Raw genomic sequence first — 115343 nt, 5'->3', positions numbered from 1 at the left:
TTGAGCCTTTCAACGGGCTTATAATTCAGGCTAAAAAATGCGAGGCCACCCAAAGCCGACCATTCCGCATCATAAAGGGTATCCTTCATACCAAAAGGACCTGCTGAATTCACATCAATCTGAGTGGACTGATATCCGTAAATCACTCTGACACCTGCGGCCACAGACAGCTTCTCATTCAATGCACGGGCCGCACCAAAGGTAAAGGCTGGCATCATAGAAAGAATTTCCACGCTGGCACCTGCACCTACAGGTTTACCCTGAGAATTCATGCCAAAATAATTCTTCTCATTCTTCCAACCTACCGTACTATCAATTCCAAACAAAGCCGTATTCACCATAGGTGTACCATCGGCATAGAAGATACTGCCCCCACCGCCATAAAAATAGAATCCACCAAAGAAAGCCCAGTCATCCTTCTTGTAATTGGCATAAATTGACGGAACAAACTTAGTTGCCCTTTCCTGCTTATAGGATCTTTGACCCGGATAGTCGCCCCCCACTTCAATCTTATAGGGATTGTAAAGGGACTGGCTTGAAAAATGAAGGTGAATACCATCATCCATTCGGACTAGCCCCGCAGGATTCATCACCACGCCATCGGCACTGTCCGTGGCGGCATGCCTGCCCGCAGGATTGGAAATCCAGTTGGCACTTAAGTTTGTTGCATAATTTATGTAAGTTGCATAAGCTGAGGATGTCAGAAAAATCAAAATAACTGACAAAACAAAAACCAAACCATTCCTTTTCATTAAACTTCTCCCCTGACAACATTGAATAATAAATAAAGCATCTGTCCATGAGACAGCATACCAAAAACACCTTTTAAATCCGAAGACCAGTAACTGTCAGCAACCATGGTTTTTCAGGGCAGCAATCATATCCCGTCTGTGGACCAGGATTAGCTCCGCTTCAGAAGCCTCATTCTGCACCGTGCGTAAATACAGACAAGATCCGTATTCAGTACGTAATTCCAGCCAATCTCAGAACTAAGATTACTTTAGGTAAATCCTGTTCCTCCACAGTTTAAATGCAAATCCTGTTCCCGGCCACATGTCACCATCGCATCATTCACCCGATTAAAGATGCAAACACAGTTTCACATTTTCCAACAGCCTGAAAATCAGTGAGATAAAAATTTACAAAAAAATGCCTCGCTTTCATGCCATACCGAATACGGGAGGACTTAAAACAAGGCAGTAGTAAAATTTATTTTTATATATAGATATAAAAGCAGGCACTTAAATCTTAGTATCAATAAAAATGGTCCAGATTTCTACCCGAAAGAAAAACGTACGGCCATGCAGAACAAGCCAGAGGTAAAGGGGCATTTGTGCCCAACTTCTCAATAAGCAGACAAATACTCTGAAAGCACAATACCTTAACACAACCCCAACAAAACCACCTACGGTTACATAAATTACCCAAACCCAAAAACATCCATCTTCTGAACACAACTCTCACATAAAAACATTTTTCCAATATTTCCAGACAAAAACCCGGCCTTCCATGAAGACCGGGTCTCATTATATATTACTGCTATGCTGAATCAGCTGATTTAGATTTTTATCGCATCAGTGTGTATCGTTAAAACCATACACATGCCAGGCGAAAGGATCGGTAATTCCTCACTACCTTCCTCGGACTTAAAATCTCAAACCTGCCTCCACAAAAGGCCCTGAGAATGTTGTATCCACACGGATACCGGACTCATCCAGATCAATGATTTCATGGCGCCAGCCCCCTGCGACGAAGCTTGAAACCAAAAAAGGAAGATTCATGAAATTGTAACGGATACGACCGATCCCCGAGAGAACCTGACTGTCTCCAATGACTAGCCCCCGGAATTCGGCCTCAAGTCCAAGGCTATCGATGGGCTCAAAGCGGGCCGAAAGATAGGCCATTGGAAGGGCCACATTCGTACTTTCACTGAAAGAATTCAGCCCCTGAGTCATACTGGCATCCAGCTGATAAATACGCACATTAAGGCCAAAATCAATGGCTGTGGTACCCAGGGTAAAAATACCCAGAAAGGGTACTCCGTAAAAAAGAGTCACATCCAGCTGATCTGCCGTCAGGCTTGAATTATAGGGCATGTTGGCAAAAAAATTCTGACCAGCAAAATCAAAGTTATTCTGGAAAGAACCTGTCCCGCTGAAATCCATGGCCGTTCCCATTACATAGACATTGGGAAGAATAAGGGGCAGATTGATCCTGAAACGTCCCGTCATTCCCCACTCACTGTCATAACCAAGATCCCTGTCCATATCCAGCCTTGTTCCGTTGACACCACCACGGCTGACCCCCATGTCACCGGAAGGCATCTGCATCCAGCCACCGACAGCCACTTCTGCATTAATGAGGGGCAGAGCCGAAGAATAAGAAGGCAGTGCCAGAAAAAAAGCCAGTACAGCAATCAAGTGAATGCGTTTCATCAAAGATTTCCTCCAGATTTTTTTGGTTTATATGCGGAAAAAGCCTCAAGAAGCGCTGTAAAAACGACTTTGCCTTCCTGATCTCCCTTTTTCTTTCCGGTAAACAGTTTTTTCACCATGGACTCCGTTTCCTCCAAGCCTAAAACCAAAGGACCGGAAATGCGGAAAATCCGGAAATCATGCACGCAGAATGCCGTCAATCCGCAGACTGCCCTTTTCTCTCCTTCTTTTTCCTGCAATCCGTAGAGCAGCCAGCCCGGTTCCCTCCATGCAGCCGGCCCCTGAGACAGGCCCAGAAGTTCTGCAAAAAGCATCAGGGCAGTTTTCACACCTTCCCCATCACGAATCTCCAGTGCCAGTGCCCCTTCATCGGCAATGGCCTCAATATCTTTAAGCGTAAAAGAAAGATCCAGTCTTTCAAGGCAGTGGGAATGAATATAGTCCAGGGTCTCTGTTTTGCTGCTCACCAGAACGTCCGCATCCGAAAGTATCTTTCTGGCATTGGTGAAACTGATCATCTCTTTGATGGTAGGACTTTTCCTCATGGCAACATCCTCAAGGCTGCTCCGGTAACGCCCCAGCCCCCTGTCTGCCACCACAATATCGGGAAGCGACCCAGCCTCTTCCAGCACATAAATTTCCATATCCCGCAGTGTCCGGGGCAGGTAAGCGCTTTCTGCCATAAGAAGACGCAGGCAATCTTTGTCAAGTTTTTCCGCGTCCGGAGACAGGGATCTTTTTATTCTGAGGGCAAGTCTGTCCAAATCAATTTTTTTCAGAAGGGACTCACGAAAAGTCACGATAATCCTCCACATCAAAAACGAGGTTTCCTTCATCCGGATTCCTGCAGGATCAGATATACAACCTGCCTTTTTTTCCGCACCCGAAAATAAAGAGGTTAAAGATAATAATAGAATAAAAAAACCTCTGTGGGAAGATTACTCTCAAACAAAAAAGCCCCCCGGCATTCCTAGCGCAGCCCAAATGCCGATTTCGGCCCCTTTTTTTCAAAACAGGGATAAATTTGTGCCAGCAGTACAAAATAACCATACACACCAAAAAGAAAAAGCAATGCCGCCTCATGGAGCCTGAAAAAAAAAGTCCCCTTCCGCCACTTCCTTATCACCATAAACAGCACCAGAAAGAAAAGAATCCCCGCAAATGAAGTATGGTCAGAAAAATCAAGGCGCAGATCCGCGCCCCTCCCATATTCAGCTCTGGTCTGAACAACAAAGGGAAAAAGCATGGATCTGACCATTGATGCCCCTGACGAAAGCCCTTGAATTCTTTCTTCTTCGTAAGAATGAATAGGATGATAGTCCAGCCCCAGACGCAGGGCATGGATTTTTTCGGTATCCCCGTAGACCAGCGTGCGGCCAAGGAGGTCAGCCATGAAAATAAGCCCCATGGTTTCAGGGTCAAAATTCTTCAGATCAGGGCTTAGCACGCGGTAGTTATTCTGCATGAGAAGATGAAACTTCCCGTCATCGGTTATGATATAACCATAAAACTCCCGTCGGCGGTCTTCTGTCACGGTCACAAGCCTTATGTCTCCAATGCCTGTAATGCCCGTATCCATACAGACCGGCCCTCCCCTCACCTGCCTGAGGTGAAAAAGTCCTCCCTTTGCATCCTTGATAAAATAACCGTCATCATGGGGTTTTCGGGTGGTAGGATTGCCCCATACAGCCTTTACGGGAAAAGAAAAACCCGCTTCCGAAAGGGCCTGATTCACCTTGCCTGTCAGTTCCTGATCTTTTTTCCGGGTCAGACCATTTTCAAAAATCAGGGCACCATCATTCCAGAACATGGTGTCGGGCAGCCTGAGGTCAGAAAAAACCGAAGCAGACTCCAGCAAAGGCCACAGGGGAACAGGTGCCTGCTTAAGATCCCCCGGACGGTACCTGAATAGCTGGTATCCTTCTTCTACGGCTTCCCTTGTAAGCCTGATACCCTGTATCTTTTCCGGCATCCCGCCCCAGGCAGATACATTTCTATACCAGAACAGGGGCGTTGCCATCATATAACTTTTTCTGTCATAGACCCTGCCGGTTTCATCCCTGTAAACCCTCTGTCCTTCCGCCGTACTGCCGGACATGAAAAAAAGATCCTTCACAGAACTGTACACAATAAAGGGCGTCTGAGTTCCCTGCCTGAAGGCAAGATCAAACATACGGGGCAAAACCACTGCCATCACCAGCACGGCAGACAGGCAAAGAACCCATCCGGATATTGTTTTTAGAACATTTTCAAAAATCATAAGGCTCCCCTTTTAAAACGTTCCGCAGGAATAAAGGGTGCAAAAAGCATCAGTAATGCCATCAGACCATAAAGTCCCAGTACACCTTCAAATCCGGCATATCCGCATCCTGCAAGATAAAGGGAAGCCATCTGCCAGCCAATGAGACCGTAAACAACCTTACGGACTGGCGAAGTATCCAGCAGCAGGGCCCCTGTCATGGCATAGACGGGAAGCCCAGCCAGCATCCATGGAATAACCGTCAGCCCGACAGCGCGAACCACAGGCCATGGAAAATAATACTGAGTTATCACCAGCAGCAGAAAAAGTATCTGTACACACACAAAAATCATCGTCAGGGCTCCACAGAAAACAACAATGGCCATGCCCTGCATCTGGGGAAATGGCAGGTGTAGCTGCAGCCTCAGCCCCCTGTTCGGAATATCCGGCAACCACTGCACCAGTGCCGTTACCAGACCGGCCAGAACACCGAAGTATTTGATTCCTGCAAAAAACATCACCTGCCGTTCCACAAGATTCTGCCAAATGGGTACAGCAGGCCCTGCAGCAAACTCCCTGTAAAGACTATGGTTTATAAAAACAAGAAAGCCCAGCCCCAGAAGAGAAAGACCCAGAAAGGCCCAGCGCAGCTTCAGCCATTCTTTGAATATGAAAGCCCTGATCATGCAGATCTCCTTTCTGCCTGTCTCTGCCCCGGCAGATGGCCTGCCCATAAAAGCGCCAGAAGACCCGGAAAGCCGCAAGCAGCAAGAACCAGCAAGTCCAGAGGGCTTTCCTTCAAAGATCTTCCCCGCCAACGCCGCCAAAGCACAAAAAAGCCAAGAACCGTAAAAATGCCCATGGCCCTTAGCAGGGGAAAATCATTATTCCATGAAATACGCAGGGTCAGATAAGCCGAATCAGGCATGCTCTGAAAAATACTGAAAGGAAATAAAAAGGCCTCGGCTTTGCGGGCAGACTCACTCCTCAGGGGAGACAGATCCATGCGGATTTCCCGGATTACCTGATCCCTGTGATCCGTAATGGTCACAGAAAGGGCATCCCGTTCCTCTACAGTATAATGATGTACCAGAGGATCTCTCCTCCATGTAAGCCTCATGGTTGAGGGCTTATAATTTTTCACTGGAAGGAGCGTCAGACTGTAATCCGGGTAATTCATGCGATGGACTCCCCCTTTTCTGTCCACCAGAAAACCATAGGCATGCCGTCCCGGATGCTCTTCCACCTGCACATAGCGTACACCGGGGGCAAAATCCTTGAGAACAGAACGAATTCTGGGCTGTCCCTTCACCTGTATAAGGTGAAAAAGCTTATCTTCCGCATCCAGAAGAAACCAGCCCCAGTCAAAGGGCTTACGGGTTGAAGTCTTAGCCCATGCCTTTTGTGCCGGAAAATGAAAACCCGCCGCCAGAAAAGATTCTGTAAATAGAAGGGATTTTTCCTTGAGAACCGTATTGTCCGAAGTCCGGATGAATTCCACCTGACTGCCGGAAATTCTCATCACCTCTCCGGGCATTTCCAGATCCACAAACCCGGAAGCCGCCTCCATGACAAAATAAAGGGGGATTTCAGGGCCATCAAGACTCCTGGGCCGCAGGAAAATATGCTGGACGCTCAGGGGCAGTTTTTCCGGCTCCACCTTCACACCATGGATCTCATCCGGCATTTCTCCCCATTGAACAAGGTCCCTTGCATAACGGAAAGGCTGTAGCCTTGCAAAATCCTTCTGATCCAGCTCCCTTCCTTCTTCAGTGCGGTAAAAATCCTGCCCATAAGCATTCTGCTCATGAATCAGAAACTCTCCGCTGACCGGACTGTAAAAAATAGTAATCCGATTTCGCTGCCCCTCTGCAGCCTGCCAGAAAAAACGAGGCAAAAAGGTGGCAAGAACCATGACGGCAAAAAAAACAGCAGCATACCTTGAAAGCACCGTCACAGACCACCTCCCCGCTTTGCCCGCATCACAGGAAGAAAGAGCATGATCACAAGGCTCATGGTCACCAGTGCATAAATCCAGATGGACTGGCCATAGGAGGCAGGCTGACCGCCTGCGCTCAGCATTTTAAAAAAGAAGTAAACAAGGCATGCACCCATGATTCTTCGCCACCATGACGTTTCCATCAATACCATGGCAGCCCCGCAGTAAAGGGCCATGGCCGCCAGCATATGGGGAAACCAGGCCCACAAAATACCCGTGACAATCTCTTGAGGAAAACGCAAAGAATAGATGAAAATCAGCCCCAGGCCATGCAGTCCGGCAAGAAGACAGACAAACAGAAGTCCTGTTCCCACCACCACAGGAATCAGAATCTTTTCCGATAAGGGCAGATGGAGAAGAAGTCTGAGACTCCTCTTACGTGTTTCCGGAAACCACTGGGCAGCACCCAGCACCAGACCGCATACCACAGGAAAAACAAGATGCCCTGCATAAGGCATCTGCTGCTTAAGAATAAGACCTTCCCAGAGATCAGCACTTTCCTTCATGGCAGCAAGGTAACGGAGACCCAGCCCAGCCTGAATAAGGGAAGCAAACCCCAACAGTGCCAGAATACCAATGGGCCAGCGGAGCTTGATCCATTCCTTATAAAACAATGCGCGCAGCATTTTTTCTCCTTTGTAAAAACCCGAGGCTGTCAGTACTTCCCCGTCACCCCAATGAAGGCATCCTCAAGACTCATGGTCACTTCTTCGAGCTCCAGTTCTTCCAATCCCAGTGCAGCAAGACTTGCCATAACCGCATCCCTGTCTTTGAAAGTGAAGATATCCGCCCTTTCTCCCACAACATCAAAATGGACAATGGCACCTCCCCTGCGCAGCCTGGAAACAGCCTCAGCCCCCCTGAACCGGAAACATTTAACCCCGTTCATGAAATCCTTCAGGGTGGACTGGCATATCACACCGCAACGGTCCAGAATAATGATGTCATCTACAAAACGTTCCAGATCCTGCACTATGTGGGATGTCACAAGGATGGTTTTATCCCTGCCATCCACATAATCTTTAAGAAAATCAATGAAAAGCCTGCGGTAGTTGGCATCCAGTCCCAGGGAATAATCGTCGAGAATCATCAGGTCTGCATCCTGAGCCAGAATCAGCCCCAGAGTCACCTGGGATCGCTGGCCGCAGCTCATGCGAAAAATTCTGTGGGAATAGGAAAGTCCCAGCTTATCCATCAGATTATAGTAAAGCTCCCGTTTCCATTTCGGGTAAAAGGCTGAATAAAATTTTTCCACCTCTTCTATGCTCATGTAGCCATACTGAAGATGTCCCTCATGGAGAAGACCTATCCTCCTGCGGGTGACTGGCTGTATGGCGTGGGATGGCTCTCCGAAAATCCTGCATTCTCCTGAAGAAGGCTGAAGAAAGCCCATGAGGATATTGATGGTGGTACTCTTGCCGACCCCGTTTTTACCCAGAAGACCGAAAATCCGCCCCGGCTCCACCGTAAAATTCAGATTCCGGAGAACTTCCTTTCTGCCATAACTGTGGCAGAGGTTCCGGCATTCAATCACAAAAGACATGGAACATCCTTTCAAAAAAACATGGCAAGGCATGGTTTCAAAAGATTGTATTGACTCAGAACTCCAGAGAAATTCCAGCCCAGAACTGCCGGCCCATCAGAGGCGTATCATCGGAAGTACGTATTTCCCTATCAAATAAATTCATCACCTCAAGATCCCAGGTTGCGGAAAAACGGGTTCCAAAGGGAACTTTCCCCTTCAGGCGCATATCCAGCTGCCAGAATGCATTGCGGGTCACTTTCTCATAGACTGGAGCATTTTCCCGCAAAACTTCTCCTGTGACAGGGTCCCTTTCCTTTTCACTGTCAGGAAGTTCCATGACTTCCCTGCTGTCCCGGATTTCATCGAAATCCGACTTCCAGGAAAGAAAAGCCGTTGCAGAAAGGTTCCAGGGCAGTTTCTGAATAAGCGTAAGATTGCCCACCCATGGTCTGGCATAATTGCCTTTGGGAAGCTCATCCAGATAATATAGTCTGTCCTGATACCAGACACGCCTGCTCTTATTGTCATCCTCCAGCAATTCATTAAAATCTACCGCACGGGTATGGCGCTCCTGCCAGCTGAGATTGGCCAGCATTTCCGTATCCCCCCAGCGCCTTCCCCAGCTTGCCCGGACGGACCTGTAATCACTTTTTCCTCCGTTATTAAAGGTATCATAGCGCACACCATCCCGCTCTATGCTGCCCCTTTTTCGTGCAAACTCATTTTTATTTTCCCTTTCAACATAACGCAGGGTCAGGCGTCCACCCATAAGACGCTGATCCAGCCCCACCGTCCATTCATCACTGTAGGGGGTTTTTAGATCTGAAAAACGCCAGGCAGTTTCACTGCTTCCTGCATACTGCCATGGGGTCACCTGATTCTGATACGTCGTACGCCATTCATTATAGGAACCAGTTCCCCTGCCTTCCTTCAGCTTATGGCTGAGGAAGGCCTGACCATAGTAGCGGTTCAGGCCACCGGTAAAAACCGTATCCCCAGTACCAAGGATGTCGAGATCCGCAGAAAAACGTGGGGCGAGATCAGTATTCTCCAGGAAATCATCCCGGCTGATCCGCAACCCCGGCCGTAAGGTGAGACGCTTCCAGGTCATTGTATCAGAAAGATAAAAGGCCATAGACTGAATGTCCGCCTCTGTGCTGTAGGCAGAAAGCACCTGCCGTCTGGCAAAATACTGCTCACCCGGCACAAGGGACGGATCATCCGAATCTGCTATGAAGCCGGGATTGTTCGTTACGGGCGAGGTATAGATAAACACATCCTCCGGCCTTTTTTCTCTGCCCCGGATCTTTGAAAGAGAAACGCCCGTCTCAAGGCTGTGCGCCATACCCGCCATGGTAAAGGTGCTCAACGCAAGGGTCGTATCGGCCTCAAGGGTTTCCTGCTCCCTTTCCAGATCCCCATACCCCCCTTCCATGCTGGAAGATGCACCCCGGCTGGCCTTTCCCCAATCTCTGGAATCCGTGATGGCCCATCGGTACCAGGTGGCACTTTGGGAATGTCGCTTGTTTTCGCTGTAACGCCATGAAAGACGGGTATCAATACTTCCCCATCCCGCCTCCCTTAAATGCCCTGCCCGGAGGGCAGAACCACCACCTTCAATTCTGTAGGCATTATTAAGGGCATCACTGTGGAAATACTCCCCCTCATAGGGGGCATATGTAAAAGAAATATCCAGAGAATCCGAATCCGAGAGCAATGCACTGCCCTTAACAAAAAAATGCTGCCCCTTTCGGGTCTGATCCTCCGTGCCGCCAAGGTTTTTCAAAGGGATGGTGGATCTGTCTTCCCTGAAGGCAAGCATAAAACCTGCGGAATCCGTGACAGGAACATCCAGCCTTAAGCCATAATTTTCCTTACGGAACTTAGGCTGCCATCTTGAAGATGTGGAGTGCAGCATCTGATGTTTTTCTTCAGCATTGAGATGAAACCGAGTCCATGAGTCACGGGTGGTTCTGTAAAAAACGGCACCTGAAAACTCCGTATCTGGCCTTCGGGTTCTGGCATCCACCACCCCGCCCGTAAAGCCCCCGTAACAGGCAGGTACATTGCTGTCATACACCGTAAGGGATTCCAGCACATCGGTAGAAGGACTCAGCTCCATGGAGTGGCCCGGCACCTCATGCAGACTGCTGGAGGATTTCCGGGTGGGATCCAGAAAACTGTTATTACCTGTCCCATCCACGGAAAAATAATTATCATAAAAACGACCACCGGAAATGGAAACCTCAGGCGGAAGAATCTCACCGCCTGTGGCAGCCGATCCATAGGCTTCTTCAAACTGTACACCCGGAAGTACCTTCAGCATATCCGTAAGGGTTGCATTACCTGCGGGCAGATTTTCCAGCACCCTCCCTGAAATCACAGACCGGCCTGTGGCCCGGACATCCGCCGTGTCCTTTACCAGTATCTCCTGCATGAGATAAATTTCACCATGGGCAGATTCTCCTGCCAGAAGAGAGGCTGGCTGAAAAATCCATGGAAAGAATAGCAAAACGGCTATCAGGCGTATCAAAGGCATAGCATATCCTTTCGATAAATTCCCATGCATAAAAAAAGGGCGACACCCATTGCAGGGCATCGCCGGAGTTTTTTCAAAACAGCCTGAACACTGGATGGCTGGTTCCAGAAGGCTTATTTAACATAAAGAGGCCGCAGGTCCTCGGTGTCGGGAATACCATTTCCATTGGAGTCCTCATCCAGCACAAGACCGGATGCAACTATCATCTCAACCGTTGCCAGAGGATGGAAAAAATCCGGCCTGCCATCCCTGTCCGTATCCACCCATGCAATGGACACACCATTAAAATCATCATATTTTACTACTTTTTCAGCCACTTTACCAATAGTCTTGTAACGCTCAGGAATCACGGGAACAGCAAGGGCTACCTCCATACCAAAATCCACCAGGCCGGCTTCCCCTGCAGACTGGGCGATATCTCCCATCTCTTTGGTCCTGTTACTTAGGCTGGACAACATTTTTGCTGCCGTATAGGCTTTACGGAAAAGCTCTCGTGCAAGGGAAAGCTCACCAACCTCCCAGGCCTTTTCGCCCAGAGATCGAAGCTGCTGCGCCTGATCCTGAAAGGCCTTTTCCCTCTGATCTTCCTGAACTGCGTCCGTATGAATCCTGTCAGCAACAGCCTCTCCCTCAGAAATCAGAGAAAGAGCCATCTCGATATCATCACTATTCAGAGCAGACCGGATCAGTTTGTTATATTCTCTGGCAACAAAAACACTGCCTGCAGTCTGCGAAATGTCACTGAGACGGGAACGACCCCTTTCCAGAAATTCACGGCTGCGGGCATCATCACCCATCTCATTCCACATGCGGGCAATGTAGCCGATACCAAAGATAAGCTGCTCATCATCCTGCACCTTATCATAATCAAGCCATTCAGTATCAAAATTTCCCGCAGCATCCCGGATCAGACGACCCTTATCATCGATTTTTTCGGCGGAAAATCCCCCTCCGAAAAGTACGGTTTCAGCATAATCCATGGCCTTAAGGGCATCGGATACATAGCCCGCCCTGTGATAAATTCTGGCACAACGCAGATAACCCTGAAAAACCTTTGAATAGCTTATATCTTTATCAGCAGCACCGGGTTTGTAAATGGCGTTGACGTATTTCAAAGCCTGATCCGCCAGCAGGGCAGCCTCCTGATATCTGCCCTTTTCAACCATGACCATTGCCGCATGGGGCACCGCTTCATTAAAATAGGTCAGAGCCCTTATCTGCATTTCCGCAGTTTCCTCAGCATTCCGACCTGAAATCAGTTTTTCTAACTCATCCACGATCTCATGAGCCGAATAACCTTGCTCTACCATTCCAACGGCAAAATCACCATAAGATCTGCCCTTCTGGCTCGCACGGTTCGCCGGCAGGGTTTTAAGCAGTGCTTTTGCCTCATCCATATAAGCTGATATGACAAGGGCCTCCACCATCCTTGGCACATAAACCCAGGTAAGATCTTTTGTGTAGTTATTGTATTCCTGATTGGGAGGAGAAAAGGAAGCAAGGCCGTCATTGCTGCGCATCCCTTCCACTTCCTGCACAATTTCATATGCCCTGACCCCATCCCCCAACCATGCATAACGCAAGGCCGCATCCGCCAGATACATGACCTTCAGCATATAATCCCTTCTGCCATTGGCACGTTCTGTGGGCGGGCAGTCCTGAGCATAACGGTAGAGGGCATCCAGTGCATCCCTGGCGGCAGGGGCATCCCTCTGGTCCGGCTCATCCATGGAAATGAAATCATCGGCGAGATTCACCATGGCCTGAAGAATTCTGGAATAAGATGGCGCAGAAAGATGGGGGCCAAGCTCCCCATGCATATACTCTGCAATCTCCTTTGATTTTTCAGGATAATGGGCCTTTCTGTACCACTTGGCAATTGTCTGCAACAGGCTGGTATCCGCTGATTCAAGGTTGTGGTATCCCTTGGAGGAAAGAAGTGCCTTATGAATCCTTAAAGCTTCATCCAGACAGTCTTCTGCCTCTTTAAATTTTCCAAAGGGAATATAATTCTCTGCCACAGCCACCCAGGCCCTTGCCTTCTGAAAATCCAGATACATCTGCTCTTTAATGATGACCTTTGCCTCGTCAAACAAACCGACTCTGGCCTTGCCCCGCACAATCTCCGTCCGGATGGTGTCATTCACCGTATCATCCAGCACCGTATCCAGCATGGTTTCTGCCTTGTACAAACGGGAAGTATTAGAATTGTAGTAATAGTGAATCCGTTTTGCATTGTCATTACCGGGAAGCTCTCCCGGAAGAAGGGCTTCGGCCACATCATATATATATGCTGCCCTTGCAAGTTCCCGGATTCTGGCATCTTCGGAAAGGGGGATGCCATCTTTTGTCAGATCCTGAAGTGTGAGCTGACTTCTGACAAGCTTTCCCGTCATTTTATACGCTGTCTCATCATCATTGAGCTCCATGTCCACAAGACCATACGCATCAATGAGGTAACGGAAGATCCGTTCCACGGGCAGTCCTGACACGGGCATCTCTGCATGGGCCATCAGATTTTCAGAAAGAACGGCTGCATTATCCCTGTAAAAATCACGGTGGGCCTCAAAGTCATCATCCGAATGGGTAAAAAGCCGCTCCATGCTTTTCATCAGAGAATCCGCAAGCAAAGATTTTCTGGCCGCAGCAACAAGGGCTGCCGTATTCTGAACACCGGCAGAACGAAGGGCTTCATGCAGGCTGCGGACCTCCCTTATCCTCTCCTGCGGCAGCCCTGCATTTCCAAGGGTAATCTCATCCATATCCCCCTGACGGATCAGCGCCTGCCCCTCTGCCATCAGGCCAGAGAGCTTTCCAAAGGGATCACTGACTCCCAATGAGTTAAGATCCGTAACAATCTTTGTGATAACCATACTTCGCTGCAAGACAAATCCGCCACCGGGTCCCATAGGGCGGAGCATAAGATCGGCTTCCGCTTCAAGGCCCAGAAATTCACGCACATTTTTTTGCGCCTCTTCAGTAGTCTGCCCCGCCTTTACCGCCATTGCCACAAGGGTGGTCACGGGGGTAACAGCCACCTGATCTTTTGATGCTGCCCCATCCAGCAAGGCTTTCAGGCGCAAATTGCCCAGAGAAATACCCGTTTCCGTATCCATTCCGCCGCTGGCCACCACTTCCAGACCTGCAGGGGCATCCTTTAAAACCCTGAAACGAAAAAAACCATCATCGCCGGATACGGTTCTGCAAAGCTGATTTCCTGAAGTTCCACAGATTCCTGCGGCACTGCCATGGCTGTTCCACAACTCAACCACAGCACCACGTATGGCAGGATCTTCAACATACCCTGACACCTGAACAGTCTGAGCTGAAGGTGTCCCACCGGAGGATGAACCAGATGAAGAATCCCCGCATCCGCCAAGCAAAAGCATAAAGCCAAGACCCGCAACAATAAACTCAACAGCACTTTTTTTCTTCATAAGACCCCCAGAAAACCATTTTTTAAACAAACCCGAATTCTATCAGCATAAAACATCATTTTTTACTAAAAAAACCAGTGAGATCATGCCAGCACAGCAAAGAATTCAAAATACTTCCTACATTCAACGATCAAGGAATGTCAACGGCTTTCAATGCAGCACAAACTAAACAGAACAAACTAACAATATTAGCAGAGACTAAAAAAGATTGACTATCATATTTCTTCTGACTACAAGGCAGCGAAAGGCTTTGATCTTGCGCATAAGCCCTTCCATAGGGCAGAATTAATATTTTGAAACTTTATTATAAGCAGCCATGGGTAGCGAAAGGATTTTTCATGTCTTACCAAGGTATCATATCCAGAGTCCGGCAAAGCCGTATTCCTGCCATTGCAGTGACCTGCCTCTTTCTTTTTGCGGGCAACCTCTTCGCCCTTCCGGACACAAGGGGCTGGATTCATGAAAAAAGCGACCTGCCCCTGCATCCGGATCTTATCACTGGAACCCTTGACAACGGTCTTCGTTATGTGATTCTGCCTCACCAGACCCCAAGAAACCGGGCCAGTCTTCACCTCAATGTACAGGCGGGTTCCTTCCATGAAAGCGATGCCCAACAGGGTCTTGCCCATTTTGTGGAACACATGGCCTTCAACGGTTCCACCAACTTTCCTCCGGGAACCCTGATCCATTACTTTCAGAGCATAGGCATGAGTTTTGGCGGAGATACCAATGCCCATACGGGCCTTGGGGAAACGGTCTACCATATTCTCCTCCCAAAGGCCGATGAACAGGGCCTTAAAAAAGGGTTTCAGGTTCTTGCGGACTATGCCCATGGCCTGATCTTTGATGAAAATGAAATTGAAAGGGAAAAAGGAGTTATCCTTGCGGAAAAAAGGGCCAGAGATTCAGCCCGTTACCGCACAGGGCAAGCCCTGAGAAACTTTCTTCTGCCCGGCATCCGCAGCAATGAACGCCCGCCTATCGGAAAAAAAGCCGTTATAGAAAAAGGAGACCGGAAAGAACTTCTGGACTATTACAATACCTGGTACCGGCCCGAAGCTATGATGGTCATTCTCGTGGGAGACGTGGACCCGTATAAAGCAGAAGACCTTATAATGAAACACTTTTCGCCCATTATAGCAAGGGCACCTGAACGGGAAATTCCCGATCTGGGGCACTTTAGCCATGAAGGTGAACTTTTTTTCCACCATGCAGAACCCGAATCCGGGGATGTATCCATTGTCATAGCTGCATCCCGCATGGTCCCCCCCAGAAAAGATAACCTTGAAAGCCGCAAAGAAAGCCTCACACTGCAGCTGGGCAGCATGCTTCTCCGCCATCGGCTTTCCGACAGACTCAGTGATCCGGCAACACCCTACAACCGTGCCGTGGCCATGGCAGATATTCAGCACCAAAGTATCCTGTCCACCCGCCTTGTGGCCATAGCCCCTAAGGACAAGTGGGAAGCCTCCCTTTCACTTATGGAACAGGAACTGAGAAAGGCTCTGACCCATGGCTTCAGCGAAGAGGAAATGGACAGGGTTCGCAGGGAAACACTCTCCTACCTTGACCGCCGCATTGCAGGTTTTTCCACCATTCCCAGCCGAAAAATTGCCGATGAAATCATACAGGCCATGAATACCCCCCGGGTTTTCACCTCCCCGGAGGATGACAAGGCTCTCTTTGCCGGTTTCATAGAAGAAATTCAGGCGGAAGATGTGCTGGAGGCCATGAAAAATGCCTGGGGGGATGATCATCGCCTCATTGCCATCACGGGCAATACTAGCCTTGACGATCACACCGCCCTTTCCCGCATGCAGTCAGTATGGGAGAAAAGTACCACCATACCCGTTGCAGCTCCGGATATGGCAGTAGCTGCCATCTTCCCCTACCTCCCGGAACCGGCAAAGGCTGTCCAGCCCCTTACATCAGTATCCATCGAGGACCTGGAATTTTCCACCGTACAATTTGCCAACCACACCACCCTCCATGTAAAGCAGACGGATTTTGAGGCGGACACCGTCCGGGTTCTTATTTCCTTTGGTCCCGGCAGAGCCCATGAGCCGGAAGACTGGCCAGGCCTCTCCCTTGCAGCCCCAGCCCTTGTAAATCTTTCCGGAACCGCTACCCTGGACCGGCCAGACCTGGCACGGGCCCTTGCCGGTAAAGGAATGAGCGTGGAATTCTCCGTAGCTCAGGAAAATTTCCGCTTCTCCGCATCCTCAAAACCGGAAGATTTTTCCGAATTGATGAACCTTCTGCGTCACCGTTTGCTGGACCCTGCCTTCCGTACGGAAGCCTGGGAACTTGTCCGCAGACGTGCAGAGCAGGAGGAAAGACGCATGGAGTCCGATATTGCAGGCACCATGCAGCACATTGCCCCTTCTTTCTTTGCCTCCTTTGACCCGAGATTTTCAAGACCCAAAGCCTCTGAAATGAATGAAGACATGCGTCGGGCCGCCGAAAACTGGCTGAAACCAGCCTTCATGGATGCAGCCCTTGAAATTACCGTGGTGGGCAATGTAAATCCGGAACTTGTTATTGGGGAAGTGGGACGTTATTTCGGAGACCTTCCCCGCAGCCCCCGCAAGGAAAAAACCATAAGTCCTCTGGCCTTCAATGAAGGAGCCAAAGCCACTTACTGGGTGGACACACAGATTCCCTCTGCCCAGATCCGCATAGGCTTTCCCACAATGGGACTTGAACCGGTGGAAGAATCCAGGGGACTTACCCTCCTTTCACGGGTACTCTCGGATCGCATCCGCAAAGAAATCCGTGAAAAACAAGGCCTTGCCTATTCGCCCCGGAGCTTCCATCAGGCAAGTTCCGTATACAAGGATTACGGCGGTCTTTACATACAAACTGGCGCAAGGCCGGATCAGGTTGCCATGGTGCACAAAGCCATAATGGATGTTAGCGAGAAACTGAAAAGAGAAGGTGTCTCTGAAGAAGAACTCCGAAGGGCCAGAGACCCTCTGTTAACCGGCCTGAAGGACAGATTCCGGAACAACAGCTTCTGGCTTGCCGGTGTGATGGCGGGATCTGTGGAAGATCCCCGTCAGCTGGATCGGGTACGTACCCTTGAAAGCGGTTATCTGGAGATTACGGCAAAGGACCTGACCAGACTGGCTGAGAAATGGCTTAAGCCAGACAGGGCTTCTTCCATAACCGTACTGCCCGTTGGAGAAGAAGGACTCTAATGCGCCTGAATCTGATATGTATGCTGCTGATACAGGGGCTTTACTTCATCACACCGGTACTGGCGGCTCCTTCCCACGGCATCGCCCTGTGGGGAGAGCCGCAGTATGGCACTGATTTCACCCATTTTGCCTATGCCAGACCGGACGCACCCAAAGGCGGACATCTGCGCATGGCCGCCACAGGAAGCTTTGACAGCTTTCACCCCTTCACCATCCGGGGAACGGCAGCGGCAGGGGTGGGACTTCTTTATGAAACCCTGATGACAGCCTCCCTTGACGAACCCTCTTCCAGCTATGGACTCATTGCCGGGTCTGTTAGCGTGTCGGAAGACCGTACTTCCGTAACCTTTCGGCTGAGACCGGAAGCACGCTTCCATGACGGTCACCCCGTACTGGCGGAAGATGTGGTTTTTTCCTTTCAGATTCTTATCCGGGAAGGCTCTCCCCACTATCGTAAATATTACGAGGATATCACCGGAGTGCATGCCCCGGACGAACATACCGTGCGCTTTGATATCCGGCCCGGTTCTGCCATGGAAACACCTTATATATTAGGACAGCTCCCCGTTCTTCCCGCCCATGTATGGAAGGAGAGGGAATTTTCCCGCTCTTCTCTGGAAACGCCCGTGGGTTCCGGCCCCTACCGCATCCACTCCTTTGATGCAGGCAGACGAATCACCTATATAAGGGACAAAGACTACTGGGGCTGGCATCTTCCTGTGAATCAGGGCCATTACAATTTTGATTTTATCTCGTGGGAGTACTTCAGAGATGCCACAGTAAGCCTTGAAGCCTTCAAAGCCGGTGTTTTTGACTACAGACTGGAAAATACCGCCAAAACCTGGGCCACCCTCTATGACGGGCCTGCATTCCGGGACGGGCGCATCCGTAAGGAAACCATCCCCCATGAACGTCCTCAGGGCATGCAGGGTTTTGTTTTCAATATCCGCAAACCCGTTTTCAGGGACAGGGCGGTACGTAAAGCCCTGTCTCTGGTTTTTGATTTTGAATGGGCCAACACCCATCTCTTTTATGGCCAATATAGCCGCAGTCACAGTTTTTTCCAGAACTCCCCCATGGCAGCCGAAGGGTTTCCTTCGGAAGAAGAACTTGTCCTGCTGGAACCCTTTCGCCATCTCCTGCCGGAATCTGCCTTTGGTACTGCCATAGTACCGCCTGTCACTGACGGTTCGGGCAATATCAGGCCCCTGCTCAGGGAGGCGGACCGCATTCTCAATGAAGCCGGATGGATTCTCAAAGGTGGAAAACGCATTCACAAAGAAACGGGCCGCCCCCTTTCCTTTGAGATTCTTCTGGCATCACCTTCCTTTCAGCGCATTGCCATGCCCTTTCGCCAGAATCTTGCCCGGCTGGGCGTGGATGCCTCGGTCCGCGTAGTGGACCGCACCCGCTATGTGCGTCAGCTGCAGGATTTCAACTATGACATGATAGTGGGGAATTTCCGTCAGAGCCACTCCCCCGGTTCAGAACAGAGGGATTTCTGGAGTTCAGAAGCGGCATCCGTACCCGGAGGCCGCAATACCATCGGCATTGCAGATCCAGTGGTGGATGCCCTTGTGGAACACATTCTCAATGCAGAAAACAGAGAAGAGCTGATTACCGCATGCAGGGCGCTGGACAGGGTACTTCGGGCCAGCCACTATGTGATTCCCCAATGGTTCAATGCCAGCTACCGCATCGCCTACTGGGACAAACTCCGCCATCCGGAAAAATCGCCTGAGCATGGCCTTGGCATTTATACCTGGTGGATTGACACCGAAGCCGAAGCAAGGCTCACACCCGGAGCCGTCATGCACACAGAGCCGGGGGGAGATAAAAAATGAGTGCCTACCTGCTGCGCCGCCTTCTTTTGATTGTTCCCACCTTGCTGGGAATTCTCACGGTAAACTTTTTTGTCATTCAGGCCGCTCCGGGCGGCCCCGTTGAGCAGATGATAGCCCGAATTTCCGGAACCAGCGGAGATCTGACGGAACGGATTTCCGGCTCCGGTGCTGACGACTTTTTTGAAAACGACAACACCATGGAAAGCGAAGCCGGAATCCGCTACAGGGGTGCAGAGGGCCTTGATCCAGAGTTCATAGAAGAACTGGAAAAAATGTTCGGTTTTGACCGTCCCATGCACGAACGCTACTTCAAACTCCTCAAAGATTATTTTTTCTGGGATTTTGGTGAAAGCTTCTATAAAAATGAAACCGTTCTTTCCCTCATTGCCCAGAAAATGCCCGTATCCATTTCCTTGGGTCTCTGGTCCACCCTCATCATTTATATGGTCTGCATTCCCCTTGGCATCCGCAAGGCGGTACATCATGGAACCCGCTTTGACGGATGGACCACCACCGTCATCAGTGTGGCCCACGCCATACCTGTCTTCCTGTTTGCCATTGCCCTTGTCATTCTCTTTGCGGGAGGCTCCTATTTTCAGTGGTTCCCACTGCGGGGCCTTACTTCTCCGGGGTTTGAACAGCTTTCCACGGCTGGAAAAATTCTGGATTATTTTCACCATCTGGCTCTTCCCATCACAGCCATGGTCATCGGCGGCTTTGCCTCCCTCACCATGCTTACCCGCAACAGCTTTCTGGATGAAATTCACAAACAGTATGTGGAAACCGCCAGAGCCAAGGGAGCGGATGAAAAACGGGTTCTTTTAGGCCATGTGTTCCGCAATGCCATGCTCATTGTCATTGCAGGTTTTCCTTCCGCCTTTGTTTCCATGTTCTTCACAGGATCCCTGCTCATTGAGGTGATCTTCTCCCTTGATGGCCTGGGACTTCTCGGCTTTGAGGCCACCATGGGCCGGGACTATCCGGTGATGTTCGCAACCCTTTACATTTTTACCCTCATGGGACTTCTGCTCAGTATTATCAGTGATCTCACCTATACATTTGTGGATCCCCGCATTCATTTCGGTACAAGGGAGGGGTCATGAAAGCTGCCACCCGACGCAGATGGGAACGATTCCTTGCCAACCGCAAGGGCCTCATCTCCCTCATCCTCTTCATCATACTTTTTTTCGTAAGTCTTTTTGCGGAATTCATTGCCAATGACAGGCCCCTTATGATCCGGTATCAGGGAGAAACCTATTTTCCCGTACTCAAAGATTATAATGAAACTGTTTTCGGCGGAGACTTTGCAACGCTCTGTGATTACAGAGATCCTTATATCCGTGAAAATGTGGATGCCCATGGATTCATGATCTGGCCACCCATCCGTTTTTCCTACAACACCATTCGTATGGATCTTCCGGAACCTGCACCTTCCCGTCCGGACAGGACCAACCTGCTCGGCACGGACGATCAGGGCAGGGATGTTCTGGCACGGGTTATCTACGGCTACCGGGTCTCGGTTCTCTTCGGACTCTGCCTTGCCTTCGGAGGTGCTGTCATCGGTACCTTTGCCGGAGCCCTGCAGGGGTATTACGGGGGAAAGGTGGATCTTATCGGCCAGCGCTTCATGGAAATCTGGTCCGGATTGCCGGTGCTCTACCTCATCATGATCCTCTCCAGTGTGGTGACACCCAGTTTTTTCTGGCTTCTCGGGCTCATGCTCCTTTTCGGGTGGATGTCCCTGGTAGGCGTTGTCAGGGCAGAATTTCTGAGGGGACGCAACCTCGGCTATGTCAAGGCCGCAAGGGTCATGGGCATGACGGACAGACGCATCATGTTCCGGCATATTCTGCCCAATGCCATGGTGGCGGCCCTCACCTTCTTCCCCTTCATTCTCAATGGTGCCATTACAACACTTACGGCCCTTGATTTTCTGGGCTTCGGCCTGCCACCGGGATCTCCTTCCCTTGGCGAGCTGCTCTCCCAGGGAAAAACCAACCTCCACGCCCCCTGGCTGGGGATTACCGCTTTCTGCGTTCTTTCCATCATGCTCACCCTCCTCATCTTTGTGGGAGAGGCTGTGCGGGACGCCTTTGATCCCAGACTGGAAGGTCTGTAAAGGATTTTTGACATGCATACACCCCTTGTCACCGTTAACAAGCTGTCCATTGCCTTTTCCAAAACCGGCGGTGCCCTTTCTCCGGTGGTCCATGGCATTGATTTTCATATTCATGCCGGAGAGTGCCTTGCCCTTGTGGGAGAATCCGGCTCCGGTAAATCCGTAACCGCCAAGAGCCTCCTGCGGCTCCTTCCTTCGGGATGCCACATTGACGGCAGCATTGCCTTCAACGGCATGGAAATAACCAGCATGGAGGAAAGCAGACTGAGAAAACTGCGGGGCGGACGTATTGCCATGATTTTTCAGGAGCCCCTTTCCGCCCTGAACCCCCTGCACCCCGTGGGCAAACAGATAGCAGAAGCCCTGTATCTGCATCAGGGCCTTCCCCTGCACCGTTCGGAAAAGGAAGTGACAGCCCTTCTGGACCGGGTAGGCATTCCCGATGCCAGCCGCCGCAGAAAATCCTATCCCCATGAACTTTCCGGAGGTCAGCGCCAGCGTGTAATGATTGCCATGGCCATTGCCAACAATCCGGATCTTCTCATTGCAGACGAACCCACTACAGCACTGGATGTAACCGTGCAGGACAAAATACTGCGCCTGCTGGAAGATCTTCGCAGGGAGCGGAACATGGCCATGCTCTTTATCACCCACGACCTCGGCGTGGTGCGACGCATGGCAGACCGCATTGCCGTCATGAAGGATGGCCGCATCCTCGAAACCGCAGCCAAAGACACCCTGTTTACCCATCCAGTTTATCCATGGACCAGAGAACTCGTCCGGACAACCCAGCCCCCTCCTCCCCGCGCCCTCACGGAAAACCCGGCCCTCTTGCAGACAAGGGGGCTGGCTGTACGCTTTCCCATCAAAGAGGGCCTTCTCCAGAGGGTCAAAGGGCATGTTCATGCGGTGCGGGGGGCGGATCTTGTTATCCGTAAAGGAGAAACCCTGGGTGTGGTGGGGGAATCCGGCTCCGGCAAAACCAGCCTTGCCCATGCCCTTTTACGTCTCATTCACACAGAAGGACAAATTTTTCTGGAGGATCAGCGCATAGACGGGCTTTCTTCCGGGGAATTCCGCAAATTACGACCCAGAATGCAGATGGTGTTTCAGGATCCCTTTGACAGCTTAAGCCCCAGAATGACCGTAGGCGAAATTGTGGGAGAGGGCCTTGAGGTGCACTCCCATATGAAACCGGCAGAAAGGGAAATACAGATTGCCCAGAGCCTTGAAGCCGTGGGTATGGAGCCTTCCATGGCAGACCGCTATCCCCACGAGTTTTCCGGCGGACAACGCCAGCGCATTGCCATAGCAAGGGCACTGATCCTCAAGCCAGATCTCCTCGTGCTGGATGAACCCACCTCATCGCTGGACCGCTCCGTGCAGTTTCAGGTGCTGGAACTTCTGCGGCATCTTCAGGAAGAACGGGGACTGAGCTATCTTTTCATCAGCCATGATCTTGCCGTTGTACGACGCATCAGCCACAGAATCGCAGTGATGAAGGACGGATATATTGTGGAAACCGGACCTGCGGAACAGCTCTTTACCCGGCCAGAGCATCCCTACACCAGAGAACTTCTGGCAGCAGCCCTGGCTGCGTAAAAAAGGTCTCTTGCGCTTTTTTTCCCCATGGTCGCATCCTTGGGCATAGGTCGGTTTTATGCTCTGGACTGTTAGTATTGTGGAATATGAAAGCTTAAAACCCACTGCCCAATAAATTTCTCAGAAAATGTCCATGCTGACCAAGACTTCAAAAATGGCCATGTAAAGTTATCCATATCTGTGAACAAGAACCCTGCATCGAAACCCCTGCGGATCTTACGGGAAATATTTATGAAAAGACTGAAATCATCTCTCGTCCTCATCAGCATATCAGGTATATTGGCCATATATGTTTTAACCATCCATGGCCATGAGAAAAATAATCCGGCCATCGAATCCGAGCCATCCCTGATGCTAAACACCAATCCATCAAAAAAACTTCATGACAATCAAAGAAAAATGACACCTTCTCACCCGGATTTCATCCTGTCTTCTGATCTTTTTTCTACCAATGAAACAAAAAATGAGCCGGATAATAAAATCGAATCTGCCAGCTTCCCACCAGCTCAAGTCTTCCAGCTGATAAAGGAAAGCAGCGCAGAAGATATTCTGCTCTTTTATAAAAAACACAAAACAGATATCAATATCTCTTTAAGTGGAAGTATTCAGGCACCAATTTTTCACTTTCTGCTTCACAGCAATTTTGAAGTTGCAAAAAAACTTTTTTCCTTGGGTATCATCGACATCGACAAAACGCCTGGGGCTGTTAAAATGGCGGTCTTTTCCGATGATCCTGAAATTCTGAAATTCCTCCTTGCTGCCGGATGGAGTCCGGATGCTTCCACAGAGGGGGGAATGAGTCCTATCCTGTCATCAATTTTTCTTGGTAAGCTTGATACCGCCCGGTTTCTTGAAGCAGAAGGGGCGGATCTCCATGGAATTTTTAAGGATAAAAATGCACTGGATCTGGCAGTCTCTTCCTCACGCATGGACACACAGACTCTGGATTATCTACTCGAAAACGGGATGCGCTATAAACCCGAACATGCAGTGGATGCCGCTATGCGTGGGGCCTCTGTGTCCCTTTCCCATCTTCTTGCAAATCACCCCGAGCTTGCAGCAACGCAGAAAAATGATCAATCCCTGATGGATCTTGCCGTCGCAGGGACAGCCGGAGTGGAGACCATCCAGATCCTCCTCCATAACGGCCTGTCCCTCACTGAAGCCCATCTCAGGGCCACTGAGAAGCGGGTGAAGGGAGCCTATATCCATCCGGATACCGGCCGGGAGCTTATCTTGCCACAGGACCGAAAAGCGGAAGAACTTCAGGCATTCATTGCCCATTACCTTGCCATAAACTGATGCAAGAGTATTCTGGAAGAACGGGGCCTTGAAAAGTGACGGCAAAAGAACTTGCCATAAGAAGCTGGGTGTTCTATGAAAACTGAATAGTTTTCCGGGTGGTGGAAGAACCAGAATTATTAGAAGGAAATTTCCCACAGGAACTGGAAATCGAAGATATGAGGTTTTCTGATTATTATGATGAATTGCGGGTTATCAGGTTAGAAAAAATATTTTTTTGGGGGTCTGTATTATCGGATTTAAAAAAATGATGCAGATTATACAGATCAGCACAATAACTTGTTCACGGCGGCTGAGCCGCCGTGAATCGTGGTGCTGACTACGTCAGCACCACGATTGGGCATTATAGAGAAACCGTTAGGTTAGCTATGAACATTGAAAATATTTTTGCTGTAATAATTGGAATAGAGGATTATTCATATTCAAAAGCACCCCATGATATGAAAGGTGTAGATTTTGCTAGAAATGATGCTATTGCATTTCAAGATTGTATAAAAGAAGTGTTTGGTATCACAGATGATAATATTCAAATTTGGCTTGATTCTGATGCAAATAGAACGCGCATTGAAAATGATTTACCATACTTTATCCAAGGATTGAGAGCTGATGATACATTAATTTTTTATTATGCTGGCCATGGGTTCCACAAAGAAGGTGAAAATAGGATAACGGCTTGGGATACTCATCCTAATAATTTATCAAATACAACGATCTCTTTGAGTGAAATCTTATTTGAGCCCTTAAAAAAATCTAATTGTAAAAAAGCCCTCGTTTTTATTGATGCGTGCTCAACATTTCTTAATGATATTTTGCCATCAAGAGATGTCATTTCTAACATGACCACATCTGAATTCGAGCAATTCATTCAGTCAAAAGACCATACGGCTTTATATTTGGCCTCTTCTCCGGGGCAACCTTCATTTCCGAGTACAACACTACAGCATGGGATTTGGACATATCATTTAATTGAGGCGTTGAAGGGAAATGCAAAAATGGCTTTAACTCGTGACGAATGGATCACAGATGTCTCATTAAAAGATTATTTGAGTTTCGCAATACCAGAATATATTCGTGAAAAAACGACCATTTCAAAACAGCAACAACCATACGCTATTATCAGTGCCGGGCATACGTTTGAGATTGTGCGTATTAAACGGAATGAAGAATCATTTAATTGGGAGAAATTCAACTTAGATATAAAAGAAGCTTATCTAAGAAATGAAGACAGTGCCCCTATAAAATATCTACCTGGTTTTCAGAAAAAAAAGGGGCATTTCATACCTGACAACCACAGTTCAAAAGTCTCAGAATTCATTCAAAGATTATTAACTGAAGATATCAAATCAGAATCAAAGATTGTTTATGATAGGGCAAAATCCATTTTAGGACTAAAACGCAAGGAAATTTCTCGGGATACTTATGAGGGATCTGCTAATGTTGATTGTGATTTATTCAGAATGGAGTGGGATTCTGAGCAGAATCCACTGGATCCATCTGAATATCTTTTATCAAGAATAGTGAAATTAAGAGTTCCTCCTTCCCAGTTACCTAATGATTTTGATGACATTTTTCCTGTAAAACCAGATGAGTTTGTCATTCCGATCCGTGGTGAGATGGAGTTTGATTACATTGCAGATCAATTTGAAGATTTAAGCGAACAGATTGATGGTACTTTTGAAGAGGATGAAGATAGTGGACTTATCAGCTTAACATCAAACGAAGGAACACAATTTGTAGTAAATTTAGAATTGAATGAATTTATAATAATTCCTAATAATGGATCGGGCTGCCTTCAACTATTGAATACTGTTAGCAGTGAAATGGGGAAACTATTAGAATTTACGTCGAATTCTTTTCTTATAGAATGATAATTTATATAGCCCAACAAGCCGGGTGCAGGGGACGCTTTCCGCTGCGCTACAAGCGCCCCTGACCCGCAGCGTTAAGCGTGGATCAGCACGCTCGTATTTAATAATTAAGTTCTTGAACGCACCAAGTTTAAAGCAGAAACGTTAATTGCATACTTAATTATCTTTTAAAAAAACTAGGGACAGTTAAATGTGCTTGCTAAATTTAAAAAGGCATTCTGAGAATATAGGTTTTAAATGTCAAAAGTAAGATTAGGGCCCGATGGCGTACATATTTTTGATCGAGATTCAGGCACCAATGTCCTGCTGGATGAGATTGTTCCACCAAGAGATCGTTGGACATTTAGCCCAAGGCAAGTTTCGATTGCACTAACTAATGCTTGTGATCTTGAGTGTACCCACTGCTATGCATCCAAAACGCCTGCAAGATTGGACTTTGAATCTTTAAAGCAGTGGATGCTAGAGCTAGATAGCGCAGGCTGTTTTGGAGTTGGCTTTGGCGGGGGAGAACCAATGCTCTACCCAAAAATACATGAGCTTTGCGAGTTTGGACGTACCTATACTAATCTCGCGATAACTATGACATCTCATGGCCATAGATTGAATGTTCCATTAGTTGAGGCCCTCAGATCATCGGTGAATTTCCTCAGGATAAGCATGGATGGTGTGCACCATACCTATGAAAAAATAAGGGGGCGCTCTTTTCCTTCTCTGCTTGAGAAGTTGAGTTTAATCAAGGGAAAAATTCCGTTTGGAATTAACTATGTTGTCAATGAGGCAACAATTATTGATTTGACGAAAGCTGCGGAAATTGCGGAAGAATTTCATGCCAAGGAACTGCTTATTCTTCCAGAAGCAGCGCATGGCCGAGGGAAAGCCGTTACACAGCAAACGCTTACTCAGCTTTCAGACTGGATAGGTTCTTACAGAGGTAGTTTACAGCTATCGATTAGCTCTGCGCATTCTGAACTGGTAAGAAGCCAATCCCCTTTGCCCTGCGAGGCAGAAGAGATTGCGTTTGCTCACATAGATGCCAACGGTATATTGAAACGATGCTCTTTTGATAGTGGCGGTCAGGTTATTAACGATAAGGGTATAATGTACGCATTTAACAAGTTAATAGAAGAGCGGAAATCAGCATGAAAATTTGGAATAACTATGGATCTGAACACTCGCTAAATCTCGTGATAATTGGGAGTTTTAAAGAGGAGCACGAAGCCGAAGCGTTTGAACAATTAACCGATAAAATCACGCGTTTTCTAAGCGAAAACTCAGAGTTTGATGTTGATGCCGATCGGTTTGATAGAAAAACTCTCGATTTTTTGGGTAAAGAAAATCTCTTTTCCCTGACACCTCAGCAGCTAGGCCACTTATTGTATGATGTTCATGTTTCCCGTCATGGTAAAGAGATTCGCGTTAGCTCAGATGACGATGTCAATGCATTTGTTAGTCTTCTAATACATAAAGGTGCGAGGGTTGAGGTTTTTTCAGCCCATGATTACCCGGAAAGCAAGAAGAGTTAGGATTTAATTATGCTTGATTGGAGTCGTTTTCAAAACTTGCCTGGTGCTGATACTGAAAATTTTGAGAAGCTATGCCGAGGAGTGGTTAGGAGAAACTTTGGCAGTTTAGGTCCTTTGCATGAATTGAAGAACCAGCCTGGTGTAGAGTTCTATATTACATTGAACAACGACCACCCACGATTAGCAAAAAGAAATGAAACCGTTGGATGGCAAAATAAATGGTTTAGCTATAAAGTAAATGGAGAGCTAACCAATATAGCTAAGCAGCAAATTATACATTCACTAGATAAAACTAAAGAGCACGTATCACATATTAATCATTGGTTTCTGTGGACCCACCAAACCCTAGCTAAATGTGATCAAAAATGGTTCTATGATCTTCAAAGTAACTATGGCTTTACCTTGCACCTTTGGAGTCAACATGACTTAGATGAGCTTTTATCAGGCCCAGCTTTGGATTTGCGTAACTCTTATTTTGGTGAGCTTGCGCTGACAAATGAAATGCTGCTTGAGCAGCATGAAAAATCAATTGCTCCTATAAAAAGTCGCTGGCTTCATGAGGTTCATCAGCGAATGGATGCCGAGCTTCAGGTTAGAAAGGTGTTGGGCGAAAAAGAAGCGTGGGACACATTCAAAAATATCGCTGATAATTTAGCTGAAGTATCCGAGACAATTGAATCAAGCATTAATAAGCCTGAATATTCTCGTTGGAGGGATGGGTTAGAGGTTTTTCATGCATATTGCGCCAACCTCCTTGAATGTTGTGAGATCTTTAATAAAGATATTTGTGGCGATGATATTCAAGATGTAATGGCGACGCTTGAGGATGTTGACTCTCGGTCGAAATTGGAAATTCAAAGAACCTTAATGCAACTACGTTCAGGCAACCTACCGTTAGCTTTGACGATTACTAATGCTTTAGCGTATATAAAAGATATAAAAAATTTGTTCAGATCTGCTGTTGAACTACTTTCCCAACAATTTATTGCAATTTTGGCGGACGCTGGTGGTGGAAAAACACAGCTCGCCGTGGAGCTAACAGCGCAGATGTCCGATAGGCCCGCTGGAGTTTTTATACTCGGAAGATGCCTTAAGAAGGATATGACGCTAGACGATATTGCTCATAGTTTCACTTTCTACCAGAAACAGGTTAACAACTTCGAGGCATTGATTTCAGCGGTGAACTCCGCGGGTGAAAGGTCAAGCAGACGCCTGCCAATCGTTATTGATGGATTAAACGAAGCTCAAGACCCGAGAGAATGGAAACACTTATTCGAATCTACTCTTCCAGTTTTAAAAAAATATCCTAACGTCGTGTTGGTATGTACCTTAAGAACATCAGAAAAAGGTTATGAAAATTACTACCGGCCAAACAGACGTCAACGACACGATGGCAGAGAAAACAGTGCGCAGCAATCGCTACCGGAATCGGCTTTTGAGATTCTTTCTGAAGGGTATGGTGAGGCGTTAACTTACAAAGCGATTAAAGCTTATTTCCGGCTTTACAAAATTAAAGCAGATCCATTTACTGCGCCTTTGAATTTTTTCTCCCATCCTTTGAATCTTAAGATATTTTGTGAGGTTACTAACAGAAAAGCTGAAAACGAAATGCGTGTTTCGTATTTCCCTTCTTCAATCTACAGCCTTTTTAGAGAGCAAATAAACCATACTGCAAACTCTATCGCCAGTTTGACAAACCTTAGACAAAAATATGGAGTCGAAGATGCCAAGAAAGCTATCTATTTTCTAGGCGAATGTATATGGGAAAAAAATACCCGATCAATAGCAGAAGATGATTTTAGGGATAAGGTGAAACTCCCCCTTAATGATTGGGACTCAGATATGGTTAACCTTCTGGCACAAGAGGGAATTATATTTCGAGACGAAGGGGACAAAATATTTAGCTACGAACTGACACCAGTATATGATCGTTTGGGTGGCTTTATTGTTGCGGAGTATCTTCTAGGGAAGAACTCGGGTAAGCAGAGTTTAAGCGAATGGGTCACCAAGTCTGATGTTATCAAAAAACTATTTGGTGAAATGTCGGATCAACACCCGCTTTCCCAAGATATTCTCCATGCTTTAGTGGTATTGATACCGAAAACAATATATCGAGAACAACTTTGGAAAGCTCTACCAGAAGACTATAAACCTGTTGCGCTAGCACTGACTCCTCTAATTGATAAGAATGATATTTGCTCGGAAACACTCGATAATTATAAATCTCTAATAACTTATGATGGCCCCTCGACGAGGGATATTGAGCAGCTGTTGACTTTGAGGTATGCAGTTGAACATCCATTAAATGCAGAGTTCTTCAATGAAATATTATTCAATCTGTCTATGGCAGATAGAGACTTGTCATGGACTGAGTATACCAGAAACCAAAGCTCGGAAATTATTAGCGCACTGAAAGGTCATTTAACAAATATAAAGTCCGGAGCCAACTTTAGCCCTGAAACTATTCGGTTGAGGATGATTTTTTTCTCCTGGCATCTTACATCTACAGTAATTGAGCTGAGGGATTGTGCTACAGAATTACTATATAATGTGGGCCAGCAGGATCCTGGTTCGATGTTTGAGCTAACTTTAGAGCAACTGAGTGTAAATGATCCTTATGTTTCGGAGCGCTTGTTGGCCTCAAGTTATGCGCTTGCATCAATTCTAGTTAACTTGCCAGAATACAGGGATGCGGTTATTGATTACGGGAAAAAACTATATAACGAAATGTTTGTTAGAAAAGCTTCTAATGCCACAACACATTTGTTAACCAGAGAGTATGCAAGTTGCACATTAAAACTAATAGCATTTCATCACCCTAATAGTACACAAGATCTGAATCAGAGTTTATTCCTGCACCCATTTCCGGAGATGCCAAGGAGAGAGTGGGAATGTATTAAAAAAGATGAAGAAGAATATTCTCGTTATAACTCACCTTTCAGAATGGATTTTGAAAACTATACAATTGGGCGTCTTGTAAAGGATAGGAGTAATTATGACTATTCACATGAAGGATATAAGGTTGCTCGTTGTAACATTCTTTGGCGAGTAAATGAGCTGGGATGGTCTCATGATCAGTTTAAAAAAGTAGAAGAGCTTGTTGAATCAGATAGACACCACTTCTCGCGCTCAAGTCGATCCCGAATTGAAAGGTATGGAAAGAAATACTCGTGGATTGCTTATTATGAGCTTGCTGGCCAATTAAGTGATGAATCCAAATTGGAATATTATGGTGAAGCTCGCTTTGCTACGGATATAGATCCATTTTTCCCCGATCAGGTCGAAGATTCAGAGCTTGTTACCCATGAATTTCTTTCTGATGAATCTATGGCTACAAAAGATTGGATACTAGAAGACGAACTTCCTAATCTGTCAAGCATTCTAGAGATTAAAACGGATGGTCAAGATTGGGTTCTTTTATATGGATTTAATTCTGAGGAATCAAAAAAATTAGATAGAAATTTCTATTGTTCAATAGACACTGCATTTGTTTCTGAACACTGTATGAGTCAACTTAAGAAGTACATGGCAGAGAAAAGGAAGATAGACTGGCCGGAAAAATATAGCAGCTATAGCGTCTATTCAGGGGAGTTATATTGCGAAGCTCTTAATGATTTTTCTGGAGACTCCGAGGTCAGAATCGAAATTGGATATGAGACCCAGACATACGAACAACCTGAGGTTAGATTCAGTGATGAAATCTATATAAAAGGCGGAACTTTTGAGCGCGAAGTCCCTATTGTTGATAACTTGAAAATTCTTTCCACGACTTTTAACTACTATTGGGAAAACCCTGGTAGTTCGAAGGAAAGTACTAAGCGATTGGCATTGGCTCCCTGGGTCGTAAAAGAGCTTGGACTTCGTTTCAATCCCTCAGAATTCATCTATTTGGATAAAAGCGGCAATATGGCCGTGTTAAACATTAACCCCAAAGGCGATACCTTTAGTAACTACCGGGAACTTATATACCTTAGAAAGGACTTGTTCGATAAATTGGGTAAGAAGCTAGGGATAAAGCCAGTTAAGCATATTGCTGGAGAAAGAAGATATGCTAAGACTGAGAATCTAGGCGGAGAAGACTCATACCGACAGTTTGAAGCCATCAATTAGTTTGTGCTAGATGAATTAGACCATTCTTAAGTGTTTTCTTTATCGTATTTGGATAGGAATCGAGCATGAGAACGCTTAACAAGGCGCTGCTGACGGACAAATTTTCCGCTGCACTCCAAATTTGCCGCAGAGCGCGGCGTTCACGGCGGCTGCGCCGCCGTGAATCGTGGTGCTGACTACGTCGAATACCTTGCCCCGGCGCTACGCGCCTGAACAAGGTACTCGACCGGACACCTCACACCGATAAACCAGACTGCGTCTGCTTGATCGGCGCTCGGCGCCGGTCAGCACCACGATTTCGGTCATAAAGTTGAGAGGTACAAACAATATGATAAAGAAAGTTGTACAAGTTAGAAATATTAACGATAAAAATTTAATGGAAGATCTGAAATATTGGCTTAGCAAAACTCAAGATGAAAGAGTGTCGGCAGTTGAATTTTTGAGGAGACAAACACATGGAAGTTCAGAACGACTTCAAAGAGTTGCTCGAGTTATTCAACGCTCATAATGTACAATATCTTATAGTCGGAGGATACGCATTAGCATATCACGGGACGCCGAGGTATACTGGTGATATCGATTTATTCGTTAAATCAGATTCGGAAAACGCATCTTTGATTTTGAAGGCGCTTAATGACTTCGGTTTCGGTTCAGCTGGTCTGAAGACAGAAGATTTTACAAATAAGGATAATATTGTTCAGTTGGGTTACCCTCCGGTACGTATTGACATTATTACATCGATATCAGGGGTTGCATGGGAAGATGCCTATAAAAGCCGGGAAAAAGGAAAGTATGGTGATGTCCCAGTCTATTACATAGGTCGTGATCAATACATCATAAATAAAAGAGCATCAGGAAGAAAAAAGGATCTTGCCGATATAGAGGCTCTTGGCGAAGAATAAATAATACGAAGACCGAACCAACCGGTTCACCGGATGGCAAAAAGCGCCGGTGATTTTCAACGTTATAAGCATAGACCATCTAAAATGGCCTCAAATTTTTACCCGGTTTTTATCCGCTTATCAAACAGCTCTCACTGCATATTTTGTAGAATAGCTATCAATACCACCTCTGCCTTTGGCAGACAGTCAGGTTGTGGCTACAAAAACCGATGAAAAACAGCGTTTTTTGATGGGTTTTAGACGGTCTATTATAAACCTATTGATAGAATAAAAAGGTAAAAAATATGGCAGATCGAAATCGTAAAGTAATAGGCTATTTTGCTTTTGCTTCTCCTACTGAAGTTGTATGCACAGACAATGCATGTGTTATCTCTGGCTCTGTAGGAACCATGAAAGCATTCTTAAAAGAATTTGATCCAGAAGGGCTACAAAAACACACGATTAAAAAGACTTTATTCGGAGAAATACTGAATGGTCTCAAATTAGGAGCTGCATATGCTTTTGATGAAGAATCGTACAAAAAATTTTATCCACTTGCTCGGCAAGAAGGATTAAATGTTGCGGAAGCAAACTTCGAAGAAATGAAATCCAAAAACTTTCGTTTTTTTACTGTTCAATTGGCAGACTAATACTAAAAAGTTCACTCCCCACTCAACACAGAGAAAAATACCTGACAAGGAGTCATATGTGATTGTCATTGCCAGATTTTCGTTCCCCCATGAAGCGCACATTGCAAAAGCCAGCCTTGACAGCGCTGGAATTGAAAGCTGCATTGCAGACGAACATACGGTGAACGCTCAATGGTTATTTTCTAATGCCATTGGTGGCGTTCGTTTAATGGTTGCAGAAAAAGATGCCGATGAAGCTTCTCAAATACTGAATACTGACTTCTCAGAGTCATTAGATAATGAAATCAATGATGAGGAAGGCAGGGATGCTTGCCCCCATTGTGGCAGTACGGATCTGTCCCCATATACAAAAGGGAAGCGTCCGGCTTTTCTGGTTTTCATTTTGATAGGCTTTCCATTGTTTTTTTACAGGCATGGCTATAAATGCAACCAGTGCGGGGAGTTTAACGAGAAGCTCTGAGCAGCGGCATAGCAAAGCCAGTACACGGGGATGTTTCCTTTCGCTCGCTACAGTCAGGCCAGTCATCCGGCACCCTGCCCCAGGCCAGATACCAAAACAAAAGAACCAAAAAAGGAAAACCCATGACACACCCCATATATCACAGGCTTCAGGAAGTCCTCGACACCCTGCCCAACGGATTCCCCGCAACGGAAAGCGGCGTGGATTACAGCAGATTCGCCTGAAAAGGCCCATTACCAACGAGCGTACTACCCGCTCTGAATCCGCCGGCCGGATTCAGAAAAACGGATTCCACAAGACAGAAAGGAGATGAAATCCAATGAAATCAAAATGCTTTATATGTAATTCCGAGTATGCCAGATCAGGGATGTCCAGACACATTAAAAGCTGCCTCGGCAAGCATTTTAAATCCTCCGATACAGAAAAAGCCAAACGGGTTTTTTACCTGCACATCCATGCCACTTACAATCCGGATTATTTTCTTCATATTCTCATGAAAGAAAATGCCAGACTCGAAGACCTGGACTCTTTCCTTCGAAACACATGGCTGGAATGCTGCGGACATCTGAGCGCATTTACCTACGGCGGCTACGGGGAAGATATTAATATAAAAACGACCATATCCAAGATCTTTGAGCCGGGTCTGTCTCTATCTTATATGTATGATTTCGGTGACACGACAGAACTCACCATCAAAAATGTGGAAATCTATAAGGGAGTCACCGAGGGAAATAGAAAAATACAGCTTGTATCCCGCAATAATGAGCCTAAAGTCATGTGTGATGAATGCGGCAAAAAGCTTGCAACATCTATTTGTACGGAATGCCAATATGAGGGCAAAGGCTGGCTATGTTCAAAATGTGTTAAAAACCATGAATGTGATGAGGACATGTTTCTCCCGGTTGTCAATTCTCCAAGAGCAGGCGTTTGTGGATATACAGGAGATTAAAATGACCCTCCCTCAGCCCCTTGATTTTCGTCCGGCCAAAGAAACCCATGAGGATGCCCTGTTCTTTGCGCACGGCCTCAACATGGCCTGTGATGGCCTTCTGCGTTTTCTGTTTGGCTCCGGGTTCGGAGAAATCTTTGCACAGACCTGCCTGGTTCCAGGTCACAGCCTCTCCCTTGAGCATGTCCTGATTGCAGAGCTTGAAGGGGAGCCTGTGGCCATACTAAGCGGCATGCCTGTGGGAGCCATGGCCGATTTTTCCCCTGTGCTGCGCTGGGCCGCAGGCAAACAGATCTGGCGGGTAGGCCTTCTGGCCCTCACCGCCCTCCCCCTCTTCAAAGCGATGTCTCAACACAACCCGAACGACTGGTACCTTCAGGCCCTTAGCGTATCTGAAAAAATGCAGGGAACTGGAACAGGATCAAGACTCCTTGCCATAGCCGAAGAAAGGGCAAAAAGCTGCGGAGCACACCGCATCACTCTGGATGTGTCCTCGAACAATACTGCCGCACTGCGCCTGTATCTGCGTATGGGGTATGAACAGGAAAGAATCTCTCCAAGGGCCTTTTTATCAGGCGGCCTGCAGGTACACCGCCTTGGTAAAGCACTACCTTTGCAGTAAATAATCGAGGGATTGCTGCAGAGGATAACGGGGTAAAAGGGTTCGCGCAACGGATAGCTCAAATCCCTATATCAGGCGTTGGAAGCACTGCTTTTCCGCATCTGTTCCCATGGTTTTTGCTTGCCGGGTGTTGGCAAAACAATGGAAATACCCCAAAAATACTTGCCGGGTTTACGCTTTCCACATGTGCTGTCACCTGCTATATCTCTGGACGTAAGTATCACTCTGGGCAAAGATCGTTCACCCGCCGCAGTGAACAGGTGACCCATCAGGAATTAAGGCCAAATGATATGGCAAAAACACCGGAAAATTTTGCAGAAACGGTCAAAGAGGTCCGCCAGCAACTGGGGCTCAGTCAGGAAGAACTGGCCCACGAGCCGCGCTGGCCCAACACAGGTGAGAAGCTCATTGCCAAGGACCGCCGCATCTATGTCTCGACCTATCCCACCATGCTCAATATCATCCGGGATGCCTTTCAACATTTGTCTCCGCACTTTTTTGATTTCATTGTGGTCGATGAAAGCCACCGATCCATCTACAACACCTACAAAGAGGTGCTGGACTATTTCAAAACCATCATTCTGGGCCTCACCGCCACGCCAACCGACATCATCGACCACAACACCTTTCAGCTTTTTCACTGCGAAGACGGCCTCCCCACTTTTGCCTATACCTTTGAAGAGGCGGTCAGCAACGTGCCGCCCTACCTGTGCAGCTTTCAGGTAATGAAGATCCAGACCCGCTTCCATGCCCGCAATCCCGAGACCGATACCGACCGTAGGCAAAAATGGTTTATGGTGCCCCGTGCCGACATCGAGACCGAGGGTTATGAACTGTCCCTAAGCCGGTACAAGGAGGATGTGTTTGAAGAGGTTAAGTATGAAAAACCGGGGGTGATTCTGGAGCGCTTGCTGGTGGCGGAGCTGGGGGAAGATTTTGTAAACCACGAAACCCATAAAAAGCTTTTGGAACGTATTGAAGGTGGGATTGTGCGGGAACTGCTGGAGCTGAGGGAGATGATAGCATGAGCAGCAGCCCACAAAACAGCTTGCCCGATTCCTGCGCAGGAAATCTGCTTCAAGACCTGAAGTCTTTGATTGATCAGGGCCGGAAGCAGGCGGTTTCTGCGGTTAACAGTGCGGTCACCATCACCTACTGGCATGTGGGCAAACGCATCAATGAAGAGGTCTTGCACGGAGAGCGGGCGGAATACGGCAAGCAGGTGGTGGTGTCACTGGCCGGGGAGCTGGCCGCATTCTATGGCAAGAGTTTTGAGGCGAAAAATCTGCGGCGGATGATGCAGTTTGCTGAGGTTTTTCCGGATCTTGAGATTGTCGTTCCACTGGCGCGACAATTGAGTTGGTCACATTTTTTGGCCTTGATACCCCTTAAATCGGATGAGGCCCGAATCTTTTATGCCCGTTCAGCCAGTGAATCCGGCTGGAGCAAGCGGGAACTGCGGCATCAAATGGAACGCAAGGCCTTTGAACGCTCCGAAATTGCCGATACAAAACTATCCCTGGCCGAGGCGGATCACCTGAACGGCAGCTTCAAAGATCCTTACTTTCTCGATTTTCTGGGACTGAAAGAGGGGGATTCTGGATACGATCCGCACATCAACCCCGGAAGTCACGCAGGAAGTCACCCCGGAAGTCCGGCTCCTTTCGGTCTTAACCTCCGAAATGACCCGGCAACAGCTCAAAGAAGCCCTTGGGCTGAAAGACAATGAACATTTCCGCAAAGCCTACCTGCTCCCTGCTTTGAATGCCGGTCTCATTGAAATGACTCTCCCTGACAAGCCACGCAGCAGCAAACAGAAATACAGGCTGACGGACAAGGGCCGTCTGCTTCGGGATTCAGCAAACTGACCTTGCTGGAGGATATTGATGCCTTGCCCAAACTGATTGCAAGCGGAAGGTCAAGCCATAAAGCCATTCTTCGGAAAACCCGCTTAATTTTTACTTTACGGCTCTTTATTTAAGGATTTCAAAATAATCTTATTGTAGGTTCAAGGCGGGCAGCAATCAGACTCCGGCCCACCTTATCAATCCCTAGCCCAAAGGAAACGAAGATGGAAGCAAGACACTACCTTGTCATTCAAGACCACACCAGCGAATTTCCCGAACCCATTACCTTTGAAAAAGGCGTTCCTCTCACCGTTGGTGAAAAATATGAAGGCCCGGAGGGATGGGAAAACTGGATATTCTGTGAAACGCCTGGACAAAAAGGGGGCTGGGTTCCGGCACAGATTATCGAGAACATCACAGACAACACCGCCCGTGCCCGTGAAGACTACACGGCAAGGGAGCTGAATGTGCAAAAAGGAGAGCAGCTGATTGGCACAAGAACCCTCAACGGCTGGGTCTGGTGCCAAAAATCCGGTAGTTCCGAATCAGGCTGGGTACCGCTTGAAAACCTGCAGGTGAATCCTGCTGGAGAAAACGGAAGCTGCGACATCAAATAGAGCGCAACACCTCGGAAATGGGTTTTCTGTAGGGGCAACCCCCCGAGGTTGCCCAAAACCAGGGCAGGCACGGGGGCCTGACCCTACAATATCCTTTCAAGACTGCCCCATGTATCAAGAATGACCACGCAGAGTATAATCCCACCGTTATAATATTTCATCCTTACTTTTTTCCTTGACCTGTCTAAAGGTTCATAGGCTACCTTTGCTTTCAGAAACAACATGGGAGGCCTTTCATGTATCATGTATCGGACATAACCCGCCGCCTTGGCATTGCACGCTCCACCCTGCTCTATTACCAGAGAATCGGTCTGGTTTCACCGGCAAGGGATGATCAAAACGGCTACCGCATCTATTCGGAAAGTGATCTGGAGCGCCTTGTAACCATCCGCTGTCTCCAGAGAGCGGGCTTTTCCCTGACCCAGTGCCAGGACTGTCTTGAAGGAAAAATGGACGCCGCCATGCTCCGGGAACAGCTCCTTGTAATTGAAAGGGAAATTCTCCATCTGAAAACCGCTGAAAGTATGCTGCGCGCCCTCTGCCAGAGGACTGAAGGGAAAGCGCCGCCGCAGGCACCGGGAGCCGATCCCCTCAGGCACTGGCATGCGGCCTTTGAAAAGCAATCTCCCCAGGCCCACCTGAAATGGCTTCAGGCCCTGGGCTTTTCCGAAAAAACCGCAACGCAGATCCGCTGCGTTTCAAGAAACATGGAAAATCATGAGGTCTATATGGAAGACTTTTTTAAAGTATTTGAAACCATGAAACGACAGGGTCCCGGCAGCTGGCAAACCACAATGGACGCTTTCCGGAAAATCGAAAACAGATCCGCCATCCGCAATATTCTTGAGATTGGCTGCGGAAAAGGAGAAACGGCCCTCACCCTTGCGGAAGTGAGCGAAGCCCGGATTACAACCGTGGACAACCATGAGCCCTTTCTCGATGCCCTTAAAACAAAGCTTACGGAAAAAAACTTATCCCACCGCATCCAGCCCCTTGCGGCCTCCATGCTGAATCTGCCCTTTGAAGACAGAAGCTTTGATCTCATCTGGTGTGAGGGAGCCGCCTACATCATGGGCTTTGAAAAGGCGCTTGCCACATGGAAAAAATTCCTCATTCCGGATGGACACCTTTTTATCAGTGATCCTGTCTGGCTTACGAACACCCCTTCTGCCCCCTGCAAAGAACTATGGGATGTGGAATACCCCGACATGTGCAGCATTGAAGACAGGTGCCGCCAGGCGGAAAAGGCAGGATATCTTGTTGTGGATGCCTCCCTGCTACCCCGGCAGGACTGGCAGGATTTCTACGATGACATGGAAAGAACCCTCCTTGGTCTTAAAAATTCCATTGGAGAAAGACCCGCCTTTCAGGACATGAAAGAAGAAATCTCCATGAACCGGCAGTACGGCGATGAATACGGCTATGCCTGCCTGCTGCTTCAAAAAAGAGCCCTTGCCTGAGCTTCTTTTCAGGCGTAAGAAAACGGGCGAAACGACTTCCGTCCCTCAATCCCACAAAAAGGAAAACAGACCATGAAACCCGCATTCATAAAAGCCTTTACCTGCTGGCTTCTCTTTTTTATCTTCGCAGCCAGTCCGGCCGCAGCCCAGTGGCCCCGAATGACACCCTCCCAGGACGGCGTACCCATTTCCTATGAGGTATACGGAAAGGGAGAACCCACCCTGATTTTTGTCCACGGATGGAGCTGCGATGCCCGCTACTGGCGGGAGCAGATTAACCATTTTTCAAAAAATAACCGCATTGTGCTTCTGGATCTGGCGGGCCACGGCCACTCCGGCATGGGCCGGAGCCAGTACACGATGAAGGCCTTTGGAGAGGATGTGAAGGCTGTGGCGGAAGCGGTGGGAAGCCAAAAAGTAATTCTCATCGGTCACTCCATGGGCGGCCCCGTCATCGCCGAGGCAGCGCGTCTCATGCCCGGACGCGTGCTGGGCCTCATCGGTGTGGACACCTTTGGCAACGTGGCCCATCCCCTCACCCCTGAAATCCTGGACGGGATGGTCAGCCCGCTGGAAGAGGATTTTCAGGCTGGAAGCCGTCAGTTTGTTGAAACCATGATGATTCCCGCCACACCGGCCCCGCTCCGGGAATGGATTCTCAACGACATGGCTGCTGCCCCTCCCGCCGTGGCCCTGAGTGCCTTAAAGGAAATGATGGGGCTTTTCATCACCGGGGAGTCCGCCGCCATCTTCAAAGAAGTCCGCCTTCCCGTCATGGCCGTCAATGCCGACCTCTGGCCCATTGACTATGAAAGCAACCGCAGGCACATGGCTTCCTTTGAGGCCACCGTCATCAAGGGGGCAGATCATTTTCTCATGCTGGCAAGGCCAGAGGTCTTCAATCCCGCTCTGGAAGAAGCCGTTGAAAAAATCATGAAGAGGAAATAGTCAGCCAGACACCAGATCAGGCTGGCAGATATTGTGGATGGGGGTGATGGAGTTACAAGAGTGATCAAAACCAGACAAAGCGGAATACTGGAAGGTATTTAGCATTAATACATGGGAATACCTACCCTTCATGCCGCGGATCAAAGGCATCCCTCACCCCTTCCCCGATAAAAACCAGCAGGCTCAGCATGGAGGCCAGCACGGCAAAGGCGGCAATGCCGATCCAGGGAGCATCCAGATTTTCCTTTCCCTGTGCAAGCAGCTCTCCCAGAGACGGGGAGCCGGGAGGCAGGCCGAATCCGAGAAAATCCAAAGATGTAAGGGTGGTGATGGCACCGTTGAGCACAAAGGGCAGAAAGGTCAGGGTAGCCACCATGGCATTGGGCAGCACATGGCGAAAAAGCACCACCCTGTCCGGAAGTCCCATGCAGCGGGCGGCTTTCACATAGCCTAAGTTCCGGCAGCGCAGCACCTCGGCCCGCACCACATCCACCATGCCCATCCAGGAAAACAAGAGCATGATGAAGAGCAGCACAAAAAAGCCCGGCTGCATGAAGCTTGAAAGGATGATGAGCAGATAGATCATGGGAAGACCGGACCAGATTTCCATGAAGCGCTGGCCAAAGAGATCCACTTTGCCGCCGAAATACCCCTGCACCGCCCCGGCCACAATGCCCACAAGCGTACTGAAAACAGCCAGACAAAGACCAAAAAGCACGGAGACCCGGAACCCGTAGAGAAGCCTCGCCAGAATGTCGCGGCCATGGTCATCGGTTCCCAGCCAGTTCCCCTCACCGGGTGCAGCAGGATACACACCCTCCCTTGCAAGGTTCACCGTATGCCATGAAAAGCGGACCGGCGGCCAGAGCATCCAGCCATGGGCCTCTGCCATGGCAATGACCTCAGGGTCCGTGAAATCCGCATCCGTTTCAAAATATCCGCCCAGCAGGGTTTCCGGAATCTCAGAAAAAACGGGAAAATACATTCGATCCTGAAAATACAGTACAAGGGGTCTTTCATTGGCAATGAACTCGGAAAAAATACTTGCCGTGAAAAGCGTCATAAAAATCCATAAGGAGATCCATGCCCTGCGATTGCTGGCAAAGGTTTTCATCCGGCGGCGGGTGACAGCACGCATGGTTTATACTCCCCCTGCATCAAAATGGATTCTCGGGTCCACCAGCACATAGGTGATGTCCGAGAGAATTTTCACAAACAGGCCCATGAGGGTGGAAATATAAAGCCCGGCAAACATCACGGGATAATCCCTGTTCATGGTGGCCTCAAAGCCCATGAGACCCAGCCCGTCCAGAGAGAAAATCACCTCTATCATCATGGAACCCGTAAAGAAGATACCCAGAAAGGTTCCGGGCAGCCCTGCAATGACAATGAGCATGGCATTGCGGAACACATGGCCGAAAAGCACCCGCCCTTCGCTGGCTCCCTTGGCTCTGGCCGTAGTCACATACTGATGGCGGATTTCATCCAGAAAGCAGTTTTTGGTGAGCATGGCAAAACCGGCAATCCCCCCGATGGTCATGGCAAGGATGGGCAGGGCCAGATGATGAAAATAATCAAGCACTTTTCCCGTAAAGGACAGTTCATGGAAATGATCGGAAACAAGCCCCCGGAGGGGAAACCATTCCAGATAACTGCCCCCTGCAAAGATAACGATTAGGATCACGGCAAAAAGAAATACGGGAATGCTGTTGCAGATCACGATGACAAAGCTGGTCCACACATCAAAGGGTGAGCCGTGGCGCACGGCCTTGCGGATTCCCAGAGGGATGGAAACCAGATAGATCACAAGGGTACTCCAGAGCCCCAGAGACAGGGATACGGGCATTTTCTCCCCGATCATGCCGAGAATGCTCCGGTCTTTAAAAAAACTCTCCCCAAAATCCAGAAGAAGATAGCTTTTCAGCATGGAAAAAAACCGCTCATGCAACGGCCTGTCAAAACCAAAGCGCCTCTCAATTTCCGCCACCAGCTCCGGGGAAATCCCGTCCCTGCCCCGGTAGGCGGAAGTGCTGTCCAAAGAGGTTTCCACCATGACAATGGCATCCCCCTCTGCGCCGGTGATGCGCTCCAGCGCCCGGTCGCCCCTGCCCTCCATGCGGCTGATCACCTGCTCCACCGGCCCGCCCGGAGCCAGTTGCACAAGGAAAAAATTTAAGGCCAGAATACCCAGAAGGGTGGGAACAAGAAGAAAAACCCTTTTTGCGATATAGGCAATCATGACTCTCCCTCAGAAGCTGGGGCGGCTGCCCGGTCTTCTTCTCCGTACCACCATGTGCTCACACCCCTGCCCCATGGCGGAGGTGTTTCCGGAGACTGAATGTGAACAGCCCTTGCCAGATACCGCCGCTTTCCCGCACCAAAGGGAATGACATAATGGCCGTGCCGCAGTATGCGGTCCAGAGCACGGACATAGGGGATCATCTCCCGCCGGCTTTCTCTGGAAAGGATCTTCTCAATGAGGCCGTCTGCCACAGGATCGGCAATACCCATGAAATTCCGCTGATCCTTCCGGTCACGGCTTGCGGAATGGAAGGCCACGGCAAGCTCCCGGCCCGGCCTGTAAGCCGCCCCGAAACCTGCCACAATCATGTCAAAATCACAGTCCCGCAAACGGCGGGTGTACTGGGGGCCATCCACCATGTGAATCCGCATCTCAATGCCAAGGCGTCCGAGACTGCGGGCAAAGGGCAGGAGCATGCGCTCCTCCCTGCGGGAATCCGTGAGGAACTGAAACCGGAAGACCTGCTTTGTTTTCCCATGCACCCTTCTGCCCCCTTCCACCACCCAGCCTGCTTCCCTGAGCAGCCTGTCCGCCTCCATGAGACCTTCCCGGTTGTGGCCGCTTCCGTCCGTCAGGGGCAGGCTCAGGGGATTTTCCAGTACGCCTTCGGGCAGGTCATCCCCGAAGGATCGCAAAATGGCAGCCTCCCCTTCATCGGCAAGGGGCGGGGCTTTCATGTCTGAATTTTCAAAATAGCTTTCCGTTCTCTCATATTCACCATAATAAAAACGACGGTTGGCCCATTCAAAATCAAAGGCAGACAGCATGGCTTTTCTTATCCGCCTGTCCGCAAACACAGGCCTTCTGGTATTCATCACAAGGCCATACATGCCCGATGGATCCCGGTTCTCCAGCGTCTTTTTCAGGATACGGCCATCGCCAAAACGGGGGCCTTCATAACGGGTAGCCCAGTTTTTCACGGAAGACTCAAAGCGAAAATCATAAAGCCCGGCGCGGAAGGCCTCCATGGCCACCGTATCATCCCGAAAATACTCATAACGGATGCGGTCAAAATTCCAGCGCCCCCGGTTTACGGGGTGATCTGCGGCCCAGTAATCTACTCGGCGGGCATAGACCACACGCCTGCCCGCTTCCACCTCCGCCACGGCATAGGGGCCGGAACCCATGGGCGGGGTGAGATCCGCACGGCCAAAGTCCTTATCCTCCCAGTAATGGGCCGGAAGAATCTGCAGGCGACCCACCATGAGAACAAGGGAGGGGTTCTGCTGTTCCCGAAAATCAAAACGCACCCGGTTACCGGAAAGAACGGTTACGGATGCCACGGCCTCGCTGTAACGGCGCAGGGCGGAACCAAAATGGGCCTGCAGCATTTCCCATGAAAACACCACATCCTCCCCACGGACGGGGCTGCCATCGGCAAAACGGGCTTCGGGGTGCAGCTGAAAAATCACATGGGAAAGATCCGGAGGCACATGAATTTCGGAAGCCAGCAGACCATAGGCCACATCCCGCTCATCCTCGCTTTCCACAAGAAGGGTGTCGTAGATCAGATGAATGCCTTCCGCAGGACGGCCCTTGAGCAGCAGGGGGTTGAAGCTGTCAAAGGTGCCAATGGTGTGGCAGCGCAGCTCTCCGCCCTTGGGCGCATGGGGATTTACGTAGGAAAAATGGGTGAAGTCAGAGGCATAAAGAGGCTCGCCATCCGCACTAAAGGCGTGGAGGGCCAGAGCTTCTCCATGGGAATTCATGATCAAAAACAGGCAGAAGAAAAGAAAAATACGCTGAACACACATACCCGGACACCCGATTCTTACAAAACAAACCAGCAGAATGCAGGCACCCGCAGGGGGTGCCGCCACACAAGCAGGCAGGCGCAAAGCCTGCCCCTGCATCAATCCAGAGCCATCCTCCTCTCCCAACAGGAGAAGGGGATGGCCCGCTAATCGCAAAGATCAGAAGCGATACCCCAAAGACACCCTCAGGTTCCGTCCAATGCCCGCACCGGAATCCTTGAAATGATAGGCCCGGTAGCTTTCGTCCAGCAGGTTGTCCACAAAGATCCCTGCGGAAAGACCATCAAGGGAACCGCTCCGGCCTTCCCAACGGGCAAAGAGTCCGTGGATCTTGTGGGACTCCCAGGTTTTGCCTTCGGCCTTGAAGGACTCCACAAAACGGCCATGCCAGCCAAGGCGCAGACCCGTTTCCACAAAATGGTAATGGATTCGGCTCTGGAACACTCCGGGAGTTGCCCCGGCCCAGCTGTCTTTGTCCGAAGACTCCCGGTTATCGACCTTCGCATAGGTGAAGAGCATGCCAAAATCCCCGATGCCGTAAGTGGCTGCCATCTCATAGCCCTGACGTTTGGCGGATTCAACATTCACGGTCTGCACAATGCGCTCAAAGGAATGGGGAGGGTCCAGATCTTTCAGGGTTTTGATACTGATCAGATCCTCAATGTCCTCGGTGAACCAGACGGCCTTGAACCGAAGGGCATCCCTGTGGCTAAAAAGCCCGTTGCGGCTCACATGCATGCCAAGCTCCCGCGTTTTGGCCGTTTCCGGCTTCAGATCCGGGTTGGCCAGCACCTGAATGTGTACGGGAGGATTCATAAAATCCAGCTCCGTGTACATCTCGCTCACCAGAGGCGGACGGAAGGCCTCGGCATAGCTGGCATAAAACCCAAGGCTCTCCAGAGGATTCCAGCTTAGGGAAACCCGTGGGTTCAGGCGGGAGTCACTGCCGTCACCGGCATCGGATCGTTTGCCGCTGCGGTCAAACCAGGTATAGCGAAGACCGGAGATGATAAGAATCTTTCCGTCCGCCAGCGCCATCTCATCCTGAATGAAAAGCCCGCCGTCCCTGCCTTCTCCGGGAGGATCGGTCCAGCTGTCCGTTTCCGGCCTGTATTCATCCTTATAGAAATCCCCGCCCACTACCACACGGTGGCGTGTGGGGCCTGCCACAAAACGCATGGCATTTTGCACATCCACACCGGAAGAGGTGAATTTCAGGCCATTTCTGACATTATTAAACTGATCTTCTTTCCGTTCGGAATGCATGAGGGTCATGCGAGCATCCACCCACTGGCTGCCGGGATCCAGCTCCAGTGCGGCAAGAAAGCGGTTCTGCTCACTCTCGTACCAGCTGCCCTCATCCGGATATTTGTAGGCCTGCTCATAGCGGGATGCGCTGAAACTCACCCGCCTGCCTTCATCGGGAATCCAGGAAGCCTTCATCAGGTGCTGCCGCCTGTCTCCGGAAAGACGGGTCTTGGCCCTGTCCGGATCACTGGACGTATAGGAGCCGTAATCCCTGTATGAGGAAAAAGCCAGAAGATCCGCATCTCCGCTTCTGCCATAGGCCATGAGACTCCCGTCCCGGCTGCTGTCCGCCGTGGAGGCCCCCGCACGCAGAGAAGCACCAAAGGACTGACCCGGCCGCAGCAGATCTGCCGCATCTTTGGTGGTAAAGGCAATAACACCACCGATACCGCCTCCGCCGTGCAGGGTGGAAGCCGGTCCCCTCACCACTTCCACGGCCTTGAGAAGATCCGGGTCCAGCAGAATGGTGGTCTGGGCATCCCCTGCCTTCTGCACATAATTTTCCCTTGCCCCGTCTATTTTAATGATGGTCTGGCTTTCGGGAAGACCCCGCAGGGCAGGCTGACGGCTGTGTCCCGTTCCCCCTGAAATGTCCACACCGGGCAGGGTGGAAAGAATATCCGTGATATCCCCTGCTCCCCTGTCCTTGAGGGCATCCCCCTCCAGACGATCCGCCGAAGCAGGAAGCCGCAGAAGATCACTTTCCGTGCGGGTGGCCGTGACCACCACCCCGTCCATTTCCAGATCCTTCGGCCCGTCCGCCATGGCAAAGGGAGGCAGAAAAGCCAGTGTTATCATCCATACCGCCCATTTTTTACAAAACATCCCGTACTCCTTACCGATCTTTAAAGGGTGAAAAGGCCATGATCCACTGCTGCATCCGGGCAGGATAATCCATGGGTTCGCCGCCGCTCACATGGGGAAGGGCAAAGAGGGCAAGATCCCGCAGGGCAGGAACCTCCAGCAGCGCCCTGTCTCCGGCCACTTCCCCATGGAGAAGCCCCAGCCCCACCTGGGCATCACCCGTGAACACCAGCACATCCGGCCGCACGTCTTTCAGGGCAAGAAGGCTCTGCAGGACTTCCGGCCCCTCACCGGACACAAGGGATCCTCCCACCTCCTCACAGCCCATGGGCCGGAGAAGATGCTGACAGCAGAAGGTGTCCGGGCCTTCGGCAACCAGATAATGCTGGCCCGTTTCCGGATGGACCATGCCAAGGAAAACCGCCACCTTCAGCCCAAGGTTCCGGGGCATGGTTTCCGAAAGCCCAGCCATTTTCTCCCCGTATCCCTTAATCAGTCTGGCCGCTTCCTTTTCCCTTTCAAAAATTCTCCCCGCATCCATCACGGCCTTTTCAAGCCCCTCCGTAAAATCCACCACATCCACCCGATAGCCCTCCTGCCGGAGCTCTTCCTCCATGGAGGCGGGATTCATGCCAGACCAGCCCGCCACATCCGGGCCGTCCTTTTCCAGCACAATCCAGTTCACGCCCATGCGTTTGGCTGCGGTATGCAGCACCCTTCGCTTATCCCCCATGATGCACCGGGTACATTCCAGCTGGGGAATGCCGGGGAATATTCTTTCAATCTGGGGAATCTGGGATGTCACCATGCCCCGGCCCAGAATACCCAGATGCCGGGCCACATCCGAAAGCTTATCCCCTATCAGAATCACATCCGGCATCCTTGCTCCGCTCATCATACCCTTCTCCTTCGTTCATCCGTTAAATTCACACTTCCGAAGGGCTGTAGTGCAGGGTGCGTGCCAGAAACGAAACATATTGCAGGTGCCTAAAAAATAAGGCCGCACCATTTTTCTTTTTGAAAAATGGAATGGCCTGAAGGGGAAGAATACTACCCACCTTCTTTAAACAAAAACAAAAAATTGTTTTAATCCATATACTTATTCAAGATGAGATGAATACATCCCAGACTGGGAATCTTTCTTCCCAATTCCATGCCGCTGAATTTTGGTATAAAGGCTTCTCCGGTCTATGCCAAGAATCCGCGCGGTCTCACTTCTGTGAAAACCCGTTTCCTCAAGGGTTTTCCGAATCACCGCCGCCTCCATCAGGGCCATCTGCTCCTGCAGGGTTCCGCAGGCAGGCAGAGCCGGAGGCTTCTTCATCCCAAAGGCCTTTCCCCGCTCCGGGAGATCCAGAGTATGAAGCAGGGCATAACGCCGGATCACATTGCAAAGCTCCCGCACATTGCCGGGCCAGTCATGGGCCATGAGACGATGGAGTTCCGCCGCTCCCAGAGGCGGTGTACCGGGCAGACTCTCCAGAAAATGGCTGACCAGCAGGGGGATGTCCGCCTTTCTCTCCTTTAAACGAGGAATATGAACGGGCACCACATGGATGCGATAAAAAAAATCCTCCCGCATCTTGCCCTGCCGCACCCATTCTTCCAGATCCCGGTTGGTGGCCGCAAGGATGCGAAAATCCGGGTGACGGATTTCCCGGCTGCCCACGGGACTGAAGCCGCCCCCTTCAATGGCCCGGAGAAGACGGGTCTGCATGGAAAGGGGAATTTCTCCGATTTCATCCAGAAAAAGGGTGCCGCCGTGGGCCTTATCCAGAATGCCCGGCTGATCCCGGTCTGCTCCGGAAAAAGCACCTTTTCTGTAACCGAAAAACTCGCTTTCCATGAGGTTTTCCGGAATGGCTCCACAGTTCACCGGAACAAAAGCCCCCCTGCTGCGCAGGCTCTGATCATGGATGGCCCGGGCCAGAAGCTCCTTGCCCGTACCCGATGCTCCATAGAGAATAACGGCGGCATCGCTTGATGCGGTCTGCTGCACAAGCCGGAACACGGCCATCATTTCCGGTGTCTGCCCAATGATACCGGGAATGACGGGAGCTGGCGCAGGGCTGTCTTCCCGGCAACGCAGACGGCCAATCTCTTCCCTGAGTTCCCTTTCCATGGTTTTGAATGCCGTAAAATCCGTAACAAAACCTTCGGCACCAAGCAGATGCCCTTTTTCATCGTAAACGCCCTCCCCCTGATCCCACACCCATCTGTCTGAATGCAGAAGGGAGTTGACCCGGTACACCAGCTGGTAAGGCTCCTTCCGGGCCAGCGCCCTTTCCAGAGATTCCAGAACATGGGGATAGCTTTCCTCATGCACCATATTCCCAAGGCAGGTGACCCCGGAGCGGATTTTTTCCCAGGCCAGATCCCCGAAAAGACGGCGGGCTCCTTCACTGGCAAAGGTTAAGGTCCAGAATTCATCTTTTCTGCGATGATAGGCCATACCGGGTAAACTGCGCATCAGAACCGAAAATTTTTCTTCCGGATGATCCGACAGAACGCTTTGATTTTTTTGAAACGGCTTTTCTGCCATGGGCTACTTAATCTTTCAGAAAGGTGTTTTTAAGGCTGTACTTTTATTGCCATGCCTAAAACGATATATGCAAAAAAAATCTCACAGACGCTGAGCTCTTCCGGAGCCATCCATCTCAAATAATGGGTGCCCCCTGCCCTTCCTCGCTTTTTTACAGATCAGAAAAAACGGGAGACTTCACCCCAAAGGTGAAACCTCCCGCAATTCAGGCCAATCATTGCATGGCAGAAACCATCTAACTTCCTCAAACAGCAAATACCGTTTTCTTCCTGCTGTTTTTTAGTAAATGCCCCTGTTCAGGCCGTCCCGTATGGCAGAAATAATTTTGCTGCCCCGGATCGTAGCACCGGAAAATCCATCCACATCCGCCACCACATTCCCGGTACTATATAGATCCAGCACGGCACTCAAGGGCTTTCCTTCCAGATAGGCCAGCACCATCTCATGCTGACGCAGAACGGGCCAGTCCCCATCGCCCTCTTTCGCGCGCCTGTAGTCCTTGCCCTTGTACTGCAAATGCCTGAAGGAAAGCTTAGTCAGCAGCCCGTCTTTCAGATGAAACTCAATGCTGATCTGCTGCTCACCGCCATCGCCATACACGCCCCTGTACCGGCCATCGGGGTGGATCTGAAGGGCAGGGTCCACCGCTCTTTTAGATGTGCATCCCACGCCAAGCATGGCTGCCAGCATAAAAACCATTGCTACAACAAGGTATTTTTTCATGTTTTCCTCTTTTGCTCCATATCATTATTATTAGCGTTCTTATCCGCCTCAGCTCTTTTACCCGGGCAAAAACAAAGAAGGGTAAAAGATTTTGACTTGGCTAACATTTTTGACGGTGAGAATCAAGTTTTTTTGCAAGGACTTGGTTGTTTAGGGTGTTTGGGTGGGCTGGTGGGGCTGAAGAATGGGTCAGGAAAAAGCTTGCCTTAATGGGTGGGGTGGACTATGAAAATTGAATGTTTTTTCAGTTGATGTGGGAGCTGTTTTTTGATGGGGGTTTTTACAGGGGATGGGAATCTGAAATAGATAGTTTTCTGTCCAGCATGATACATGCGGAATTATACGGCTAGGAAAGTGTTTTTTTTTTGTGGCTTTTTTGTCGGGTCTTTGTTAAAAGATTGGTGAGTATACGGATTCACACAATAATATGTTAGGATACACAGATTATGCATATGGAGTCACGCTCTGCTCACGAAGCCAATATGACACCAGTTGAAGATGGAATGTCTCCATCGAACTTGCGGGGGCACCTAGCCCTAGCACACTGGAAAACCTACTATGGCAATATCAAGTTTAGAACCTTTGCGAGAGAAGAGCACTTTGCGAACTTGATTCAAGCGAATTGCTCTGGCGTACCCAGAGTTCTAGAACTCGCTTGCGGGCCTGGCCACTTGCTGCGCTCCCTTCTTGCGAAAAACATCAAGGTAGTTGGTGTCGATATTAATCGCGAGATGCTAAGTGTGAAGACCGACAAATCCCACCAATCACTCATCGGACTTGTTGAAGGAGATGCTCGTTACCTGCCATTTCGAGTACATTCATTTGATGTTGTCGTTTGCGTCGGCTTACTCGAACACTTCGACCGTAACGAACTTGAACATTGCTTAACACACGAAGTTCGCAGAGTATTGAAGCCCAATGGGATCTTGTTGGCTCATGTACCAGTACGAACATTTGCCACATCTGTGGTTCGCGTTTGGCGGAAGCTTATTGCTCGTGATTTATCACCATACAGTATTGACGACGACAACGATCCCACTCACAGAATTTGGTGGAGGCCGACACAGTACGCCGAGTTACTTGGTAGCTGCGGTTTTAACATTCTCTTAACTGACTACTATCCATACAGAAGCTCACGAGAACCCCGGTTCATTACTCGCATTACCGAAATGGCAAGTGAGGTTTGCGCGTCTATCGAAGAAACCACATCCCTCGTTACCCATCGAAATATGATTAAGCGGTTCCGTTCAAATTTTGCTTTCGGAGCCTACTATCTAGGTAAAAGCCAATGAAGTTTTCGACAATATTTGCAGATTCCACCTCGCATCTTCTGAAATGGGCGCTGTATCTATTCCTGTCTGGATGCGCAATTGTCGTTTTCGATAGCTATTTCGATTTCAACTCGCTTGGCAGCGCAGGTCGCGTAGTCAAGGAGGTGGCAGGAAACATCGGACTATCCCTACTAGTGGCAACGTTCGTGATTTTGGTTGTAGATGTTGCCCTAAGAAAACAGACAATTAGCGACATTGAAGAGCTACTCCTACAGCATAGACGCGCACTTGGTGTAAGGGACTTCTCACTTCAACGAAAATCCTTTGACCAGCAAATCACAGACGACGTTCGTGCTGCCCCAAAGTCTTCCAGAATAGATCTTATAGGAATAACACAGAAATCCTTTTTTACAGATGCACCTGGAAACCATGTGTTAGCGGAAAAGGTCATGGGGGGCTGCGATGTTCGAGTACTCGTATTGCATCCAAAATCGCCCATACTCCCGTGTTATCAAAATCTCTCAAAGGACTTTGGAAGCCCAGATCTGTCACTTTCTCTTCAGGCGGCGGCTCAGGGGTCGATCAAACAGACGTACAAGGGCATATCCGCCGTGGCAAAGCAGGCACGAGGCACCTTTGAAGTTCGTATGTTTAATGAGGCATACTCAACTCTTTTCTACTATGGAGGCTATCAATTATCAGTCATGGGAACATATCTCAGTCACAAGCGAGGAACGCTGTCTCCCGCATTTGTTGTTGAGGACAGCCGACTTCAACAGGCGTTAGAACAACATTTCAATTGTCTCTGGGAGCTGAGCACAAATAACGTGCTGTTCAAGGTGAACAAAGCGGAGATACTTGATAACTCATCCCAACATTTTGGCAATTCAAACCTAAGCAGTTGAAAAACACCGATAAACCGCCTATGCCGTTCAAAATCCATGTTTAAAATGAAACACCAAATTTAATAAGGTATATTGACAACCTTCGTAACCCTAACCCTGCGGCCCACCGGATGCTGTGCGATAAAGTCGCTCAGCGCCGGTGACCTCCACGTTCGGTCTCAATGTATACATCGCATTTTAGTTTGAAACGAACATGTTTAAAATTTTAATTATTAATCTTCCACCGGAGATTATTTATGAGTTTCCATATTCGGACAAAGATTTTAGATAATGCATACTTAAAATATGGCTTTACAGTTTTCAAAACAAAGTATTCAGATGTTAGAGTCTATACAATACAGCAAGGCCATTTTTACAATGCTGAAATTGTTCCACTTATTTCAAATGCAAACATCCAACGAATAGAGCATGAGCTACAATCTATAGGTTATTCAACAAGAGTTCAAAAATATTCACGCGATGCTGATGCACATCAAACTTTATTTGATGTTTTTTTTCAAATTTTACCATCAAGAAATAGGCTATTGAATTTATGTAGAAAATTCAAGACAAACCAAACAAAATATCTTGGTTTTGACTACTCTTATGTTCCTGCTCCATTTGAGGTGGAATCATCTTCAATATCTAAAATTGGTGAAAAAGAAATCATTGAAACTATTGCGTCTGTTTTTTCAGAAGATGGCCCTCATATTGTTTTTCTTGAGGCCGCTGCTGGTTTCGGTAAAACTTGCACAGCGGTGGAAATTCTTTCATGGATACTTACACACAAAAATGATGTGATACCAATTTTTACAGAACTTTCGCGTAACCGTGGCGCAAGAATATTTAGGTATGTACTCCTTGACGAAATTGATAGAAACTTCACATTACCCTCAATTGCAGTAACTGATGAAATCCGCCATGGAAGAATCCCTTTAATTGTTGATGGTTTTGATGAGCTTCTTACTAAAAAATCCAAAGATTCTGATATTGATGATGACTTTCTCGATTCCGAGCCAATGCTTGACACAATAGCGAGTCTACTTCAAAATCAAGCTAAAATCCTAGTAACTACAAGAAGAACGGCAGTATTTACAAGCCAAAATTTTGAAGAATGGGTTGAGAGATTAGAAGCAAAAGGTTGCTCCGTTCATCGTATAATTTTGCAAACTCCTCGAATAGACGATTGGCTAGGAAAAAGGAAAAAGAAAAAATTACAAAATTCTGGAGTGCCTATTGAACAATTATCAAATCCTGTACTTTTAAGTTTTCTCGAGAAACAATCGGAAGAATATTTTAATAATATTTGTTCTAATCCTGACGAAATAGTTAATTTTTATTTTAAAGCCATGCTATTAAGAGAAAAAAAACGTCAAGACCTTCGCATTGAACCTGAAGATCAAATTTTGATATTGAAAAGCATTGCATCATCCTTACTTAAGCAAGATATAACAATGGATACTCCTGATTCAATACGATCAACAATTTATAATGATATCAACAATGTTAAAATTATAAATAAAGCATGTGACTTATATATCGGTTCAGAAAAAGTAAACATAGATGAAGTAATCGATAAATTGCTGGTACATGCTCTTCTCGATAGAGTACCTATAAAAAATCTCATTGGGTTTATAAATGATTTCATACTTGGAACTTTACAAGGGGAACTCATAAGTGAAGGTAGCGACTATGCTGGCTCCGACGGACAAATTGATAGAATTGTAACCGCATTTTCGGCTCAGTCTAAAACTAAACGAAAAAAATTGTGGGATATGCTTGAACTTGTGCGGTTAGCAGGTGAACCACAATTACGTTTAATTGTAGATTTAAATTTATTAGGCCGTCCTAACGGTTTATTCGAAAACGCAACCTTTGAAGAAGTTAAATTTGAGAATATCTCTTTTGCTAAAGATAGTCATTTTTCCAACTGTACATTTAGTAAATGCATATTTTCATCTTGTATATTTGAATTAAATTTTTTTTCAAATGATATCGGTTTCTGTGAATGTATATTCCGCAACTGTTCCAATGTTGTTACCATTGATGCCAATGCGAAATTTTGGGAAAGAGGTTGTCTGTTTAATTCATCTACATCTCTTGAAGAACTATTTAAAGAATTGAACGCTCATGAAAATCGGGATTACATCCATGATTTAGACCTGTCGAAAGATATCTTAGAAAGATTTTGGCCTCCCGGAAGACCTAATGCGACACTTCGAAAACGCACTTCAACCCTTTACAAAGGAACCCCCCCCAATAAACATCGATTAATATCAAAAGCGATTGAAGAACTTGTTCAGCGTGAGTTGTTGCTGCCACAAAAAGACAATTCATACATACTCAATATTAAAGAAAACTATGATGAAATTAAAACAATTTTAACCAATGAGTGAATACTATGAATTTATATTCTACATCATCAATTGCAAAATCAATAGCTCAAGAGATTGAATCCATTCTATACGGAGTTGGTTTACTTTTTCGTGTATTTTATCGGTCCAAACAAAATAAATCTGTAGCGGATAAAATCAGTCGAAACCCAGGGAAATATTCAAAGGGTAAAAAATTAATTCAAGATGTTATCGGAATTAGAATAGCACTATATTTCCCTGATGACGTTGATTTAGTTGTTACACTTTTAAAATCACATTTCAATAATATCGAAATTGTGAAAGATGCACCAGATGTATTTAGTTTTGGGCCTTCCCGACTAAACATGGTTTTTTCTATCCCAACTGAGTACGATACTTCACTTTCTAATTATTATAATACTGACTGCATCGACAATACATTTGAAGTTCAAGTTAGAACTATATTATCAGAAGGATGGCATGAGGTTGAACATGATCTACGATATAAATGCAAAAACGACTGGGAATCGTTTGACAATTTAAGTCGAATGCTAAACGGGGTCCTTGCATCATTAGAAACCTCTGAATGGACAATGGTAAAAATATTCGAAAGTTTAGCTTGGCAGCACTACAAACTTAAACAATGGGAATCAATGCTAAGAAATAAATTTCGCCTTAATTTTCAAGGATCCCACCTTTCTGAAGAGCTAATCAATTTGCTCAATACGAAACAAGAACTCGCTAAACAACTGTTTCGGTCAAATCGACAATTTGTGCTATTAAAAATACATGCTCAAACGCATAACCTTCCAATTACAATGGACAATATATGCCATCTAACAAATTTTTTTGAAATTTTTTCTGAAGAACTTATGGAATTGATGCCTGACGCTCTTCATAGATTACTGTTGGGCAATGAAGCACCATAGGACACCAATGAAGCACCATCACCACACATAGGACCTGAAATCCCGGCTTTTCTTATACCTACTCAGGCTCTTTGACTTCAAACGCCTTGAAGATATCTTTTTGAAGCCTCGTCAACAACCACACAACCACAGGACACCCACTTTGTTCTTTACATTCCTGAAAGTCGGATAAAGCGTACACTATTTGGTACCCACTCCCAAGCACTTTAAAAAGAGCCTGTCTCTACGACCATAGGACACCCACTTTGTTGTTTCCTCACGTAGTTCTGCACAGAGGTGTCGTGTCTTTCCTTCCGAAAAAAAAAGACCACTTATGGCAAGCTATTTGGCAAAAGCAATTATGACCAAGGACCTGCCGGTTTCCAGACAATGTCGTCCGAAACACCTTTAATGACCGGATCTAAAAACGATTCCACTGCTGCCGTTATGCCCTGAAAAGATGCAGGCACGTGATCCTGTTTCAATCTTTTACAAAATGCGGTCCACATGGTTTGCCGTGATAAGCCAAAATGCGCAGAAAAAGCTTCTATAGGATGTCTTAATTCCGTCCTGCGCTGTCCGAACGTAAGCTTTACAGCCTCTGCAAGATTGCTGAGTTCAAATTGAAACTGACGGGACAAAAGCCAGATATCATAAAAATCTTTCATACGGCTGTTCAAGTGCCCAAGCTTGATCATTGCCTCAAACTTTTCAGCAATGGCACTCTCCCGGCTGTAACAAAGTAAGGATGGGGCAGGGAAATCCAGCATACATGGAAGCTCTGCCCTCTCAGGTTCCGGATAGACGATATCTCCAAAACCAATATCCATTTGTATCGTGATTCTGGCGGTTCCCAAAAAACCACGAAATCTTACCCGAACTCCTTCATAATCAGCATCTTCGGTTATTTTTTCAGCCAGAATTGATTCCGGATCAAAACTCAGACCGTCAGGATCAACCGTCACAGCAAGAATGTTACGGATCTGAGAGATGATATTTTTCTCTTGGTTCCAGGTTCTTCCAAGCATATCAATGTCCATGGTCGGCCTGAACTCCGGAGCATTCCATGCCCTGAGCATAAGAGCCCCTTTCAGGATGTAATCCTGTGAGTGGCATGATAGGGACAGACGATACAGGAAACGCTCCATAGCATAATACTGGAGCAGTTCATTAAATGAGCGATTGTCTGCTTTCGACCGGTTAAGGAGGCGCTGTCTTACTGAAGCAGAGATATTTTGATAAGATTTCATATGCTTGCCTCAAGATAGGGGAGCATGACCCTATCCACCCTGCAAATTTTGGCATACTCCATAATTTTTTTATGGTCAAACGTCATTCTGGTTTTATAAAGCTTCAGAGCCTCAAGCACGATATCCATTCCAATTTTATTGCGGAACTTAAAGCAGTCTGCCAGTGTTTTTTCCGGGCTGTAAACCTTCACAAAGATGCCGTCAATCTGGTGTTCCTCTATTCCGGCCTGAAAGGAATCGCTGGAGAATTTATGAAATTTTACGGGAGGATAATCAATTATCGGAGCTTTACTGTCCTTTCGTATTGCGACAGAAACTTCATGGGGGATCTGAGTCGTTATTTCGTGAAAAGACAGTGCCGAAACAAGGCTGATAACACAATTGGGAATTCTCATAGCAACAATGACAAAATCGGGATTCGATACGGCTTCCATCTCCGTTAGCCGATAAACTCCCCTTGAGATCTGCTCAAGGTCTCCGGCATCACGGAGCTGATAAAATACTCTGGGATGAATTCCGGCCAAAAGCGCATCGGATGTTTTTATAACCCCACCACTCTGGCGAATAAATTCTTTAGCTTTATCCTGGGCTCTGGCCCGATTTTTCTTTCTGGACATGGACAGTATCTACCCCACAAATTTATAAGTAAGGTAGATACTATCCAATCAAGTCAAAAAATCAAGACGAATTTTTTAAATATCAAAAATTACAACCGTAAAGCACCTAGCTTTAGCCATGGAGGCAACCATATGCAACCATATGCAACCATATAATTCTGCGTGTGGATAAAGACCGTGTCCTTGCCGGATCAGAACATAAGGTTTTCACCCGCTGGGTTCAGCTTTTTAAAGGCCCGGATGTGGTAAGACGTTACCTTGCGGAAGCCGGAGATCTGAGCCATTCGGATCAGCATCAGTTGGCAGAGCTTGCTGGCTTCTACCAAAACCGCCTCTATGATGTTACATGGTTCATGCGTATGATCAATGAGTCCGTTGCAAGAAAAGCCAATCAGGAAGAAGGGATTTCAGGCAGTTTACACAGGCCATTAAAAAACAGAGACTTATCCTCCCCTGAAATTTTTAAGCTGAGGTCAGATTCCTGCTCCACTCACAGGCTTCCAGATAAAGCCCCGGAATAATGGTTTCCGGAAGCTTTATGGCGGCAAGGGCCTTGGGAACCTGATCCCACTCACCCTTCTCATAGGCCTCGGCCAGACTGAGAAAGGGATAAAGGGGTCCTGTTTTTTCCAAAAGGGCCTTTTCAATATCCTTTGAAAGGGAGATCTCGCCAAGGATTTTTTCCATGGATTCATCAAGGAGGGCATCAAGCAGGGAAAACATGCCAAGGGTGAAAAGCTGGCTGGAAAGTCCGGGGGTTTCCGTTGCCGCTCCCATGCGCTCACAGAACCTTCCCCTGATGCAGGAGGCCTTCATCAAGGCCTCGGGCTTGTTGCTGCATATTTTAGTAAGGGTAAGGATGGCGATAAAACGGCGGACTTCATCGGTTCCCAGCATCATAAGGGCGTCTCGGATGGACGATATTTCGTTTCTGCACTTGAAATAGGCAGAATTGATATAGCGTAAAAGGTCATAGGCAATGCCCACATCCCTGTGAATCAGGTCTTCCATGCGGTCTAAATCCATATCCGGCATGGCACTTTCCGCAGTGATCTGAAGGAGGTTGAGGTATTGCCCCTGAATCTGACGGCCCCGGATAATTTCCGGTTTGCTGAAAAAATATCCCTGAAAAAGGATAAATCCCATGGAAACAGCCGTATCAAACTGCTCATGGGTTTCCACCTTCGTCGCAAGAAAAACGGGTTTGACCTTTGTTTCTATTGCCATACATTCTTTGATTTTTGTAAGGGGTGTATTTAGAAAATCAATTTTGATGATACGGGCAATGTCAGTCAGCTCTTTCCATTCCGGTGTATAGATGAAATCATCCAGAGCCATCACATAGCCCTTGGCCGCTATTTCCCTGCATGCCTGAATAACTTCCGGCGTAGGTCTTACGGTTTCTAAGATTTCCACCACAGTATCCTTTGGGGGCAGCATCAGGGGGACTTTTTCCAGCAGCAGATTTTCCGTGAAATTAATAAAAGCCCTTTTGCCTTCGGTCAGGGTCTGAATGCCGATATCCATGAAGCTGTTGGCAATGAGCTGATAGGAAGCCTGATCTCCGTCCATTTCGGGCATGGCATTGTCCATGCCGTTGCGGAAAAGCAGCTCAAAGGCCACAATCTGTTTTTGGGTATTGAATATGGGTTGTCTTGCAATAAAGGTTTCCATGGCTGCCTCATCATAGGAGGGATCTTTGGTCCCGCTGTCTGGAAAAAAACCTGAAAATCGGATATGGCTTCTAGCTGTGATGCGTAAACGCAGAGATCATGCACTGTAAAAATATACCAGTTTGACCATATAGCAGTACGGTTTCTTTTTGTCATCTGCTTCTTAGGGTTACCAGTGATGAGCCTTGCCATTTTGCTGTCCTGAAGTGACAGCAACATCACCACAGAAGACCCACTTCTTTTTTTACAAAAGCAGGAGAATGCAAGCAATGGATATTGGAAAGGATATTATTGAAAGGGCCATGGAAAACGGAGCCTCCCTTGCCGGTATAGCAAGGATGGAAGACATTAAAAAATCGGCGTCCCACACCATATATAATAAAATGGGGGACTACTCAGGAGCAGGTATTATCGATGAGAATGATAGTCCTGATAATAAATTATTCTCCTGGCCTGATTCTGTAAAATCCGTACTCGTGATTGGACTTTCACATCCTCAGGACAAGCCTGAACTTGACTGGTGGGATGGCAGAGGAACATCCGGTAACCGTATTTTGATTGACATCATAAAACGGACAAGCCAGGAAATTGAAAACACCTTGAAAATAAAGACCACAAAGCTCCATTATTTTATCGAAAAAGGAGGGATTTTCCTCAAAGATGCTGCGGTGCTGGCAGGGCTTGGGTGTATTGGAAAAAATAATATGCTGGTAACTCCGTCCCATGGTCCCAGAATTCGACTCAGGGCATTAGGTTTAGATGCTGAGCTTTCCCCAACCGGACCTGTTGCCTTTGATCCCTGTGCTGACTGTAAGGTTTATTGCAGAAAAATTTGCCCGGAAAATGCGATAAGCGAAAAATCTGCCATTTTCAGCACCTTTGAATTTTCTGACTCCCTGCCCGGAAGGGATGGCACTTACAACAGGGATCTCTGTAGCATAAGGATGGAAAAAGACCTGAACGAAAGCTCTGAGGGCAAGGACGACAAGGAACCTTTGGTAAAATATTGCAGGCTGTGTGAATATGTCTGTCCGGCAGGAAAACCGAGAGTTTCTGAATGATGATTGTAATCAATTGAAATTCAAGCTATATTACAGAGTCTAACTACTACCCTGTCTCAGCAACAGCTTGCAGACCAGATTGTTGTCAGGTCTGCTATAAGCGGATATTTTAATGTGGCAGACACTGTTTATAAAAGGAGAATAAAATATGGTTCAGCTTAATCGAATGAGCATTGGTGCTAAGCTTATGACAGGCGTTACAGCCCTGCTGCTTATGATTTGTACCGGCATGGGCTTTTTTTCCTACCGGGCTGCCTATCAGACTCTCCAGAATACCACTGAATCATCCCTGACCGTCATTGCAGAAGAAGGTGCCAAATATATCCGAGTCCAGCTGGACAGCTATATTCTGGGCATAGAAAGTGTTGCCCAGCGGCGGGTAATCCGGGAGATGAACTGGGAAGAACAGCAGGTGGTTATGGAAAACGAAGCCCGCCGCCTCGGATACATGACCATGGGAATTGTCACACCAGATGGTCTGGCACGTTATCCGGATGGTGCTACGGCAGAGCTGGGCGACCGCAGCTATGTAAAAGCTGCCTTTACTGGTAAAACAGTTATATCCGACCTTATCATCAGCCGGGTTATCAATGAGCCTGTTATGATGATGGCAAGCCCTGTACGGGATAACAACCGCAGGATTGTGGCCGTTCTCATTGCAAGACTGGACGGCAATGTACTATCCCGTATTTCAGGTGACATCAAGTATGGTGAAAAAGGATACTCCTATATTATCAATGACAAGGGAGCAATGATTGCCCACAACAACCGGGATTTTGTAATGGAGTCCCGCAACTTCCTTGAAGAGGGAAAAAGCAATCCCCAGTATCGGCGCGTATCAGAAATGATGCAGCGAATGGTCAGAGGGGAGCGTGGTTTTGATGAATATCATTTTATGGGAGAAAATCGACTTTTCGGTTTTGTTCCCATTGAAGGGACCAACTGGTTCATTACGGTTGGTGCGTTGAAGAATGAGGTCTTTGCGGATATCCATGCCATGCGGCTCCGCTTTCTGCTGTTTTCCTCAGGCTTTATCTTTCTGGGCTGTATTGCGGCCTTTTTTTTCAGCAGAACCATTGTATCCCCCATTCGTGAAGTGGTGAGTATGCTGAAGGATATTGCCGAAGGAGAAGGTGACCTGACCCGGCGACTCAGTGTGTCCACAAAAGATGAGATTGGTGAACTTGCTGCGTACTTCAATGCCTTTGTAGAAAAAATTCAGTCTCTTGTCACTATGATCGGTGATAATATTCAAACCCTTGCATCTTCAGCATCCGGCCTTTCCGCCATAAGTACCCAGACCACACAGGGCGTGCAGTCCATGTCGGCAAAAACCTCGACTGCAGCCAGAGCTGCGGAAGAATCCCGCCTGAACACAACGGCCGTTGCGGCCAGCATGGAAGAAACCAGCACCAATCTCACATCTGTGGCCAGTGCCACCGAAGAGATGAGTGCCACCATCGGAGAAATTGCTTCGGGTTCAGAAAAGGCAAGGGCCATAAGCCATCAGGCGGGTATTCAGGCAGCATCCGTTTCTGCCCTGATGCATGAATTTGGTCAGGCAGCCCGGGAAATCGATCAGGTTAGCGAGACCATAACCAACATCTCTTCCCAGACCAATCTGCTGGCCCTCAATGCCACCATAGAGGCGGCCAGAGCCGGTGAAGCTGGCAAAGGATTTGCCGTAGTTGCAGGCGAAATTAAGGAGTTGGCAAATCAGACGGCTGCTGCGACAGAAGATATAAAATCAAAAATAAGCGGGGTGCAGACATCTTCTGCCACAGCCATTGCAGATATAGAAAAAATTACCAGTGTGATTTCAGAGGTCAGTGAAGTTGTTGCCAGTATCGCAGCCGCCATTGAACAGCAAACGGCAGTTACCCGTGAAGTGGCTGAAAACATTGCACAGGCCTCGACCGGAATGCAGGATGCCAATGAACGGGTTTCTGAAATTGCCTCTTCATCGGAAACCATGGCAGAAGATATCCGGGATGTCGATGAGACAGCAGCGGAACTTAAGGCTGGAGGCCAGAAGGTAGAAGAAAGTGCGGTCGAGCTTTCCAGACTGGCAGGGCATTTAAGGGAACTTGTATCCCAGTTCAAAGTCTAAAAAAAAAGAGCAGGTCTGCTGATGACGTCCTCCTCCAGCCGAAGCATAAAATGGAAAATATATGACCAGGTTTTACGCATGTTAGCGGACACCCATAAAGGGTATTCCTACATAAAACAGGGGCATAAAAACCATGATCCTGTTTGGGCTGAATGGTCAGAGGCTGCGCCCGGCACGCACAAGGCGCACCATAGCACGTGCACCTCTGGAATCATAGGAAACGCTGCCATTGAAAAAAGGGAGGCACCACGCAGCGTATCTGTAGTTGGTATTGGTCGTAGAAGACCAAAAAATTTCTGCAGGGGCACCGGGAAAAGCATCTGTATGAATTGTGGGCTGCTGGTAATCTTCATCACAGGCCCCTCCACTTTTCCCCGGTTGCCAGACATTTCGCTTGCCTGAACTGCAATATACAAGGGTGTTCAGTTCTTCGATGGCAGGTACACGCCAGTCCGCTTTTCCTGCAAAATGATGGGAGCTGGCAGCTGCCAGAGCATGATTCCAATTAAACACCTTTGCTTCACCCGTGCAGGCACTGCCATCCCAGACCTGCCCTAAACTGCATCGCATCCACTGAAGATTCGTTTCCGCGTCTGTGACTGTTCCATCCCCGTTATCTTTATATTTTCCAGCTATCAGTCCTGCTCCAGCCGGACCATAAAAAAAGACCGTAAACAGGAAAACAACCATTATTTTTTTCATGTTTTTTCCTTTTCAACAGCCATGCATCTGCGACAGATGCACCACCGCAGATCCCTCTTCAGTGACATTTAAACGGCTGATGCTCCTGATAAATTCCTGCTGATAAACAGGAATGTTGCTGCGGGTCAGATAGACGGCATGCCAGGTAAGGGGCAGCCCCTTCCGGGTTATGGGCCGTGCTGTGACCGGCCAGACCGGATCAGATCATGAGGTTTTCACTCACTGGATTCAGCTTTTTAAAGGCCCGGATGTGATAAAGTGTTATCTTGCGGAAACCAGAGATCTAAGCCATTCGGGTCAGCATCAGCTGGCAGAGCTTGCCCAACCTTTGAAAGCGATAAATCTTTGATTTTACATGCCTATAGACTTGAAGTGAGATTTACATGCGTTCATCATGCAGGATACCCACTTTTTTTGTTTACATGCTTCCTCTTTTCTTCTATCTTTATCTTTAAAAATAGTATCCTTTCATAAAGCAAGGAGGCCCAGACCTATCCTCGCTCCATCCTCACCAGTCTTGAACACCCCCTGACATCACTGTGGTAAATGCCTTAGATTGCAGATCATACTGGCTATTCAGCTCCTGTTTAATACTATTAAGCAGGATAAACATAATACCAATTTAAGGAGTTAATCATGAATAAATTATTTTCTACCAGAAGATTGATACCGCTGCTGCTACTGCTGATTTTAGTCGGTGTTGCTTACGGCAATGAATTTAAGGCTAGCCTTGCGAATATGCCTGTCTATGCAGAATCTGCCGACAAAGGCGTAATTGTTGATCTTGTTAAAGCAATTGAAACAGTTTCTGGCAATAAAATTTCAATATCCGTTTATCCCTTCGCCAGATCCATGCATAATGTTATTACTGGTCAATACGATTTTCACATTCCTCTGATCAAAAATGAACTTATTTCAGAAAACGATTTGGAATATTATTTTTCAACCGAAACCATTTTTCATGTCAACTTTGTTCTATACACAATTAAAGACAGCCCTATTGCTTTAGAAAATCTATATAGATATACAATTGAAACAGACAGAGCTCATGTTAATTATTTTCCTTTCAAAATCTTACCCAGCAACAGTATTGAAGGCAGTTTGAAGAAGTTATCTGTTGGCAGAATAGATGGCTGGATCTTTGCAGATACTGCAACTGATCCAATTCTAAAAAAACTGGATTTAAAAAACATTGAAAGAACACTTTACAAAAGATTTGAAGTAAAAGTCATTCTGCCTAAATCTAAAATGGGTAAAGAAACAGATGCTATGCTCACGAAAGCTATTGCAGACTTGAAAAAAAGCAGCAAGTTTAAAGAAATCATGCAGATGATAGATCTTCCTTTCGATCCATGGCAGCCTTAGTAATCTTTGATCGTAATCCATTTGAAGGGTTGGGATGTAATCCACTTCGTTGTTTCTCGGATGTCAATTCCACTGCGCTTCATTTCCGACGGTGAGCTTGGTCGTTGGGGTCACCCATTTCACACTGTTTCTTAGCGATTATTGCATTCACCTGATCATATCTGTCAATAATTTGGATTGGCCAGGTAATCCAGAACTGAACGCAATTCTTCATCGTTGAGCATATTTCGCTTGCCGAGCATTCGGTCTACGGTGCTCTCCCAGAAGTGAGCAGGCTGGCCGAAACGGCGTTCAATCCGACCTATGTTATGACAGGAGGTGCAACGTTCGGCTACCAGTGCCTTGCCGTCCATGGGTTGACCACTGGGCTCAAAAGGTACGGCGATCAGTTGGTCCATTAATTGACCACGGGATTCAAAAGGTTGGGATATCAAAACAGTACAAATAACAGCCATGGATAATCCGATACATATTCCGAGTCTGTTCATTATGTTTCTCCTTGGCAATATGAATTGACCTTGTGGAAAACAGTGCAACAGGGTGCCCCCTTTTCAATACGCTCACAATAACTTACAAATACCAAAGCAAGCCCAAACAATCAAGACACCCAATAAGCCACTGATAAACCAAGGATAAAAAACCAAGCTACGGGACACCCACTTAGTTGTCTGATGCAGCCTGATGAACCATGGGGAGGTTCAGCACAGCCCTTACTTTTTGCCCCTCTTCTCCCCCACTTTTTTCAGCCATTCTGCCTGACGCTTAAGGTATTCCTCCTCCGTCTCCTCCCAGCCTCTGTTATCTGGCTGCTTGTCTTCCGATGAGATGACAATGCTGCGCACGGAAGGCATTTTTTTTACCGTATCCACAAAGACAGACTTCCACTCTCCATTCTTCTCAGGGGCCATGCCATCCTCCACACAAGCCTTTCAGTCCTTATCCATCTCCAAAGTCTCTTCCAGAAACCTTCTGATTTTCATTTCACTGAGCCACAGACCTGAAAGTATCCGGTCTTTTACCCGGATGGCCGGTGCCATGGATACACCATCTTCCTTTGCCCGCTGCCGGTTTTTCAGTATCTCCATGATATGAATTTCATGGCTGCTGTCCGCAAGAATACGCCTGACATATCTTTCGGCAGCAAGGCAACGGGGGCACATGGGCAACTTATAAAAAAAGACTTCCATAAACCCGCCTTTCATGGGAAAAAGTACTGTTTATTTTAAGGGATTCAAAAACAATGGAATCCTGATACACACTTTTCATACGGTACACGGTACCCGGCTTCATCATAAAGGAAAAGCAGGATTTATGAAAAAAGTTATTGTCACGGTTCTGGCCAACGACAGGCCCGGTATTCTTGCCTCCGTAACCGAGGCTGTTTTTCAGGAAGGCGGCAATCTGGATCAGGTCAGCCAGACCCTGCTGGAAACCCAGTTTGCAGGCCTTTTCATCGCCACCCTCACCAAAGATATTTCCGTAGAGGAACTGCAGACCAAACTCCGCAAAATCCTTTCGCCCCAGGGCATGGATGTACTGGTCAAACCCATAGACGAACCGGATACAATAAAAAATATCCCTTCGGAACCCTTTGTCATCACCTGCTTCGGCCCGGACCGAAAGGGACTTGTGGCTGAAATCACGGCCATTCTGGCCAGACATCAGGTGAATGTCACCAACCTTCGGGCCATGTTCGAGGGCGGCAATGACCCTTCCCGCAATCTGATGGTTTACGAAGTGGACATTCCGGCATCCGCCGATACCGCCGTCCTTTCCGAAGATCTCAGAACAAGGGCCGCGGAACTCAGCCTTGTGATAAATATCCAGCATCGTAACATCTTTGAATCCATCACCCGTATTTAACGGAGCCAATCCATGATCCACGACAGGGAAATCCTTACCATACTAGGCATGCTCAACAACGAGCATCTCGATGTCCGCACCGTCACCCTCGGTGTGAACCTTTTTGACTGTGTCAGCGATGACCTTGGCAGACTCTGTGCCAATATTGAAAGAAAAATAGGTAATCTTGCCGCCAATCTTGTACCCCTGTGCAACCGCATCGGAGAGAAATACGGCATACAGGTGGTCAACAAGCGCATCAGCGTCAGCCCCATTGCCAACATTGCAGCCCCCTTCGGTCCCAAAGGCATGGTGGCCGTGGCCCATACCCTGGACCGCATTGCACGGGAAGTAAATGTGGATTTTGTGGGCGGCTTTACGGCCCTTGTGGAAAAGGGCATTGCCAGAGGGGATGATGCCCTGATTGCAGCCCTGCCCCAGGCCCTTGCAGAAACCGAAAGGGTCTGCGCTTCTGTCAATGTGGCCAGCACACGGGAGGGCATCAACATGGATGCCATCCTGCGCATGAGCCATGCCATCAAAGAAGCCGCAGCCCTTACCGCAGATAAGGACGGTCTTGCCTGTGCCAAGCTCTGTGTTTTTGCCAATATACCCCAGGACATTCCCTTTATGGCGGGTGCCTATCTGGGTATAGGCGAGGCGGATGCCGTCATCAATGTTGGCGTATCCGGTCCCGGCGTGGTCAAAAAAGCCATAGACAGGGCTTTGGAAGCAGATCCCAACATGGACCTTGGCGACATTGCCGAATGCATCAAACGCACCGCAGCCAAGGTGACCCGCATCGGAGAACTCATCGGAAGGGAAGTGGCCAGCGAACTGGGCATTCCCTTTGGTGTGGTGGATCTTTCTCTGGCACCCACCCCCACGGCTGGAGACAGTGTGGGAGAAATATTCCAGAGCCTTGGTCTCATCAGTATCGGCTCACCCGGATCCACGGCAGCCCTTGCCATGCTCAATGATGCGGTCAAAAAGGGCGGTGCCTTTGCCAGCTCCCACGTAGGCGGGCTTTCAGGAGCCTTTATTCCTGTAAGCGAAGACCTCAACATTGCCGAAGCCGTCAGCAAAGGATTCCTTACCATAGAAAAACTGGAAGCCATGACCGCAGTATGCTCCGTGGGCCTTGACATGGTGGCCATACCCGGCGACACCAGCGTAGAAACCCTTGCAGGAATCATAGCAGACGAAATGGCCATCGGCATGATCAACGCCAAAACCACAGCCTGTAGGCTTATCCCCGTACCCGGTAAAAAAGCCGGAGATATGGCCCACTTCGGCGGTCTTCTCGGTTTTGCCAACATCATCAATGTACACAATGCCACGGCACAGGGCAGCTTTGTCACCAAGGGCGGACGCATTCCGGCACCCATCCATTCTCTGAAGAACTGAGAAACCGGAGCATCCACCACTGAAAAATCTCCCTGCCCGCTGTGACATACAGCAGGGGCAGGGATTCAGGAGAAATGAATATGAAACCCATTGTTGCCATCACCATGGGAGATCCTGTGGGAATCGGGCCTGAAATCACCGTCAAGGCCCTTTCAGATCCTTCTGTACACAGCATCTGTCGGCCCCTTGTTATCGGTGATGCCAGCATTCTGGAATCTGCCATGGCTGTCACGGGTCATCACCTGCATATACGGGAAATTCAAAATGCCGGAGACGGATATTTTCAGCCGGGCAGCCTGAACCTGCTGCCCCTGAGCAGGCTTTCCGCACCGCCCTCCTGGGGAAGGCCGGATACGGAGACCGGTAAAGCCATGGTCCATTACATTCTCAGGGGAATCGACATGGCCATGGCAGGCGAAGTTGCCGCTCTGGTGACGGGCCCTATCAACAAGTACGCCATGAATCTTTCGGGGTATCCCTACAACGGCCATACCGAGCTTCTGGCGGAACGCACCGGAACAAAGGATTATATAATGATGCTGGCAGGAGACCGCATCCGGGTCAGCCTTGTAACCATCCATACGGCCCTGCGCAATGTTGCGGACCTCATCACCCAGGAGAAAATCCGCACCACCCTTCGGGTCACCCACAAAGCTCTGGTGGAGCGTTTCGGGATTCCGGCACCCACCATTGCCGTGGCAGGACTCAACCCCCATGCGGGAGAGTCCGGTATGTTCGGAGACGAAGAAGAAAACATCCTGCAACCCGCCCTGGAGAAGGCCCGTAGCGAGGGTATTGATGCAAAGGGCCCTTTTCCGCCAGACACCCTTTTTTACCATGCGGATCAGGGGCGTTTTGATGCGGTGGTGGCCATGTACCATGATCAGGGCCTGATACCCTTTAAAATGCGCCACTTTGAAGACGGCGTGAACACCACACTGGGGCTGCCCATCATAAGAACATCCGTGGATCACGGAACCGCCTACGACCTTGCAGGCAGAGGCCTTGCCGATCACAGAAGCCTTCTGGCCGCCATCCGCATGGCTGCGATCCATGCAGAAAATACCATGAAGACCTCCCCTTGATGTTTCTTCTTTGCGTACATATTTTATAAAGATTTTATGAACTCAAGTGCTATGCCTGCAGCAAACCGATTTTCCCAGAAAGACCGTCCTCCCAATGAAAATGGATCACATCCGCATCCGGGGTGCCCGTCAGCACAACCTCAAAAACATAGATGTGGATCTCCCCAGAAATAAGTTTGTCGTAATCACAGGACTTTCCGGATCAGGAAAATCCACTCTGGCCTTTGACACCCTTTATGCCGAAGGCCAGCGCCGCTATGTGGAATCCCTTTCCACCTATGCCAGACAGTTTCTCGGCCGCATGGACAAACCCGATGTGGACACCATAGAAGGACTGTCTCCAGCCATTGCCATCGAACAGAAAACCGCCAGCCATAACCCCAGATCCACAGTGGGTACGGTTACGGAAATCTATGATTACCTGAGACTGCTCTATGCACGGGTGGGAACCCCCCACTGCCCGGAATGTGATGAACCCATTTCCGCCCAGAGCCTTGATCAGATCATGGCAAAAATGGCAGAACTGCCCGATGCCAGCCGTATCCTAATACTGGCCCCACTCGTCACCCAGCAGAAGGGCACCCATGAAAAACTTTTTTCCAGATTGAAAAAAGACGGCTTTGCAAGGGTACGCATCAATGGAGAGATCCATGAACTCGAAGAGCTGCCAGCACTGGCCAAAACCAAAAAACACACCATTGCCGTGGTCATCGACCGGCTCATTATTAAAGAAGGCATTGAAACAAGGCTTGCGGATGCCATTGAACTGGGAATGAAGGAAGGAAACGGTGTGGTATCCGTTTTTCTCATGGATACCCAAGAGGAAATGCTCTTCAGTGAAAAAGCAGCCTGCCTTCACTGTGGCATCAGCTTTTCCGAGCTGACACCGGCAAGCTTTTCCTTCAACTCTCCCCAGGGCGCATGCAGCACCTGCGACGGCCTTGGGAACACCACAGCCTTTGACCCGGAACTGATTGTTCCCGAACCTTCCCTTTCCCTCAGGGAAGGTGCCGTGCTGCCATGGGCCGGAAGAAATTCAGTCTTCTTTGCAGAGTTCCTCGAGTCCCTGACAGGTCACTTTGGAACTGATATCTATACACCCTTTGAAAAACTGCCCGAAGCCTGCCAGAAAGCCATACTCCACGGCACAGGCAAGGTACAGCTTCCCTTTCATTATGATAAAAACGGCAGAAAAACCGCCTACAAGAAAAACGTTGAAGGAATTATCCCCAATCTTCAGCGCCGCTACATGGAAACCGATTCTCCCCAGATGCGGGAGGAAATACAGCAGTACATGACTTTCCAGCCCTGTCCCGCCTGCCATGGCACAAGGCTCAATCCCTTCAGCAGATCCGTAAGGGTATCTGGAAAAAACATTGCCGAATTTACCAGTCTTTCCGTGGATGATGCCCTGATATTTAACCGCAGCATCCATCTTGGTGGCAGCAGAAACCAGATTGCAACACCCATCCTGAAGGAGATTGCCGACAGGCTGGGTTTCCTCACCAATGTGGGCCTTGGATATCTTACCCTGAGCCGGACAGCCACAACCCTTTCCGGCGGAGAAAGTCAGCGTATCCGCCTTGCCACCCAGGTGGGTTCCAAGCTGACAGGGGTTCTTTATGTACTGGATGAACCCAGCATCGGCCTGCACCAGAGAGACAATCAAAGGCTGCTTTCCACCCTCCTCCAAATGCGGGATCTGGGAAACAGTGTCCTTGTGGTGGAACACGATGAAGAAACCATCCGTGCAGCAGACTTTGTGGTGGATATGGGCCCCGGTGCCGGTGTCCATGGAGGGGAAGTGGTCTTTGCCGGAACACCTAAGGCCATGATGAGCTGCGGTCCCTCCCTGACGGGACAGTTTCTCTCAGGTAAACGAAGCATCGCCGTCCCCACCGTACGCAGACAGGCCCGTGGCTTTCTCAAAGTTGTAGGAGCCACAGCAAATAATCTACAGAATATCACCGCAGACTTTCCCTTAGGCTGCTTTACCTGTGTTACCGGTGTATCCGGCTCCGGAAAATCCACCCTTGTACTGGAAACCCTGTACAAGGCCCTGGCCCGGCGCTTTTACCGCTCCAGGGTAGTGGTGGGCAAACATGAGCACATGGAAGGCCTTGATCAGGTGGATAAGGTTATCAATATTGATCAGTCGCCCATAGGACGCACGCCCCGCTCCAACCCCGGAACCTACACCGGCCTTTTCACCCATATACGGGAACTCTTTGCCCAGACCCAGGAAGCCAGAACAAGGGGATATAAGCCCGGACGATTCAGCTTTAATGTCAAGGGCGGACGCTGTGAGGCTTGCACAGGCGACGGCATTATCAAAATTGAAATGCATTTTCTTCCGGATGTGTATGTGGCCTGTGATGTCTGCCAGAGCCAGCGCTACAACAGAGAAACCCTGGAAGTACGCTACAAGGGAAAAACCATTGCAGAAGTGCTGGACATGACAGTGAATCAGGCCCTGCAGTTCTTCGAGAACATCCCCTCCATCCGCAACAAACTGGAAACCCTTGCCGATGTGGGCCTTGGTTATGTCCGCATAGGCCAGTCCGCCACCACCCTTTCCGGTGGTGAAGCCCAGCGCATCAAACTCTCAAGGGAGCTGAGCAAACGGGGAACTGGAAAAACCGTATATATTCTGGATGAGCCCACAACGGGCCTTCACCTGGAAGATGTGGCAAGGCTGCTCTCGGTTCTGGACAGGCTCTTAGAAAGCGGTAATACCATCATAGTAATTGAACACAACCTCGATGTAATCAAATATGCGGATCATATTATTGATATCGGTCCCGAAGGCGGAAGCGGGGGGGGACAGATTCTGGCAGCAGGAACACCCGAAGAGGTTGCCGATGTGGCTGGCTCCCATACGGGGCACTTCCTGAAGCCCCTGCTGGGGATGGTGGACTGACATTCCTCCATGCTTAAATAAATGTGGCTATTCAACACATTTTATTCTGTAATTCAGGCACTGTAATTTCAGCATAATCGTATCACTGAAAGGCACCTTGGCTGTTTGCAAGTGACGTTGCAATCGTTTCGGATCAGAGCTTCGCAGACCTGTGCGAAAGAAGCGGCAAACTGTCTGAGCCGCCGCAAGGCAGCGTGCTTAAGCCTGCCATGGTAATCAAAAAGCCTATCCTGCCTGTGGCGGGGAGTTTTTGCCGCTTCCGCACAGGACAAGAAGTTCCCGAATCCGGCACTCAAGATCCATAGGCATTTTTGCTCCGGTAAAGGGGCTTGTGTTTTTCAGCTTGAGTGCCGGATTGCGTCACGGGCAAACAGCCCGGGTGCCTGTACATCTGCCAGACAGCTACAATCCTTAGCCAGCAAAGATGGCATTAAACATTACATCAGCCGCACCAACAAAAAAGGACCGTCTTCCCTATCCGGAAAAACGGTCCTTTTATGATTTTTCAAACTGCCCTTACGGGCTTAAAGCCTTATGTCTACTTCGCACCCAGCAGAGAAGCAATAACTTCTGCCTGGGGGTGAGCGTAGATCAGAATCAGAGATACAACCAGTGCATAAATACACAGGGATTCGATCATGGCAAGACCGATCAGCATGGTAACGGTTACCTTACCGGAAGATTCGGGATTCCGGGCAACACCTTCAACGGCGGCTTTAAGGCCAATGCCCTGAGCCAGACCACAAAAAGATGCGGCAATGGCAAGACCAAAACCGGCGGCGGTAACACAGGCGATAAAAAACTGAAGTGCACTTGCTTCCATTGTAAATCCTCCTTGACTTCTTTCAATAACCCCAGAAAATAAACGGTAATTAGATAGTATCGAAAAAACAGGCCCCCAAGTATTGCCTGTTAATCGCGTAAATCAGCCATGACCGGAAAAAAAGCCACACTCCGGTCATGGAAAAAAGCCTTTTAATGGGCATGCTCCATGGAACCTGTGAAATACATCACAGACAGCAGGAAGAATACAAAGGCCTGCACCAGTGCCACAAAAATCCCCATGGCCATAATGGGCAGAGGAGCAAAGAAGGCACCCGCAAGAACAAAGAGAATAATCAGTACCAGCTCATGACCCATCATATTACCGAAAAGACGGAAAGAGAGGGAAAGCACACGGGCCAGATGACCGATGATCTCAATGGGAAGAATAATGGGAATCATCCACCATACGGGTCCCGTAAAATGATGGATATAATGAATACCGTGATACTTTATCCCGATAAAATGGGTCATGAAAAAGACCACAAGGGCACAGGATGCCGTAGTATTGAGGCTGGCCGTGGGCGGAAAGAAACCCGGTACCAGTCCCACAAGATTGCTCACGAAAATATAAATAAAAATCGTGCACACTATGGGAAAGAACCAGCGACCTTCTTCACCGGTATTTTCCACCATGAAATCTTCGATACTGGAAATCAGCAGTTCAAAAAAATTCTGCAGTTTTCCGGGAATCATGGTGATGGTGCGGGTAGCCAGAAAGCCGATGCCTATAAGCATGGCCATCACAACCCATGAGTAAACTACATGGGGATAGGCATGGGCAAAATGTCCCAGACCAATCTTTTCAAGAATCCAGCCGAAAATAAGAAAGGGATGCTCCACTTTACGCCGCCTCCTTACTGGAGAGAATTTTCATCAATGCCACGATCGCCGCACAGAACATGGTGACCACAACGACCGAAAGACCCAGAACCAAACCTAAAGGCGAAACAAAACGCCCGAGAATCAAAATGAAAATGATAATACCACTGATAATAAAACGCAGATAATACTTGGCAATAATACTGTGCACCGATGCAAGATGTGGTGGCTTGAAGGACTTTTTCAGGGTTCTGCCCAGCATATAAAAATTGATGGTAACGATAAGCCCCCCGAAAAGGACACCTCTGAAAAAGGCAGGGTTCTCAATCCACAAGGAAGCACTGCAAAACAGAGCCAGAACAACCCAGTTGCCCCTTGAAATAAAATGAACAAGGCGTTCCTGAATTTCCATCAGGTTCTCCCAACTCTGCGGATCATCCAGAAAATATGCCTGAACGCCGCTGCAATACCTAAAGAGAGTCCAGCCAGAACACCAAAGGGCTGAATATCCAGCCACCTGTCCACCAGAACACCGACAAAAACCCCGATGAAAACGGAAAAGGCCACACTCATACCCAGACTGCCGTAGGTTGCCAGCTCCCGCATCATTTTAACCGAGTCTTTCTGCATACTGCTCCCTGCCAGTGTTAATTCCACGGAAAACCCAAAGGGCCCCTGCTACGGAATCAGTCTCAAATAACACAAGGGTCGGGAAAAGGTCAAACTTAAATTCCCCTTTACCCAATTTTTCACCGGAATGACACCTCTCCGCATACCCCATCCTGTCCCACGGTACCGATAATGGCAACATCCAGACCCGCCTCCTTTAGGGCGTGGAGGCAGGATTCTGCCAGTCCAGCATCCACAGCAGCCAAAAGCCCTCCTGAAGTCTGAGGATCCACAGCAAGATCCCGCAGGAAACGGGGAACACTTTCTGCAAAGACAAGCTGACTGCCGCAGAATTCAAGGTTGCGGTAAGCCCCGCCGGGGATCAGACCCATGGCTGCATGCTCTGCCACTCCGGGAAGAAGGGGGATTTTTTCTGCTATGATTTCAAAAACACAGCTGCTGGCCCTTGCCATTTCCAGTGCATGGCCAGCCAGCCCGAAACCTGTGACATCTGTCATGGCGTGGACGGAAAAGCGGCAGAATATTTCCGCAGCCCTGCCATTCAGACAGGCCATGGACCTTATCATAAGAGAAGCGGCCTCCTGGGAAGCCAGTTTTCCCTTGATGGCCGTTGTCAGAACACCGGTACCTATGGGCTTGGTGAGAATCAATACATCGCCGGGTCTTGCACCGCCATTGGTCACCATATGATCAGGATGCACCATACCTGTCACGGAAAGTCCGTACTTGAACTCCGGATCCTCAACACTGTGCCCGCCAAGGAGTACGGCACCAGCCTCCTCAATTTTTTCAAGCCCCCCTGCCAGAACATCTTCCAGCACCTTTTCCGGCAGATCCTGTGCCGGAAAACAGACAATATTCATGGCCGTAAGGGGTTTCCCTCCCATGGCATAGACATCGCTTAAGGCATTGGCCGCAGCAATGCGGCCAAAATCTTTTGGATCATCCACCATGGGTGTCAGAAAATCCAGAGTCTGCACCAGGGCCATTTCATCCGAAACCCTGTAAACACCGGCATCCTCACTATGTTGCATCCCGGCCAGAACCTCCGGCGGACAATGGGGACTCAGGCTTTTCATCACACGCTCCAGAACCCCTGGAGCCAGCTTGGCAGCTCAGCCAGCAGCCTTTACCTTTTCCGTAAGTTTCGGTCTGCAGATTTCATTATTCATTATTTTTTTCCTTTTTCAGCATAGCCGTGCCGCTTTGCATATCCGGGAAAAATCCGCACGGCATCCTTCAGTGGAATAAAACCCATGAAAGCCCTTGCCCGCATCATCCGGATACGTCCGGGAAGGCCGGTGATTTTTTTAAGACCCTTGACCCGGAAGAGGGAATGATCCGCTGAAAAGTTCTGGTTATTCACCCCGAAATGGGCAGTCCCGAATGCCAGATGCAGAATCTGACGCCAGTTTTTTCCAAGATAATGAAGGCTGAAGAAAAGATCTTCCAACCTTTTCCTGTAACTTTTTATGGTCTTCATAGCTTTTCCATGGAAATGAAATAATTATTGTAATTGTTCAGCACAGTTTATTCAAAATATCCACCGATGTAATTTCAGCAGCTTCGTACTTTTGCAAGGTACCCTGGCTATTTGCAAGTGACATTGCAATCGTTTCGGATCAGAGCTTTGCAGGCCTGTGCGAAAGAAGCGGCAAACTGTCTGAGCCGCCACAAAGGCAGCGTGCTTAAGCCTGCTATGGTAATCAAAAAGCGTATCCTGCCTGTGGCGGGGAGTTTTTGCCGCTTCCGCACAGGGCAAGAAGCTCTAAGAATAAGATTGCGTCACGGGCAAATAGCCTGGGGGCCTGTGCATCTGCCTGACAGCTATGGTACTTAGAAATCTGTGCTAAACAAAAAAACCTTATATTTATAGCAGCCTGATTCCGGAATAAGATAGCCGGGCTGTTTGTAACGGATAGCTATCTTTATTTCACTACAAAAGCCCGATCACAGCCCCAAGGCGTCCCGTATTTTTTTCCCTGCGATAGGAAAACCAGCGCATGTCGCAGCGGGTACAGGCATTCAGGCTGGAAATATGATCCGGCTTCAATCCCGCATCATTCAACTGTTTTTCAGTGATGGCCCAAAAATCAAAAAGATCCCCCCCACTGCGAAAGGATGCAAAGGCTGAAGGCAGTTCCTTCTTCCAGTTTACAAACTCCGCACAGCAGGGCCCGAGGGATGGACCGATACCCGCACGGATATCTTCCGGCCTGCAAGCATAACGGTTCACCATGGTTTCCACTGTGGCCGCAGCGATGTTCTGCACACTTCCCCGCCATCCGGCATGGGCTGCAGCTACCACCTTTTTAACAGGATCTGCAAAAAGAATGGCCTGACAGTCTGCGGTGAGGATCATGAGGAGCTTACCCGGAATATCTGTACACAGGGCATCGGCTTCCGGTGCGTGGGAGTCGGCAAGACCGTCCCTTCGCCCATCCCCTGCCCCAACACATATCACCCGGTTCCCATGCACCTGCCGCAGGGTGACAAGATCCATATCGCCACCAAAGAAAGCCAGCACCCTCCGGCGGTTCTCTGATACAACTTCTTCTCCGTCCTCACCATGGGCAAGGTTGAGGCTGTCTGCGGGCGGCAGACTGACACCACCGCTGCGGTCAAAAAAACCATGCACCACTCCGGGTATATGAAGACAATCAATGGTGTATGGCCTGATCATGGGGTATATACCTCCGGCCTGCGTTCCTTCAGGCAGGGTATGGCCTTCCTGTAATCATCCATGAGGGAAAAATCCAGCTCTGCCGTGGCAAGGCCCGGCCCTTCTCCCATATCCACAAGAACCTGATCCGTGGGAGACACAATGAGGGAGCAACCCGGATAGCTTAGCTCCCCATCCTCTCCGCAGCGATTGGCGGCCACCACAAAAAGCTGATTTTCTATGGCTCTGGCCCGGGCCAGGGTTTGCCAGTGGGTTCTGCGGGCAGCGGGCCACTGGGCAGGAACGGCCAGAATACGGGCCCCTTTATCCATGAGAGTTCTGGCAAGCTCCGGAAAACGCAGATCATAGCAGATCATAACTCCCACAGGGCCTGCCATGGTTTCAAAAACATCGGCAGAACTTCCGGCTGCAAAGCCTTTTCCCTCGCCTCCAGCCGTAAAAAGATGGGTTTTTCTGTAAATACCCGCCAGCCGACCATCGGCGTCCATGACATGGGCAACATTATAAATGTTTCCCCTCTCAAACACGGGCAGACTGCCCACAATGACAAGGCTGCGGCGACGGGCCATGTCCGAAAGGTCCTTAAGAATTTCTTCACTTACAAGGGCGTGGGCTTTGAGGTTCTTATAATCAAAACCACAGGACCACATCTCCGGCAGCACCACAAGCCCGGAAGGACATTGCTCCAGAGCCTCCATGACAATGGACCTGTTTTCACTTATATTTCCCCTTATCACATCAAACTGAAAAACACTGGCAGTTATATTTCCCATTGGATAGCCCCTTTAATATTCAACCAGACCGGATCTGTGGATGCAGCAAGCCTGTCAAACGTGGGAAACGGTCTTAGAAAACACATTGAGCACCACCACACCTGCCACAATAAGGCTTAAACCAAAAATGGCAGCCCAGTCCAGCTTCTGGCCCATAAAAATCCATGCAAGAATAGCAATCAGAGCCACCCCGGCTCCGGCCCATACAGCATAGGCAATTCCCACAGGAATACTTCGCAGGGTCAGGGACAGACAGTAAAAAGCAATGGTATAACTAAGCAGCACAACAATGGAGGGATAAAGATTGGTAAAACCATCGCTTGCCTTCAGCGCCAGAGTGCCACAAACTTCAGCAAAAATAGCTACGGACAGAAAAACCCACGGCATAAACAATTCCTTATTTTATCAAAAAGAGACCATCAGACAATATCGATCCTGGTCAATGATCTTTAAAAAATTCCGCCTGCACTGACTTCTCACGGTCGGTGACCTGCGGTGAGCACAGCCACAGAACTGGCTCCGGCCTTCAGCAGTTCACGGGTGCAGGCATTGACCGTGGCACCGGTAGTGAACACATCGTCCACAAGTACTACATTCTCACCCTGCATGGAAGCCCTTACACCAAAAGCTCCTCTGACATTCGCCCGCCTTCCGGCCCTGCCAAGCCCGGTCTGTGAAACATCATGGCGCAAACGCACAAGACTTTTCGTATCCAGCACAGGCCCTGCTCCGGGCTTCCAGTCCATGGCATCCATAAAGGCCTTTGCCAGAAGTATGGCCTGATTGAAACCCCGCTTACGAAGACCTTTATCCGTCATGGGGACTGACAGGACACGATGGGGGATCACTCTAAAGTACTGGTCAAAGGTCATGGCCATCATGCGGCCCAGGGGAGCTGCCAGTTCGGTCCGGCCGTGGTACTTGAAGCGATGGATGATGTCCATGAGATTGCCCTCAAAATGACAGGCTGCCCTGGCCATTTTAAAGGCTGGTGGATGGGCAAGGCAATGACCGCAGACATGTTCTCCTTCACCTGTTTCAAAGGGAAGTCCGCAGATCCTGCAGAATGGCGGAACAAGGGGAGGAAGATCCTGTGCACAGAGAGAACAGAAAAATGGGGCAAGACAGGACTTCTCTGCCCCGGCATCAGGCCAGTCCAGAGGTGCCCTGCAAAGCCTGCAGGCATGGGGCAAAAGGCCCCGGCCCAGAAGCCGGAGCCATGGGAATACAGCATCTTTCATGGGATACTACTCCGGCTTCACCACAACCAGCAACATTTTAAAAGGTTCTCCCGCATCCAGCGCATGGGGAATGCCTGCGGGCATAACAACACTTTCCCCGGCCTTGAGGGTGAGCACCTTTTCATCAATGGTAATCACGGCATGATCCCCGTCCAGAATATAGACGAAGGCATCACCTGTGGAGGCATGGGCACTGATGCCTTCTCCTTTGGCAAAAGCGAACAGCGTCATGCCGACACCCTTTTTCTGGGCAAGGGTCCGGCTGACCACACGCCCTTCCTCATAGTCCACCAGAGAAGCAAGGGGAATAGCTTCAGAAAAAGCGATATTTTTGATCAGGGTTTCTTTTTCCATGGTAAACCTCCTTATACTGTTGAAAGTTACAACTTACAAAATAACTGCAGAGAAATTTCCTTCTGCCTGATGACACCATATAATCTGTCCGCATGCCATGTCTTTGATACAGATCAATATATAAGACTCTCAGATGAAAGAGAGCAGAAGACCTCCCAGAGCTGTCAGCAGAACCACCATCCAGGAAGGAAGCTTCCATACGGAAAGAAGTACAAAGGCTGCAAGGGCCAGAGCAAACTCATGGGGCCCCAGTATGGCGCTGGTCCATACAGGATGGTACAGGGCAGCCCCAAGAATACCAACCACTGCAGCATTGGCACCCTGCATCAGAGAAAGGGCTCCAGCCATCTGACGGAAATGGTTCCAGAATGGCAGGACTGCCAGCAGAAGAAGAAAGCCCGGCACAAAAATACAGACAAGGGCCAGACCTGCAGCCAGCAGAGCAGGCAGATCCCCACTACCCACCATACCCAGATAGGCGGCAAAGGTAAACAGAGGACCGGGAACCGCCTGAGCAGCTCCGTACCCGGCCAGAAAAGCATCCGGACTCACCCAGCCGGACTGAACCACTTCAGCCTCCAGAAGCGGCAAAACAACATGTCCCCCGCCAAAAACAAGGGCTCCTGCACGATAAAAGGCATCCACAAAAAGAAGCCCCTGTACAGGCCAGATCTGTGCCGCCACAGGTAATCCTGCCAGCAGCAGCAAAAAGAGCACCAGACAGAACAGTCCCCCGCCGCGGGATACCGGTACCTGAAGATGGCCCGGAGAAGCCTCACCTTCTCCCCGGCACAGCCATAAACCTGCCAGAGCACCGCCCGCTATGGCCAGGACCTGACCCGTGGCACCTCCCATGGCAATGACCAGCACCACAGCTCCAAGGGCAATGGATGCCCGAACCCTGTCCGGGCACAGGGTCCGGGCCATACCCCAGACCGCATGGGCCACAATGGCCACAGCCACAATCTTAAGTCCCGTAATAAGCCCCATACCCACAGGGCCTTCCAGAAAAACTCCTCCCAGAGCAAAGAGGATGAGAAGAAGGGCCGAAGGCAGGGTAAAGGCCAGCCATGCGGCAAAGCCGCCCATGAATCCTGCACGCATCAGCCCAAGCCCAAAACCCACCTGACTGCTGGCAGGGCCGGGCAAAAACTGGCAGACGGCCACAAGATCCGCATAGTCCTTATCACTGAGCCACTTTCTCCGGTCCACGAACTCATTGCGGAAGTAGCTCAAGTGGGCAATGGGGCCTCCAAAAGAGGTGATACCCAGCACACCAAAGGCCTTCAGCACTTCTCCCACACCTGCAGCCCAACCCTTATTTTCTTTCATTTCCTCCTCCATTTTTAGGAATCTTCTCCTGCAGCCTCTCCGGCAAACTCTCGCATCTGAACAATGGCAGTCCCAAGCCCTTCCCTGCCCTGTTCTGTAATCCGGTACAGCCTGCGCCGGGTTTTACCCTCCTGATCCTGATGCGACACAAGGTATCCTTTTTTTTCCATGGCATGGAGCATGGGATACATGGTACCGGGACTAAGCCTGTAACCATGGTGAGCCAGTTCATCCATCATCCACTGGCCGCATATTTCATGCCGGGCCGCATGGTGCAGCACATGCAAACGTATAAAACCTGAAAGCAGATCCTGAAATTTCATCCTTCCTCCTTTTACGAATCCCGATATCGAAATTCGATATAGATTTATATATTTAATCCGTCAAGTATTGTCTGATCACAAAACAAAAAACCAATGGGCCGAATCCGTAATCAGAAAACCAAAGACCCGGATACAAAACTTGACAAAATTTTAAAAGACACCATTGTTATAAGAAACAAACCTGATATACTATATTCAAATTTTTTAAAGGTTTGTCGCAAAAAAGTATGGGAACGGAAGGGCCGCCGCCTGATATGCGCTCTAAAATGAAACGGCTGAAAAAAGCCGACCTTCCTGATCTTAGTAACCTGCCACCCTCAAGAGAAGGGTTTCTGCACATGAGAATACCCGCCTGTGGGTGACCATTTCCGTTCCCAACATCTTATGGGCAGCCAGAAGGCCTGCCCCAACTGCCTGGATGCTGAATCTGAGCTCAGGCAGTTTTTTTTGAACACACCCTGGTTCAGCGATGTACACAAAAAAATATTTGCTAGTCGTCCAGACGCGGCCAATCAGTAAAAAATAAAAATCCAAAAACAAAACAGCGTACCGCAAAAAAACAAACAAACCAGCTAAAATTTTAGTTGTTTTTTTCCTGAATTAAAGTATATTCCCATGGAAACTTCGGAGAAAAAAGATAAATCCTCTAAAGAATTTTCTTCTTCAGCAGATTCTGGCGTATAATTTTTTCTCCATGTCTGCAAACGAAAGTGTCCTGCACCAGGGCACACCATCCCGCACCGGAATACGAAAATACAGTGCCTGACCATAAAACCTTCTTTGCAGGGTACTTGCCTGCCAAAGAAATCTGTTCCTTAGCCGCAGACTTTTTATTTCAGACCCGGCACAAACACAGGAATGAATTCTGTTCAATTACTGTACGTTTTCCTTCATCTTAAAATAACGGATACAAACAAAACACCATGGACAAAGCAAAAAAAGCACGCATTGAAGCGCAGTTATCAAGAATGATAAAAGAAAATGGCAAAAAAATTCAAACTATACAAAAAACTGTTGATTCATCCCCTTCCCAGTCAGGTTCCAGTGCAATTCACGTGATCCGAAGACGCAAGGGAAATCCGGAAGAACGCATTCCAGTTTCCGCATGATTCAAAAGTCTGAACGGACTTTTTCCATGTTCAGAATACAGGTATTTTTTTTCACAAGATACCCCACAGCCTGATCCTGTTCATATGGTAAAATATATCTCCATGCTGAACAGTTTCAGCCCGCTGAAAATCCGATACTATTTCGTTCGGCCATTACAAAAAGGAACTCCCAATGGCATTGAACATAGGCATGATGCGCATTCCCCTTACCACACGTTTTGGGGAACTGCTCATTGAAAATGGCCTGGCCAGCCCGGCACAGGTCAGTCTGGCCCTTGCCAGACAGGAAGATCTGCGTCTTCAGAACCAGCATATACGTATCGGAGAACTCCTGCACAAAGAATGCGGAATCGACAAAAAGGCCATGGAAAATCTTTTCCGTACGGATATCTTCCGACAGATCCTTATGCGTCTGCGTGTGCTTATATCCGAAGAACCGGACCTGCCCAAAGCCCTTTCCTGCATTCCCATCCATGCACGCATTACCGCTGAGGAACCTGAAGGCTTACAGGGTGAAGCTGACTTTCAGATTATTCTGCCCGAAAGACAGGATCAGGCCTTTTCCCTTTGTCTTGCCTTTGACTTCAGATTTTCCGATCACTCCACAACCATTGATCTGCCCGAAGCCATCGATCAGATCAAAAAAGGTATCCATGAAACCATGGAAATCCCCCTTGCGGAACAGGAGCAGATTGGTCTTTCCATTGAAAACCTCAGATCCGTTCTTTCAGAAACAAAGAACACCTGAAAAAACACCCTTCGCCTTTTTCAAAATGACTGCGAAATAATTATTGACAGCCCAAATACATTTCTTTAGACTTTTAACATTAAACAGGTGCAATGCTGTTGGCGGAAAAATAACGGGCAGCAGACAATCCAAGGGTTGTATGCAAATCCATTAAAATGCCAATTCCAGGCACCATATTTAGATACACACAGACGTTAAGGAGAAAAAATTGGCAGAAGGCACTGTAAAATGGTTTAATGAGACAAAAGGTTTTGGATTCATTGCTACGGATTCCGGTCAGGACGTATTCGTACATTTTTCTGCAATCCAAAGCAGTGGTTTCAAAACGCTTCAGGAAGGTCAGAGAGTTCAGTTTGACATTGTTAACGGTCAAAAAGGCCCGGCTGCTGACAAGGTTGTACCTCTGGGTTAATTTAACATCCTAAAAAATTCCAGCGATCGTCCCTGTTATATTTTCAGGGACGATCGCTTTTTTAATGGAAAAAGACCCTCATCATGCCGAACGTTTATTGGCAAGGGATGCTGCAATAAAATCCCGGAATAAGGGATGGGCGTCCATGGGTCTGGACTTGAATTCCGGATGGAACTGACATCCCACAAACCATGGATGCCCTTCCAGTTCAACAATTTCCACAAGATCCCCATCCGGAGACACCCCTGAAAAGACAAGCCCTGCATCCTCCAGAGCCTTGCGGTAAGCATTATTAAATTCAAAGCGGTGACGGTGCCGCTCAGAAATATCCCTGTTTCCATAGGCTGCAAAGGCCATGGTTTCTTCCTTAAGAATACAGGGGTATGCCCCAAGACGCATAGTCCCGCCCTTTTCCGAACGGATATCCCTGTATTCCTTTTCCCCTGTACGGGGATTCATCCACTCTGTAATCAGGTGAATAACAGGATCAGGTGTATTGGGAACAAATTCAGTACTGTGGGCCTTTTCCAGACCCGCAATATTTCTGGCATACTCAATCACTGCCACCTGCATTCCAAGGCATATTCCAAAATAAGGAATTTTTTCTTCCCTTGCATAGCGGGCAGCCAGAATCTTTCCTTCCACACCCCGCTTGCCAAAGCCACCGGGAACAAGAATACCATCTCCATTGCTAAGTTTTTCAGGCAGATTTTCCGGAGTAAGGGTTTCAGAATCCACAAAATCAAAATGAATCTTTGCATTGTTGGCTATACCCGCATGCATCAGGGACTCATTAAGACTTTTATACGAATCCGCCAGATCCACATACTTGCCAACAATCTTTATACGAACATCGCTTTCCGGATTCCGGAAACCATGAACAATGCGCTCCCATGACTCCAGGCGGGGCGCCCTTGCCCAGATACCCAAAAGATCACATATTTTATCATCCAGCCGCTGATGATGATAAACTATGGGGACCTCATAAATACAGTCCACATCCTTGGCCGTAATCACGCAATCCGCACTCACGTTACAGTACAGCCCGATCTTGCGCTTCAGGTCTTCGCTTAAAAGACGGTCTGTCCGGCACAAAAGGATATCCGGCTGTATGCCTATGGCCCGAAGATCCTTGACACTGTGCTGGGTAGGCTTGGTTTTCAGCTCTCCTGCAGTGGCAATGTAGGGCACCAGAGTCAGGTGGATGTAAACTACATTATTTTTTCCCTCATCGGCCCGCATCTGGCGAATGGCCTCAAGGAAAGGAAGACTTTCTATATCCCCTATGGTACCACCAATTTCAATAATGGCCACATCTACATCCCGGCCGATGCGACGGATACTTTCCTTAATCTCATCGGTGATATGGGGAATCACCTGTACCGTCCCCCCGAGATACTCCCCCCGCCGTTCTTTCTGTATTACGGCATTGTAAATCTTACCTGTGGTAAAATTACTGAACCTGTTCATACGCACGGAAATGAAACGCTCATAATGCCCTAGATCCAGATCCGTTTCCGCCCCGTCATCGGTAACAAAAACCTCTCCATGCTGGAAAGGACTCATGGTTCCGGGATCTACGTTAATATAGGGGTCCAGCTTCTGTATGGTGACACGCAGGCCCCGGCTTTCCAGAAGAGCACCTATGGATGCCGATGCCAGCCCCTTCCCAAGTGAAGAAACAACACCGCCCGTAACAAAAATATACTTTGTGGTATGATTGCCCATAATATTCCCAGAATTCATAAGGTTTAAAAAAAGACCCCGGAAAGGCCGGGGGGAAACTGCTTACTGATAACGTCTTCGCAGGCGTTCCAGATTCAGCTCAATTTCCATAAGAGGATCTTCCCCGCCTTCAAGCATGGGCAGGGTTTCAGAATGGCTATATTGCTGCCTGATACGGTCTATGACAAAAAGGGAGGCGCTAAAATTATCTTTACGCACATCCTGCACCTGTATCCTTTGCAAAAGATCCCTTTCACCCTCGAATATTTCTATCCTAAGCGGCCATGCAGCCCCGTCAAAACGCTGCCAGTCCAGATAGCGAAAGGTCACTTCCCGCTTTCTGCCCCCTTCTGTACCCTGAACCAGTTTCAGCGCCACAGGATATAGATTATCCTTATCAATAAGAATTCTCGTACCATCCGGAGACCCTAAACGATAACAGATACGCCCGCCGTAACGGATAAGCCCGGTCCTTTCCATATCCAGCCCCGATTCCATGAGCAGGGAAATCAGCATGTGCCTGTCCCTGAGCAGCAGGGGAAGATAAAAAAAATCTTCCATGCCCGGTGTTTCCCTGACAATGACACCATCCAGCACCAGAAGAAAACGACCCTCTCCCGTTGCAATGCGTACACGCCTGCCATCCTTTGTTTCACTACGGAATGCATGGGGAAGGTTGAAAAGAAAGACATCCTCCACCCTGGAAACCTCTCCCTCTTTTTCAGAGGCAGGCAAGGCAATCAGGGTATCCAGACGCACCTTGCCCGTATTACCCATGGATCTGACCATTAAATCCAGCATATGGGGGCCTTCAGGAATGAAAGCCTGTAGGGAAAAGGGCATCAGAAAAAGAATCATCCCCATAACAATTCCCCTGCCAGCTCCTTTCATACAGGCCTCCTCCCTGAAAAAATATGGCATTGAACATCTGATCCAACGAAATCCCCTGTTTATCAAGGCACAAAACTATTCACCCGCAGGAAAAAGATTTCCTGCATACACAGCAGCCTCTCCCAGCTCTTCTTCAATACGGATCAGCTGATTGTATTTTGCAACACGATCGCTGCGGGAAAGGGAACCTGTCTTAATCTGGCCTGCATTAACACCCACAGCCAGATCCGCAATGAAGGTATCTTCCGTCTCTCCTGAGCGGTGGGAAATCACCGTAGCGTAGCCTGCATTTTTTGCCATTGCAATGGCTTCCAGAGTCTCACTCACCGTACCGATCTGATTGAGCTTGATCAGAATGGCATTGGCAATCCCATCTTCAATACCTTTTTTCAGAATAGCCGGGTTGGTGACAAAAACATCATCCCCCACCAGCTGCACCCGACCGCCAAGGCGACGGGTCATTACAGCCCAGTTTTCCCAGTCCCCTTCCGCAAGGCCGTCTTCAATGGAAACGATGGGATAGCGGTTCAGAAGATCTTCATAATAATCTATCATTTCTGCAGCAGACAGAACACGACCTTCTCCTTCCAGATGATAGGCACCGTCCTTATAAAACTCACTGGCTGCAACATCCAGAGCCAGAGCCACATCCTTGCCAGGGGTATAACCCGCCGCTTCAATAGCTTCCATAATTAAAGCAATGGCCTGCTCGTTGCTCTCCAGATCCGGAGCAAAGCCGCCTTCATCGCCCACAGCGGTATTCAAACCCTGTTTTTTCAAAAGACTTTTCAGATGGTGGAAAATCTCTGCCCCCATGCGAACGGCATCGGTAACATTGGAAGCCCCCACGGGAATGACCATGAATTCCTGAATATCAAGACTGTTGCTGGCATGGGCACCACCATTGATGATATTCATCATGGGTGTGGGCAGAGTATTGGCTGCAATACCGCCCAGATAACGGTAAAGAGGCTGACCATGGGAATCGGCACCGGCACGGGCCGCAGCCATGGAAAGGGCTAAAATGGCATTGGCTCCCATGCGTGATTTATTTTCCGTTCCATCACACTCCAGCATGGCACGGTCCAGTCCAACCTGATCCGTTGCATCATAGCCTAGAATTTCAGGGGCCAGCAGTTCCATAACATTGTTCACCGCCGTACGAACCCCCTTACCCAGATAGCGGGAAGCATCAGCATCCCGAAGCTCCAGAGCCTCACGCACCCCTGTAGAAGCTCCTGAAGGTACGGCAGCCCGGCCTGCTGCTCCATCGGACAGGAGGATATCCGCCTCCACCGTAGGATTCCCACGGGAATCCAATACTTCCCTGGCCCGAACATCAATAATTTCCGTCATGATATATTCTCCTTGCTCTTGCTGACCTTAAAAATCAACTATATGAAATTAAAAGATTAAAACACATTTTAACAATATACTCAGATTGACAAAAGTCCATGAACTGATACTCTTCATGGAATTTTATGTCAAGGAAGCCTGTATCAGGCCAGCAGGACAATACCCCAGATACGCCAGAACCATAAACAAAGGCCATTGCCGGAAAGGAAAACCATGCACGGAAAAAGCCCCTATGAAACAGCCCATCTTCTGGTGGCTGCCATCCGCGTCTGTACCCACCAGAAAAATGGTATCCCCCCGGCAATAACCGACATATCCTCCATTCTGAAAATGTCAGCGGAAGAAATACTGATTCTCATCCGTCAGATGGAAAAGGCCGGAATTATTGAATGTATTGATCAGGCAGGCACATCCCGTTATTTCATTGAGGATATGCAGGCTCTGGAGACACTGCCGAAGCACCGGGAAGAAAAAGCCATACAGGCAGAAATTGAGTCTTTTAAGAATAGCAGACAGAAAAAAAATATGGAAATTGAAAATTTCCAGAAAAAACAGAAAGAAAAACAAAAAGAACTTTTCAGCCAGCTCAACCGTAAACTTGGATCCGATGAAGTCAGGTAAAATAAAGAACCATAGCTGTCAGACTATACAAAGGTCAGGCTGTTTGCCGCTTCTTATTAGCACTCCGGCACTCAAGCTTTTAAAAGCCCATTATTTTCATAGCAGGCCTTGGTGTTATGGCTTGAGTGCCGGAATCCGAAACGATTGCAATGTCACTCACAAACAGCCCTATTGTCTTTTGCTGGAACCACGGCTTTGAAATTAATACACAATCTCTCAGGGTAAAATGTGCTGAATAATTACTATGGATCTTGAATGCCGGATTCCTAGAGCTTCTTTACCTGTGGGAAAGTGGCCTAAAGCACCCGCACCTTCACCATATTGGTTGTTCCCTTCTGCCAGATGGGATGCCCTGCCGTAAGAATAACAGACTGACCTGCCTTAGCCAGTCCTGCTTCCAGAGCCGCATTGCCAGCCTTTTCAATCATGGTGTCAGTATCCTGCTCCTCTTCAAAGAGCCTTGGTATGCAACCCCAGTGGAGACAGAGCCGCTGCACAACCTTTGCCTCAGGGCTTAAGGCCAGAATGGGACATCGGGGCCTGAACCGGGCAATCTGGGCAGCAGTAAACCCGCTGCGGGTGGGTGCCACCACAGCAGCGGCATCCAGCTCGTCGGCCAGCATGGCCGAAGCTCTGGCTACGGACTCCGGTACACCTGAGTCCTCGGGCTTTTCCCGGTAACGTTCATGGGGAAAAATCCTTTCCGCACGGGCCGCTATCTTTGCCATATACTGCACAGCTTCCACGGGAAATGTGCCCATGGCCGTTTCTTCCGAAAGCATGAGGGCATCGGTACCGTCCAGTACGGCATTGGCCACGTCATTGGCCTCGGCCCTTGTGGGTCTTGGGCTTTCCACCATGGATTTCATCATCTGCGTGGCTATGATCACAGGTTTTCCGACCGCATTGGCCATGCGTACCAGATCTTTCTGGATGTCTGGCACGTTTTCCAGGGGAATTTCCACCCCCAGATCGCCCCTGGCCACCATAATGGCATCAGCTTCCGCCAGAATTTCCACCATATTATCCAGGGCTTCATGTTTTTCTATCTTGGCAATCACAGGAGTATCCTGCCCGAAAGCAGCCACAATGGTCTTCACTTCCCGGATATCTTCAGCGCTGCGCACAAAGGAAAGGGCCACATAATCCACACCGCAGCCAAGACCAAACTCCAGATCCAGCCTGTCCTTTTCCGTCAGAGCCGGAATTTTCAGGGTGCCTGAGGGAAGATTAATGCCCTTACCCGATGTCAGCACACCGCCTGTCACCACGCGGCAGCCAATTTCCACAGCCCCTTTTTCCAGCACAAGCAGTTCCATCATGCCATCGGCCAGAAGCAGGGTATCTCCCACGGTCACATCCCGGGCAAGCCCCTCATAGGTCACGGGAATAACCTCTCCGGCATCCTCCAGGGTTGAAAGCCTGATTTCAGAACCCGCCACAAGGCGGACTCCCTCATGGGGCAGTTTGCCCACCCGGATTTTAGGACCGCAGAGATCCTGAAGAATGGCTACGGGTATATCTAATTTTTTAGATATGGCACGGATACGCCGTATCATGAGACCATGGTCTTCATGGCTGCCGTGGGAAAAATTTAACCGGGCCACCCGCATACCCGCCCGTATCATGTCTTCAAGAATATTCTCACTGGAACAGGCAGGGCCTATGGTACAGATAATTTTTGTTTTTTGCATGAAAATACCTTTCAGACAATACAGCCTCTTTGTTTTATGCAACCCCTGAACCCAGACCAATGCGCAGAATGGCAGACTCAAGAACCTTCGTTGCATCCATGCCGGACTTGATACGCAGGTCCGCTTCCGCAAGAATTGCCATGGCCTGCTCCAGCTCCCGCCTTTCAAAACGCTCTGCCCGCAAAAGGGTCTGATAAATGGGATAAGGATTTTTCCCGTTCCCGGCAATTCCCAGATCCGTTGCTTTGGCTGCCACCTCACCGCTATCGTCCCATTCCTGACGCATGGCTTTAAGGGCCGCCTCATGATCCAGAAGGGCGGGCAGAACAAAACGGGTGAAACCATCATAGGCCATGCGCCGGGTCCAGCCTTTGCCCGCAGGAGAAATGAGAAAATCCATGGCCGTCACAAGTTTTCTGAACTGATTCACCAGTGCTGAAAGGGCCTGTAAAGGATGCATACCGTCTTTAATGAGACCGGCAAGGGAAAAAAGAGCTTCGGAGGCATTCCGGTCCGCCACGGCCCCCGTAAAAACGAAGATGGGATCCTGCCGGGTACGAACAAGAACTTCCTCCACATCCTTAAGGGTAATTCCCTTTCGATCCCCTGCAAAATCCGCCAGCTTTTCAAGGTTGGCCACAAGCATGCGCAGATCAAAACCCGTCAGCTCCAGAAGACGGCTGGCAGCTCTGGGATCAATGGTTTTACCCGCCCTGCCAAGAACCCCAACAAGGCATTCCCGCATCATTTCGTCCCTGGCTTCCCGGTCCTGACGCCGGTTTCCCGAAGGCACACTGCAATCCACCACACAGGCCGATGCGGCAAGTTTTTTATAAAGCACCCTGCGCCTGTCCACCTGATCCACGGTAATCAGCAAATGATGCCCTGCAGAAAAACCCTTTTCAATGGCCTTTAAAAGGAGTTCTCCTTCATCCATGGAATCAGGAACTTTCAAACCCTTTTGCAGGCAGGTCTCTGCCAGAGGCTGCATCCATGCATCTTTTTCAGAAATCTTCTTTTTCTTTCCACCCGTGGATACAAGGGATTCCAGAGTCATGCCCTTCAAAGCCAGATATCTTAGAAAAAAAGGAATGGCCTGCTTCGTTTTGCCCTTTTGGGCTGCTTTTTCGGCTTTTTCCGCCAGTGCCTGGGCCTCACTCCCGGAATCAAAAATACGGGCCCCCAGCAATCCCACAACCTTGCCTGAGCCAAAAAGGGAAAAGGTGCTGATCTCTTCCAGGGCATCCCGCAGCCTCACCTGTGCCCCTTCCAGAGCCTCAAAGGCTTCTCTGGAACCAAGAGCAGCTGCAAGCTTTTCCACGGCATTATCACAGAGAAAGGACTCACCATGTATCAGAAATACAGGAGAAAAACCCTCTTTCTCCTGCTGCCGTAAAACCTCAGACAGCTCCGTATAACGAATTTCCACCATGTAAATACCCCTTGAAAGGGATTTTCACCCCGGATTCTGCCTTTAAATTGATTCCCTTTGATTGCCGGGCAATGCTAAAAACCCTCTGGCAGTTTTTTAAACAGCACATGGAAAACAAAGATACCCATACCCACGCATATAGCCGAATCCGCCACATTAAAGGCCGGCCAGTGCCAGGTTTTCCAGTACACATCAAAAAAATCTATCACGTAACCAAAACGTATGCGGTCGGTCATGTTTCCCACAGCCCCGCCGAATATCAAAGCCAGACCCGTCCGCAGCCACAGAAAATTCATGGGTGTTCTGTGATAGAAATAGAGAATCATCAGGGTGGCAAGGCCAGAGACAAAAATAAAGACTATCTTACGGATCAGCTCACTCTGCCCCGCAAGGAAACCGAAGGCTCCACCGGGATTGTGTACATGGGTCAGATCAAAAAGACCGGGAATCAAAGGAATGGAACTGCCATATACCATGCCAGTATGCACAAGGTGCTTGGTCACCTGATCTGTGAGCACCACAAAACTGGCTACCCAGAGAAGAAAAACGATTCTTTGATTAATCATGGAACTCCTGTTTCTGCCATAGGGTTGATGCAGATGCAAGGGCATTGCCCCGGCAATAAGGCAACAGCAATGGCAATTTTCATAAACCATAAAAACGCCTTTAACTGCCTGCCGGAGCAAGGGTAAAAACTATACCATTTCCATGGTTTCCATAGCCTTCATGCAACGATCACAGATCTCGGGATGATCCGGAGAATGCCCCACACTGGCATCCCGTACCCAGCAGCGCACGCACTTTTCACCGCCCGCCCGGACAACACCGATGAAAAGCTCCTCAGAATCTGCTGCAGGCGCAAGACCCTCGGAGCTGTCCTTTAAGGTCACGGCACTGACGATGAAAACATTTTTCAACAAGGCAGTGTCAAAACCCGCCAGCAGCTCAGCGGTTTCACCACTGGCCGCCAGAAGCACCTCGGCATCCAGGGGATGTCCGATGGTTTTTTCCCTGCGGGCCAGTTCCAGCATCTTGAGCACTTCGGAACGAACACGGGAAAGACCTTCCCAGCGGGAAACCAGTTTTTCATCGCTAAAGCCCTGAGCCTTGGGCATGGCTGCCAGGTGTACACTTTCTTCCTTATCCGTCCAAAGGGGCATATGGGGCCAGACTTCCTCTGCTGTAAAAGGAAGAATGGGTGCCATCATGCGAACAAGGGCATCCACAATGCGGAACATCGCCGTCTGGGCGCTGCGGCGCAGGTTTCCTGATGCAGCTTCCGTATAGAGCCGATCCTTGATAATATCCAGATAAAATGCCGAAAGATCCAGAGTGCAGAAATTATGCAGACCATGATAAATCGTATGGAAACCATAGTTCCCGTAGGCCTTTTCCACCCGGCCCACCAACTGATCCAACCTGTGCAGGGCATAGCGGTCCAGTTCTGTGAGATCGCTATCCGCCACACTGTGTACCGAAGGATTAAAATCATAAAGATTGCTGACGAGAAAACGGCAGGTGTTTCGGATACGGCGGTAAGCTTCGGAAAGCTGGCGCAGAATATTATCTGAAATGCGCACATCATCCTTGTAATCGGAAGAAGCCACCCAGAGACGCAGAATTTCCGCACCATGCTGTTTGATAACCTTTTCCGGAGCAATGACATTGCCCACGGATTTAGACATCTTCCGGCCTTCTCCATCCACCACAAAGCCATGGGTCAGCACAGCACGGTAAGGGGCCTTGTCCTTCAGACCCACGGAAGTGAGAAGGGAGCTGTGAAACCACCCCCTGTGCTGATCACTGCCCTCAAGGTAAAGATCGGCAGGCCAGGAAAGCACATCCTTTCTTTCCTCCAGAACAGCCATATGGCTCACACCGGAATCAAACCATACATCCAGAATATCACTTTCCTTTACAAAACGGGCAGAACCGCAGTCACAGCATTTTGCTTCACCCGCAAGGAAATGGGAAGCCTCCTGCTCAAACCAGACATCTGCTCCCTTTTCAAGGAAGGTTTCATAAATCCGGTCTAAAGTCTCATTATTCATGAACAGACTGCCGCAGTCCTCGCAATAGAACATGGGGATGGGAACACCCCAGGAACGCTGACGTGAAACACACCAGTCAGGCCTGTTGGCAATCATTCCGAAAATCCGCTCCCGGCCCCATTTGGGAATCCACTCTACACGGTCAATTTCCTCTAAGGCTTTTTTCCTGAGTTCATTGTTTTCCATGGAGATGAACCACTGGGGCGTGGCCCGGAAAATCACAGGTTTTTTACACCGCCAGCAATGGGGATAGCTGTGCGCCATATCCATGCGATGGACAAGATGCCCGGCTGAGGCAAGCTTTTCCATCACCATTTCATTGGCTTTAAAGACAAAAACCCCCGCCAGATCTTCGCCCACCTCTTCGGTGTAACAGCCATTGTCTTCCACAGGGGAATAGGGTGGGAGACCATAACGCCCGCCCACAATATAGTCATCGGCACCATGGCCGGGTGCCGTATGCACACATCCTGTTCCAGCTTCCAGGGTTACATGCTCTCCCATGATCACAGGGGATATACGATCATAAAACGGGTGAGTACACTCAAGATTCTCAAGCTCTTTTCCCGTCCACTCCCCTGCAAGGGAGAAACTTTCCACAGCAAAACTCTTCATGAGATCTTCGGCCATATCCTTGGCCACAATGCGGATGCGATCACCCATGTCCACACCGGTATAAACAAAATCAGGATGCAGACAGATACCTAAGTTGGCGGGGATGGTCCAGGGTGTTGTGGTCCAGATCAGCATATCCACAGGCTTGCCAAGGCCCAGATCCTTTTTCAGGGGGAAAGCCACAAAAATGGAGGGGGACCGCTCGTCCTTGTGCTCAATTTCCGCCTCAGCCAGTGCGGTCTGACAACTACAGCACCAGTGGATGGGTTTTTTCCCACGATACAGGCCTCCGTTCAGGGCAAAAAGACCGCAGGCCTTTGCAATGGCCGCTTCATAGGCAAAGGCCATGGTCTGATAGGGATTGTCCCATTCACCCATCACCCCCAGCCTTTTGAACTCCTCGCGCTGAACATTCAGAAAATTCTCAGCATAGCTCCGGCACTGCTGACGGATCTCTACCGTACTCATCTCTTCCTTTTTCTTCCCAAGCTTTTTATCCACATTGTGTTCAATGGGAAGACCGTGGCAGTCCCAGCCCGGTACATAGGGCGCATCAAAGCCAGCCATCTGCCGGGAACGAACAATTATATCTTTCAGAATCTTGTTCAGGGCCGTGCCGATGTGGATATTACCATTGGCATAGGGAGGCCCGTCGTGCAGGATGAACTTAGGGCGGCCCGCACTGGCGGAACGGATTTTTTCATAAAGTTTATTTTTTTCCCAATCCGCAAGCTGCACAGGTTCCCGCTGTGTCAGACCTGCCTTCATGGGGAAATCCGTTACCGGAAGATTCAGACTTTTTTTATAATCCATGGGAAAATACTCTCCAGTATTCAAAGGGTAAAGTGTCACAGACACGGTAATATTCTGATGCTACCTTATATATAAGGCTGGAATATCTAAGCCATCTTGACCGATGCTGTCAAGGAAGGCATAGCCTCCCGCCGCCGTATAAGCACCACGGAGCGTTCCCCACCGCCAAAGGGCAGGCCATAGGTCCGGCAGTCCATTACAAGCTCAGGAAACAAAGGGGCTGCCGCCGCTGTTTCATCCCTTCCATCGGGACCTTTCATGGCAATGATACTTCCCGATGGTCCCAGAAAGGGAAGGCCCAAGGAAACAAAACGTTCCAGAGAAGTAAAGGCCCTTGAAACCACGCATGAAAAATCTTTTTCTTCCAAAGATTCCACACGGGTATGCAGGGCTCTGGCATTGGTAATTTTCAGGGAGCGGATCACATCCTGAACAAACACCATTTTTTTCTGCACGCTATCCACCATCAGCACATCCAGATCCGACCGCATGAGTGCAATGACCATACCGGGAAATCCCCCACCGCTTCCCATATCCAGCACCCTGCCACCAGCAGGCAGATGGGAAATGACGGCAAGGGAATCCAGCACATGCTTTTCCGCCACCTCCAGAGGATCTGTAATGGCCGTCAGATTGATCTTTTTATTCCAAAGAATCAGGTTTCTGACATGCAGGGCAATACCTTCCAGCAGATCCGGGGCCAGATTCAGGCCCATGAGTGCGGCACCTTCTTTTACCTTTTCACACCATAAGCTGTCTCCTGCCTGCATGGCTTTCTTCCCTTCTTCGTTAATCATCACAGTTAATTCATTTACAGATCTTTAAAATTTCAATAAGATTCAACGATTTTTAAATCTGCAACCCTTAAAATCACAAACATTTTAGACATATTTTAAAAAAAACAGATCGGCAGTTCCGTACAGAAAAGGAAAAACCACCCCATGAAAAGTTTTTTTTCTTCCCCTTATCAGCTGTTTTACGCTTTTCTCATGCTTGTTTCCCTTGGGTTCAGCCTCTTTGGCGTCCATGTACTGCGCCTGGCCTATCTGCTGGAAGAACCCGGCTATTTCATTCTTTTTTTCTTTTCTGCAAATTTCATCATCCTGTTCAGCCTTTCCTTTGCCCTGATCTCCTTTTTCCGAATCAAGGCAGATCGGGACAGAAACCATAGGGATACAGATACCTGAACACAGAAGCAGCCAGAAGATCAAAATTATCCCTCCGGATACTACCCTGATGATTTTTTTACAGAACAGGAGAAAAAAGACTGGCAAAACGCACGGCAAAACGAAAAAACCACTCTGGCCTGGGAAGAACACTTCCGTCAACCTCTAAAGAAACCTCAAAATCCTTCTCCAGCATACGGCAGACCTGAGCCGCCATGTTTTTATCCGCAGCAATCAGTGTAATTTCAAAATTCAGATGAAAAGAACGATTATCCGCATTGGCAGTTCCCACGGCAGACAGATGATCATCCACCAGAATCACCTTCTGATGCAAAAAACCCGGCTGATAACGAAAAAACCGGATACCTTCCATGGCAAGCTTCTGGATACAGGCATAGCCCGCCAGATCCACAAGCCAGAAGTCCGAGCGTGAAGGCAGAAGAATACGCACATCAACCCCCCTCAGCGCAGCCATCTGCAAAGCCTGCATGACCGCATCATTGGGAACAAAATAAGGGCTTGCAATCCAGACCCTTTTCTTTGCAGCGAGGATGAGATTGACAAAAAGAAGGGAGCATGCCTCCAGATGATGGGCAGGGTCCGTGGGCAGAACCAGCATGGGGATACCCGGCGAGACTGCTCTTTCCAGCTTCCAGTTCAGGAAAAGCTGTTCCCTGGTGGCCCAGTACCAGTCCCCCTCAAACACCCTTTGCACGGCCATGACCGCAGGCCCTTCAAGTTCCATGTGGGTATCCCGCCAGCATCCGAAACGCAGACTTTTCCCCAAATAATTCTTTCCAATATTATGACCGCCCACAAAGGCTTTTTTACCATCAACCACCACAATTTTCCGGTGATTACGGAAATTGAGCTGAAAACGATTAAACAGCCCCCGGCGTGTAAAAAAAGGCCGGAACTGCACACCTGCTTCCCTCAGCTTTCGGCCATAGGCTGATTTCAGTTTGCGGCTGCCTATCTCATCATAAAGAAAATAAACCCTTACCCCCTGCCCTGCCTTTTTTATCAGAAGATCCTGCAGCTCTTTTCCCAGAGAGTCATGGCGAACAATAAAAAATTCCAGAAGAATATAATCTTCTGCCTCAGAAATCGCCGAAAAAATAGCCTCAAAGGTATTTTTGCCATTGATTAGAAGCCGGGCCTGATTCCCATCCGTAAAAGGTGTCTGTGCCAGATTCTCCATGACCCGGAAGGTTTCTTCCTGATTCTCACGGGGAAAGACCCTGAATTTTTCCAGAACTTCATTCTGTAAAGACACTTCCGGAGCTTTTTCAAACTGCCCCTGACGCAGGGCCTCCACATAACCCTGAAACTTGTTTCTTCCAAAAATCAGATACAGGGGCAGGGTCAGCCAGGGGAAGGTAATAAGGGCAATCATCCAGGCGACGGCACCCTGAGAGCTTCTTGCATACATCACAGCATGCACAGCCATCAGTATGGCCAGCATCTCCACAAGGAAAACAACAATGGCAATAATTGTAAGCATAGACTCTTTCTAAAAAAAAATAGCCCTTAGATCTGTTCCGCCCCATAGTCACAAGCACAGAAATCAAGGGAAGCTTTCTTCTTCACAGCACAGGGAGGGTTCCACAACAGCCGATTGCAATGGATTTGAAAAGGACTCTATACAAATTCCAATTCCAGACACTCCTGATAAACAGCTTCCAGAAATGCGCACCTCATTTCCCAATAAACCTCAAACACAGCACCACAGATAGCGTAGGTCTCTTCTTCAAAAAACAGTTTTTTGTCCGCGGAAGTTGTAAATATTTTTTAGTCCACCCTTCTTTTCTCAGCCGGGATCAGCTTCTGTTCAAATACCCTCATACAGCACCTCCAGAGTTCAGCCCCTCAAGTCGTTTAATCCAGGCATCAAATAGCGGGCACTCCCGACGAATAGTCTCCAGGCCGATATCCAGTGCAATCAAGGAACCGTGAGCGACTTTGTCGTAAGTGTCACAAACAGACAGGATGCGCTTGGAAGGTGCGGTGGTTCGACCATCATTAATGTGTTCCGGGGTAGCAAAATCATTACGGACACGGGTCAGGCTGTGGACAATGTGCTCATCATCAAACCACTCGGCAAAAACGCTTGGATCACTAAAAAGCAATCCCTCAAATTCATGCACAAGGATGTTTGAAATAAAATTGGGCTGTGCCATATCCGCCTGAAAAGCGCTCTCTACAATTTTGGCTCTGGTCAGCGAGTCTCCCTTTAAAGTCATTGCGGGAAAATCGGATGGAAGCCCATAAAAATCCAGCAAGGTTGTAACCCAGGCGTTCGCATCTTCCTTACATTTGTTCTCAACCTGCCATTTAACCTTACCGTAGGAAGTCAGGCCGCCTTTGCCTTGTGGCCCCGTGCGAATAATGATCGAGTTCAGCCATATATTCATACGCTGAAAATGCGGCCCCAGAACCTCACGGACAAAAACATCTTCGGTTTGTCCTTCGCAGAAAACATGTACACGGATCATCTCGTCGGCCTCCCACCCAGAACATTCTTCTTCCAAAGTTCAGCCAATGAATATTCATTGAGCCAGTTTTCCAGGGCTTTGGAGTCAAGTCGATGAAGGTTGGTGTACCCTTGCCTTCGATCCGCCACGATGACATTTTCAGATGAAAATTCATTCAGGAGATCGGCAGACTGAGTTGAAACGATAAGCTGTCGTTTTTTGGAAGTAGAACGAATCAGTGATGCGAGGAGATTAATGGCAAAAGGATGCAGACCAAGTTCCGGCTCATCAATCAGAATGGTTTCCGGTTGCAGTTTTTCGGGCTGCATCAATACCGTAGTCAGGCAGATGAAACGCAGGGTACCATCGGAGAGCAGATGCGCTTTGAATGGTACATCTTCACCTTTTTCAGTCCACTCCAGTTCAATCTGGTCTTTGCTGTCCGGCTGGGGGCGAAGCATAAAATCCCCAAAAAACGGGGCAACCAGCCGAATAGTCTTCACAATTCGATTGTAGCTTGAAGGATACTGCTCTTTAAGCAGATAAAGGAAGGCTGCCAGATTACGAGCATCCGGACGCAGATAAAGGTTGTCATTGATACCATGCCGCTGTTTTACCAGGGCAGTTTCGCTGGTGTCATGAAAATGGTAAAGACGCCAGCTTTTCATAGTTTGAATGGTGCATTGGTTCATCCCGGATCTGTGAGATTCGGCATTGGACTCAAAGTGGCCTGAGCCAAAACTTTTATCACCGTTCATCTTCCACCAAAGATTTTCTTCGACAAACATCATGCGGTTATCCTGGGTTGGCTCCAGGGTAATTTTATAGCCATTATTGCCGAAATAAAGTTCCGCACTCAGCATAGAAGTCTTCTTCCGGCCAAAATGCAGCAGTGCATCCGGGCCGCCCTGCCTGCTGACAAATAGCTGGAGCCTGCCTTCCAGCATTTGCTGGATCAAACGGAAAAAGCCAATAAAGTTGGATTTACCAGCTCCATTTGGGCCGATCACCACATTCAGCTCTTTGAGTTCCAGATCACACTCTCGGATGGATTTGAACCCACGCAGTACGATGCGTGACAATTGGTTCGGGTTCATGATTGCGTTCCTTTGTTGTCCACGAAAGTCACTGAATTATTAAAATTTGAATCCATCTTACTATATCACGGGCATCCTTGATGGTGCGTTCGTGTCGGTTTCTTAAGGTTTTTCCAGAGGCTGTATCATGAGGTTCCTCTTGTGACACGGCTCACATGGAAACGAGCGGGCATGGCCGCCACGTCCAAAATTAAAGCCCAACCGAGATAAAAAGTCATTTTTTTCCATTATACCTGCCTGCCGCTCTTTATGACATTGATTCTAAGGATAAAACAGGGATATTTTTGGTGTTTCAATTTCAACAAATAAAAAAAGGCTTACAGCTCTATGCTGTAAACCCTTGATTTTCTTGGCGCGCCCGGAGGGATTCGAACCCCCGGCCTGCGGATTCGAAGTCCTAAAACACTGCATTTTACCACACCTTCCAGAACATCATCAAACATCATATTTGTTGACATTATAAAACCTTATCCTTAAGCTGGCTTTTAGGATGCCTTATGGTTTTTTGTGCTTCCTGCTTACTATGTGCTTACTTTTAAAAACACGAAAAGCCAGAGGTGACGGTATGAAACTGACAAAAAAGGTTATCGACTGCTTACTTTTACCGGAAGAAAAACCCTTTTTCATATGGGATGATGAATTAAAAGGATTCGGTCTCCGGGTTAACCCTTCCTCAAAAGTCTACATTGTTCAGGGCCGGGTGGGTGGAAAAGTACGGCGTGTGACCATTGGAAAGCATGGCACGTTCACCCTTCAGCAAGCCCGTGAGAGGGCCGCTGACATACTCCGGGAAATGGTTCATGGGAAAGATCCTGTTACAGAAAAAAAACGCAAGGAGGCCCTATCTGTAACGCTGGAAGAAGTCAAGAATGCATATATAAAAGACCGATCATTAAAAGCACGAACCGAAACCGATATAAGGCGGCATGTAAGGGACAATTTTTCAGAATGGAAGGATAAGCCCATTTCAGGGATTACCCGGCAAAAATGCCTTTCCAGATTCAGAGAGATCAGCGACCGCAGCCCAGCACAAGCGAACCAAGCCTTCAGGGTGTTACGTGGTCTTCTCAATTATGCCATGGCAACATACAGGCCAGAAGACCGGCCCATACTAACAGAAAATCCCGTAAGTATAATTAGTGACGCAAAGTTATGGCATAACGTACAGGCCAAAAACAGGCGGATTCCAAACAATCAGGTGGGAATGATTTTTAATTTTTTGCAGAAGGAGCGGGAAAACCCCTTTAACACGGATGAAGGCCGCACCGTTGCGGATGCCGTTCTGTTCATGCTTTTAACCGGAGCCAGAAGGACAGAGGCCTTGTCCTTGAAGTGGGAGCATGTGGACATTCAGGGGCAGTCATGGAGGATCCTTGACCCGAAGAACCGCCACCCCGTTACCCTGCCCTTAAGTACCTTCATTTGCACCCTGCTTTCAGAAAGGCCGAGAGTGAACGACTATGTGTTTTTTTCAAAGAAGGCCACCACAGGGCATATCTCAGAGCCTAAGCACACGGTAAAGAAAATATCTGAAATGATAGGCACCACAATTTCATCCCATGACCTGAGAAGGACATTCAGGGCGATTGCAGGAGAATGCGGAATTGAATTATGGAGGACCAAGTTACTGTTGAATCACAGGATGAGCGGGGACGTTACCCTTGAGAGCTACACAGAAACCAGCGATTGCAGGTATCTGTTGCCTGAAATTCAAAAAATATCCGACTGGGTAGAGAGGCAGGGCGTACAGGATGCAGCGGGGAACGTGATTACCCTGAACCATGCAAGGAGCGCATAAAGATGAATCCTGAAGAACTGGAAAAGCTTAAAAGCCTTCTTGAAAAAGAACCGATTATTCATGAATTCAATAAGCAGACCGGAAAAGACATTGAATGGTTACTTCGAGAAGTGCGGGTTACTCCCAATAATGACCACCCCAAAGCATGGCCTTTTACATGGGCGGGAGTATTCAAAAACCTTGGCACAGCAATGCTTGCCATACAGAACGCAGCCCTTCTTGTCTGGTTATGCAGGGATAGTTACAACAACGGCACCGAGGAACAACGGGAAAGGGTATCTGATTTTATCGTAAGCCAAACCCGGCACCTTATGGATGAAGAAAAGAGGCTTAAGATTAAAGACATGAAAACCCTTTATGAACGAGGGAAAAAAAACCTTGAAGTGACTTCGGCGGCCGGGAAGGATTCAAGGTGTGTGACACCAGAGGAAAAAGAAAGAATTATAAAAGAGGTTGATGATTTTCTTGCTAAGAAAAAGCCAGGAGAGAGTACTAAGAGGTATTCAGGAGAGGCGGCTTATAAACATGTTTCCGAAAAAATCATTAAAGAGAAAGAAAAGAAGGGCGATAAAACAAGAGGTTACAGCATAAGCAACATTAAAGGAATATACACTAAGCGAGGAGAGAAAAGGGAGAATAAACCACAATAAGAAAAAACATGGACAAACGGTAGAGATTATCGAACGAGAAGAATTTATAGTGCCTTCCAGAGTTACTTTTACTTTTAACCTGGAGGGCTTTTTTTATGCAAAATTCAGAATTTCTTACAACGGCACAGGCGGCGGATTTTTTGGGACTTAAAAAGGGAACACTTGAAATCTGGAGGGTGTACGGCAAGGGGGCGGCATTCATTAAGATGGGGCGGGCTGTTCGATACCGCCGGGAAGACTTGGAGCGGTGGATAACCGATCAAAAAAGAACCCACACGGCATAACCCCCCCCAGCTTGGCTAAGATTTTAAAGAAAGGATTTTAAATGCCTGAAAGCACAACCGAAACACGGGACACAGAAGCACGGGACAAGACCGGGAAATGGAAGAAAGGACAGAGCGGGAACCCACAGGGGCGGCCATTGCAGAACGTAAGCCGTAAGCTTTTAATGGAAAACGCTGAGGATCTGACACAAAAGGCAATCAATCTTGCCATGGATGGAGACACCACAGCACTTAGCCTTTGCCTGAACCGGATCATGCCAGCACTGAAAAGCTGTTCACCTTTAATAGAGGTGGACACCGAGGGAGCCGGGAACATGGCAGACCGGGGACTGAAGATCATAGACGCAGCCACAAGCGGCCAGCTTGCCCCAGACCTTGCGGGACAGCTTTTACAGGCCTTGGGTACACTGGCACGGATTGACGAGCTGGAAGACCTTAGAGACCGTCTGACAGCAATCGAGGACGCAATGAAACAACGTAAAAAGGAGACAAGAACTTGAACATTAAGAACGCAGTTTATGAAGCCATGGACAACGGGGAAAGAGTTGTCGCAGCACTTAAGGCAACACAGCGGGACGATGCGGCAGAAGTGCAACGGCTGAAACGAACCGCACCGAGGCGGACTTACAGTCAAATTGATGAAGGTTTTGCGGGAACCATGGAGCGGGTGAGCCTTGCAAGTGCTGCTTTCCTCCTGGACGAAGCAAGGGAAACAATAAACCTTGCGCTTGCCATAACAACGGAAGACCGGAAAACGGGCAACCTTCAGAGGATTGCAAACATAAACGAGGCGAAAATTCAGTTTCTGGGGCGTTTAGGCGTACCCCGTGACCTTGCGGCAGAGTACGGGCCACCACCGCACCCATTAACAGAGGACGCACGGCAGGCAGCACCTGAGCCAGACATGGAAGCCGTGGAATACATGCTTTCCGTAATTGATGAAACCGCAGAAGCATGGAACGGACTTTAAACAACCAGACCTTAAAAAAGGAAAAAAAAGAATGCTACAGAATAAAAAAATTGATGCCCAAACTGAAAAACTGATGAAAATACTGGATCTGAAGATTGAAAGCTTGCAGCGATCAAAAATTACCTTGTGGGATCTTTCAAAAACTGCCTGCGCAATTGCAGGCCCTGAAAGTGAAGATCTGAAACCGCTTTATATAAACTTCAGAAGAAAGGAAAACGCTTTTGGGAATTTTTCAACCCGCATAATGAAAAGCCTTTTGAAAGATGCGGCAGAGCTGCGGGGCGGGAGCCTGAAGGAGGCGAACGAAAAAGGCCCTTGCCTGTTGCGTGGGGATCTTGCTTTATTGCTGAACGTTGCAGAGCTTACACAGGCTGAAAAGGATCTTTTCAGTGGATACATGAAGGAAGGGCCTTATAATGGATCTGGATGCCTGGACAATTACATGGGGCAGGGGCTGGAAGATGGAGCTCATGAAATGCGGAAAGCTGCGGCCCTTAAAAGGAAGCCTTTCCTTGATGAGCTTGTACGGGCAGGCGTAGGGATGGTTCGAGCTGCGCAATTTGTGGCCCTGTTTGATGCTGAAAAGGATAACGAAGAAGCTTGGATAAAAGCAGGTTTTCCGCTTGTTTGGCTTGGGGGTGAAGGTCTGGATCTTGTCGAAGGCCTGAATTTTTGCAGCCGTGAGGAAAAGCTTTATAACGAAACTTTGGTCTGGGAGGATAAACCCAACAAAAGGAAAAGGCACGACCCGGCCAGGTAGTGCCTTGGGGTGAACCCCTTGTTCCTTTAACTTTTTTCCTTGTGTCTTCTGCGTGTTACTCCTTCTTACCTAGCAGTTTGAAGGTTAGCACACAGGAGGCCAAAAGTTCAACAAAAAAAAACAAGATTTTGTTTTTCTTGTAAATGAAAGGCCTTTTTAATGAAAGCAAATAAAAAGCCCGAAGCGGGGAGCAACGGGCAGGGACAAGAAGCGACTGTTGAAAATAAAGATACTGAAAAAAACGAAGAAAGTCAAGGGGTTTCAGGCGTAAACCTGCCCCAATCCATGTTTTTAATGGCTTCGGGCTTCGGTCTGAGTCACACGAACAACCCCGGAGCCAAAAAACCCGCACCGCTCACAACAATCACAGCGGAAGAAATCTTTCAACAGGCAAAAAATCCCCCATCGGTTCCTAAGGAAAAGGCGCAATGGTGCATCCCTTCACAAAGGCTTAGCCGGGCTTCGGAGGAGCAAAAGGAAAAGGGCCTGTACTGCATGGCATGGGCCGACCTTGACGACATGACCGGAGACAAGCCGGTTCTGTTTTTGGAAGCCGTGGAGGATGTTTTTCCGTTCCGTTCCCTTCTCTACAATTCCCACAGCGCAACACGGGAGAACCCAAAAGCCCGCTTTCTGATACCTTTTGAAAAGCCGGTAAGTCCTGAGATATGGCTTATGGTTCAAAAGATCCTGAATAAAAAAATCCGGTCTACAGGCCTTATTCCGGACGGCGCAAACGAAAGACTTTCACAAATATTTTTCCTTCCGAACCGAGGGCCGGGCGTTTATGAGTCCATGCCCTTTGACGGGCCATTATTCGATCCTGAAACCCATTGGCAGGCTGAGCTTGCAGAAGAACGGGCCATTCTTGCGGAAGAGCTTGCAGAAGAACGGAAACGGAAAAAAGCCCGTGATCTGAAAATCCGGGAACGTATTTCAAACGGCAGCGGGAAGACCGCACAGGACGCTTTCAACGAAGAGTACCCCGATTCAGGGCAACTATGGGAGCGATACGGAGCGACCAGACAGCGGGGATCTGACAGGCTTTTAAGCCCACACTCTGAAAGCGGTGCGGCGGCCATTACAATAAACGGCAACAAATGGTTTTCCCATCATGGAAGCGATGCGGAAAGGGGCATCGGGCAACAGGGGAAGGACGGGGGGTGTTTCGGGGATTCCTGGGATCTTTACATATTCTTTGAGCATGGGAACGACCGCAGCAAGGCCCTGAGGCACTTCGGGGACAATACCATAAACGACGAGACCGGGAACAGCCTAAACAAGGATCAGCGGCTTGCATATCTTAAGGGGAACAACCGGAGCGGCACACCGGATCAGGAACAACCCAAAAGCACGGCTAAGCCCTTTGAAGTAGAGCCGGAAACATTTGATTATGATTCCCTAATTACCGAAGGCGCAGAAGAAGAATATGACCTTCCAGACCAGCCAAAAGAGTTGCTACACCTTCCGGGGGGCTTGCACCTGATAAAGGAATATGTTTACAGAACCATGCAATACCCATCTGAAGAAATGGCAGCAATGACAGCTTTTGCAATCTTGGGAAGCCTTGCCCAGAAAAATATGTATATTGATTCGCAACAGGGCCTTGCTTTTGGAGAGTTTCATTTATTTCTTGCACCATCGGGAGTGGGAAAAGAAGGTGTGGCAAAGGCCTTTCGTAGACTTCACGGGGACGGGTACGCAAAAGTGCGTGATTCTGGGGGGGATGTTAATATACTAAGGAGCAAACTTCTCGGAGGGACAGGCAAAACAGCGCAAGGCATACACAGGGCACTGGAGGAAAACAATTCATGCGTTCTCATAAGTGACGAGTTCGGAATGTGGCTTGAACAGGCCGGGCAGAGCAACAGCCATGAAGCAGGGGCTTTAAAATATCTTCAGGAAATCTATGGAAGACCGTTCGGGCCACATCATCCAGGATTAACAGCGGGAAAGGATAATCAGTATGAAGATGTCCATGACCCCCGCATAACCCTGGTATGCACTTCCACACCCGAAAGAACTGTCAAGGCCTTCAACATACAGGACGGGGCAAACGGTGCATACAATCGGCTTGTAATATTTATTCAAAATGAGCAACCCGAAAAGGTGTACCGGGGCAGGATTTACAAACCTTCAAATGACTTGGTGGAATTTATTTCTTTTGTCATGCAAATGAAGCCGCAAAACGGGAAAATAAGATTCGATGAAACAAAGGCTTTTGATAAATACGAAGAAATGGACAGGGCTTTCATGGAACCCGCAAAACGGCGTGACCCGGTACTTGGAGGCAGGCTGGCAGAACAAGCTATAAGGATGGCCGGGTTATTTGCCTTATCTGAAAAACGCTTTGAAATATCACCAGATGACATAGAAAAGGCTTTCAAAATCAGGCTGGGGCTTCACCATAGGGCGGCGGCATTACTGAAGGCAGAGGGCAATATGGAGGGACACCACAAAACGCATTTAGCGCATAAACATATCATTTCAATACTGAAGAAAAAACCCAATATATACCGCTCACAATTGGCAGCAAGCTCTAAGCCGCTGAGGGCCTTATGGCCGACCATGGCACCGAGGGAACATGACGAGGTTATAAAGCGTTTATGCTTGGAGGGTATATGCACTACAAAACAAGGTGGCAAGGGAGGGATGATCCTTTTTTCTTGCATTTACAGTAGTTAATTAAATATAAAGACTTAGCCAGGCGGGGGGGTATCCTTCCCGCTTTTTTTTATTCCTGCCCTATCTTATGACTTTTATGACCATTTTATGACCCTAAAGGTCATAACTTAAGAAGCCCGCCAATACTGGTTTTTTTATATAAAATATATATATATTATGACTTATGACCAGACACACACACATGCTTTTTTTTAGGCTGTTTTTGGTACCGGGTAGGGTGTGGGGGGGCATAGGTCATAAGATAGCAGAAAACAGATGTTTTATATATACATATCAGATACTTGCAATTATGACCCAAAAGGTCATAACATACCTGAAAGGTCATAAAATAACAGCACCCCAAAACAAGGAGAGAAGGTTTTTCTTCGGTCATAATGAGGGCCAGGAACGGGCAACCCGGTAAAGATTTTTCCATGGTCACAGGGAAACAAACCATCAAAGCACGGCTAAGGTTTTTGCATAGTCCCACACGGGAAAGCCGGAGTTTTCGGACACCATAAAGGGGAGTGGAAAGGGGCATTTTTGAGGGTTCGGCAGACACGTTATCCGCCTAACCATGGGCCTTTTTTTCAGTGTTTGCGGTGGTCTTGTAAAAGTTTTTTAATTTGTTACCAAGTCCCTTACCAAGCCAAGACCAAAAAAATAAAAAATCAGAAAAAAAATGATTCCTGAAACCTTCAGCCCCAAGGAATTTTTAGGCACGTTAGAAGAGGGTTCATATTCACAAACGAAAAAACCAGTTTCTTTCCGATGATGTGACCATGGAAGAAAAACCGGCTTATTTTTTTGCCCTGATTATTTTTTGATTATTTTTTTTTCTAGTGCTTACTATGTGCTTATTTTAAAATCAGGCTTCTTTTAAAAACCCTGTAACTACCTGATTTTATGGCGCGCCCGGAGGGATTCGAACCCCCGGCCTGCGGATTCGAAGTCCGACGCTCTATCCAGCTGAGCTACGGGCGCTGAATTTGTTATGGGGTGAGTAGAGGGGCTCGAACCCTCGACCCCAAGGACCACAACCTTGTGCTCTGCCGACTGAGCTATACCCACCATAAAAACGAGATTGCTTCTACCAGTGTACCGATCAAAAAGCAAGCTCTTTTTATCCGAGCAAAGAAAAAAAACTGCTTTTAAAAAGGAAATCTTGACCAGAAAGACCTTATGAACTAATTCTAACAGGATTTTATGGCAGCCCTTGTAAGGTAAGCATAAAAAGGTATATAAGGTGCTTTGCAATATACAGGAAACATTTTCCCAATGGAGCATAAGAAGGAACCTTGAAAGAAATCATCCTGGGGACAGCCGGCCATATTGATCATGGAAAAACCAGCCTTGTTCGGGCCCTAACAGGCACGGACACAGATCGCCTGAAGGAAGAAAAAAAACGGGGGATCACCATTGAGCTTGGTTTTGCAGCCCTCAGTCTCCCCGATGGCAGACGTTTGGGCGTGGTGGATGTACCCGGTCATGAAAAATTTGTCAAAAATATGGTGGCCGGTGCATCGGGTATTGATATCGTTGCCATGGTCATAGCAGCAGACGAGGGTGTTATGCCCCAGACGAGGGAGCACCTTGAAATCTGCTCCCTGCTGGGTATCCGCCACGGTCTTGTTGTGCTTACCAAATCCGATGCCGTGGATGAAGAATGGCTGGAGATGGTCACGGAAGATGTGCGGGATTTTCTTTCCGACAGTTTTCTTGCGGATGCTCCCCTGATCCCCGTATCTTCCCACACGGGCAAGGGAATGGATACCCTTATCCAGGCCATCTCGGACATGGCAGCCCTGATCCCTGATATCCGAAATACCACAGTATTCCGGCTTCCCGTTGACAGGGTATTCACCATGAAGGGCTTTGGTACCGTCATCACAGGCACCCTTGTCTCCGGTTCCGTCAGCGTGGGTGATACGGTTATGGTTTATCCCGAACTGACCCAGTCCAGGGTAAGGGGTCTTCAGGTACATAACGACAGTGTCCAGAGTGCCGTATGCGGACAAAGAACCGCCATGAATTTCCAGGGACTGGATCTTTCAGAAGTCCAGCGGGGGGATGTGATTGCACCGCCCGACGCCCTGAAAAACACTTTTATGGTGGATACGGACTTCCACTATCTGGCAAGCAATGAAAGACCCTTAAAAAACAGAACAAAGGTACGCTTCCATACGGGAACCAGCGAAATCACGGCACTGACAGTTCTTCTGGACAGAGATACCCTTGCACCTGGTGAAAAAGCGCCGGTCCAGTTCCGTTTTGACAGACCTATGGTCTGCGTCCGTGATGACCGTTATGTGGTACGCTCCTATTCCCCCATACGCACCATTGGTGGCGGGGCCATACTCAACCCCGTACCCCAGAAACACAAACGCTTTCAGGAAAACATCATAGAAGGACTAAGCCACCTGAGTGAGGCGGGCAGTGAAGAGGCTGCAACCTTCCATCTGATGCAGGCAGGCTTTGCAGGTGCTGCCTTATCAGACCTGAAACTTGTGACCAACCTTTCGGAAAAACAGCTCACAGCAGTTCTTCAAAAGCTGCTCTCCAGCCGCAGTATTCTGATAACGGACAAGGATGCCAAAACCTATATACATGCGGATGCCTTCCAGCGTCTCTGCAGCTTTGCCACCAGTTACCTTGAAAAATATCACGCCAGTTATCCTTTGAGGGAGGGCCTTTCCAAGGAAGAACTGAAAAGTAAATTCCCAGCCTATATTCAGTCCCGCCTTCTTAATCAGGTGCTCAACCAGCTTGTGAAAGATGAAAAGCTGGCCCAGGAAGGGGATCTTGTGCGGCTCAGTACCCACAAAGTGGCCCTGCAGGTGGATCAGGAAGCCCTGCGACTGAAAATACTTGAAAGCTATGAAAACACTGGCATCACGCCTCCCTACTTCCGTGAAATCATAAGGTCTCTGGACAAAGGTCAGGCAGAGGCAGCACCCGATGTAATGAAAATTCTGATCCGGGAAAATCTCATGGTCCGGGTGAAGGAAGATTTTTATTTTCACCGTCCGGCCCTGGACCGCCTACAGGAAAAGGTGGTGGCCTTTCTACGGGAAAACGAAGAAATGAACCCATCCCAGTTCAAGGACATCTGCGGAGGCATTGCAAGAAAATATGTCATACCCCTGATGGAATATTTTGACGGCATCCATCTCACCATCAGAATTGGCGACACCCGAAAACTCAGAAAACAGCAGTCAAGGGAAACATAGCTTACCGGGTCTGGCAGGCAGCACCCCCGTAATCTTTCAATCACCTGAAAGCCCAAAAGGATTCTCCATGCACCAGGACAGAGAAACAAAACAACCAGAAGGTGAAAATCAGTCTTTAGAAAAAACGATCTCCAGACAGCAGGCCCTGGCCATTTTTTTCACCCTCTTCGGACTATGGCTTATCATATCCCTTTTTTCACTCATGGGTTCGAACCAGACGGATTTTGAAAAGGAAATGAGCCTTGCGGAAACCCCTTCCCCAATGCTGGATACCGAGGGTGGCCGCATAATCCGTCCCGGCAACGAAGGTCATGTAACCGCATCTCCCATGAGGGAAAGCTTACCTTCTCCCGCGGCCTCCCCCGATGAAAGAGATGTGGGCAACAGGGCTGAACTTCAGCCATCCTCAACCGACATAAATGGAAAAGGGCTGGGCAGTGTTGTGGGATGGGCCTTTGTGGAAGCCGCCATGCAGCCCATGCACCATGAGCTGTATGAACGTTTCTGGGGATGGCGGCCCAATGACCTGATCCGTCCCACGGACAACGTAAATAACTTTCAGCTGGGAACCCTTGAAGTCACAAGAAGAACGGCGGTAAGGCTGGCAGAAGACATTTCCCGCACCGGGAGCGCAGCATCCCTTGATACGAACTTGGAACAGGCCATGAACGGATTTATGATCCGGCCCACCAAATTCTGGTTTCCTTCCGCAGAATCCCAATACAAGGCCTCCCTGAGAGCAATGGCAAGGTATCAGGAAAATCTGGTCAAAGGCGATGCCAGGTTCTATAACCGCTCCGACAACCTGATCCCCCTTCTCATGGCCTACAAAAATCTGCTTGGAAGCTGTAACGAAAACCTCATCAAAACCCATGAACGAGACGGACGGCCCGTCAGCTTTTTTAAGGCCGATGACTATTTATACTATTCCAAAGGCGTTGCCAGCGCCATGGCCACCATCCTTGAGGCGGTGGAACATGATTTTTATCCCATGCTCCAGAAACGCGACGGCCTTGACTCCCTGCGAAAGGCCATTTACTACTGCAGAAAAGCGGACGAGATCGACCCCATTATTGTACTTAACAGCAGTCTCAACAGTCTTCTGGCCAACCACAGGGTCAATCTGGCCGCCCACATCTCCCTTGCCAGATTCCATATTGGTGTGCTGATCACAACCATTTCCACCTGATCCTTGTTCATCGGAAGGGCCTTTTTTAAAGTCCCTTCCGATGTTCCACCAAAAAGGTCTGGTCATCAGCCCGTTTCATGGCAGCAGAATGCCAATGTGATGGTATCGAGAAAAACCATACCCTTCACCGTGAGGCGGCAGAACCCTCCACCACAGTCAATGAAACCCTTCCTTTCAAAGGAGTCCAGCACAGCACTGTAATCCCTAAAAAAATCTCCCCCAAAGGCATCATCAAAGGCTGCCACATCCAGACCCTTGCGGGTTCTGAAACCCAGATAAAAACTTTCAAGGCGCATAGCTTCGCTATCCAGCTCTTCTTCCATATCCAGAGGTGTTTTACCTTCACGGATAAGATCCGCATAAAGCCCGAGATCCGACACATTACTCCGCCGAACAGGGGGCAGCCAGGAGTGGGCCGCAGGCCCGAAACCAATGTAGGGCTTTTTCTCCCAATATCCAAGGTTATGCCGGGACTGATATCCTGGTGCTGCGGCAAAATTGGAAACCTCATACCAGGGATACCCCTGATCATCCATAAAGTTCAGGGTAAAACGCAGAAGGTCTGCCACCTGCCCTTCATCGGGAGCCTTAATACGGCCTAAAGCCAGATCCCTGCCCATGGGCGTATCCTCTTCAATGGAAAGCATATAGAGGGAAAGGTGTTCCGGCTCGAAACAAAGCCCTTTTCCAAGCTCCTTTTCCCATTCTCCAATGCCCTGACCCGGAAGCCCGTAAATGAGATCCAGTCCCATATTGGAAAAACCGGCTTTTCTGGCCATATCCCAAGCATTCTTTGCCTCAGCTACACTGTGACCCCGGCCTAAAAAAGCCAATGCTCTGTCATCCAGACTCTGCAAACCAAAATTCAGACGATTGACCCCCATTGCCCGCAGATGCTTAAGCTGTTCCAAAGAAACGGTACCGGGATTGGCTTCCAGGGTAATTTCTGCATCCGGCCCAATACCATAGTTAAGATCCACAGCCCCAAGAAGCCTTTCCACATCCCGACTGCCAAGGAGCGAGGGGGTTCCTCCACCAAAGTACACCGTATCCACAGAAAGGGAATCCGGTGCAGGGCTAAGGGCAATTTCCCTGATCACACCATCCATCCAGCGGGAAATCATGGTTTCATCCAGTGTGGAATAAAAATCACAATACCTGCATCTGGACCTGCAGAAGGGTACATGGATATAAACACCAAAGGTCTCAGGCATCAGATAAAGCGCCGCATGAGATCATCAAGCACCTCTTCCAGATTATCCGGCCGGATATTGTAACGCTGACAGGCCTCCGCCACCCGCTGCCTTCTGCCTTCATCTTTGAAGTCATTCATTCCCCGGTAAAGCCCCATGCGACGTCCAACCTGATACATCATGCGACCATGTTCGGGAAGATCCAGAAAAGACTGTATTTCTGCTATCATCTGCGGCTTATCTTCGGGCAGCTTTCCCGCAACGGTTTCAAAGAGGTTCAGCACATGGTCACTGGTCAGGGTACTCTGGATACCCTCCAGGGCCATGATGAAACCCAGAAGCTCCCTGGCCACTTCTTCTCCGCTGCATTTATCAAAATGGCCAGCCTGCCAGTCGCCGTAAAGCTCAGTATTCTGAGGAAGCGCAAGGGTTCTCAGCCGGATAAAGTCCGGGTTGATGCGGTTCAGGGCATCGGCCGTGTCCATGGCATGGGCTTCGGAAAGATCCCTGCCCCCTAGTCCGGGCATCACATATTCCGAAAGGGAGATCCCCGCAGCCTTCACCTTCTGGCCAGCAAGGATATGCACATCCCTTGTCACACCTTTTTGTATCCTCTCCAGCACTGCGTCACATCCCGATTCCATGCCCACATGAATACGGTTCAGCCCAGCATCCGCCATGGCTTGAAACTTATCATCGGGAATCCCTTTGATGGTATGGGATCTGGCATAGGAGGTGATGCGGCTGATCCACGGAAAACGCTCCTTTATATGGCGCAGTACCGTAATGAGGTTATCGGGCTTCATTATAAGGCTGTTGGCATCCTGCAGAAAAACCGAATCCATGCCATGGGACATCCAGTGCAAAGTTGCATGGAGGGCATCGAGATCCGGTCCGGCAAGATCCTTTCCCGCATGCATGACCATATCCCTTGTAATGGGTCCACCTGAGGCATGGGCCTGAAGTTTTAAAAGATGTGAATGCACCGTATCAATGTCCGCCAGAACATGCTCCATGGGTCTCAGGCTGAAACGTGTTCCCTTGTACACGGGGCAGAAACGGCAGCGGTTCCAGGGGCAGTTCCGGGTTACCCGTATCAGAAGACTTCCCGCCTCGCTGGGCGGACGGATCGGACCCTGCTCAAAACCGGCGTAAACCTCTGTTTCTTTTTTCTTTTCGGACATCTGACACCTCATTTTATTTTTATATAAAAACAATACTCAATCCGATTACCATTCGTATGCAGCCACAGTTTGCTGGTCCGTTTATTATCAGGCCATAGCGAGTGGATTTTCATGCTGGCAGCCGCAAGACCTTCCCTGATGCCCCCGCTGTGTTGAAGTAGATCATACCCCTTCAGGCCGGAAGTTCAAAATAGGGATCTTAAGGAAAATGGCAAGCCGCTTTGACAGCTCTGCACAATGAAGGTATACAAAAAGGTCTTTTAATGCAGGGAGATCCTTTTCATGAAACATTCTGTTTTTGTATGGTCATTTCTTATTCTGAGCCTTGTACTTGGCACAGGCCTTGTTCTGCGGGACAGCCTGCGACATTATGCATCCACCCCCACAGGAAGCAACACAGATGAAATCCTATTCACAGTACAGCAGGGAGAAGGTTTCAGAACTGTGGCTGAACGTATGGAAAAAGAGGGCCTCATCTCAGATTCTTTTTATTTGAGAATCCTGGCCCGACTACAAAAAAAAGATACCCGCATCCATACCGGTGAATATCCCATGTCCCCTGCCCTTTCCCCGCAGGCAATGCTGGACATGATGGTGTCTGGCAGGGTGAAACGCTACCGGGTAACCCTGCCAGAAGGGCTTAGAATAACAGAAATCGCCCGGAGGGTTGCGGAAACAGGCCTTGTGGATGAAAAGGATTTTCTCATGGCAGCCACGGATAAGGGCCTTACGCAAAAGCTCGGCATTCCAGCAGACAGCCTTGAGGGTTATCTCTATCCGAACACCTATTTTTTTACGGCCAATGACAATGCAGAGACAATGATACGCACCATGGTCCAGCACTTTAACAGGATAATAACTCCAGAGAAAAAAGAACGGGCCAAAGCCCTCAACATGTCCATGCACGAGGTGATAACCCTGGCTTCCATAATAGAAAAGGAAACGGGAACTCCCGCAGAAAGAACCCTGGTCTCGTCAGTGTTCCATAACCGGCTCAAAAAAGGCATGCGTCTCCAGACCGACCCCACGGTTATCTACGGAATACCTGATTTTAACGGCAGGATTACCCGGACCCATCTGCGCACACCAACACCCTACAACACCTATCATATTCACGGTCTGCCCCCCGGTCCAATTGCCTCACCGGGCCGGGCTTCCATCGAAGCCGCCCTCTGGCCTGTGGAAAGTGCCTACATATTTTTTGTATCCAGAAACGATGGCACCCATCATTTCTCTACCAATCTTACAGAGCATAACCGTGCTGTGCAGAAATACCAGCGCGGCAACAGAAGATCCGGACAATAATGTGATGGACCAGTCTTCCCGATATCAGATCATGTGCAAGATGGCCGTTGAAATTCAGGCCCGGTGGATTCCTGCAAAAGGAGATGTATATCTTACCCCCAAACAGGGTAGCAACCCCTGCTTCTGGAGTGGGGAAGATGGGGAAAATGCTTTCCGTAAAGGCTTTGCCATACGAAAAAAAGGCAACCTTATTTATCTGGAAGCCCGCATCTGGCTGCCCCGCCTGAATCAGCTCATGGATCTTGCCCAGATTCCAGGTATCCGCTTTCAGGATATGACCTTCCGTTTCCATACCTGGGCAGGAAAACCCGGTGAAAGGGAGAAAGACCCCGTGATGCAGCAGTACAAAAGCCTGGAACAGTTGTGGCTGGCCTTTATCATGACCAGCCATTTCAGCAGACAATGGGATGGAACCCGCTGGATTATCATTCCTCCCGTAACCGCCTGACAGCCCCCCTAAGGAATCCATGTCTCTTTATTCACCGGAACAATGGTCTCCCCGTAAACTTGCGGGACAGCGCCTCATGATTGGCTTTGAAGGGCCGGTATGCGATGAAAGAATCCGCAGTCTAATCGCCCGCATCTTTCCTGCGGGCGTTGTGCTTTTTTCCACCAACGTCAGAAATCCGGAGCAATTGATACGCCTGAACCGGGATCTTCAGTCCTCTGCAAAAGAAGCCGGGCTGCCGCCCCTTATCATTGCCATGGATCAGGAAGGCGGAAACGTTGCAAGGCTCAGAGAGCCGGATTTCAGAGAATTTGCCCCCATCAGTGAACTAAAAAGCACGGAAGAAGCCCGGGAACATGCCAGATGTATGGCTGTGGAATTAAAAGCTCTGGGAATCACTATGAACCTTGCACCAGTTCTGGATGTTGCAGATAAAGACACAAGCATCATGAAAAAACGTGCGTTCACAGGCGATGCCAGGGCCGTCACAGACATGGGCCTTGCAATGATTTCAGCCTACAGACAGGAAGGTATCCATTCTGTGGCCAAACATTTTCCGGGTATAGGACGGACAATTCTGGATTCCCATCATGTGCTTCCAAGGCTGGACGCAGAAAAAAGCCTTTTGGCCGTAAATGATTTTCTGCCCTTTGGGGCCGCCATCAAAGCCGATGTGGACGGGATCATGGTCTCCCACATCCTCTATGGGAAACTGGACCCTGAGTGGCCGGCCAGTCTTTCAAGCATTATATCCAGAGATCTTCTGAGAAATGAGATGGGCTATGAAGGAGTGGTCATGACCGATGATCTTGATATGAAGGCCATCCGACTACCCATGGAAAAGGTAATGGAACGCATGGTTCTTGCTGAGATTGACCTTGGCCTCATCTGCCATGAAGGCCCTGCCATTGATGAGGCCTTCAGCACCCTTTTATTCATGGCAGAAAAAGAAGAAAACAAAGCCTCTTTCATCCAATCCGCAAAACGGATTCTCCGGATTAAAAAAAACAGAAAATAAAAAACGCCCTGTCTTCGAGGTGAAATCACCTTGAAGGCAGGGCGTTAAAAGAATCCGGCGGCGTCCTACTCTCCCACACAGTTGCCCATGCAGTACCATCGGCGCAGTCAAGCTTAACTTCCGTGTTCGGGATGGGAACGGGTGTGACCTTGACGCCATCGCCACCGAAAATTGTATTTCGATGTRTTGTATTAAAAAAGAACTAAAGGCTTTTACACCTTATTCATTCATGCGTCGAGTTATTTTTTTTATCTATGACAAGCTCATTAAAACCAAAGCGCTTTTGCTGCAATCAAAGATCACCAATATTGTGGCTAAGCCTCACGACCGATTAGTACCGGTAAGCTCCATGCATTACTGCACTTACACACCCGGCCTATCAACCTTGTAGTCTCCAAGGGGTCTTTA

At 48.6% G+C, this 115343-nt stretch carries 101 protein-coding genes, 2 tRNA genes and 2 rRNA genes (1 of these 105 running past the window's edge); 49 read left to right on the top strand and 56 right to left on the bottom strand.

Going from position 1 to position 115343, the window contains the following annotated elements:
- The 10 genes from FIM25_RS10620 to FIM25_RS10575 form a co-directional block, all read right to left on the bottom strand.
- A protein-coding gene (locus FIM25_RS10620) for an OmpP1/FadL family transporter (protein WP_179953305.1) crosses the window boundary here: on the bottom strand, positions 1 to 752 show its 5' portion. The gene continues 619 nt to the left of window position 1, outside the view; only the first 752 of its 1371 coding nucleotides appear in the window; its start codon is at positions 750 to 752; its stop codon lies off the left edge, out of view.
- Between the two features lie 894 nt (positions 753 to 1646).
- Positions 1647 to 2435 (bottom strand): TIGR04219 family outer membrane beta-barrel protein, encoded by a 789-nt coding sequence (locus tag FIM25_RS10615; protein WP_139449074.1) that lies wholly within the window; start codon positions 2433 to 2435, stop codon positions 1647 to 1649.
- On the bottom strand, positions 2435 to 3235 hold the full coding sequence (locus FIM25_RS10610; protein ID WP_139449071.1) for a hypothetical protein: 801 nt from the start codon (positions 3233 to 3235) through the stop codon (positions 2435 to 2437). The genes FIM25_RS10615 and FIM25_RS10610 overlap by 1 nt, the downstream gene beginning before the upstream one ends.
- A gap of 170 nt (positions 3236 to 3405) precedes the next feature.
- Complete coding sequence (locus FIM25_RS10605) at positions 3406 to 4695, bottom strand: DUF4857 domain-containing protein (protein WP_139449069.1); 1290 nt, start codon at positions 4693 to 4695, stop codon at positions 3406 to 3408.
- Positions 4692 to 5360 carry a hypothetical protein gene (locus FIM25_RS10600; RefSeq protein WP_139449067.1) on the bottom strand — a complete coding sequence of 223 codons (669 nt, stop codon included), beginning with the start codon at positions 5358 to 5360 and terminating at the stop codon, positions 4692 to 4694. Before FIM25_RS10600 ends, FIM25_RS10605 begins: the two co-directional genes overlap by 4 nt.
- Complete coding sequence (locus FIM25_RS10595) at positions 5357 to 6631, bottom strand: DUF4857 domain-containing protein (protein WP_139449065.1); 1275 nt, start codon at positions 6629 to 6631, stop codon at positions 5357 to 5359. Before FIM25_RS10595 ends, FIM25_RS10600 begins: the two co-directional genes overlap by 4 nt.
- The gene (locus tag FIM25_RS10590; protein ID WP_139449063.1) at positions 6628 to 7299 is read right to left on the bottom strand and encodes a hypothetical protein; all 672 of its coding nucleotides are present in this window, start codon (positions 7297 to 7299) and stop codon (positions 6628 to 6630) included. Before FIM25_RS10590 ends, FIM25_RS10595 begins: the two co-directional genes overlap by 4 nt.
- A gap of 29 nt (positions 7300 to 7328) precedes the next feature.
- Positions 7329 to 8216, bottom strand: coding sequence for an ABC transporter ATP-binding protein (locus FIM25_RS10585; protein ID WP_139449061.1), 888 nt, complete (start codon positions 8214 to 8216; stop codon positions 7329 to 7331).
- A 55-nt stretch (positions 8217 to 8271) separates the two neighbouring features.
- Complete coding sequence (locus FIM25_RS10580) at positions 8272 to 10737, bottom strand: TonB-dependent receptor plug domain-containing protein (RefSeq protein ID WP_139449058.1); 2466 nt, start codon at positions 10735 to 10737, stop codon at positions 8272 to 8274.
- Positions 10738 to 10850: 113 nt separating this feature from the next.
- Positions 10851 to 14174, bottom strand: coding sequence for a hypothetical protein (locus FIM25_RS10575; protein ID WP_139449056.1), 3324 nt, complete (start codon positions 14172 to 14174; stop codon positions 10851 to 10853).
- Between the two features lie 338 nt (positions 14175 to 14512).
- Between FIM25_RS10575 and FIM25_RS10570 the strand changes: the two genes are divergently transcribed.
- The 21 genes from FIM25_RS10570 to FIM25_RS10475 all read left to right on the top strand — a co-directional run bounded on the left by FIM25_RS10570 (position 14513) and on the right by FIM25_RS10475 (position 40176).
- Positions 14513 to 17374 carry a M16 family metallopeptidase gene (locus FIM25_RS10570; RefSeq protein WP_139449054.1) on the top strand — a complete coding sequence of 954 codons (2862 nt, stop codon included), beginning with the start codon at positions 14513 to 14515 and terminating at the stop codon, positions 17372 to 17374.
- Positions 17374 to 19218 carry an extracellular solute-binding protein gene (locus tag FIM25_RS10565; RefSeq protein WP_139449052.1) on the top strand — a complete coding sequence of 615 codons (1845 nt, stop codon included), beginning with the start codon at positions 17374 to 17376 and terminating at the stop codon, positions 19216 to 19218. The genes FIM25_RS10570 and FIM25_RS10565 overlap by 1 nt, the downstream gene beginning before the upstream one ends.
- Entirely contained in the window at positions 19215 to 20321 is a 1107-nt protein-coding gene (locus FIM25_RS10560) for a microcin C ABC transporter permease YejB (protein WP_139449050.1), read from the top strand. The genes FIM25_RS10565 and FIM25_RS10560 overlap by 4 nt, the downstream gene beginning before the upstream one ends.
- Positions 20318 to 21337 carry an ABC transporter permease gene (locus FIM25_RS10555; protein ID WP_139449048.1) on the top strand — a complete coding sequence of 340 codons (1020 nt, stop codon included), beginning with the start codon at positions 20318 to 20320 and terminating at the stop codon, positions 21335 to 21337. The genes FIM25_RS10560 and FIM25_RS10555 overlap by 4 nt, the downstream gene beginning before the upstream one ends.
- Before the next feature lie 12 nt (positions 21338 to 21349).
- Positions 21350 to 22939, top strand: a complete 1590-nt coding sequence (locus FIM25_RS10550) for an ABC transporter ATP-binding protein (RefSeq protein WP_139449046.1) — start codon at positions 21350 to 21352, stop codon at positions 22937 to 22939.
- Between the two features lie 231 nt (positions 22940 to 23170).
- A complete protein-coding gene (locus FIM25_RS10545; RefSeq protein WP_139449044.1) occupies positions 23171 to 24241 on the top strand; it encodes an ankyrin repeat domain-containing protein in 1071 nt (356 codons plus the stop codon).
- A 302-nt stretch (positions 24242 to 24543) separates the two neighbouring features.
- A complete protein-coding gene (locus FIM25_RS10540; protein ID WP_139449042.1) occupies positions 24544 to 26109 on the top strand; it encodes a caspase family protein in 1566 nt (521 codons plus the stop codon).
- Between the two features lie 237 nt (positions 26110 to 26346).
- The gene (locus FIM25_RS10535; RefSeq protein WP_139449040.1) at positions 26347 to 27252 is read left to right on the top strand and encodes a radical SAM protein; all 906 of its coding nucleotides are present in this window, start codon (positions 26347 to 26349) and stop codon (positions 27250 to 27252) included.
- Entirely contained in the window at positions 27249 to 27632 is a 384-nt protein-coding gene (locus FIM25_RS10530; RefSeq protein ID WP_139449038.1) for a DUF6375 family protein, read from the top strand. Before FIM25_RS10535 ends, FIM25_RS10530 begins: the two co-directional genes overlap by 4 nt.
- Positions 27633 to 27641: 9 nt before the next feature.
- The gene (locus tag FIM25_RS10525; protein ID WP_139449036.1) at positions 27642 to 31742 is read left to right on the top strand and encodes an NACHT domain-containing protein; all 4101 of its coding nucleotides are present in this window, start codon (positions 27642 to 27644) and stop codon (positions 31740 to 31742) included.
- Positions 31743 to 32197: 455 nt separating this feature from the next.
- Positions 32198 to 32644, top strand: coding sequence for a nucleotidyl transferase AbiEii/AbiGii toxin family protein (locus FIM25_RS10520; protein ID WP_139449033.1), 447 nt, complete (start codon positions 32198 to 32200; stop codon positions 32642 to 32644).
- A 284-nt stretch (positions 32645 to 32928) separates the two neighbouring features.
- Entirely contained in the window at positions 32929 to 33273 is a 345-nt protein-coding gene (locus FIM25_RS10515) for a hypothetical protein (protein WP_139449031.1), read from the top strand.
- Positions 33274 to 33331: 58 nt separating this feature from the next.
- Positions 33332 to 33733 carry a putative signal transducing protein gene (locus FIM25_RS10510; RefSeq protein WP_139449029.1) on the top strand — a complete coding sequence of 134 codons (402 nt, stop codon included), beginning with the start codon at positions 33332 to 33334 and terminating at the stop codon, positions 33731 to 33733.
- Positions 33734 to 34052: 319 nt separating this feature from the next.
- Positions 34053 to 34682, top strand: a complete 630-nt coding sequence (locus tag FIM25_RS17090) for a hypothetical protein (protein WP_179953304.1) — start codon at positions 34053 to 34055, stop codon at positions 34680 to 34682.
- Position 34683: 1 nt separating this feature from the next.
- Positions 34684 to 35304, top strand: a complete 621-nt coding sequence (locus tag FIM25_RS10505; protein ID WP_179953303.1) for a GNAT family N-acetyltransferase — start codon at positions 34684 to 34686, stop codon at positions 35302 to 35304.
- A gap of 290 nt (positions 35305 to 35594) precedes the next feature.
- The gene (locus tag FIM25_RS17545) at positions 35595 to 36332 is read left to right on the top strand and encodes a helix-turn-helix domain-containing protein (protein ID WP_246052143.1); all 738 of its coding nucleotides are present in this window, start codon (positions 35595 to 35597) and stop codon (positions 36330 to 36332) included.
- Positions 36329 to 37033 carry a DUF1016 N-terminal domain-containing protein gene (locus FIM25_RS10495; protein WP_139449023.1) on the top strand — a complete coding sequence of 235 codons (705 nt, stop codon included), beginning with the start codon at positions 36329 to 36331 and terminating at the stop codon, positions 37031 to 37033. Before FIM25_RS17545 ends, FIM25_RS10495 begins: the two co-directional genes overlap by 4 nt.
- A complete protein-coding gene (locus tag FIM25_RS17765) occupies positions 36987 to 37172 on the top strand; it encodes a Fic family protein (protein WP_342774341.1) in 186 nt (61 codons plus the stop codon). The genes FIM25_RS10495 and FIM25_RS17765 overlap by 47 nt, the downstream gene beginning before the upstream one ends.
- A gap of 203 nt (positions 37173 to 37375) precedes the next feature.
- Positions 37376 to 37768: an SH3 domain-containing protein gene (locus FIM25_RS10485; RefSeq protein WP_139449020.1), complete on the top strand. Its 393-nt coding sequence runs from the start codon at positions 37376 to 37378 to the stop codon at positions 37766 to 37768.
- A gap of 236 nt (positions 37769 to 38004) precedes the next feature.
- The gene (locus tag FIM25_RS10480) at positions 38005 to 39228 is read left to right on the top strand and encodes a MerR family transcriptional regulator (protein ID WP_139449017.1); all 1224 of its coding nucleotides are present in this window, start codon (positions 38005 to 38007) and stop codon (positions 39226 to 39228) included.
- Between the two features lie 72 nt (positions 39229 to 39300).
- On the top strand, positions 39301 to 40176 hold the full coding sequence (locus FIM25_RS10475) for an alpha/beta fold hydrolase (protein ID WP_139449015.1): 876 nt from the start codon (positions 39301 to 39303) through the stop codon (positions 40174 to 40176).
- A gap of 121 nt (positions 40177 to 40297) precedes the next feature.
- On the opposite strand, the gene FIM25_RS10470 is transcribed toward FIM25_RS10475, so the two are convergent.
- The 7 genes from FIM25_RS10470 to FIM25_RS10440 form a co-directional block, all read right to left on the bottom strand.
- The gene (locus tag FIM25_RS10470; RefSeq protein ID WP_139449012.1) at positions 40298 to 41314 is read right to left on the bottom strand and encodes an ABC transporter permease; all 1017 of its coding nucleotides are present in this window, start codon (positions 41312 to 41314) and stop codon (positions 40298 to 40300) included.
- Positions 41315 to 41317: 3 nt separating this feature from the next.
- Positions 41318 to 42415, bottom strand: a complete 1098-nt coding sequence (locus FIM25_RS10465) for a microcin C ABC transporter permease YejB (protein WP_139449009.1) — start codon at positions 42413 to 42415, stop codon at positions 41318 to 41320.
- Positions 42412 to 44316: an extracellular solute-binding protein gene (locus FIM25_RS10460; protein WP_179953302.1), complete on the bottom strand. Its 1905-nt coding sequence runs from the start codon at positions 44314 to 44316 to the stop codon at positions 42412 to 42414. Before FIM25_RS10460 ends, FIM25_RS10465 begins: the two co-directional genes overlap by 4 nt.
- Before the next feature lie 75 nt (positions 44317 to 44391).
- Entirely contained in the window at positions 44392 to 46365 is a 1974-nt protein-coding gene (locus FIM25_RS10455) for a TonB-dependent receptor domain-containing protein (protein ID WP_139449005.1), read from the bottom strand.
- Between the two features lie 10 nt (positions 46366 to 46375).
- Positions 46376 to 47242 (bottom strand): substrate-binding domain-containing protein, encoded by an 867-nt coding sequence (locus FIM25_RS10450; protein WP_139449003.1) that lies wholly within the window; start codon positions 47240 to 47242, stop codon positions 46376 to 46378.
- A 201-nt stretch (positions 47243 to 47443) separates the two neighbouring features.
- Entirely contained in the window at positions 47444 to 48886 is a 1443-nt protein-coding gene (locus tag FIM25_RS10445; RefSeq protein WP_139449002.1) for a sigma-54 interaction domain-containing protein, read from the bottom strand.
- Between the two features lie 279 nt (positions 48887 to 49165).
- A complete protein-coding gene (locus FIM25_RS10440; RefSeq protein WP_139449001.1) occupies positions 49166 to 49609 on the bottom strand; it encodes a hypothetical protein in 444 nt (147 codons plus the stop codon).
- Between the two features lie 482 nt (positions 49610 to 50091).
- On the opposite strand from FIM25_RS10440, the gene FIM25_RS10435 reads away from it, so the two are divergent.
- The 4 genes from FIM25_RS10435 to FIM25_RS10420 all read left to right on the top strand — a co-directional run bounded on the left by FIM25_RS10435 (position 50092) and on the right by FIM25_RS10420 (position 55047).
- Positions 50092 to 50901 (top strand): class I SAM-dependent methyltransferase, encoded by an 810-nt coding sequence (locus tag FIM25_RS10435; protein WP_179953301.1) that lies wholly within the window; start codon positions 50092 to 50094, stop codon positions 50899 to 50901.
- Positions 50898 to 51785 (top strand): hypothetical protein, encoded by an 888-nt coding sequence (locus FIM25_RS10430; RefSeq protein ID WP_139448998.1) that lies wholly within the window; start codon positions 50898 to 50900, stop codon positions 51783 to 51785. The genes FIM25_RS10435 and FIM25_RS10430 overlap by 4 nt, the downstream gene beginning before the upstream one ends.
- 236 nt (positions 51786 to 52021) lie before the next feature.
- Entirely contained in the window at positions 52022 to 54160 is a 2139-nt protein-coding gene (locus FIM25_RS10425; RefSeq protein ID WP_139448996.1) for a pentapeptide repeat-containing protein, read from the top strand.
- A gap of 5 nt (positions 54161 to 54165) precedes the next feature.
- On the top strand, positions 54166 to 55047 hold the full coding sequence (locus FIM25_RS10420) for a nucleotidyltransferase family protein (protein WP_139448994.1): 882 nt from the start codon (positions 54166 to 54168) through the stop codon (positions 55045 to 55047).
- Positions 55048 to 55385: 338 nt separating this feature from the next.
- Here FIM25_RS10420 and FIM25_RS10415 read toward each other — a convergent pair whose 3' ends face one another.
- The 3 genes from FIM25_RS10415 to FIM25_RS10400 all read right to left on the bottom strand — a co-directional run bounded on the left by FIM25_RS10415 (position 55386) and on the right by FIM25_RS10400 (position 58567).
- The gene (locus tag FIM25_RS10415) at positions 55386 to 56276 is read right to left on the bottom strand and encodes a nucleotidyl transferase AbiEii/AbiGii toxin family protein (RefSeq protein WP_139448993.1); all 891 of its coding nucleotides are present in this window, start codon (positions 56274 to 56276) and stop codon (positions 55386 to 55388) included.
- Positions 56273 to 56893: a type IV toxin-antitoxin system AbiEi family antitoxin domain-containing protein gene (locus tag FIM25_RS10410; protein ID WP_139448991.1), complete on the bottom strand. Its 621-nt coding sequence runs from the start codon at positions 56891 to 56893 to the stop codon at positions 56273 to 56275. The genes FIM25_RS10415 and FIM25_RS10410 overlap by 4 nt, the downstream gene beginning before the upstream one ends.
- 462 nt (positions 56894 to 57355) lie before the next feature.
- Positions 57356 to 58567, bottom strand: coding sequence for an EAL and HDOD domain-containing protein (locus tag FIM25_RS10400; protein WP_139448987.1), 1212 nt, complete (start codon positions 58565 to 58567; stop codon positions 57356 to 57358).
- 268 nt (positions 58568 to 58835) lie between these two features.
- On the opposite strand from FIM25_RS10400, the gene FIM25_RS10395 reads away from it, so the two are divergent.
- Entirely contained in the window at positions 58836 to 59627 is a 792-nt protein-coding gene (locus FIM25_RS10395; protein WP_246052142.1) for a 4Fe-4S double cluster binding domain-containing protein, read from the top strand.
- Between the two features lie 148 nt (positions 59628 to 59775).
- Positions 59776 to 61737: a methyl-accepting chemotaxis protein gene (locus FIM25_RS10390; RefSeq protein ID WP_139448983.1), complete on the top strand. Its 1962-nt coding sequence runs from the start codon at positions 59776 to 59778 to the stop codon at positions 61735 to 61737.
- 156 nt (positions 61738 to 61893) lie between these two features.
- Here the strand turns inward: FIM25_RS10390 and FIM25_RS10385 are convergent, their stop codons facing one another.
- On the bottom strand, positions 61894 to 62439 hold the full coding sequence (locus tag FIM25_RS10385) for an Lcl C-terminal domain-containing protein (protein ID WP_139448981.1): 546 nt from the start codon (positions 62437 to 62439) through the stop codon (positions 61894 to 61896).
- Positions 62440 to 63075: 636 nt separating this feature from the next.
- Here FIM25_RS10385 and FIM25_RS10380 point away from each other — a divergent pair.
- Positions 63076 to 63804: a type 2 periplasmic-binding domain-containing protein gene (locus FIM25_RS10380; RefSeq protein WP_139448979.1), complete on the top strand. Its 729-nt coding sequence runs from the start codon at positions 63076 to 63078 to the stop codon at positions 63802 to 63804.
- 164 nt (positions 63805 to 63968) lie between these two features.
- Here FIM25_RS10380 and FIM25_RS10375 read toward each other — a convergent pair whose 3' ends face one another.
- From FIM25_RS10375 to FIM25_RS10365, 3 genes are all read right to left on the bottom strand, one after another.
- The gene (locus FIM25_RS10375; protein ID WP_139448977.1) at positions 63969 to 64292 is read right to left on the bottom strand and encodes a c-type cytochrome; all 324 of its coding nucleotides are present in this window, start codon (positions 64290 to 64292) and stop codon (positions 63969 to 63971) included.
- Positions 64293 to 64514: 222 nt separating this feature from the next.
- The gene (locus FIM25_RS10370; RefSeq protein WP_139448975.1) at positions 64515 to 64712 is read right to left on the bottom strand and encodes a hypothetical protein; all 198 of its coding nucleotides are present in this window, start codon (positions 64710 to 64712) and stop codon (positions 64515 to 64517) included.
- A gap of 21 nt (positions 64713 to 64733) precedes the next feature.
- Positions 64734 to 64991 (bottom strand): hypothetical protein, encoded by a 258-nt coding sequence (locus tag FIM25_RS10365; RefSeq protein ID WP_139448973.1) that lies wholly within the window; start codon positions 64989 to 64991, stop codon positions 64734 to 64736.
- A 124-nt stretch (positions 64992 to 65115) separates the two neighbouring features.
- Here FIM25_RS10365 and FIM25_RS10360 point away from each other — a divergent pair, with 124 nt between their 5' ends.
- The 4 genes from FIM25_RS10360 (at position 65116) to uvrA (ending at position 71058) form a co-directional block, all read left to right on the top strand.
- Positions 65116 to 65667: a glycine cleavage system transcriptional repressor gene (locus FIM25_RS10360; protein ID WP_179953300.1), complete on the top strand. Its 552-nt coding sequence runs from the start codon at positions 65116 to 65118 to the stop codon at positions 65665 to 65667.
- Positions 65668 to 65679: 12 nt separating this feature from the next.
- A complete protein-coding gene (locus tag FIM25_RS10355) occupies positions 65680 to 67053 on the top strand; it encodes a PFL family protein (RefSeq protein ID WP_139448969.1) in 1374 nt (457 codons plus the stop codon).
- Positions 67054 to 67133: 80 nt separating this feature from the next.
- Positions 67134 to 68138, top strand: a complete 1005-nt coding sequence (pdxA, locus tag FIM25_RS10350; protein WP_342774340.1) for a 4-hydroxythreonine-4-phosphate dehydrogenase PdxA — start codon at positions 67134 to 67136, stop codon at positions 68136 to 68138.
- A 94-nt stretch (positions 68139 to 68232) separates the two neighbouring features.
- On the top strand, positions 68233 to 71058 hold the full coding sequence (uvrA, locus tag FIM25_RS10345; protein WP_139448965.1) for an excinuclease ABC subunit UvrA: 2826 nt from the start codon (positions 68233 to 68235) through the stop codon (positions 71056 to 71058).
- A gap of 538 nt (positions 71059 to 71596) precedes the next feature.
- Here uvrA and atpE read toward each other — a convergent pair.
- The 13 genes from atpE to FIM25_RS10280 all read right to left on the bottom strand — a co-directional run bounded on the left by atpE (position 71597) and on the right by FIM25_RS10280 (position 80038).
- Complete coding sequence (gene atpE / locus FIM25_RS10340; RefSeq protein ID WP_139448964.1) at positions 71597 to 71881, bottom strand: ATP synthase F0 subunit C; 285 nt, start codon at positions 71879 to 71881, stop codon at positions 71597 to 71599.
- Between the two features lie 152 nt (positions 71882 to 72033).
- Positions 72034 to 72723, bottom strand: a complete 690-nt coding sequence (atpB, locus tag FIM25_RS10335; protein WP_139448961.1) for a F0F1 ATP synthase subunit A — start codon at positions 72721 to 72723, stop codon at positions 72034 to 72036.
- Position 72724: 1 nt separating this feature from the next.
- On the bottom strand, positions 72725 to 73114 hold the full coding sequence (locus FIM25_RS10330; RefSeq protein ID WP_139448959.1) for an ATP synthase subunit I: 390 nt from the start codon (positions 73112 to 73114) through the stop codon (positions 72725 to 72727).
- Positions 73114 to 73332 carry an AtpZ/AtpI family protein gene (locus FIM25_RS10325; RefSeq protein ID WP_139448957.1) on the bottom strand — a complete coding sequence of 73 codons (219 nt, stop codon included), beginning with the start codon at positions 73330 to 73332 and terminating at the stop codon, positions 73114 to 73116. The genes FIM25_RS10330 and FIM25_RS10325 overlap by 1 nt, the downstream gene beginning before the upstream one ends.
- Positions 73333 to 73451: 119 nt before the next feature.
- Positions 73452 to 74504 (bottom strand): selenide, water dikinase SelD, encoded by a 1053-nt coding sequence (gene selD / locus FIM25_RS10320; protein WP_139448955.1) that lies wholly within the window; start codon positions 74502 to 74504, stop codon positions 73452 to 73454.
- Complete coding sequence (locus FIM25_RS10315; RefSeq protein WP_139448953.1) at positions 74504 to 74815, bottom strand: hypothetical protein; 312 nt, start codon at positions 74813 to 74815, stop codon at positions 74504 to 74506. Before FIM25_RS10315 ends, selD begins: the two co-directional genes overlap by 1 nt.
- A gap of 453 nt (positions 74816 to 75268) precedes the next feature.
- Positions 75269 to 76015: a peptidoglycan editing factor PgeF gene (pgeF, locus tag FIM25_RS10310; RefSeq protein WP_139448951.1), complete on the bottom strand. Its 747-nt coding sequence runs from the start codon at positions 76013 to 76015 to the stop codon at positions 75269 to 75271.
- On the bottom strand, positions 76012 to 76788 hold the full coding sequence (locus FIM25_RS10305; protein WP_139448949.1) for a carbon-nitrogen family hydrolase: 777 nt from the start codon (positions 76786 to 76788) through the stop codon (positions 76012 to 76014). The genes pgeF and FIM25_RS10305 overlap by 4 nt, the downstream gene beginning before the upstream one ends.
- Positions 76789 to 76842: 54 nt before the next feature.
- Entirely contained in the window at positions 76843 to 77175 is a 333-nt protein-coding gene (locus tag FIM25_RS10300) for a DMT family transporter (protein ID WP_139448947.1), read from the bottom strand.
- A gap of 89 nt (positions 77176 to 77264) precedes the next feature.
- Positions 77265 to 78029 (bottom strand): ComFC family protein, encoded by a 765-nt coding sequence (locus FIM25_RS10295; RefSeq protein ID WP_139448945.1) that lies wholly within the window; start codon positions 78027 to 78029, stop codon positions 77265 to 77267.
- Positions 78030 to 78035: 6 nt separating this feature from the next.
- Positions 78036 to 78383, bottom strand: coding sequence for a cupin domain-containing protein (locus FIM25_RS10290; protein ID WP_139448943.1), 348 nt, complete (start codon positions 78381 to 78383; stop codon positions 78036 to 78038).
- 129 nt (positions 78384 to 78512) lie between these two features.
- The gene (chrA, locus tag FIM25_RS10285; RefSeq protein ID WP_139448941.1) at positions 78513 to 79715 is read right to left on the bottom strand and encodes a chromate efflux transporter; all 1203 of its coding nucleotides are present in this window, start codon (positions 79713 to 79715) and stop codon (positions 78513 to 78515) included.
- Positions 79716 to 79729: 14 nt separating this feature from the next.
- The gene (locus FIM25_RS10280) at positions 79730 to 80038 is read right to left on the bottom strand and encodes a PadR family transcriptional regulator (RefSeq protein ID WP_139448939.1); all 309 of its coding nucleotides are present in this window, start codon (positions 80036 to 80038) and stop codon (positions 79730 to 79732) included.
- Between the two features lie 923 nt (positions 80039 to 80961).
- On the opposite strand from FIM25_RS10280, the gene FIM25_RS10275 reads away from it, so the two are divergent.
- The 3 genes from FIM25_RS10275 (at position 80962) to FIM25_RS10265 (ending at position 82307) form a co-directional block, all read left to right on the top strand.
- Positions 80962 to 81147, top strand: coding sequence for a hypothetical protein (locus FIM25_RS10275; protein ID WP_139448937.1), 186 nt, complete (start codon positions 80962 to 80964; stop codon positions 81145 to 81147).
- Positions 81148 to 81319: 172 nt separating this feature from the next.
- Positions 81320 to 81895 (top strand): hypothetical protein, encoded by a 576-nt coding sequence (locus tag FIM25_RS10270; protein ID WP_139448935.1) that lies wholly within the window; start codon positions 81320 to 81322, stop codon positions 81893 to 81895.
- A 208-nt stretch (positions 81896 to 82103) separates the two neighbouring features.
- Positions 82104 to 82307, top strand: coding sequence for a cold-shock protein (locus FIM25_RS10265; protein WP_139448933.1), 204 nt, complete (start codon positions 82104 to 82106; stop codon positions 82305 to 82307).
- An 81-nt stretch (positions 82308 to 82388) separates the two neighbouring features.
- On the opposite strand, the gene FIM25_RS10260 is transcribed toward FIM25_RS10265, so the two are convergent.
- The 3 genes from FIM25_RS10260 to eno form a co-directional block, all read right to left on the bottom strand.
- Positions 82389 to 84035, bottom strand: a complete 1647-nt coding sequence (locus FIM25_RS10260; protein WP_139448931.1) for a CTP synthase — start codon at positions 84033 to 84035, stop codon at positions 82389 to 82391.
- A 60-nt stretch (positions 84036 to 84095) separates the two neighbouring features.
- Complete coding sequence (locus FIM25_RS10255; protein ID WP_139448929.1) at positions 84096 to 84923, bottom strand: hypothetical protein; 828 nt, start codon at positions 84921 to 84923, stop codon at positions 84096 to 84098.
- Between the two features lie 75 nt (positions 84924 to 84998).
- A complete protein-coding gene (gene eno, locus FIM25_RS10250) occupies positions 84999 to 86279 on the bottom strand; it encodes a phosphopyruvate hydratase (protein ID WP_139448927.1) in 1281 nt (426 codons plus the stop codon).
- 213 nt (positions 86280 to 86492) lie between these two features.
- Here eno and FIM25_RS10245 point away from each other — a divergent pair, with 213 nt between their 5' ends.
- Positions 86493 to 86900 (top strand): hypothetical protein, encoded by a 408-nt coding sequence (locus FIM25_RS10245; protein WP_139448925.1) that lies wholly within the window; start codon positions 86493 to 86495, stop codon positions 86898 to 86900.
- A gap of 296 nt (positions 86901 to 87196) precedes the next feature.
- Here FIM25_RS10245 and pyk read toward each other — a convergent pair whose 3' ends face one another.
- The 5 genes from pyk to rsmG all read right to left on the bottom strand — a co-directional run bounded on the left by pyk (position 87197) and on the right by rsmG (position 94302).
- Positions 87197 to 88594 (bottom strand): pyruvate kinase, encoded by a 1398-nt coding sequence (gene pyk, locus FIM25_RS10240; RefSeq protein WP_139448923.1) that lies wholly within the window; start codon positions 88592 to 88594, stop codon positions 87197 to 87199.
- A gap of 34 nt (positions 88595 to 88628) precedes the next feature.
- Complete coding sequence (gene holA / locus FIM25_RS10235; protein ID WP_139448921.1) at positions 88629 to 90026, bottom strand: DNA polymerase III subunit delta; 1398 nt, start codon at positions 90024 to 90026, stop codon at positions 88629 to 88631.
- A gap of 74 nt (positions 90027 to 90100) precedes the next feature.
- Complete coding sequence (lspA, locus tag FIM25_RS10230; protein WP_139448919.1) at positions 90101 to 90592, bottom strand: signal peptidase II; 492 nt, start codon at positions 90590 to 90592, stop codon at positions 90101 to 90103.
- Positions 90593 to 90721: 129 nt separating this feature from the next.
- On the bottom strand, positions 90722 to 93505 hold the full coding sequence (gene ileS / locus FIM25_RS10225; protein WP_139448917.1) for an isoleucine--tRNA ligase: 2784 nt from the start codon (positions 93503 to 93505) through the stop codon (positions 90722 to 90724).
- Between the two features lie 86 nt (positions 93506 to 93591).
- On the bottom strand, positions 93592 to 94302 hold the full coding sequence (gene rsmG, locus FIM25_RS10220; RefSeq protein ID WP_139448916.1) for a 16S rRNA (guanine(527)-N(7))-methyltransferase RsmG: 711 nt from the start codon (positions 94300 to 94302) through the stop codon (positions 93592 to 93594).
- 144 nt (positions 94303 to 94446) lie between these two features.
- Between rsmG and FIM25_RS10215 the strand changes: the two genes are divergently transcribed.
- Complete coding sequence (locus tag FIM25_RS10215; RefSeq protein ID WP_139448914.1) at positions 94447 to 94692, top strand: hypothetical protein; 246 nt, start codon at positions 94447 to 94449, stop codon at positions 94690 to 94692.
- A gap of 58 nt (positions 94693 to 94750) precedes the next feature.
- Here the strand turns inward: FIM25_RS10215 and cls are convergent, their stop codons facing one another.
- From cls to FIM25_RS17085, 5 genes are all read right to left on the bottom strand, one after another.
- Positions 94751 to 96175 (bottom strand): cardiolipin synthase, encoded by a 1425-nt coding sequence (cls, locus tag FIM25_RS10210; RefSeq protein WP_139448912.1) that lies wholly within the window; start codon positions 96173 to 96175, stop codon positions 94751 to 94753.
- A 137-nt stretch (positions 96176 to 96312) separates the two neighbouring features.
- A complete protein-coding gene (locus FIM25_RS17685; protein WP_281279320.1) occupies positions 96313 to 96432 on the bottom strand; it encodes a GxxExxY protein in 120 nt (39 codons plus the stop codon).
- A gap of 80 nt (positions 96433 to 96512) precedes the next feature.
- Complete coding sequence (locus tag FIM25_RS10200) at positions 96513 to 97166, bottom strand: DUF4276 family protein (protein WP_139448910.1); 654 nt, start codon at positions 97164 to 97166, stop codon at positions 96513 to 96515.
- Positions 97163 to 98242 (bottom strand): AAA family ATPase, encoded by a 1080-nt coding sequence (locus FIM25_RS10195; RefSeq protein ID WP_139448908.1) that lies wholly within the window; start codon positions 98240 to 98242, stop codon positions 97163 to 97165. Before FIM25_RS10195 ends, FIM25_RS10200 begins: the two co-directional genes overlap by 4 nt.
- Before the next feature lie 317 nt (positions 98243 to 98559).
- Positions 98560 to 98700 carry a hypothetical protein gene (locus FIM25_RS17085; protein WP_179953299.1) on the bottom strand — a complete coding sequence of 47 codons (141 nt, stop codon included), beginning with the start codon at positions 98698 to 98700 and terminating at the stop codon, positions 98560 to 98562.
- A gap of 107 nt (positions 98701 to 98807) precedes the next feature.
- Between FIM25_RS17085 and FIM25_RS10190 the strand changes: the two genes are divergently transcribed.
- From FIM25_RS10190 to FIM25_RS10160, 7 genes are all read left to right on the top strand, one after another.
- A complete protein-coding gene (locus tag FIM25_RS10190) occupies positions 98808 to 100040 on the top strand; it encodes a tyrosine-type recombinase/integrase (protein ID WP_179953298.1) in 1233 nt (410 codons plus the stop codon).
- A 2-nt stretch (positions 100041 to 100042) separates the two neighbouring features.
- Complete coding sequence (locus FIM25_RS10185; RefSeq protein ID WP_139448904.1) at positions 100043 to 100690, top strand: hypothetical protein; 648 nt, start codon at positions 100043 to 100045, stop codon at positions 100688 to 100690.
- Between the two features lie 95 nt (positions 100691 to 100785).
- A complete protein-coding gene (locus FIM25_RS17890; RefSeq protein WP_139448901.1) occupies positions 100786 to 100974 on the top strand; it encodes a helix-turn-helix transcriptional regulator in 189 nt (62 codons plus the stop codon).
- 41 nt (positions 100975 to 101015) lie between these two features.
- Positions 101016 to 101474: a DUF5681 domain-containing protein gene (locus FIM25_RS10175; protein ID WP_342774338.1), complete on the top strand. Its 459-nt coding sequence runs from the start codon at positions 101016 to 101018 to the stop codon at positions 101472 to 101474.
- Positions 101471 to 101944, top strand: coding sequence for a hypothetical protein (locus FIM25_RS10170; protein ID WP_139448896.1), 474 nt, complete (start codon positions 101471 to 101473; stop codon positions 101942 to 101944). Before FIM25_RS10175 ends, FIM25_RS10170 begins: the two co-directional genes overlap by 4 nt.
- Before the next feature lie 31 nt (positions 101945 to 101975).
- Positions 101976 to 102704 carry a hypothetical protein gene (locus FIM25_RS10165; protein WP_139448894.1) on the top strand — a complete coding sequence of 243 codons (729 nt, stop codon included), beginning with the start codon at positions 101976 to 101978 and terminating at the stop codon, positions 102702 to 102704.
- Positions 102705 to 103250: 546 nt separating this feature from the next.
- Positions 103251 to 105389: a DUF3987 domain-containing protein gene (locus FIM25_RS10160; protein WP_139448892.1), complete on the top strand. Its 2139-nt coding sequence runs from the start codon at positions 103251 to 103253 to the stop codon at positions 105387 to 105389.
- 886 nt (positions 105390 to 106275) lie between these two features.
- Here the strand turns inward: FIM25_RS10160 and FIM25_RS10155 are convergent.
- Positions 106276 to 106352, bottom strand: a tRNA-Arg gene (locus FIM25_RS10155).
- An 11-nt stretch (positions 106353 to 106363) separates the two neighbouring features.
- Positions 106364 to 106439: transfer RNA gene (locus tag FIM25_RS10150), tRNA-His, on the bottom strand.
- Positions 106440 to 106666: 227 nt separating this feature from the next.
- Between FIM25_RS10150 and selB the strand changes: the two genes are divergently transcribed.
- Positions 106667 to 108598 (top strand): selenocysteine-specific translation elongation factor, encoded by a 1932-nt coding sequence (selB, locus tag FIM25_RS10145; RefSeq protein ID WP_139448889.1) that lies wholly within the window; start codon positions 106667 to 106669, stop codon positions 108596 to 108598.
- 67 nt (positions 108599 to 108665) lie between these two features.
- Positions 108666 to 109787: a DUF2333 family protein gene (locus tag FIM25_RS10140; RefSeq protein WP_139448887.1), complete on the top strand. Its 1122-nt coding sequence runs from the start codon at positions 108666 to 108668 to the stop codon at positions 109785 to 109787.
- A gap of 65 nt (positions 109788 to 109852) precedes the next feature.
- Here the strand turns inward: FIM25_RS10140 and hemW are convergent, their stop codons facing one another.
- Together hemW and FIM25_RS10130 are read right to left on the bottom strand one after the other, a co-directional pair.
- Complete coding sequence (gene hemW / locus FIM25_RS10135) at positions 109853 to 111001, bottom strand: radical SAM family heme chaperone HemW (RefSeq protein WP_139448884.1); 1149 nt, start codon at positions 110999 to 111001, stop codon at positions 109853 to 109855.
- Entirely contained in the window at positions 111001 to 112164 is a 1164-nt protein-coding gene (locus FIM25_RS10130; protein WP_139448881.1) for a radical SAM protein, read from the bottom strand. Before FIM25_RS10130 ends, hemW begins: the two co-directional genes overlap by 1 nt.
- Positions 112165 to 112446: 282 nt before the next feature.
- On the opposite strand from FIM25_RS10130, the gene mltG reads away from it, so the two are divergent.
- From mltG to FIM25_RS10115, 3 genes are read left to right on the top strand one after another with little or no spacing between them, the layout of a single operon-like run.
- Positions 112447 to 113469, top strand: coding sequence for an endolytic transglycosylase MltG (gene mltG / locus FIM25_RS10125; protein ID WP_139448878.1), 1023 nt, complete (start codon positions 112447 to 112449; stop codon positions 113467 to 113469).
- On the top strand, positions 113423 to 113917 hold the full coding sequence (locus FIM25_RS10120) for a hypothetical protein (protein ID WP_179953297.1): 495 nt from the start codon (positions 113423 to 113425) through the stop codon (positions 113915 to 113917). The genes mltG and FIM25_RS10120 overlap by 47 nt, the downstream gene beginning before the upstream one ends.
- A 19-nt stretch (positions 113918 to 113936) precedes the next feature.
- Positions 113937 to 114935 carry a glycoside hydrolase family 3 N-terminal domain-containing protein gene (locus tag FIM25_RS10115; RefSeq protein WP_139448874.1) on the top strand — a complete coding sequence of 333 codons (999 nt, stop codon included), beginning with the start codon at positions 113937 to 113939 and terminating at the stop codon, positions 114933 to 114935.
- A gap of 52 nt (positions 114936 to 114987) precedes the next feature.
- Here FIM25_RS10115 and rrf read toward each other — a convergent pair.
- Positions 114988 to 115104: ribosomal RNA gene (gene rrf, locus FIM25_RS10110) — 5S ribosomal RNA — on the bottom strand.
- 141 nt (positions 115105 to 115245) lie between these two features.
- A 23S ribosomal RNA gene (locus FIM25_RS10105) occupies positions 115246 to 115343 on the bottom strand; the annotation flags it as partial.

The organism is Desulfobotulus mexicanus, from assembly GCF_006175995.1.
In the GTDB taxonomy this organism is placed as follows: Bacteria; Desulfobacterota; Desulfobacteria; order Desulfobacterales; family ASO4-4; genus Desulfobotulus; species Desulfobotulus mexicanus.
Note: the sequence above shows the minus strand (reverse complement) of the source record. Positions and strands in the feature narration are given on the sequence as shown.

Excerpts from the sequence above, each read along its gene's own strand:
- FIM25_RS10615 (WP_139449074.1), bottom strand. The coding sequence starts at position 2,435 with ATGAAACGCATTCACTTGATTGCTGTACTGGCTTTTTTTCTGGCACTG.
- FIM25_RS10605 (WP_139449069.1), bottom strand. The coding sequence starts at position 4,695 with ATGATTTTTGAAAATGTTCTAAAAACAATATCCGGATGGGTTCTTTGC.
- FIM25_RS10600 (WP_139449067.1), bottom strand. The coding sequence starts at position 5,360 with ATGATCAGGGCTTTCATATTCAAAGAATGGCTGAAGCTGCGCTGGGCC.
- FIM25_RS10590 (WP_139449063.1), bottom strand. The coding sequence starts at position 7,299 with ATGCTGCGCGCATTGTTTTATAAGGAATGGATCAAGCTCCGCTGGCCC.
- FIM25_RS10585 (WP_139449061.1), bottom strand. The coding sequence starts at position 8,216 with ATGTCTTTTGTGATTGAATGCCGGAACCTCTGCCACAGTTATGGCAGA.
- FIM25_RS10580 (WP_139449058.1), bottom strand. The coding sequence starts at position 10,737 with ATGCCTTTGATACGCCTGATAGCCGTTTTGCTATTCTTTCCATGGATT.
- FIM25_RS10575 (WP_139449056.1), bottom strand. The coding sequence starts at position 14,174 with ATGAAGAAAAAAAGTGCTGTTGAGTTTATTGTTGCGGGTCTTGGCTTT.
- FIM25_RS10570 (WP_139449054.1), top strand. The coding sequence starts at position 14,513 with ATGTCTTACCAAGGTATCATATCCAGAGTCCGGCAAAGCCGTATTCCT.
- FIM25_RS10565 (WP_139449052.1), top strand. The coding sequence starts at position 17,374 with ATGCGCCTGAATCTGATATGTATGCTGCTGATACAGGGGCTTTACTTC.
- FIM25_RS10560 (WP_139449050.1), top strand. The coding sequence starts at position 19,215 with ATGAGTGCCTACCTGCTGCGCCGCCTTCTTTTGATTGTTCCCACCTTG.
- FIM25_RS10555 (WP_139449048.1), top strand. The coding sequence starts at position 20,318 with ATGAAAGCTGCCACCCGACGCAGATGGGAACGATTCCTTGCCAACCGC.
- FIM25_RS10550 (WP_139449046.1), top strand. The coding sequence starts at position 21,350 with ATGCATACACCCCTTGTCACCGTTAACAAGCTGTCCATTGCCTTTTCC.
- FIM25_RS10545 (WP_139449044.1), top strand. The coding sequence starts at position 23,171 with ATGAAAAGACTGAAATCATCTCTCGTCCTCATCAGCATATCAGGTATA.
- FIM25_RS10535 (WP_139449040.1), top strand. The coding sequence starts at position 26,347 with ATGTCAAAAGTAAGATTAGGGCCCGATGGCGTACATATTTTTGATCGA.
- FIM25_RS10530 (WP_139449038.1), top strand. The coding sequence starts at position 27,249 with ATGAAAATTTGGAATAACTATGGATCTGAACACTCGCTAAATCTCGTG.
- FIM25_RS10525 (WP_139449036.1), top strand. The coding sequence starts at position 27,642 with ATGCTTGATTGGAGTCGTTTTCAAAACTTGCCTGGTGCTGATACTGAA.
- FIM25_RS10520 (WP_139449033.1), top strand. The coding sequence starts at position 32,198 with ATGGAAGTTCAGAACGACTTCAAAGAGTTGCTCGAGTTATTCAACGCT.
- FIM25_RS10515 (WP_139449031.1), top strand. The coding sequence starts at position 32,929 with ATGGCAGATCGAAATCGTAAAGTAATAGGCTATTTTGCTTTTGCTTCT.
- FIM25_RS17090 (WP_179953304.1), top strand. The coding sequence starts at position 34,053 with ATGAAATCAAAATGCTTTATATGTAATTCCGAGTATGCCAGATCAGGG.
- FIM25_RS10505 (WP_179953303.1), top strand. The coding sequence starts at position 34,684 with ATGACCCTCCCTCAGCCCCTTGATTTTCGTCCGGCCAAAGAAACCCAT.
- FIM25_RS17545 (WP_246052143.1), top strand. The coding sequence starts at position 35,595 with ATGGCAAAAACACCGGAAAATTTTGCAGAAACGGTCAAAGAGGTCCGC.
- FIM25_RS10495 (WP_139449023.1), top strand. The coding sequence starts at position 36,329 with ATGAGCAGCAGCCCACAAAACAGCTTGCCCGATTCCTGCGCAGGAAAT.
- FIM25_RS17765 (WP_342774341.1), top strand. The coding sequence starts at position 36,987 with ATGACCCGGCAACAGCTCAAAGAAGCCCTTGGGCTGAAAGACAATGAA.
- FIM25_RS10485 (WP_139449020.1), top strand. The coding sequence starts at position 37,376 with ATGGAAGCAAGACACTACCTTGTCATTCAAGACCACACCAGCGAATTT.
- FIM25_RS10480 (WP_139449017.1), top strand. The coding sequence starts at position 38,005 with ATGTATCATGTATCGGACATAACCCGCCGCCTTGGCATTGCACGCTCC.
- FIM25_RS10475 (WP_139449015.1), top strand. The coding sequence starts at position 39,301 with ATGAAACCCGCATTCATAAAAGCCTTTACCTGCTGGCTTCTCTTTTTT.
- FIM25_RS10470 (WP_139449012.1), bottom strand. The coding sequence starts at position 41,314 with ATGCGTGCTGTCACCCGCCGCCGGATGAAAACCTTTGCCAGCAATCGC.
- FIM25_RS10465 (WP_139449009.1), bottom strand. The coding sequence starts at position 42,415 with ATGATTGCCTATATCGCAAAAAGGGTTTTTCTTCTTGTTCCCACCCTT.
- FIM25_RS10455 (WP_139449005.1), bottom strand. The coding sequence starts at position 46,365 with ATGTTTTGTAAAAAATGGGCGGTATGGATGATAACACTGGCTTTTCTG.
- FIM25_RS10450 (WP_139449003.1), bottom strand. The coding sequence starts at position 47,242 with ATGATGAGCGGAGCAAGGATGCCGGATGTGATTCTGATAGGGGATAAG.
- FIM25_RS10445 (WP_139449002.1), bottom strand. The coding sequence starts at position 48,886 with ATGGCAGAAAAGCCGTTTCAAAAAAATCAAAGCGTTCTGTCGGATCAT.
- FIM25_RS10440 (WP_139449001.1), bottom strand. The coding sequence starts at position 49,609 with ATGAAAAAATACCTTGTTGTAGCAATGGTTTTTATGCTGGCAGCCATG.
- FIM25_RS10435 (WP_179953301.1), top strand. The coding sequence starts at position 50,092 with ATGACACCAGTTGAAGATGGAATGTCTCCATCGAACTTGCGGGGGCAC.
- FIM25_RS10430 (WP_139448998.1), top strand. The coding sequence starts at position 50,898 with ATGAAGTTTTCGACAATATTTGCAGATTCCACCTCGCATCTTCTGAAA.
- FIM25_RS10425 (WP_139448996.1), top strand. The coding sequence starts at position 52,022 with ATGAGTTTCCATATTCGGACAAAGATTTTAGATAATGCATACTTAAAA.
- FIM25_RS10420 (WP_139448994.1), top strand. The coding sequence starts at position 54,166 with ATGAATTTATATTCTACATCATCAATTGCAAAATCAATAGCTCAAGAG.
- FIM25_RS10415 (WP_139448993.1), bottom strand. The coding sequence starts at position 56,276 with ATGAAATCTTATCAAAATATCTCTGCTTCAGTAAGACAGCGCCTCCTT.
- FIM25_RS10410 (WP_139448991.1), bottom strand. The coding sequence starts at position 56,893 with ATGTCCAGAAAGAAAAATCGGGCCAGAGCCCAGGATAAAGCTAAAGAA.
- FIM25_RS10400 (WP_139448987.1), bottom strand. The coding sequence starts at position 58,567 with ATGGAAACCTTTATTGCAAGACAACCCATATTCAATACCCAAAAACAG.
- FIM25_RS10395 (WP_246052142.1), top strand. The coding sequence starts at position 58,836 with ATGGATATTGGAAAGGATATTATTGAAAGGGCCATGGAAAACGGAGCC.
- FIM25_RS10390 (WP_139448983.1), top strand. The coding sequence starts at position 59,776 with ATGGTTCAGCTTAATCGAATGAGCATTGGTGCTAAGCTTATGACAGGC.
- FIM25_RS10385 (WP_139448981.1), bottom strand. The coding sequence starts at position 62,439 with ATGAAAAAAATAATGGTTGTTTTCCTGTTTACGGTCTTTTTTTATGGT.
- FIM25_RS10380 (WP_139448979.1), top strand. The coding sequence starts at position 63,076 with ATGAATAAATTATTTTCTACCAGAAGATTGATACCGCTGCTGCTACTG.
- FIM25_RS10375 (WP_139448977.1), bottom strand. The coding sequence starts at position 64,292 with ATGAACAGACTCGGAATATGTATCGGATTATCCATGGCTGTTATTTGT.
- FIM25_RS10370 (WP_139448975.1), bottom strand. The coding sequence starts at position 64,712 with ATGGCCCCTGAGAAGAATGGAGAGTGGAAGTCTGTCTTTGTGGATACG.
- FIM25_RS10365 (WP_139448973.1), bottom strand. The coding sequence starts at position 64,991 with ATGGAAGTCTTTTTTTATAAGTTGCCCATGTGCCCCCGTTGCCTTGCT.
- FIM25_RS10360 (WP_179953300.1), top strand. The coding sequence starts at position 65,116 with ATGAAAAAAGTTATTGTCACGGTTCTGGCCAACGACAGGCCCGGTATT.
- FIM25_RS10355 (WP_139448969.1), top strand. The coding sequence starts at position 65,680 with ATGATCCACGACAGGGAAATCCTTACCATACTAGGCATGCTCAACAAC.
- pdxA (WP_342774340.1), top strand. The coding sequence starts at position 67,134 with ATGAAACCCATTGTTGCCATCACCATGGGAGATCCTGTGGGAATCGGG.
- uvrA (WP_139448965.1), top strand. The coding sequence starts at position 68,233 with ATGAAAATGGATCACATCCGCATCCGGGGTGCCCGTCAGCACAACCTC.
- atpE (WP_139448964.1), bottom strand. The coding sequence starts at position 71,881 with ATGGAAGCAAGTGCACTTCAGTTTTTTATCGCCTGTGTTACCGCCGCC.
- FIM25_RS10330 (WP_139448959.1), bottom strand. The coding sequence starts at position 73,114 with ATGGAAATTCAGGAACGCCTTGTTCATTTTATTTCAAGGGGCAACTGG.
- FIM25_RS10325 (WP_139448957.1), bottom strand. The coding sequence starts at position 73,332 with ATGCAGAAAGACTCGGTTAAAATGATGCGGGAGCTGGCAACCTACGGC.
- FIM25_RS10315 (WP_139448953.1), bottom strand. The coding sequence starts at position 74,815 with ATGAAGACCATAAAAAGTTACAGGAAAAGGTTGGAAGATCTTTTCTTC.
- pgeF (WP_139448951.1), bottom strand. The coding sequence starts at position 76,015 with ATGATCAGGCCATACACCATTGATTGTCTTCATATACCCGGAGTGGTG.
- FIM25_RS10305 (WP_139448949.1), bottom strand. The coding sequence starts at position 76,788 with ATGGGAAATATAACTGCCAGTGTTTTTCAGTTTGATGTGATAAGGGGA.
- FIM25_RS10300 (WP_139448947.1), bottom strand. The coding sequence starts at position 77,175 with ATGCCGTGGGTTTTTCTGTCCGTAGCTATTTTTGCTGAAGTTTGTGGC.
- FIM25_RS10295 (WP_139448945.1), bottom strand. The coding sequence starts at position 78,029 with ATGAAAGATGCTGTATTCCCATGGCTCCGGCTTCTGGGCCGGGGCCTT.
- FIM25_RS10290 (WP_139448943.1), bottom strand. The coding sequence starts at position 78,383 with ATGGAAAAAGAAACCCTGATCAAAAATATCGCTTTTTCTGAAGCTATT.
- chrA (WP_139448941.1), bottom strand. The coding sequence starts at position 79,715 with ATGAAAGAAAATAAGGGTTGGGCTGCAGGTGTGGGAGAAGTGCTGAAG.
- FIM25_RS10280 (WP_139448939.1), bottom strand. The coding sequence starts at position 80,038 with ATGAAATTTCAGGATCTGCTTTCAGGTTTTATACGTTTGCATGTGCTG.
- FIM25_RS10275 (WP_139448937.1), top strand. The coding sequence starts at position 80,962 with ATGGACAAAGCAAAAAAAGCACGCATTGAAGCGCAGTTATCAAGAATG.
- FIM25_RS10270 (WP_139448935.1), top strand. The coding sequence starts at position 81,320 with ATGGCATTGAACATAGGCATGATGCGCATTCCCCTTACCACACGTTTT.
- FIM25_RS10260 (WP_139448931.1), bottom strand. The coding sequence starts at position 84,035 with ATGGGCAATCATACCACAAAGTATATTTTTGTTACGGGCGGTGTTGTT.
- FIM25_RS10255 (WP_139448929.1), bottom strand. The coding sequence starts at position 84,923 with ATGAAAGGAGCTGGCAGGGGAATTGTTATGGGGATGATTCTTTTTCTG.
- eno (WP_139448927.1), bottom strand. The coding sequence starts at position 86,279 with ATGACGGAAATTATTGATGTTCGGGCCAGGGAAGTATTGGATTCCCGT.
- FIM25_RS10245 (WP_139448925.1), top strand. The coding sequence starts at position 86,493 with ATGCACGGAAAAAGCCCCTATGAAACAGCCCATCTTCTGGTGGCTGCC.
- pyk (WP_139448923.1), bottom strand. The coding sequence starts at position 88,594 with ATGCAAAAAACAAAAATTATCTGTACCATAGGCCCTGCCTGTTCCAGT.
- holA (WP_139448921.1), bottom strand. The coding sequence starts at position 90,026 with ATGGTGGAAATTCGTTATACGGAGCTGTCTGAGGTTTTACGGCAGCAG.
- lspA (WP_139448919.1), bottom strand. The coding sequence starts at position 90,592 with ATGATTAATCAAAGAATCGTTTTTCTTCTCTGGGTAGCCAGTTTTGTG.
- ileS (WP_139448917.1), bottom strand. The coding sequence starts at position 93,505 with ATGGATTATAAAAAAAGTCTGAATCTTCCGGTAACGGATTTCCCCATG.
- rsmG (WP_139448916.1), bottom strand. The coding sequence starts at position 94,302 with ATGATTAACGAAGAAGGGAAGAAAGCCATGCAGGCAGGAGACAGCTTA.
- FIM25_RS10215 (WP_139448914.1), top strand. The coding sequence starts at position 94,447 with ATGAAAAGTTTTTTTTCTTCCCCTTATCAGCTGTTTTACGCTTTTCTC.
- cls (WP_139448912.1), bottom strand. The coding sequence starts at position 96,175 with ATGCTTACAATTATTGCCATTGTTGTTTTCCTTGTGGAGATGCTGGCC.
- FIM25_RS10200 (WP_139448910.1), bottom strand. The coding sequence starts at position 97,166 with ATGATCCGTGTACATGTTTTCTGCGAAGGACAAACCGAAGATGTTTTT.
- FIM25_RS10195 (WP_139448908.1), bottom strand. The coding sequence starts at position 98,242 with ATGAACCCGAACCAATTGTCACGCATCGTACTGCGTGGGTTCAAATCC.
- FIM25_RS17085 (WP_179953299.1), bottom strand. The coding sequence starts at position 98,700 with ATGTCAACAAATATGATGTTTGATGATGTTCTGGAAGGTGTGGTAAAA.
- FIM25_RS10190 (WP_179953298.1), top strand. The coding sequence starts at position 98,808 with ATGAAACTGACAAAAAAGGTTATCGACTGCTTACTTTTACCGGAAGAA.
- FIM25_RS10185 (WP_139448904.1), top strand. The coding sequence starts at position 100,043 with ATGAATCCTGAAGAACTGGAAAAGCTTAAAAGCCTTCTTGAAAAAGAA.
- FIM25_RS17890 (WP_139448901.1), top strand. The coding sequence starts at position 100,786 with ATGCAAAATTCAGAATTTCTTACAACGGCACAGGCGGCGGATTTTTTG.
- FIM25_RS10175 (WP_342774338.1), top strand. The coding sequence starts at position 101,016 with ATGCCTGAAAGCACAACCGAAACACGGGACACAGAAGCACGGGACAAG.
- FIM25_RS10165 (WP_139448894.1), top strand. The coding sequence starts at position 101,976 with ATGCTACAGAATAAAAAAATTGATGCCCAAACTGAAAAACTGATGAAA.
- FIM25_RS10140 (WP_139448887.1), top strand. The coding sequence starts at position 108,666 with ATGCACCAGGACAGAGAAACAAAACAACCAGAAGGTGAAAATCAGTCT.
- hemW (WP_139448884.1), bottom strand. The coding sequence starts at position 111,001 with ATGCCTGAGACCTTTGGTGTTTATATCCATGTACCCTTCTGCAGGTCC.
- FIM25_RS10130 (WP_139448881.1), bottom strand. The coding sequence starts at position 112,164 with ATGTCCGAAAAGAAAAAAGAAACAGAGGTTTACGCCGGTTTTGAGCAG.
- mltG (WP_139448878.1), top strand. The coding sequence starts at position 112,447 with ATGAAACATTCTGTTTTTGTATGGTCATTTCTTATTCTGAGCCTTGTA.
- FIM25_RS10115 (WP_139448874.1), top strand. The coding sequence starts at position 113,937 with ATGTCTCTTTATTCACCGGAACAATGGTCTCCCCGTAAACTTGCGGGA.